General features: G+C 47.2%; 107 protein-coding genes and 1 pseudogene (1 of these 108 running past the window's edge). 67 read left to right on the top strand and 41 right to left on the bottom strand.

The features are described 5' to 3' along the window. A protein-coding gene (locus tag ACJJI4_RS03075) for a hypothetical protein (RefSeq protein WP_282931666.1) crosses the window boundary here: on the top strand, window positions 1–518 show its 3' portion. 184 nt of this gene lie to the left of the window's left edge; the window shows 518 of its 702 coding nt (coding positions 185–702); the start codon falls outside the window, past its left edge; its stop codon occupies window positions 516–518. Here ACJJI4_RS03075 and ttcA read toward each other — a convergent pair. Continuing rightward, window positions 403–1,320, bottom strand: coding sequence for a tRNA 2-thiocytidine(32) synthetase TtcA (gene ttcA, locus ACJJI4_RS03070; protein ID WP_444894820.1), 918 nt, complete (start codon window positions 1,318–1,320; stop codon window positions 403–405). The two genes, ACJJI4_RS03075 and ttcA, sit on opposite strands and share 116 nt — an antisense overlap. Window positions 1,321–1,440: 120 nt before the next feature. After that, window positions 1,441–2,109: an arylesterase gene (locus ACJJI4_RS03065; RefSeq protein ID WP_444927010.1), complete on the bottom strand. Its 669-nt coding sequence runs from the start codon at window positions 2,107–2,109 to the stop codon at window positions 1,441–1,443. 45 nt (window positions 2,110–2,154) lie between these two features. Between ACJJI4_RS03065 and ACJJI4_RS03060 the strand changes: the two genes are divergently transcribed. The 4 genes from ACJJI4_RS03060 (at window position 2,155) to ACJJI4_RS03045 (ending at window position 7,460) form a co-directional block, all read left to right on the top strand. Beyond that, window positions 2,155–2,877, top strand: a complete 723-nt coding sequence (locus ACJJI4_RS03060; RefSeq protein WP_413664779.1) for an ABC transporter ATP-binding protein — start codon at window positions 2,155–2,157, stop codon at window positions 2,875–2,877. Beyond that, complete coding sequence (locus tag ACJJI4_RS03055; protein ID WP_444927009.1) at window positions 2,877–5,327, top strand: ABC transporter permease; 2,451 nt, start codon at window positions 2,877–2,879, stop codon at window positions 5,325–5,327. The genes ACJJI4_RS03060 and ACJJI4_RS03055 overlap by 1 nt, the downstream gene beginning before the upstream one ends. 40 nt (window positions 5,328–5,367) lie before the next feature. Beyond that, window positions 5,368–6,639, top strand: coding sequence for an adenosylmethionine--8-amino-7-oxononanoate transaminase (bioA, locus tag ACJJI4_RS03050; RefSeq protein ID WP_444927008.1), 1,272 nt, complete (start codon window positions 5,368–5,370; stop codon window positions 6,637–6,639). A gap of 404 nt (window positions 6,640–7,043) precedes the next feature. Then, entirely contained in the window at window positions 7,044–7,460 is a 417-nt protein-coding gene (locus tag ACJJI4_RS03045) for a DUF6746 family protein (RefSeq protein ID WP_108732203.1), read from the top strand. 137 nt (window positions 7,461–7,597) lie between these two features. On the opposite strand, the gene csrA is transcribed toward ACJJI4_RS03045, so the two are convergent. Beyond that, complete coding sequence (gene csrA / locus ACJJI4_RS03040) at window positions 7,598–7,786, bottom strand: carbon storage regulator CsrA (protein WP_299583554.1); 189 nt, start codon at window positions 7,784–7,786, stop codon at window positions 7,598–7,600. 2,426 nt (window positions 7,787–10,212) lie between these two features. On the opposite strand from csrA, the gene ACJJI4_RS03035 reads away from it, so the two are divergent. The 3 genes from ACJJI4_RS03035 to ACJJI4_RS03025 are packed head-to-tail and all read left to right on the top strand — an operon-like array spanning window position 10,213 to window position 13,910. Beyond that, the gene (locus ACJJI4_RS03035; protein WP_444927007.1) at window positions 10,213–11,421 is read left to right on the top strand and encodes an ABC-three component system protein; all 1,209 of its coding nucleotides are present in this window, start codon (window positions 10,213–10,215) and stop codon (window positions 11,419–11,421) included. A gap of 10 nt (window positions 11,422–11,431) precedes the next feature. Beyond that, entirely contained in the window at window positions 11,432–11,938 is a 507-nt protein-coding gene (locus ACJJI4_RS03030) for an ABC-three component system middle component 4 (RefSeq protein ID WP_444927006.1), read from the top strand. Next, window positions 11,931–13,910 carry an AAA family ATPase gene (locus ACJJI4_RS03025; protein WP_444927005.1) on the top strand — a complete coding sequence of 660 codons (1,980 nt, stop codon included), beginning with the start codon at window positions 11,931–11,933 and terminating at the stop codon, window positions 13,908–13,910. Before ACJJI4_RS03030 ends, ACJJI4_RS03025 begins: the two co-directional genes overlap by 8 nt. Window positions 13,911–14,111: 201 nt before the next feature. Here the strand turns inward: ACJJI4_RS03025 and ACJJI4_RS03020 are convergent, their stop codons facing one another. Then, window positions 14,112–14,366 carry a hypothetical protein gene (locus ACJJI4_RS03020; RefSeq protein WP_444927004.1) on the bottom strand — a complete coding sequence of 85 codons (255 nt, stop codon included), beginning with the start codon at window positions 14,364–14,366 and terminating at the stop codon, window positions 14,112–14,114. Between the two features lie 112 nt (window positions 14,367–14,478). Here ACJJI4_RS03020 and ACJJI4_RS03015 point away from each other — a divergent pair, with 112 nt between their 5' ends. Then, window positions 14,479–15,018, top strand: coding sequence for a hypothetical protein (locus ACJJI4_RS03015; RefSeq protein ID WP_444927003.1), 540 nt, complete (start codon window positions 14,479–14,481; stop codon window positions 15,016–15,018). A 189-nt stretch (window positions 15,019–15,207) separates the two neighbouring features. Here the strand turns inward: ACJJI4_RS03015 and ACJJI4_RS03010 are convergent, their stop codons facing one another. Beyond that, on the bottom strand, window positions 15,208–16,194 hold the full coding sequence (locus tag ACJJI4_RS03010) for a transposase (protein ID WP_444927002.1): 987 nt from the start codon (window positions 16,192–16,194) through the stop codon (window positions 15,208–15,210). A 354-nt stretch (window positions 16,195–16,548) separates the two neighbouring features. On the opposite strand from ACJJI4_RS03010, the gene ACJJI4_RS03005 reads away from it, so the two are divergent. The 5 genes from ACJJI4_RS03005 (at window position 16,549) to ACJJI4_RS02985 (ending at window position 22,370) form a co-directional block, all read left to right on the top strand. Further along, window positions 16,549–17,325 (top strand): hypothetical protein, encoded by a 777-nt coding sequence (locus ACJJI4_RS03005; protein WP_444927001.1) that lies wholly within the window; start codon window positions 16,549–16,551, stop codon window positions 17,323–17,325. 948 nt (window positions 17,326–18,273) lie between these two features. Continuing rightward, complete coding sequence (locus ACJJI4_RS03000) at window positions 18,274–18,906, top strand: DUF1294 domain-containing protein (RefSeq protein WP_444927000.1); 633 nt, start codon at window positions 18,274–18,276, stop codon at window positions 18,904–18,906. A 783-nt stretch (window positions 18,907–19,689) separates the two neighbouring features. Further along, window positions 19,690–20,133, top strand: a complete 444-nt coding sequence (locus tag ACJJI4_RS02995; protein ID WP_444926999.1) for a hypothetical protein — start codon at window positions 19,690–19,692, stop codon at window positions 20,131–20,133. A 189-nt stretch (window positions 20,134–20,322) separates the two neighbouring features. After that, window positions 20,323–21,687: an IS4 family transposase gene (locus ACJJI4_RS02990; protein ID WP_444895875.1), complete on the top strand. Its 1,365-nt coding sequence runs from the start codon at window positions 20,323–20,325 to the stop codon at window positions 21,685–21,687. Window positions 21,688–21,731: 44 nt separating this feature from the next. Continuing rightward, a complete protein-coding gene (locus tag ACJJI4_RS02985; protein ID WP_444926998.1) occupies window positions 21,732–22,370 on the top strand; it encodes a hypothetical protein in 639 nt (212 codons plus the stop codon). Window positions 22,371–23,523: 1,153 nt separating this feature from the next. On the opposite strand, the gene ACJJI4_RS02980 is transcribed toward ACJJI4_RS02985, so the two are convergent. Further along, window positions 23,524–24,360 (bottom strand): transposase, encoded by an 837-nt coding sequence (locus ACJJI4_RS02980; RefSeq protein ID WP_444926997.1) that lies wholly within the window; start codon window positions 24,358–24,360, stop codon window positions 23,524–23,526. A gap of 590 nt (window positions 24,361–24,950) precedes the next feature. Here ACJJI4_RS02980 and ACJJI4_RS02975 point away from each other — a divergent pair. The 23 genes and pseudogenes from ACJJI4_RS02975 (at window position 24,951) to ACJJI4_RS02875 (ending at window position 43,117) form a co-directional block, all read left to right on the top strand. Further along, the gene (locus tag ACJJI4_RS02975) at window positions 24,951–25,697 is read left to right on the top strand and encodes a hypothetical protein (protein WP_444926996.1); all 747 of its coding nucleotides are present in this window, start codon (window positions 24,951–24,953) and stop codon (window positions 25,695–25,697) included. Between the two features lie 226 nt (window positions 25,698–25,923). Then, entirely contained in the window at window positions 25,924–26,475 is a 552-nt protein-coding gene (locus ACJJI4_RS02970; protein ID WP_444926995.1) for a hypothetical protein, read from the top strand. Window positions 26,476–27,447: 972 nt separating this feature from the next. Then, a pseudogene (locus ACJJI4_RS24100) lies at window positions 27,448–27,645 on the top strand (transposase); the annotation flags it as partial. A gap of 47 nt (window positions 27,646–27,692) precedes the next feature. Then, the gene (locus ACJJI4_RS02965; RefSeq protein WP_444926994.1) at window positions 27,693–27,908 is read left to right on the top strand and encodes an IS3 family transposase; all 216 of its coding nucleotides are present in this window, start codon (window positions 27,693–27,695) and stop codon (window positions 27,906–27,908) included. A 99-nt stretch (window positions 27,909–28,007) separates the two neighbouring features. Further along, entirely contained in the window at window positions 28,008–28,160 is a 153-nt protein-coding gene (locus ACJJI4_RS24095; protein WP_507021925.1) for a DDE-type integrase/transposase/recombinase, read from the top strand. 9 nt (window positions 28,161–28,169) lie between these two features. After that, the gene (locus ACJJI4_RS02960) at window positions 28,170–28,499 is read left to right on the top strand and encodes an IS3 family transposase (protein ID WP_507021924.1); all 330 of its coding nucleotides are present in this window, start codon (window positions 28,170–28,172) and stop codon (window positions 28,497–28,499) included. Between the two features lie 44 nt (window positions 28,500–28,543). Further along, window positions 28,544–29,077 carry a hypothetical protein gene (locus ACJJI4_RS02955; protein ID WP_444926993.1) on the top strand — a complete coding sequence of 178 codons (534 nt, stop codon included), beginning with the start codon at window positions 28,544–28,546 and terminating at the stop codon, window positions 29,075–29,077. Window positions 29,078–29,837: 760 nt separating this feature from the next. Continuing rightward, window positions 29,838–30,242, top strand: coding sequence for an ester cyclase (locus ACJJI4_RS02950; RefSeq protein ID WP_444926992.1), 405 nt, complete (start codon window positions 29,838–29,840; stop codon window positions 30,240–30,242). A gap of 516 nt (window positions 30,243–30,758) precedes the next feature. After that, complete coding sequence (locus ACJJI4_RS02945; protein ID WP_444926991.1) at window positions 30,759–31,274, top strand: hypothetical protein; 516 nt, start codon at window positions 30,759–30,761, stop codon at window positions 31,272–31,274. 55 nt (window positions 31,275–31,329) lie between these two features. Beyond that, a complete protein-coding gene (locus ACJJI4_RS02940) occupies window positions 31,330–31,665 on the top strand; it encodes a hypothetical protein (protein ID WP_413664758.1) in 336 nt (111 codons plus the stop codon). An 80-nt stretch (window positions 31,666–31,745) separates the two neighbouring features. Next, a complete protein-coding gene (locus ACJJI4_RS02935) occupies window positions 31,746–32,102 on the top strand; it encodes a DUF6508 domain-containing protein (protein ID WP_444926990.1) in 357 nt (118 codons plus the stop codon). Between the two features lie 1,344 nt (window positions 32,103–33,446). Continuing rightward, on the top strand, window positions 33,447–33,767 hold the full coding sequence (locus tag ACJJI4_RS02930; RefSeq protein WP_444894831.1) for a hypothetical protein: 321 nt from the start codon (window positions 33,447–33,449) through the stop codon (window positions 33,765–33,767). Window positions 33,768–34,518: 751 nt separating this feature from the next. Beyond that, window positions 34,519–34,923 (top strand): ester cyclase, encoded by a 405-nt coding sequence (locus ACJJI4_RS02925; protein WP_444894832.1) that lies wholly within the window; start codon window positions 34,519–34,521, stop codon window positions 34,921–34,923. A 64-nt stretch (window positions 34,924–34,987) separates the two neighbouring features. Further along, window positions 34,988–35,320 carry a hypothetical protein gene (locus tag ACJJI4_RS02920; RefSeq protein WP_444894833.1) on the top strand — a complete coding sequence of 111 codons (333 nt, stop codon included), beginning with the start codon at window positions 34,988–34,990 and terminating at the stop codon, window positions 35,318–35,320. A 104-nt stretch (window positions 35,321–35,424) separates the two neighbouring features. Continuing rightward, the gene (locus tag ACJJI4_RS02915) at window positions 35,425–35,802 is read left to right on the top strand and encodes a hypothetical protein (RefSeq protein WP_444926989.1); all 378 of its coding nucleotides are present in this window, start codon (window positions 35,425–35,427) and stop codon (window positions 35,800–35,802) included. A gap of 81 nt (window positions 35,803–35,883) precedes the next feature. Beyond that, the gene (locus ACJJI4_RS02910) at window positions 35,884–36,369 is read left to right on the top strand and encodes a hypothetical protein (RefSeq protein WP_444894835.1); all 486 of its coding nucleotides are present in this window, start codon (window positions 35,884–35,886) and stop codon (window positions 36,367–36,369) included. Window positions 36,370–36,438: 69 nt separating this feature from the next. After that, window positions 36,439–36,834: a hypothetical protein gene (locus ACJJI4_RS02905; protein WP_444894836.1), complete on the top strand. Its 396-nt coding sequence runs from the start codon at window positions 36,439–36,441 to the stop codon at window positions 36,832–36,834. Window positions 36,835–37,641: 807 nt separating this feature from the next. Beyond that, window positions 37,642–38,256: a hypothetical protein gene (locus ACJJI4_RS02900; protein WP_282931626.1), complete on the top strand. Its 615-nt coding sequence runs from the start codon at window positions 37,642–37,644 to the stop codon at window positions 38,254–38,256. Window positions 38,257–39,063: 807 nt separating this feature from the next. Next, complete coding sequence (locus ACJJI4_RS02895) at window positions 39,064–39,633, top strand: hypothetical protein (RefSeq protein WP_444926988.1); 570 nt, start codon at window positions 39,064–39,066, stop codon at window positions 39,631–39,633. Window positions 39,634–40,252: 619 nt separating this feature from the next. Further along, on the top strand, window positions 40,253–40,684 hold the full coding sequence (locus tag ACJJI4_RS02890; protein ID WP_444926987.1) for a hypothetical protein: 432 nt from the start codon (window positions 40,253–40,255) through the stop codon (window positions 40,682–40,684). 23 nt (window positions 40,685–40,707) lie between these two features. After that, window positions 40,708–41,172: a hypothetical protein gene (locus ACJJI4_RS02885; protein WP_444926986.1), complete on the top strand. Its 465-nt coding sequence runs from the start codon at window positions 40,708–40,710 to the stop codon at window positions 41,170–41,172. Window positions 41,173–41,289: 117 nt separating this feature from the next. Then, the gene (locus ACJJI4_RS02880) at window positions 41,290–41,751 is read left to right on the top strand and encodes a DUF4259 domain-containing protein (RefSeq protein WP_444928213.1); all 462 of its coding nucleotides are present in this window, start codon (window positions 41,290–41,292) and stop codon (window positions 41,749–41,751) included. Between the two features lie 508 nt (window positions 41,752–42,259). After that, a complete protein-coding gene (locus ACJJI4_RS02875) occupies window positions 42,260–43,117 on the top strand; it encodes a PA4780 family RIO1-like protein kinase (RefSeq protein WP_444926985.1) in 858 nt (285 codons plus the stop codon). Window positions 43,118–43,844: 727 nt separating this feature from the next. On the opposite strand, the gene rho is transcribed toward ACJJI4_RS02875, so the two are convergent. Beyond that, window positions 43,845–44,783: a transcription termination factor Rho gene (rho, locus tag ACJJI4_RS02870; RefSeq protein ID WP_444926984.1), complete on the bottom strand. Its 939-nt coding sequence runs from the start codon at window positions 44,781–44,783 to the stop codon at window positions 43,845–43,847. A gap of 1,100 nt (window positions 44,784–45,883) precedes the next feature. Beyond that, window positions 45,884–46,327 carry an SRPBCC family protein gene (locus ACJJI4_RS02865; protein ID WP_444926983.1) on the bottom strand — a complete coding sequence of 148 codons (444 nt, stop codon included), beginning with the start codon at window positions 46,325–46,327 and terminating at the stop codon, window positions 45,884–45,886. A 102-nt stretch (window positions 46,328–46,429) separates the two neighbouring features. Between ACJJI4_RS02865 and ACJJI4_RS02860 the strand changes: the two genes are divergently transcribed. Next, window positions 46,430–47,320: a LysR family transcriptional regulator gene (locus tag ACJJI4_RS02860; RefSeq protein ID WP_413664753.1), complete on the top strand. Its 891-nt coding sequence runs from the start codon at window positions 46,430–46,432 to the stop codon at window positions 47,318–47,320. 691 nt (window positions 47,321–48,011) lie between these two features. Continuing rightward, window positions 48,012–49,064, top strand: a complete 1,053-nt coding sequence (locus ACJJI4_RS02855; RefSeq protein WP_444916351.1) for a hypothetical protein — start codon at window positions 48,012–48,014, stop codon at window positions 49,062–49,064. A gap of 468 nt (window positions 49,065–49,532) precedes the next feature. Here the strand turns inward: ACJJI4_RS02855 and ACJJI4_RS02850 are convergent, their stop codons facing one another. Beyond that, entirely contained in the window at window positions 49,533–49,841 is a 309-nt protein-coding gene (locus ACJJI4_RS02850; protein ID WP_444926982.1) for a hypothetical protein, read from the bottom strand. A 461-nt stretch (window positions 49,842–50,302) separates the two neighbouring features. Between ACJJI4_RS02850 and ACJJI4_RS02845 the strand changes: the two genes are divergently transcribed. From ACJJI4_RS02845 to ACJJI4_RS02765, 17 genes are all read left to right on the top strand, one after another. Further along, on the top strand, window positions 50,303–50,638 hold the full coding sequence (locus ACJJI4_RS02845) for a hypothetical protein (protein WP_444916350.1): 336 nt from the start codon (window positions 50,303–50,305) through the stop codon (window positions 50,636–50,638). A gap of 407 nt (window positions 50,639–51,045) precedes the next feature. Beyond that, complete coding sequence (locus ACJJI4_RS02840; protein WP_444916349.1) at window positions 51,046–51,672, top strand: LysE family translocator; 627 nt, start codon at window positions 51,046–51,048, stop codon at window positions 51,670–51,672. Window positions 51,673–52,261: 589 nt separating this feature from the next. Beyond that, window positions 52,262–52,684, top strand: coding sequence for a GNAT family N-acetyltransferase (locus ACJJI4_RS02835; RefSeq protein ID WP_444926981.1), 423 nt, complete (start codon window positions 52,262–52,264; stop codon window positions 52,682–52,684). Between the two features lie 652 nt (window positions 52,685–53,336). Continuing rightward, the gene (locus tag ACJJI4_RS02830; RefSeq protein WP_444926980.1) at window positions 53,337–54,104 is read left to right on the top strand and encodes a hypothetical protein; all 768 of its coding nucleotides are present in this window, start codon (window positions 53,337–53,339) and stop codon (window positions 54,102–54,104) included. 466 nt (window positions 54,105–54,570) lie between these two features. Further along, on the top strand, window positions 54,571–55,095 hold the full coding sequence (locus tag ACJJI4_RS02825) for a hypothetical protein (protein ID WP_444926979.1): 525 nt from the start codon (window positions 54,571–54,573) through the stop codon (window positions 55,093–55,095). 141 nt (window positions 55,096–55,236) lie between these two features. Next, entirely contained in the window at window positions 55,237–55,494 is a 258-nt protein-coding gene (locus tag ACJJI4_RS02820; RefSeq protein WP_444926978.1) for a hypothetical protein, read from the top strand. A 131-nt stretch (window positions 55,495–55,625) separates the two neighbouring features. After that, on the top strand, window positions 55,626–56,084 hold the full coding sequence (locus ACJJI4_RS02815; RefSeq protein WP_444926977.1) for a DUF2314 domain-containing protein: 459 nt from the start codon (window positions 55,626–55,628) through the stop codon (window positions 56,082–56,084). Between the two features lie 615 nt (window positions 56,085–56,699). Further along, window positions 56,700–57,605, top strand: coding sequence for a TolB-like translocation protein (locus tag ACJJI4_RS02810; RefSeq protein WP_444926976.1), 906 nt, complete (start codon window positions 56,700–56,702; stop codon window positions 57,603–57,605). Between the two features lie 1,399 nt (window positions 57,606–59,004). Next, a complete protein-coding gene (locus ACJJI4_RS02805; RefSeq protein WP_444926975.1) occupies window positions 59,005–59,418 on the top strand; it encodes a putative signal transducing protein in 414 nt (137 codons plus the stop codon). A gap of 890 nt (window positions 59,419–60,308) precedes the next feature. Continuing rightward, entirely contained in the window at window positions 60,309–60,989 is a 681-nt protein-coding gene (locus tag ACJJI4_RS02800; RefSeq protein ID WP_444926974.1) for a DUF6629 family protein, read from the top strand. Window positions 60,990–61,644: 655 nt separating this feature from the next. After that, window positions 61,645–62,325, top strand: a complete 681-nt coding sequence (locus tag ACJJI4_RS02795) for a DUF6629 family protein (protein WP_444926973.1) — start codon at window positions 61,645–61,647, stop codon at window positions 62,323–62,325. Window positions 62,326–63,264: 939 nt separating this feature from the next. Further along, on the top strand, window positions 63,265–64,329 hold the full coding sequence (locus ACJJI4_RS02790; RefSeq protein ID WP_444926972.1) for an alpha/beta fold hydrolase: 1,065 nt from the start codon (window positions 63,265–63,267) through the stop codon (window positions 64,327–64,329). Between the two features lie 479 nt (window positions 64,330–64,808). Next, complete coding sequence (locus ACJJI4_RS02785; protein ID WP_444926971.1) at window positions 64,809–65,120, top strand: outer membrane protein assembly factor BamD; 312 nt, start codon at window positions 64,809–64,811, stop codon at window positions 65,118–65,120. A 48-nt stretch (window positions 65,121–65,168) separates the two neighbouring features. Next, the gene (locus ACJJI4_RS02780) at window positions 65,169–65,630 is read left to right on the top strand and encodes a hypothetical protein (RefSeq protein ID WP_444926970.1); all 462 of its coding nucleotides are present in this window, start codon (window positions 65,169–65,171) and stop codon (window positions 65,628–65,630) included. Between the two features lie 127 nt (window positions 65,631–65,757). Further along, window positions 65,758–66,120, top strand: coding sequence for an ATP-binding cassette domain-containing protein (locus ACJJI4_RS02775; protein WP_444926969.1), 363 nt, complete (start codon window positions 65,758–65,760; stop codon window positions 66,118–66,120). 713 nt (window positions 66,121–66,833) lie between these two features. Then, entirely contained in the window at window positions 66,834–67,541 is a 708-nt protein-coding gene (locus ACJJI4_RS02770; protein ID WP_444926968.1) for a hypothetical protein, read from the top strand. A 494-nt stretch (window positions 67,542–68,035) separates the two neighbouring features. Further along, the gene (locus ACJJI4_RS02765) at window positions 68,036–69,100 is read left to right on the top strand and encodes an ABC transporter ATP-binding protein (protein WP_444926967.1); all 1,065 of its coding nucleotides are present in this window, start codon (window positions 68,036–68,038) and stop codon (window positions 69,098–69,100) included. Between the two features lie 6 nt (window positions 69,101–69,106). On the opposite strand, the gene ACJJI4_RS02760 is transcribed toward ACJJI4_RS02765, so the two are convergent. Both ACJJI4_RS02760 and ACJJI4_RS02755 read right to left on the bottom strand, forming a co-directional pair. Beyond that, window positions 69,107–70,792, bottom strand: a complete 1,686-nt coding sequence (locus ACJJI4_RS02760; RefSeq protein ID WP_444926966.1) for an ABC transporter permease — start codon at window positions 70,790–70,792, stop codon at window positions 69,107–69,109. Between the two features lie 122 nt (window positions 70,793–70,914). Next, window positions 70,915–71,946, bottom strand: coding sequence for a Fe(3+) ABC transporter substrate-binding protein (locus tag ACJJI4_RS02755; protein WP_282931603.1), 1,032 nt, complete (start codon window positions 71,944–71,946; stop codon window positions 70,915–70,917). A 149-nt stretch (window positions 71,947–72,095) separates the two neighbouring features. Here ACJJI4_RS02755 and ACJJI4_RS02750 point away from each other — a divergent pair, with 149 nt between their 5' ends. The 4 genes from ACJJI4_RS02750 to ACJJI4_RS02735 all read left to right on the top strand — a co-directional run bounded on the left by ACJJI4_RS02750 (window position 72,096) and on the right by ACJJI4_RS02735 (window position 75,038). Then, window positions 72,096–72,503 (top strand): hypothetical protein, encoded by a 408-nt coding sequence (locus ACJJI4_RS02750; protein ID WP_444926965.1) that lies wholly within the window; start codon window positions 72,096–72,098, stop codon window positions 72,501–72,503. 130 nt (window positions 72,504–72,633) lie between these two features. Next, window positions 72,634–72,900, top strand: coding sequence for a PepSY domain-containing protein (locus tag ACJJI4_RS02745; protein ID WP_282931601.1), 267 nt, complete (start codon window positions 72,634–72,636; stop codon window positions 72,898–72,900). A gap of 237 nt (window positions 72,901–73,137) precedes the next feature. Beyond that, the gene (locus ACJJI4_RS02740; protein WP_444926964.1) at window positions 73,138–74,583 is read left to right on the top strand and encodes a coniferyl aldehyde dehydrogenase; all 1,446 of its coding nucleotides are present in this window, start codon (window positions 73,138–73,140) and stop codon (window positions 74,581–74,583) included. A gap of 149 nt (window positions 74,584–74,732) precedes the next feature. Next, the gene (locus ACJJI4_RS02735; protein WP_413664728.1) at window positions 74,733–75,038 is read left to right on the top strand and encodes a hypothetical protein; all 306 of its coding nucleotides are present in this window, start codon (window positions 74,733–74,735) and stop codon (window positions 75,036–75,038) included. Between the two features lie 96 nt (window positions 75,039–75,134). Here ACJJI4_RS02735 and ACJJI4_RS02730 read toward each other — a convergent pair whose 3' ends face one another. From ACJJI4_RS02730 to ACJJI4_RS02710, 5 genes are all read right to left on the bottom strand, one after another. Further along, a complete protein-coding gene (locus ACJJI4_RS02730; RefSeq protein ID WP_444926963.1) occupies window positions 75,135–76,133 on the bottom strand; it encodes an AraC family transcriptional regulator in 999 nt (332 codons plus the stop codon). A gap of 18 nt (window positions 76,134–76,151) precedes the next feature. After that, complete coding sequence (locus ACJJI4_RS02725) at window positions 76,152–76,925, bottom strand: SDR family NAD(P)-dependent oxidoreductase (RefSeq protein ID WP_444926962.1); 774 nt, start codon at window positions 76,923–76,925, stop codon at window positions 76,152–76,154. Window positions 76,926–77,057: 132 nt separating this feature from the next. Further along, window positions 77,058–77,306, bottom strand: a complete 249-nt coding sequence (locus ACJJI4_RS02720; protein WP_444926961.1) for a zinc ribbon domain-containing protein — start codon at window positions 77,304–77,306, stop codon at window positions 77,058–77,060. A gap of 319 nt (window positions 77,307–77,625) precedes the next feature. Beyond that, a complete protein-coding gene (locus tag ACJJI4_RS02715) occupies window positions 77,626–77,838 on the bottom strand; it encodes a retron Se72 family effector protein (protein ID WP_444926960.1) in 213 nt (70 codons plus the stop codon). Continuing rightward, window positions 77,835–79,019, bottom strand: coding sequence for a reverse transcriptase family protein (locus ACJJI4_RS02710; protein WP_444926959.1), 1,185 nt, complete (start codon window positions 79,017–79,019; stop codon window positions 77,835–77,837). The genes ACJJI4_RS02715 and ACJJI4_RS02710 overlap by 4 nt, the downstream gene beginning before the upstream one ends. A 196-nt stretch (window positions 79,020–79,215) precedes the next feature. On the opposite strand from ACJJI4_RS02710, the gene ACJJI4_RS02705 reads away from it, so the two are divergent. Continuing rightward, complete coding sequence (locus tag ACJJI4_RS02705; RefSeq protein WP_444926027.1) at window positions 79,216–80,166, top strand: IS5 family transposase; 951 nt, start codon at window positions 79,216–79,218, stop codon at window positions 80,164–80,166. Window positions 80,167–81,152: 986 nt separating this feature from the next. Here ACJJI4_RS02705 and groL read toward each other — a convergent pair. The 3 genes from groL to ACJJI4_RS02690 form a co-directional block, all read right to left on the bottom strand. Beyond that, on the bottom strand, window positions 81,153–82,793 hold the full coding sequence (gene groL, locus ACJJI4_RS02700; protein WP_108732154.1) for a chaperonin GroEL: 1,641 nt from the start codon (window positions 82,791–82,793) through the stop codon (window positions 81,153–81,155). A 48-nt stretch (window positions 82,794–82,841) separates the two neighbouring features. Then, entirely contained in the window at window positions 82,842–83,135 is a 294-nt protein-coding gene (locus ACJJI4_RS02695) for a co-chaperone GroES (protein ID WP_020412315.1), read from the bottom strand. A gap of 215 nt (window positions 83,136–83,350) precedes the next feature. Next, window positions 83,351–83,836: an FxsA family protein gene (locus ACJJI4_RS02690; RefSeq protein WP_444926958.1), complete on the bottom strand. Its 486-nt coding sequence runs from the start codon at window positions 83,834–83,836 to the stop codon at window positions 83,351–83,353. 144 nt (window positions 83,837–83,980) lie between these two features. On the opposite strand from ACJJI4_RS02690, the gene cfa reads away from it, so the two are divergent. Then, entirely contained in the window at window positions 83,981–85,129 is a 1,149-nt protein-coding gene (gene cfa / locus ACJJI4_RS02685) for a cyclopropane fatty acyl phospholipid synthase (protein ID WP_444926957.1), read from the top strand. Between the two features lie 90 nt (window positions 85,130–85,219). Here cfa and ACJJI4_RS02680 read toward each other — a convergent pair whose 3' ends face one another. Both ACJJI4_RS02680 and ACJJI4_RS02675 read right to left on the bottom strand, forming a co-directional pair. Beyond that, on the bottom strand, window positions 85,220–85,981 hold the full coding sequence (locus tag ACJJI4_RS02680) for an SDR family oxidoreductase (protein WP_413664719.1): 762 nt from the start codon (window positions 85,979–85,981) through the stop codon (window positions 85,220–85,222). A gap of 84 nt (window positions 85,982–86,065) precedes the next feature. Beyond that, on the bottom strand, window positions 86,066–87,097 hold the full coding sequence (locus ACJJI4_RS02675) for a DUF481 domain-containing protein (RefSeq protein ID WP_444926956.1): 1,032 nt from the start codon (window positions 87,095–87,097) through the stop codon (window positions 86,066–86,068). Between the two features lie 241 nt (window positions 87,098–87,338). Here ACJJI4_RS02675 and ACJJI4_RS02670 point away from each other — a divergent pair, with 241 nt between their 5' ends. Then, window positions 87,339–87,644, top strand: a complete 306-nt coding sequence (locus ACJJI4_RS02670) for an MGMT family protein (RefSeq protein ID WP_413664717.1) — start codon at window positions 87,339–87,341, stop codon at window positions 87,642–87,644. A gap of 20 nt (window positions 87,645–87,664) precedes the next feature. Here ACJJI4_RS02670 and ACJJI4_RS02665 read toward each other — a convergent pair whose 3' ends face one another. The 8 genes from ACJJI4_RS02665 to ACJJI4_RS02630 all read right to left on the bottom strand — a co-directional run bounded on the left by ACJJI4_RS02665 (window position 87,665) and on the right by ACJJI4_RS02630 (window position 98,173). Beyond that, window positions 87,665–88,936 carry an AmpG family muropeptide MFS transporter gene (locus tag ACJJI4_RS02665; RefSeq protein ID WP_413664716.1) on the bottom strand — a complete coding sequence of 424 codons (1,272 nt, stop codon included), beginning with the start codon at window positions 88,934–88,936 and terminating at the stop codon, window positions 87,665–87,667. Between the two features lie 236 nt (window positions 88,937–89,172). Next, window positions 89,173–90,546, bottom strand: coding sequence for an AmpG family muropeptide MFS transporter (locus tag ACJJI4_RS02660; protein WP_444926955.1), 1,374 nt, complete (start codon window positions 90,544–90,546; stop codon window positions 89,173–89,175). 73 nt (window positions 90,547–90,619) lie between these two features. Beyond that, window positions 90,620–91,192, bottom strand: a complete 573-nt coding sequence (locus ACJJI4_RS02655; RefSeq protein ID WP_413664714.1) for a YbhB/YbcL family Raf kinase inhibitor-like protein — start codon at window positions 91,190–91,192, stop codon at window positions 90,620–90,622. A gap of 15 nt (window positions 91,193–91,207) precedes the next feature. Beyond that, entirely contained in the window at window positions 91,208–92,194 is a 987-nt protein-coding gene (locus ACJJI4_RS02650; RefSeq protein WP_444894885.1) for a threonine ammonia-lyase, read from the bottom strand. Window positions 92,195–92,307: 113 nt separating this feature from the next. Continuing rightward, window positions 92,308–93,735, bottom strand: a complete 1,428-nt coding sequence (locus tag ACJJI4_RS02645) for an aldehyde dehydrogenase family protein (protein WP_444926954.1) — start codon at window positions 93,733–93,735, stop codon at window positions 92,308–92,310. 238 nt (window positions 93,736–93,973) lie between these two features. Next, on the bottom strand, window positions 93,974–94,849 hold the full coding sequence (ampE, locus tag ACJJI4_RS02640) for a regulatory signaling modulator protein AmpE (protein WP_444926953.1): 876 nt from the start codon (window positions 94,847–94,849) through the stop codon (window positions 93,974–93,976). An 89-nt stretch (window positions 94,850–94,938) separates the two neighbouring features. Next, complete coding sequence (gene ampD / locus ACJJI4_RS02635; RefSeq protein WP_413664710.1) at window positions 94,939–95,496, bottom strand: 1,6-anhydro-N-acetylmuramyl-L-alanine amidase AmpD; 558 nt, start codon at window positions 95,494–95,496, stop codon at window positions 94,939–94,941. Window positions 95,497–95,686: 190 nt separating this feature from the next. After that, window positions 95,687–98,173, bottom strand: coding sequence for a DUF1631 domain-containing protein (locus ACJJI4_RS02630; protein WP_444926952.1), 2,487 nt, complete (start codon window positions 98,171–98,173; stop codon window positions 95,687–95,689). A 429-nt stretch (window positions 98,174–98,602) separates the two neighbouring features. Between ACJJI4_RS02630 and nadC the strand changes: the two genes are divergently transcribed. Next, window positions 98,603–99,457 (top strand): carboxylating nicotinate-nucleotide diphosphorylase, encoded by an 855-nt coding sequence (nadC, locus tag ACJJI4_RS02625; RefSeq protein ID WP_444926951.1) that lies wholly within the window; start codon window positions 98,603–98,605, stop codon window positions 99,455–99,457. A 27-nt stretch (window positions 99,458–99,484) separates the two neighbouring features. On the opposite strand, the gene ACJJI4_RS02620 is transcribed toward nadC, so the two are convergent. The 10 genes from ACJJI4_RS02620 to ACJJI4_RS02575 all read right to left on the bottom strand — a co-directional run bounded on the left by ACJJI4_RS02620 (window position 99,485) and on the right by ACJJI4_RS02575 (window position 109,671). Continuing rightward, window positions 99,485–100,234: a sulfite exporter TauE/SafE family protein gene (locus ACJJI4_RS02620; RefSeq protein ID WP_444926950.1), complete on the bottom strand. Its 750-nt coding sequence runs from the start codon at window positions 100,232–100,234 to the stop codon at window positions 99,485–99,487. Further along, window positions 100,235–100,420 (bottom strand): cbb3-type cytochrome oxidase assembly protein CcoS, encoded by a 186-nt coding sequence (gene ccoS, locus ACJJI4_RS02615; protein ID WP_108732140.1) that lies wholly within the window; start codon window positions 100,418–100,420, stop codon window positions 100,235–100,237. 34 nt (window positions 100,421–100,454) lie between these two features. Continuing rightward, window positions 100,455–102,887: a heavy metal translocating P-type ATPase gene (locus ACJJI4_RS02610; RefSeq protein ID WP_444926949.1), complete on the bottom strand. Its 2,433-nt coding sequence runs from the start codon at window positions 102,885–102,887 to the stop codon at window positions 100,455–100,457. After that, window positions 102,884–103,408 carry a FixH family protein gene (locus ACJJI4_RS02605; protein ID WP_413664705.1) on the bottom strand — a complete coding sequence of 175 codons (525 nt, stop codon included), beginning with the start codon at window positions 103,406–103,408 and terminating at the stop codon, window positions 102,884–102,886. The genes ACJJI4_RS02610 and ACJJI4_RS02605 overlap by 4 nt, the downstream gene beginning before the upstream one ends. Window positions 103,409–103,493: 85 nt before the next feature. Beyond that, complete coding sequence (gene ccoG, locus ACJJI4_RS02600) at window positions 103,494–104,912, bottom strand: cytochrome c oxidase accessory protein CcoG (protein ID WP_413664704.1); 1,419 nt, start codon at window positions 104,910–104,912, stop codon at window positions 103,494–103,496. A gap of 139 nt (window positions 104,913–105,051) precedes the next feature. Next, on the bottom strand, window positions 105,052–105,960 hold the full coding sequence (gene ccoP / locus ACJJI4_RS02595; RefSeq protein WP_444891806.1) for a cytochrome-c oxidase, cbb3-type subunit III: 909 nt from the start codon (window positions 105,958–105,960) through the stop codon (window positions 105,052–105,054). After that, window positions 105,960–106,193, bottom strand: a complete 234-nt coding sequence (locus tag ACJJI4_RS02590; protein ID WP_413664702.1) for a cbb3-type cytochrome oxidase subunit 3 — start codon at window positions 106,191–106,193, stop codon at window positions 105,960–105,962. The genes ccoP and ACJJI4_RS02590 overlap by 1 nt, the downstream gene beginning before the upstream one ends. An 18-nt stretch (window positions 106,194–106,211) precedes the next feature. Further along, the gene (gene ccoO, locus ACJJI4_RS02585; RefSeq protein WP_413664701.1) at window positions 106,212–106,829 is read right to left on the bottom strand and encodes a cytochrome-c oxidase, cbb3-type subunit II; all 618 of its coding nucleotides are present in this window, start codon (window positions 106,827–106,829) and stop codon (window positions 106,212–106,214) included. Window positions 106,830–106,840: 11 nt separating this feature from the next. After that, window positions 106,841–108,295, bottom strand: coding sequence for a cytochrome-c oxidase, cbb3-type subunit I (gene ccoN / locus ACJJI4_RS02580; RefSeq protein ID WP_413664700.1), 1,455 nt, complete (start codon window positions 108,293–108,295; stop codon window positions 106,841–106,843). 155 nt (window positions 108,296–108,450) lie between these two features. Further along, window positions 108,451–109,671, bottom strand: a complete 1,221-nt coding sequence (locus tag ACJJI4_RS02575; RefSeq protein WP_413664699.1) for an argininosuccinate synthase — start codon at window positions 109,669–109,671, stop codon at window positions 108,451–108,453. 319 nt (window positions 109,672–109,990) lie between these two features. Between ACJJI4_RS02575 and pyrC the strand changes: the two genes are divergently transcribed. The 3 genes from pyrC to ACJJI4_RS02560 all read left to right on the top strand — a co-directional run bounded on the left by pyrC (window position 109,991) and on the right by ACJJI4_RS02560 (window position 112,189). Beyond that, window positions 109,991–111,022, top strand: a complete 1,032-nt coding sequence (pyrC, locus tag ACJJI4_RS02570) for a dihydroorotase (protein ID WP_413664698.1) — start codon at window positions 109,991–109,993, stop codon at window positions 111,020–111,022. A 130-nt stretch (window positions 111,023–111,152) separates the two neighbouring features. Further along, window positions 111,153–111,824, top strand: coding sequence for a ribonuclease T (gene rnt / locus ACJJI4_RS02565; RefSeq protein WP_282931564.1), 672 nt, complete (start codon window positions 111,153–111,155; stop codon window positions 111,822–111,824). A 170-nt stretch (window positions 111,825–111,994) separates the two neighbouring features. Further along, window positions 111,995–112,189, top strand: coding sequence for a PFL_1563 family small protein (locus ACJJI4_RS02560; RefSeq protein ID WP_413664697.1), 195 nt, complete (start codon window positions 111,995–111,997; stop codon window positions 112,187–112,189). A gap of 105 nt (window positions 112,190–112,294) precedes the next feature. Here the strand turns inward: ACJJI4_RS02560 and secF are convergent, their stop codons facing one another. Together secF and secD are read right to left on the bottom strand one after the other, a co-directional pair. After that, complete coding sequence (secF, locus tag ACJJI4_RS02555) at window positions 112,295–113,296, bottom strand: protein translocase subunit SecF (RefSeq protein WP_413664696.1); 1,002 nt, start codon at window positions 113,294–113,296, stop codon at window positions 112,295–112,297. 11 nt (window positions 113,297–113,307) lie between these two features. Then, the gene (secD, locus tag ACJJI4_RS02550) at window positions 113,308–115,176 is read right to left on the bottom strand and encodes a protein translocase subunit SecD (protein WP_444926948.1); all 1,869 of its coding nucleotides are present in this window, start codon (window positions 115,174–115,176) and stop codon (window positions 113,308–113,310) included. Between the last annotated feature and the right edge of the window lie 167 nt (window positions 115,177–115,343).

Genomic DNA, 115,343 nt, shown 5'->3' with positions numbered 1-115,343 from the left:
TCCTTCTGGGAACCGCTGCCCAGGAGTCGCAATTGGGCTTCCACCTCAAACAGGGACGGCGCCACGGGCTGGGTATTTACCAAATCCAGCCCCACACTCATCGGGAAATCTGGGATCAATACCTGATCGATCACCCAAGCCTCGCCTCAAAAGTGCGAGGGCTAGCGAGCCAGCGGGATTTTCTCGATCACCCCCACAGCGAACTGACCACCAACCTGCGCTATGCCACAGCTATCGCCTGGCTGATTTACAGGTCGGCCGAAGTCCACAAGATCCAGGACGAGGAAACCTCAGACGTGGCCAATATGGCGCGCCTCTGGCATCAGCACTTTCACCACGGGCCCAGTGCCAGTCCCCGGGACTTTGAATGCAGTTACGCGCAACTGGTCAGCGGTGCAGATCCTACAGATTCAGCGCCTCGATATACTGGGGCTCCACTTCCTGAGCATCCTCAGGCTCCCAAGAATTCACCTGGCGCTGGATTGAATGGTCAGGACGCTCGACAGCCGACGGCTTAGAGCGATCCAGTTCCAGACTCTCAAAATCGTAGAGGTCCCTGTCCGCCAATTGTGACGGGGACACCCGGGTAATCGCGGCGAAAATATTCTCGCTGCGGCCTGGGAATTTCTTATCCCACTCCCGCACCATCTGCTTGATCGCCTGGCGCTGAAGGTTCTCCTGGCTGCCGCACAGGTTGCACGGAATAATCGGGAACTGCTTGTACTCGGCGTACTGGGCGATGTCCTCTTCGCGGCAATAGGCGAGCGGACGGATCACGATATTGCGGCCATCGTCGGCGCGCAGTTTGGGCGGCATCGCCTTGAGGCGACCACCGTAAAACATATTCAGGAACAGGGTCTCGACGATATCGTCTTTGTGATGGCCCAGTGCCACCTTGGTGGCGCCAATTTCTTCAGCAAAGCCATACAAGGTGCCACGACGCAGACGGGAACAGAGCCCGCAAGTGGTCTTGCCCTCAGGCACCACTTCCTTCACGACCGAGTAGGTATCCTTCTCGACAATATGGTGGGGAACACCCAGGGACTGCAGGTATTCCGGCAGGATATGCTCGGGGAAGCCCGGCTGTTTCTGATCCATATTGACCGCCACCAGTTCAAAGTTAACCGGCGCTGTCCTCTGCAAATTCAGCAGCACATCCAGCATGGCGTAGGAATCCTTACCGCCGGACAAACAGACCATAATCTTGTCGCCCTCTTCAATCATGTTGAAGTCGGCGATGGCGCGGCCCACATGGCGGCGCAGGCGCTTTTGCAGCTTATTAAACTCGAGCCGCTCGCGGCGGTTTTCCAATTCGGGCATGGTGTCTCTCTAACTCATTCGCGACCAGTGACCGGGCCCAGAGTACCGGCACAAAACCTTAAACTTTGGGACCAGATCCAGGCTTTCCTGTTCCTGGGGGCGCGATTGTACGCATTTCGATCACGGAGTACACGACTCACCAGCCGCCTTCTCCCCCAACAGGGACTTCACGCAGGGCCAGACATGATCCAGCAGGGCCGGCTGCGCCTTAGCGGTGGGGTGGATACCGTCGGATTGCATAGCGCCCTGCTCCAGGGCCACGGTTTCCAACAAGAAAGGCACCAGGGCGACCTCTTCGGCCTTGGCCACTTTGGGGAATACAGCGGCAAAAGCCTCGGTATAGGCGCGGCCGTAGTTGGGCGGGATACGCATCCCCAACAGCAGCACTTCTGCCCCGGAGTCTTTAGCCAGTTTTACCATCTGCTGTAGGTTCTTCTGCAAACTCTGGGGTGGGTAGCCGCGCAAACCGTCGTTACCGCCCAACTCGACAATCAGCCACTGGGGATTGTGCTCTTCCATTAGGCGCGGCAGCCGGGTCAGGCCGCCTGCGGAGGTCTCCCCACTGATACTGGCATTGACCACCTTCACCGGGCGCCCCTTCTCCTGCAAGCGCTCTTGCAACAAGTTGACCCAGCCCAACTCCTCATCGATACCGTAGGCCGCACTTATGCTATCCCCTAATACGAGCAGAGTGCCGGGCTTGTTGGCACTCAGTGCCAGATTGGGGACCGACAGCATCAGCACCAAGCCGAACCGAGTCAGTAACTGCCGAAAAAAGGCTGTTGTCATGTCATACTCTCCAAAAATCTCGCGTATCCGCAAAGGGAATACAGTATGTCCGCCATTCTCACGGCAGAAAACCTCTATCACAGGGTCTCCACCAGCGAAGGGCCACTGACCCTATTAAACAATATCTCCCTGAAAGTCGCCCGTGGCGAGAGCCTCGCTGTGACAGGGGCCTCAGGTTCCGGCAAGTCCACCCTGCTCGGCCTGTTGGCGGGATTGGACAAACCCACCGAGGGCAAGATCTGGCTGGCGGGAGACGAGATCACCGCCATGGACGAAGAGCAGCGCGCAGCGGTGCGCGCCCGCTGCGTGGGCTTTGTATTCCAGACTTTCCAACTGCTGCCCGGCCTTACCGCCCTGGAAAATGTGATGCTGCCGAGCGAATTGCGCGGCGAGCGAGGCGCCGCCAAGCGGGCGGAAGAGTTTCTCGCCCGGGTGGGCCTGGAACAGCGACTGCGCCACTACCCGCGCCAGTTATCCGGCGGCGAACAGCAGCGGGTGGCCATTGCCCGAGCCTTCGCCAGCTTTAGCAGCAAAGATGCCATCCTCTTTGCCGACGAACCCACCGGCAGCCTCGACGCCGGCAACGGCGCCAAGATTATCGACCTGCTGTTTAAGCTCAACGAAGAATCTGACACCACCCTGGTGCTGGTGACTCACGAACAGCGACTGGCAGAGCGCTGTGCCTCCCACCTGCATATGTCGGCAGGCGCTGTAGATTCTTACGCTCCCCTTATCGACGGGGACAACCTGTCGGAGGTGTCCGCCTGATGCTGCCACTCAGACTGCTGTTCAGGGACTGGCGCGGTGGCGAATTGGCGCTGATTGCCTCGGCCCTGGTTTTGGCTGTTACCTGTGTCACTGCGATCGCCCATTTCACCGACCGCCTTACCCGCGCCATGGAACAGCAATCCCTCACTTTCCTGGCCGCAGAGCGGGTGCTGCGCAGCAGTAAGCCTGTGGATAGCGCATGGCTGGAGGAAGCCGACAAAAAGGGATTGGAGCAAGCCCAGATAGTCCAGTTTTCATCCATGATCTCCGCCAACGACCAGTTCCAGTTTGTCTCGGTCAAAGCCGTCGACAAAGGCTATCCATTGGTGGGACAACTGGAAATCAGCAAATCCCCGGAAGGCCCAGGGGAAGTGGCACCACAAGGACCTCCCCCGGGAGAAGCCTGGGTGGAGTCCCGCCTTCTACCTTTGATGGGAATCCAGCTCGGCGATCCTATCGCCCTCGGCGACACCCAATTAAAAGTGACAGCCATACTGGAGCGGGAACCCGACCGGGGTACCAGCCTGTTTGATATGGGCGCGCGACTGCTAGCCAATACCGCCGACCTGCCCGCCGCAGGTGTGATCCAGCCCGGCAGCCGAGTGCGCTACCGCTACCTGTTTGCCGGCGATGACCAAGTCCTGAAAGATTACTTTGACTGGCTCAAACCTCAACTGACTGAACACCAGCGGATTCTGGACCTGCGCGAAGGCCAGCCCCGGGTTGCCTCTGCTCTGGATAGAGCCGAGTCATTCCTGTTTCTCGCCGCCAGCCTGGCCGTACTGCTCGCCAGCGTCGCCGTTGGCCTAGCAGCCAGACGCTACGGACTCCGCCACGGCGCCTACGTAGCCGTAATGAAAAGCCTCGGTGCCGGGCGCAACAAAATTCTCGGTATCTACCTGGGGCAGCTGGCCGCCCTCACCCTGATTGCCACCGCTATCGGGCTGGCACTGGGCACCTTTATCCAGAGCCAGGCGGTCAACCTGATGGAAGGGTTCTTCCCGGTTCAACCCCCGGCCACCAGCTGGAGCCCACTGCTGATTGGACTCGCCACCGGCATCGCCTGCGCCCTGGGCTTTGCCCTGCCGCCACTTTTCCGTTTGGCCCGTACAGACCCGATGCAAACCCTGCGGCACGACTGGAGCAATCCAGACAGACGCGAATGGCTCGGGCTGATTCTCGGCCCCAGCGCCATGCTGCTCCTGATTTGGTGGCTGTCCGGCAGCCTGCTTATGACGCTCGCCCTGTTTGTCGGCATGCTCTTACTGGTAGCGGGCAGCGCCCTGGTCAACCGCCTCTTGGTGCGCGGCAAGCTGGCTTCCCTGGGCGGCGCCTGGCGAATAGCCCTGGGCAGCCTGCAACGCCGCGCCGCATTCAACACCTTATTGATTGCCGCTTTTGGCACCGGATTATTGGCCATGCTGGCCATGGTCTTTGCCCGCACCGCCCTGGTGGACGAATGGCGGATGCAATTGCCGGAAAAAGCCCCCAATCACTTCCTCCTGAATATCGCCCCCCACGATGTTCCAACCATGAAAAATATGCTGGCAGAGGGCGAAGTAAGCAGCACCGAGTTTTACCCCATGGTGCGCGGCCGTTTGGTGGCGATTAACGGCGTTTCGATTAAAGAGAAAAAAGATCGTCCCGGTGGCGTTCGCCGGGAATTGAACCTGAGCTACACCGATACCCTGGCGCCGGACAACCGCATCTTGGAAGGCGAATGGTGGGACAAGGCCAGCGAAGGTGTTTCGGTAGAAGTGGAGCTGGCAGCCCAGCTGGAACTGTCACTGGGAGATCAGTTGCGCTTTTCCATCGGTGGCCTCGAAGTAGAAGCCCCGGTAGCCAGCTTCCGCTCGCTGGACTGGAACAGCATGCGCCCCAACTTCTATATGATATTTGCACCGGGCACTATCGATGATTTCCCGGCTACCTATATCACCAGTTTTTACCTCCCACCGGAGGACAAGCTACTGGTCAACGACCTGGTTCGCGCCTTCCCCAGCGTCAGCGTGATAGAGCTGGATAAGATCATCCAGCGTATCCGCGACACCATTAACCAGGTGTCCTTTGCTATCGAATCGGTTATGGCCCTGATGCTGGTTGCCGGGGTCCTGGTATTAATTGCCGGGGTCCGCGCCAGTATCGCCGAGCGATTGCAGGAAGCGGCAATTATCCGCACACTGGGAGGCCGCAGGCGCTTGTTGCTGAGAAGCCTGATACTGGAATTTGGGCTACTGGGTTTTGCCGCCGGCTTGCTCGCGGCTATCGGTGCGGAAGCCACCTTGGCCGTGCTGTCTTATTGGGTCTTTGAACTGCCGGTGATATTGCACCCAGTCCTTTGGCTAACCGGACCACTCACCGGTGCGGTTCTGGTTGGCACCGCCGGTACCCTGGCCTGTTACAGCTCGATCAGCCAGCCCCCGCTCAGAGTACTGCGCGAACTGGCCTAACTGATGATTGTCGGCTCTTGAAAATAAAGATTTAGTTTTTATGGACCTGGATTTCGATCGCAAACATATTTGGCACCCCTACTCCTCCCTGATCGACCCGCCCCCGGTATATCCGGTAGCGCGGGCCGAGGGGGTAAGACTTTATCTGGAAGACGGGCGCGGCCTGATCGACGGTATGTCCTCCTGGTGGAGTGCCCTGCACGGCTACAATGTGCCCGAGCTAAACCAGGCCATGCGCAATCAGATGGACAAAATGTCCCATGTGATGTTCGGAGGGTTAACTCACGAGCCCGCAATCGAGCTGTGCAAGAAATTAGTGGAAATCACTCCACCCGGCCTCAACCGGGTATTTCTGGCTGACTCCGGTTCAGTGTCTGTGGAAGTGGCCATCAAGATGGCCATTCAATACTGGCACTCCCAGGGAAAACCCCAGAAGAGCAAACTGCTCGCCCTGCGCAACGGTTACCACGGCGATACATTCGGAGCCATGGCCACCTGTGACCCAGTCACCGGAATGCATCACCTGTTTGCAGGGCAGCTGAGCCAGCATCTGTTCGCCCCTGCTCCGCAGGTTCCCTTTGGCAACACCTGTAGTGACAGTGATATCGCCGAACTGCGCCAGCAAGTGGAAGCAAACCGCGATCAACTGGCCGCGATTATTTTAGAGCCCATCGTCCAGGGCGCTGGCGGCATGCGTTTTTATTCTGCCGATTATTTGCGCCGGGTGCGCGAACTCTGCGACGAGCACGACGTACTGCTAATCGCAGATGAAATCGCCACAGGTTTTGGCCGCAGCGGCAAAATGTTTGCCTGTGAGCACGCCGATATCACCCCGGATATCCTCACCCTGGGCAAAGCGCTCACCGGCGGCACCATGACCCTCGCCGCCGCCCTCTGTACCGATAAAGTAGCCGAAGGTATTTGCCAGGGAGAAGCCGGTGTCTTTATGCACGGCCCCACTTTTATGGGTAACCCCCTGGCTTGTGCCGTCGCCGATGCCAGTATTCAACTGCTACTCAGCGGACCCTGGCAGGAACGAGTAACCGCAATCGAGCAACAGCTGACTGAACAGCTGGCCCCATTAAAATCCGCACCGGGTGTCGCCGATGTTCGAGCCCTTGGAGCAATTGGAGTGGTAGAAATGCGCGAGCCGGTCAATACGGCCAAAGTGCAGGAAGCCCTAATCGAACGCGGAGTTTGGTTGCGCCCCTTCGGCAAGCTGGTCTATGCCATGCCGCCCTATGTGATTACTAAAGAAGACCTCAACCAATTAACTTCGGCGATGGTTGATGTACTGGGAGAGATTTCCTAGCCTCCGTACCAATTAATTTGTGAAGCCGGTCTCAATAATACCGGGTTAACCGGCTCCTTCTGTAAATAACCTTCTCTTTGCTACCGCGAAGAGAGGGTTAACTAATCAAATTCCATAACACGGGGCGTCCCTTCCTGGCTAAAAACCTCTTTTGCCCCCTCCCTTGCGCATCCTTTCCAGATTCAATTTTCTTATTCCTTACAAATTTCGATCAGCTTGATCGCAATTTTTGCGACAAATGTTTTGAGCACCTAAAAATTCCTGTATCATGAATGTTAATGATAGTTATCCTCATTTACGATAGCGATCAAAGTGGTCAAAATGATCACTGATAAATGTTAGGCATTCACCTCGCCCGATCAATGCCTTACCAACCCTTAAAGTTTGGGCGTTAGAGAGGAAAGATGAGAACTTTAATTGCATTACTTTTTGCTGTTACTTTTGCTACCACTGCTCAAGCTAGCCCTGCATCAGGCGAAAAGCCCATCCAGCACTTTAAAGTAGCGAAAGTTACTTCTTTGAAGGATGCGAGAAAGATTTTTGTTGAAACAACAGAAGAAATTAAGGGCAAGAAAAAGCTTAACCCTGCTGAACTTCACGAGATTCATGTCATCACCTACAGACTCGAAAAAAGTGTTGAGTATTTCGCTGAGAACCTGAAAGGCGAAAGACAGAAGCTGGCAAAAGACATCGCCGTTGTTGTGGAAAACATCCACATTAACTCCGAAAACAACCGCCCAGAAAAAACTCGCAAGGATTTGAACCACTATTTTAAATTAGCAGACAAATTTGCTGCTGGATTTAAGCATAAACATCACTAATACAAATCACTCCCGAGCTTAACCTGTGGCTCCATCCACAGCGAAAGGCTCGAGTGAAAGCGCTAACCATCAGCAGTTAGCGCTTTCATAGCAACACCACCCCTTCATGGCCACACGCCACAATCCCGATCAGATTCTCAACGATTTCCACTGCCCATATTTCCTTCCCTTTTGATCCGTCTATAAATCTCCTCGCGGTGTACGGGCAGGGATTTTGGAGCAAGTATTCCTACCTTTACCTGATTGCCCTTAACTTCTAATACGGTGATTGAGACATTCGCTCCAATGCGTAAGTTTTCACCTGTGCGGCGCTTTAAGATCAACATATTTGTTTCCTACTGACACTCAAACCATGGGTAGACCTTCCACAATGGGAAAGCTTGAATAGAAATGTTTTGAGTAACTGCGAGGAGGTGCGCGAGAACGGTAGGCATAGAAAAAGAAAAGGCAGACGCAACGCCCCCAGGGCCTGGGGAATCTCTCCAAGCCGCTGATTGTGCTCCACTTTATTGAAGACGAGCGGGTTTCTAGCGTACTATGCATATAGCCATCTTGATAATTAGCGTATCAATTTGGTTAGCTGGCCCCAGGTGTTCCAGCACCTAGGGTCAGCGCCTTTTACTTATTCTTACTTCACGCTACCGTTCTCCTTTGAGGGGTTGGTTTTTAGAAGATTCTTGGGTTCTTGATTCTATAGGCTCTTCGAACCGAGCTGCTTTGATTGTTGCCTTTAGATGGCTTCTTAATCTCAGCCAAAATACCAATAAATATCTATCGATTTTACGTGGCTTTGACACTAAAACAATCCTAATAAAATCTAATAAGATTATTTTTGTGCCTATATTTTTTACAAATTGAAATATGTTGACGGGCAATATAATTGCAGCAGCTTTTGAATACATTAACTAGAATCTGAGGAGAGCCCTCAATGTAGGGGATCGCACACTATATAAAGGGTAAGCGAAGACAGCTTTAGGTCGGCTCTGTACGATATTTCAAATTCAAATAGCTAAGGTAAAGGGTGGCGAAGAGAAACACTCTTCACTCGCCATGACTATGAAGCTACAATTTTTTGGAATTTTGAGCTTACCCAGGAGCTGTTCGCTGAAATCGGGGAAAATTTCGTTTTACGCTTTCTGGTTCTTAATGGGGAGCTTGCTGATGGTAACTTTTAGTAAGCCGCGACGGCAAGATTTTGAAAGTAAGGGAAATCTACACTGAATTTTAACCACCTCTACGTACAGCATTTAGAATACAAGTATTCTGAATTCCATTAATAGAAAAATAAAATTTATCACACTTGTTTCCATGCTTTCCGTTATAGCTGTGACTTCAACTTGGGATTACCTATCAGGTAGTGATGAAACATGGGTTCATTATGTGAACACAGAGAATTCCAAACCACTTGGAGAGCACAGATCTTTCAAAGAGTGTTCTGAGCATTTAAAGACTCATAAGGGGACGAGCGGGTGCCGACGTATTGACGGGCCTTATCGTATTGTGAATACATTGGCTGATATGCTCTTATGAGAACATACTCTTACTCAGTAAAAACACTCTTTGCCAAATGTTTTTCATTTAGCTTTAGTTTTGCCGTAGGTACTTGAAGCGTTCACTGACTGAAGGAAAGTAACTCTTACAAGAATTTTGTGTACACACCCCTGCCTCGTCACCTTTCATCAAACTATCACTAGCCTACAAAAGTTAACAAGTGCTAGCTTGGGGATTTATGATAATTTTGACTGTTATATTGGAATCCATAAGATATATAGAAAAAATCAAATTAAATCAATAACTTACAGGTTAGCGTGAAACCCTTGACAGAAGTCAAAGTATTAATTTTTGTAGCTTTGTACGGCCGTGCCAAAATATTTTAAACCCACAATTTAAAATAATTTTTTTTGCTTTGAGGTGGAAATTGATTTTAAGGCAACAATTATGATAATAGTGGGCAGAATGACAACCATATAAAGATTGTGTTGCCTTAAGGATAAACTATGCCAAACATTAAAATTGGTGATATAAAAAAGAGAGACGCTACTGACTGCGATCATTCAAGTTTATCAAAGGAGTATTATCGCGGGTCCGCCACAGGCGATTATGTTTGCAATCGATGTAGCAAGTTCGGATCTGGAAGAGATTGGCCGAAAAACACCTTTATAGGGCAGCCAAAGCTGTACTCTGCCCGCCACAAACCTCAGTATTAAGTACTCTCTATGAAGTGCATCTATTGTAATAAGGACATCGTGCTTAAAACAGCCATCTCGGGAAGCCCATTTTCCTGGTCTCAGAATCAAACCATCTGGTATGAATGTACTCACCGTAAGCAAGATGTCCGTATTCGCTTTAAGCATGGGAGGGCATGCCTATGCTAGGCTCCGCGGGCTCAGAGTGTGCAGTTCTCCTATTCCTAGTATTCAGGTCAGAGTTGATTCTGAATACCTGCATATCTGGTTTCGGGGTAGACATTTCAAGGTTAAAGAACGTACGTAGGCTAGTACTTAAACAAAACATCAAAAACCACCCTTCGAATTGAATGTTACTGATACTCCGCCCTTTTGTGTTGGCGTTATAGACTCCAATGATTGAGTATCTCGATTAGAACACAAAGGGTAGTTTCTTACCTGAATGCTACTTTGTGGAGGTAACATTAGGTTGTAACTAAATGAAGTCAAAAGGCGGGTAAATGAATGAAAATAGAAGATTATGAATATCTAGTCACTGAACAATATCAGATGGATGCACAGGAAAAATGATAGAGTTTTTCACACAAGACCATAAGCGTCGCCTTATATTATTTATTCACGGACTTACGGGAAGTGAAAATACATGGAAGAATAGCAATGGGACAACCTTCCCCGGTCTACTTTCTCAAGATCAGACTATAAATGACAATTTTGATATAGCCTATTTTAATTACTATTCAAAATTCTTTAATATCACTGAGCAAGCAGGAAGAGTAAAGAAATTTTTAAATAAAATATTAAGTAGACCTGTATCTACTACAAAGAAGAACGTATCAATTCAAGATTTAGCAAAGCATTTGCATACCGAAATTGAAGTAAAGTGTCAAAAGTATCAAGAAATCATTGTGATTGCGCATAGCATGGGCGGCCTTATAACAAAGGGCAGCATATCAATAGATATTGAGAAAAATAGAGTTTCAAAAGTAAAACTTTTTTTATCTCTTGCTGTTCCACATCATGGTTCAAGTTTAGCCAGCCCTGCAAAGCTTCTTTCCAACAATGTTCAATTAGAACAACTGAAAACATTAAGTGATTATGGAAGCAAACTTTGCAATATTTGGCAGCAAAATAACCTGAGGCCTGCCACCAAATATTTTCGAGGCTTATATGACGAAATAGTTGATGAAAATAGTGCTATTGCAATTGATAAAATCGAGCAAGATATCAGGACCGTTCCCGAAGATCACGAGTCTATAGCTAAACCTAAGGATAACAACAACACTACTTTCTTAGGCGTAAGCCAATATATCCACGATTATCTTAACGGTGGTGTGCAGGAAGATTTATTAGAAATTCTTACCTTAAAGAATGAAGATGAATACAGCGACTCTTTATTTGTTATAAAATTGCTCATAGCCGACATCCATAAATCCACGGTTACAGATGCTAAAGAGTTATTTTTGAATGCAGAATATATGAGCAAACGTTTTACCAGTAGCTTTGACCAGAAACATCTGCAAGAGATATATACAAACATAAAAACCATATACCAGGATAGCTACACTAAATATCTTCATGGTGGATTCGATAATTCAGGTCAGTTTTTATCCGAAGTTCATGACAAGATTGTTAGGGAAAATGAGAAAACACTTAAATCAAAAATTTATGAAATTGGTGTTATGCACAAGAAAGGAATGCTTCATCAATTAGCAGATGAGCTAAAGGGGAATGTATGGTGGTCTGAAACCAAAGATCTGGAAAAATTAGAAGAATAAGGATCTCAATATGGATAAATTGCCATTCTTATCATTAGACAATGACTTTCTATTAAACTCTCTTGAGCTAATTATTTTGCTTGGTGTTACCAGTCTTAACACTAGAAAAAAACCAACTTTAAATAATGGAAAAATTCAGGCATTACTTTATCTGGTGAAAAATCCACATATTCTTAACCGGGTCTTAAGATCATTAAATAAGAAGGAAGTTAAACTGAGAAGGAATGAAATAAATTCTGTTAGAACCATATCTGTAAATATTGATAGCTTGTATAAGACCCATAAACTCAAAGAAATACTACAGTACGCCGTTTGTTCAAATTTAATACAAGTATCAAGCATAAAAACAGAGACTGTTTATCAATTGTCGAGTCGCGGACAAGAAGTATTTTCCTCCTTGAGATCTGAACACTTTAAACGAGTTAAAGAATTTTCAAAACATGTAATACCCCTACGCTCCAAAAGTATTAATCAAATAAACTTGCTAATTGGGAGCGAATTAAAACGTCATGGATAAAAATCATTTTAGGGTAGTATCACTCACACTTGCTGGCCACAGGAAAGACTATAGAGTCAATTTTAATCCTGGCGTTAATATCATATATGGAGATTCTGCAACAGGTAAATCCAGCATATTGCAATTAATATCATACTGTCTTTGCGCATCGGATTTAGACTTATATGACGAGCTTGAAGAATCGGTAAGCCATGCAATCCTTGAAATATATCTTGGCGGAGAGGTTTACTGCATTAAACGGGATATTTTTGACTCGAGAAGAAAAGTTGAAATTTACTTATCTGATTACAAGAACATCAATGAGGTTTTCCCAAGAAAATTATTTCCAAATGTTTCCGGAGGGATAGATAACGAAGATAATTTTTCAAATTTCATATATGAGTGCCTAGGATATCCTTCCATCAAAATCAAGCAGTCACCCACAAAAGACCAGAGCAAAATGTCTAGCCTTAGCTTTAGACATTTATTTAAATACTGCTACGTAAATCAAGATGACCTCGGCAGCAAAAATATATTGAGCCTACAAAACAGGCCAAAATATTCTCTAACGAAGGAAGTCTTTAAATATATCTTCAACGCTCTGGATGACGAAGCATCAGCTATACATAGAGAGATATCTGAAAAAACATCTGAAAAAAACAAAGCGCAAGAAAAATATAAAACAATCTCAGAATTCTTGCGGGAAATTGACTTTGAAAGCTCTGAATCTTCAGACAATAAAATGACTTCTATAGAGGAAGAAATTAGCAATCTTGAAGAACTACTAAGCAGCATAAACTCTAGAATTACTGAAGACTCAGACATCTACAGCGAATATCAAAATGCCCTCACAGAGGTATTATCTGAAATAAGCTATTTTGAATCACAAAAAGACGGAGCCGTTGAAAGTCTCGACAAATTCTCTCGCCTTAAAAATGACTATTCTCTTGATTTAGAGAAACTGGAAGCTCTTCGAGAAGCTGGAGATCTAATTGGTAGAGAGAACCCCACCCCTTCAAACTGCCCTATATGTGACACAAAAATTGAGATGGAGAAAATAAACCTCAAGCTAGAAGTGTCTGAGAGTATATCTATAGATAAAGAAATTAAATCAATTAAATCAAAACTAAAAAATACAATAACTTTAGAAGATAATCTGCATGACGAAATAGTAAGACTAGAAAAGTTAATTTCTGCAAGAAATAAAGATAAAAACCTACTAAAAGGGATGATTGATGAAGAGGCATCAAAATATGTATCCCCTTACCTCAAAGAAAGAGACTCTATAGTTTCAACCATTTCTTCTTTAAAAGAAAAGAAAAATAAATATGCTCACTTTCTAAAAATACGAAACCAACAAAACCTTCTTGTTAAAGATGAAGAAAGACTAGAAACTGCCATTAGACTACTGAAAGAAAAACTAGAGAACATAAGAAAGGAATTTCCAGACTTCAATGCTGTACTATCCCGCATTGGTGACTCCCTAAATATATATTTAAAAAATATTAAAATAAAGAATAGAGAGGGAGTCTCTATAGGCGAGACAAGTCTTCTTCCAAAAGTAAGAAACCGAGATTATGAAAAAATTACTTCCGGCGGCCTTCGTACAATTGTTTCTATAGGATATTTTTCTTCGATATTAGAAGAAAGCCTAAATAACAATATACGCCTTCCATCATTTTTGATGATTGATACCGTAGGTAAATATCTAGGGAAGACCAAGGAAAAATATCTTTTGCAAACCGACAAAGAAGCTGATGCAGCAGAAGGAACATCAGACCCCGATAAATACAATAATATTTACAGACATTTAATTGATCTATCCATAAAATTTGAGGGTAAGGGGAAGGGCTGCCAAATTATCCTTGTCGATAATGATGTCCCACTTACAATTGCAGAAGAGCATTTAGGGTTTGTAGTCGCACAATTTGATGATACAGGAATAGAGCACCCGATCGGCCTCATAGATGATGTAAGCTTAGCCGTTAGGTAACCTACCATATGACACAGCAGATTGAAGAACGCCCATAGATTGAAAGATAACACCGGAAATAGTACAGGCCGTCCACCTTAACGGCCATTTCTCCTGATCTGATGCAGGATGCGGTGAAATGCTAAAAACTATGCTTTAGGTTTGAAAATTGCGTGATTTGGGCCAAACCGGAAGGAATAGTATCGAAAGGTTGGGAGGGAATTAGTGGGGCGTCGCAGAAAGGAAACATTGGCAATCGCCTATGCCATGTACCCAGCGTTTATTGAGCTGAATACAGGCTTGCCGTACGGCCTCTGCTGATCCCACCAGGCCTTTAAAGCGGCTTTCAAAGTTCCGATTAAGATAGAGCCAGTGTTTTGTTGAGATGCCCAGCCGCTCAAGGATAGGCGGTGCGTTTTGAGAAATGGCACCACGCTTTTTGGGATCTAAATGCCGGCCACTCCAGTCCGACAACACTAGGACACCCACAGATTGAAATAGTTTTGGGTGATTTTTCACTCCTGGGATATATTGACAAGTGATATAATGCAGTTACTTTTGAAGACACTTTTATGTTTAAGGAAAATATATGGATCTACTGATTTCGATGATTAGCTCCTCGACGATAGCTGGATTATTAATGTATATATTTAGGGAAAGCTTCAAGGCAAAGTTATCACGTGTAAAAACACAAATAGAGCGTCTGGAGAAATATCAAGACAAAGATTTTGACCATTCCTTCAATTCAATAAATAAAATCTGGGTCGCTTTCACAAGATTGGATGGCTACCTAAGATATGATTTTCCATCCGATGTTGAATCTGGAAAAATTGATCCCCGTAAGCTAAGGCCATTTTTCCTAGAAATTAAAGAGTCGATGGCTCTATTGCCTGACAGCCTCTATGAAACAACGACAGATTGCCTAGGCGAGATATCAAAGCAATGGGAGGATTGTGCAAATAAAATCTTAAATCTCATGCAGCGTGATAGTTCTAGTGAGTGTGATTCCAATTCGCTAGTAATATTGGCTAATAAAAGTATGGGAGACATGCGCAACAAAGTGGATATACAATTACAAAAACTTAGATCTGCGTATCGCAAACATGTTAGCTCTTACCAAAGAACATAATGCTCCCAACACTAGGACGCCCACAGATTGAAAGATGACACCGAAAGTAGTACGGACCTTCCACTTTAACGGCCATTTCTCCTGCCTGGAGCTGGAAGAGGTTAAATATAAAAAATTATGTTTGAGCTTTAAAATTTAGTGATTTTGGCCAAAAACCAGAAGGAATAGTATCGAAAGGTTGGGAGGGAATTAGTGGGGCATTGCAGATAGGAAACGCTGGCAGTCGCCTATGCCATGTACCCAGCGTTTATTGAGCCGAATACAGGCCTGCCGTACGGCCTCTGCTGATCCCACCAGGCCTTTAAAGCGGCTTTCAAAGTTCCGATTAAGATAGAGCCAGTGTTTTGTTGAGATTCCCAGCCGCTCAAGGATAGGGGGTGCGTTTTGAGAAATGGCACCGCGCTTTTTGGGGTCTAAATGCCGGCCACTCCAGTCTACTAACGCCAAATAGTGATCCAATTGAAAAGGCAATCCTTTCGGCATATTAAGGCGCTCGCCGCCCACAAACGGTAGTAGTTCTTTAGGCTGCTCACCTGAGATCACAGCGCGAACACGCTGCTGAATGGACGTGTAATCGGAGTCCTCCGGGGTTTTTGCAATATCGGCCCGGATAGGATTGAGATCGACATAGGCCATGCAGGCAGCCAAGGCTCTTTCATCCAATAGCGCCTGAGACTTGAAACGGCCCTCCCAGAAGCGGCCTGTATAGCGGTCTTCTGCATTGGCTTGGCGAGCAATAGATTCGTTTAAGCAGCGCATAAACCAACTAATATCCATTAATCGCTCTCGCCACAGCTCAATCAGCTCTTTAAGCTTGTTCTTTTCACTGCAATCCAGAGAGGCACCCTGAATAAAGCGCTGAGCCAAATTAGAAGCTTTAAATAGCTCCTGCCAGCGGAGAATGACCTCAGTATCAGACCAAGTTTTGGCTGTTTTAGCATCGATATAGAGTACCACATGGTAGTGATTACTCATTACCGCATAAGCAGCGATATCCAGCGCAAAAATAGCAGCTAGCTTTTGTATCCCAGTCTCAACCCACTGGCGCCGGTGCTCATAATCCCTCCCCAATTGATCATCTCTTCCACAAAGAAACGCCCTGCGTACACAGCGGGAGACGCAGTGATAGTACGGCGTCGCATCAAGTGAGATCTGTGAGCGGCGAGGCTGGGTCATCGGGTATGGATTTAACTGTTTTAATATCCAGTACTTTTATTGTGATTTCCGTATTGTGTCAATAGCTGTGACGCCTTAAGCTCTACCTTTGATGGGTGTCCAGAAACGGCACTTCGTTAGGATTTTGCACAAATCAACTTTTTCCAGGGGCGAGCTATTGAAATGATAGATGGGCTAAGCTTCAGAACTATAGATAAACATGGAGAGTTTCGTGATTTATCCCACGACGAACTCGCTAAGGTATGTACTATATATTTCAATCACTGTAAGCGAAATACTTTTATAAGCAGACTTCATTATCGAGGAGTTAGCGAAGAGTATTTGTCTAGTAGACTAAATAATGGTCTATATGAGGTGTCAGAAAGTGAAATGCTGAAGAGGCTATTCTACTTTGGAGATAAGTCAAAGCACTATTTTCAGCAGAACGACAAGCTTAATGACTCGAAATACTTAAAAAACATGGAAGATCTTAGTCCGGCATCTAATCATAGAATATTTAGAAAACTAAGAGACTTGAGGAAGTCAAAGAATCCGGCAATATTAGAGTTCGTAAAAAGAAATCCTGAGTTTTTTGAGTTTTTTAGTGAAAACAAAAATAAAGATATATTCAGTGCCACTCTAGTTGAGTTTGGTACTGAATTAAGAGACTACTACCTAGCGATACTTCATACAGCAGGAAATATCGGGCTAGGAGATAAATCGCTTCTAATATCTACTTCAGAAGATATTAATGTGGCGAAAACGTTCTCTCTGGGCAGCAAAGACTATGTGATTTTATACTTTTCAAGGGGGCGCTCCGTAGCAGGAAGTTTCAATCAGTCACGCCGTGCAGAAAAATCAGTGCCGTTTCTGGAGCGTGGTATGGCGATATTTCCAGAGCAAAAAGAAATCACCTACCGGGCAGGTCTCTATGCACACAACATGTTAGGCGTTGTACAGTTGAATGGAAGTATTTTCACTATCAATCCGCATATATTTTCTGAAGAGAATAGGCATGTGGATATCACGAGGGAGTCACTCTTTATCAATCAGTCAAATTTTGAAGAAGAGCTCGCTCGATGTACATCATATACAAGATGGAATTATACATTCGATTATGAAAAGTTTTATCATGGAGGGGAGGTGTCCTAACAAAGCTAGTCAAGCTCGCCCAACCTCTTCGGGGCTGGACTGGACAGCCTACGCTCCGCTTCGGCCGCCCTTGCGAACAACACTAGGACACCCACAGATTGAAATATGACGCAGGAAAAAGTACAGGCCTTCCACCTTGAAGGCCATTTCTCCTGATCAGGTATAGGGCAAGGTGAAATACTGAAAAATTATGTTTTAGGTTTGAAAATTGCGCGATTTTGGCCAAACCAGAAGGAATCGTATCGAAAGGTTGGGAGGGAATTAGTGGGGCATTGCAGAAAGGAAACGTTGGCAATCGCCTATACCATGTACCCAGCGTTTATTGAGCTGAATACAGACTTGCCGTACAGCCTCTGCTGATCCCACCAGGCCTTTAAAGCGGCTTTCAAAGTTCCGATTAAGATGGAGCCAGTATTTTTCTGAGATTCCCAGTCGCTCAAGGATAGGGGGCGCGTCTTGAGAAATAGCACCGATCGGCTTGAGATCTACATAGGCTATAAAGTGGGCTTCCTGAATCGAGGCTAGCGGGTTGGGCCTAATTACAGCTTAGCGGCCCCGATTACAGCAGCAAGCTAAACAGATCTCTCCAGATAAGAACGTGAACTTTCACTACACAACTGCATCATTGACCCTACCCGCTTGATCACCCGGCTTCGGTGTCCTTGGCCACCTCGCCTTCAGGCTAAGCCTTATATGATATTTCTGTCCGTCAGCTCGTAGTTTTGCTAGCGGCTTCCTCCCCACAAGACCTCGCGGTATTGCAGTTGCCATTCGCTAGTAGTTAGCATTTAATGAAATCCATTAAACCGTGATCTTCCTGCAGGGGACTTTCACCCCATTAGTTCACGCCCATGCTGGGCGTACTAAGCGTAGGCACGGGAAAAATTTTCCGCTGCGCTCCAAATTTTCCCGTGCTACGGGCGTTAGCCATCAGGTTCGAGAGGGAGCATGAAGCTTCAAGGTAAAGTAGTAAATTGGAATGATGATAAAGGCTTCGGTTTTGTTGAGCCTAATGGTGGAGGCGATCGTGCTTTTGTTCACATTAAAGCTTTTAAGTCTCGTTCACGTAGGCCTGTTAATGGTGAAGTCATCATCTACGAACTAGTCAGAGAAAATAGTAATCGGTTTAAAGCTATAAATATCAAATTTGCTCGAGATACTGAAGCTTCAAGTAATCGAAGCAAATCTAAAGGTGGTGGCAACTTTGGTGTAGCTTTTATAATAGTTTTTTGTGTTGGCCTTTCGACATCGATCGTTGTCGGTAAATTACCGTTAATCGTTGCTGGCTTGTATGTTGCAATGAGTTTAATAACATTTATCGCTTACGCAATTGATAAGTCCGCTGCTCAAAATGGGCGTTGGAGAACAAAAGAAAGCACATTACATTTGTTTTCAACATTTGGTGGTTGGCCTGGTGCTTACTTTGCTCAAAACAAGTTACGTCACAAGTCGAGTAAAAAAGAATTTAAAAGTGTTTATTGGGTAACTGTCATTTTGAATTTAGGTGGCTTAATTTGGCTTCATACTGAAAAAGGAACAAAGTTCCTTAATAACACGGTTGTTCCATTATTGAATGGCTAAATCAGGTAGCCGGTAGCTTTTAACTACCGGCCCCCACACCACCCATCGTGCGGGTCCGCAATGGGCGGTTCCCTATCCGTAATGAAGCTCTACCCAACGATAGTCTCGAGCAGATCTTCATTTGAGTCGAGTGTCATGGCAGTGCGCTACATCAACTTTAACCGACTGGAAACATATCAGTAGGCTAGCCCTGTCTTTCAATTCGTGGACTTCGGGTTCAGGCCTTGACCCTGTCCAAAGTATTAATCTTGGCATTTGGTTACTATGCCGTCGGCTGACTTCTATTCAATCACCTTGGCCATTACTGGCCTAGGCAGGCTGTGTTCCACCACTCTTGTCTACCCCTCGATAGAGGCTAGTGGGTTGGACCTACTTATGAGTCAGCGGCCACGCTGACAGCTTCATAGCAGCAAGCTAAACAGACCTCCCCAGATAAGAACGTGAACTTTCACTACACAACTGCATCATTTACTCTACCCGTTAGATCACATGGCTTCGGTGCCCTTAGCCACCTCGCCTCCAGGTTAAGCGTTATATGATATTCCTATCCGCCAGCTCGTAGTTTTGCTAGCGGCTTCCTCCCTACAAGACCTTTTTGGTGTTGTAGTTGCCATTCGCTAGTAATTAGCATCTAATAGAATCCATTAAATAGTGATTTCCCTGCAGGGGGCTTTCACCCCATTAGTTCGCGCCCATGCTGGGCGTACCAAGTTGCTCAAGTACACTCCGGGCCGTGGGACTGCCTAGCATAGTATTTTGACTCAGTAGTTAACGAGAAAAATAATGGACGATAAAGTTAAGAATATAAACACACCTGAAAAGTGCGAGATATTCGCAAAAAATTGTATTGCACACGGAAGAGAAGATCTTGCAACCCAAGCAAGAGAGCGCGCAATTCAACTGCGAGCTGAGGCCCATGGTGCAAATACAAGCGCAGAACGTGAAGCTCTTGCAGCAGTATATGCCTATGAAGAAGTGTTGAGCATTAAAAACGGTAAAAAGACTCGTGCCGGTCGTACATGGCAAATGATTGAACGCCGAGGAATAATTGGCGCAGTCGAGAGAGCTGTTAATCGGCCAACTGAAACGCAAGGCTATACGGCTCTGTTAGAGGTGGGGCTTCAAGATTACGCTTTTGAAAATGTCATAATCCGTCATCCTGATTTATTTAGTGAGTCCGCGGTGAATATTTCCAGAGAGCGGATTCAACAATGGAGCAACTCATAACAATGCGTTGCAGATCGAAGTCTTACTTATGCGCGGTCGTTACGCTCCCAGTTTCGCGTATAAAGCATCCAAAGTTAGCCACGACTGAGCGCGGCGCTAAGTTTTATACACAAGTTTTTTAAGTTTTATTATGTAAATCAATAAGTTACAGTTTAGCCCAGTAAGAACTACAGATTTGGCTGGATAATTATGCAGGACTGGGTCATGGACGAAGTAAAAAATCAGGTTATGGGTGATACACGCTTGAATAAGCGCTTGTCTAATATTCTCAGTAATTTAAGTTCAGACCCAAACAATAGCATTCCTTGTGCAAACAAAACTTGGGCAGAAACGTTTGCAGCTTATCGCTTTATAGAAAATGATAAAGTCAACTTTGACTCTATTATGAGCGGTCATAAATCGGCAACTCTTGAGAGAATCAAAGTGCAGCCTGTTGTTCTTATCCCACAAGATACTACCTTTCTAAATTTTGCCACTGACCTAGAAAGTAAAGAGATGGGAACACTTAGGCGTAAAGAGACCAACCAACAACTCTTGCACACCTCCATCGCGATAACACCATCCAGAGTTAATTTGGGTGTTGTTGAAGGTAGTATGTGGCAGAGAGATAAGGAATCAAGTTCTAATTCCCGCTATACCAAGTCGATAAAGGATAAGGAGAGTCGACGCTGGCTAGACCATTACGAAACGGCTTGTCAGATACAAGAGCACTGCCCTGAAAGCACAATTGTGAGTATTGCTGATAGAGAGGGTGATATTCATGAGTGGTTTCAGCTGGCTGAAGAGCAAAGTGAACAGCGGCGGGCGAGCTATATCGTTCGAGCTAAGGCCAATCGCACTTTAGAGCTCGATGGAGAAGAAACGGTTTTGCTTTGGGATCATATGAATGAGCAGAAATCTGTCGGTCTATACACGGTAGATATTCCCAAACGGAATGGAGAGCCTGGAAGAAAAGCCAAGGTCAACGTATCCACTACTGAGATACGGTTGCTAGGAAAAGGAAGATCTAAACGACCACTTTCTCTCTATGCTGTATTGGCTAAAGAATTAACCCCACCAGAGGGTGAAAAAGGCATTGAGTGGATGCTGTTAACTGATCTTCCAGTTGAAGACTTTAAGCAGGCGAGAGTTATCATTGAGTGGTATCGAAGCCGGTGGGAAATTGAAACCTATTTTCGGGTGGTAAAAGGCGGATGCCAGATAGAAAGTAATCGTTTTAGAACAGAGCAGCGAATGTTGAACTGTATTGCGATCTATATGATTATTGGATGGCGACTACATTCGATAACTACACAAGCAAGAAGTCTTCCTGATGAACCATGTACGAGTGCTTACTCTGAAAAAGAATGGCGCATGGTATGGATGATGCGAGATAAAAGTTCCCCACCGAATATACCTCCAAGCATGAGAGATATAACGCGTATGTTGGCAGGCCTAGGGGGATTTCTAGGACGTAAAGGTGATGGCGAACCAGGGGTTAAAACTGTTTGGCAGGGATATACCAAACTGCTCCATTATATTGAAGCAGCAGAGGCTTTAAATGGGCTTAAATGATGTGTATAAAACACAGGCGCGGCGTTATGTGATTTGAGAACGTTATGAGTTTTTCAGGAAAGATTTTAGGATACGACCCCGGTGGAAATGGGGTTCATGGTGTAGCTTTAGCAACCATCAATGACAATCAAATTCTAGATCTCGAAATTCAGACCCTTTCTACCGCTGAAGATGTTATTAAGTTTGCCTCTCAAGCTACTACAGTAGACGTTCTGGCTATTGATACACTAACAATATGGTCTACTGGTTTAAGTGGGTGGAGACCAGCTGATCGCTGGCTAAAACAGAGATATAGGAAAATCACTCATAGCATTGCCTCTGCAAATAGTTTATTTGGTTCTATGGGGCTTAATGGTATGTCTGTAATGTCCGAGTTGAGGAAAAAAAACCCAAATATTAGAATCACAGAAACCCATCCCAAAGTTCTATATTTTGAATTGGCTGGAGACAAGTATGATTATAAATTTAGCTCACATAGTATGAATGCTTTTGTATCTGACCTGTTGGGTGTGCGAATAAATACAGCTAATGATCATGAGTGGGATGCAGTCGTTTCTGTTTATGCAGCAATTATGGGGTATTCTGGTCAATGGCCTACTAACCTCCATGATCTTGCAACAGAAAATACTGAACGTTTGGTAAAACCTGCTGGAAACTCTGAATATTGGTGGCCAGTCACATAAATCGGGTGGACGGTAGTTTCTAGCTACCGGCCCCCAAACCACCCATCGTGCAGGTCCGTAATGGGTGGCTCCCTATCCGTAACCAACGATAGCGTCGATCAGCTCTTCATTTGAGTTGAATGTCATGGCAGAGCGCTACCTCAACTTATCCGACTGGAAACATATCGGTAGGCTAACCCTGTCTTTTAACCCATGGATTTTAGGTTCAGGCCTTCACCTTGTCCAAGGTATTAATCTTGGTATTAGGCTACTATCCTATCGGCTGACTTCTGTTTAATCATCCTGACCACCACTGACCAAAACGCTACTATATTCCACCACCATTTTATATCCTCGCGATGGTGGCTAGCGGGTTGGGCCTACTTATGAGTCTGCGACCATGCTAACAGCTTCACCCTAGCAAGCTAAACAGATCCGCCAGATAAGAATGTAAACGCTCACACACCACTGCATCATTGACTCTACCTGTAAGGTGTCCTTGGCCACCTCCCCTCCAGGCTAAGCTTTATATGATGTTTCTGTCCGTCAGCTCGTAGTTTTGCTAGCGGCTTCCTCCCCACAAGACCTCACGGCATTGCAGTTGCCATTCGCTAGTAGTTAGCATTTAATGGAATCTATTAAATGGTGATCCTCCTACAGGTGACTTTCATCCCATTAGTTCACGCCCATGCTGGGTGTACCAAGTAAAAGCACTCGACGCCAAAACCGTCACTTCCCTATGGTTTTGCCACAGGTGTTTTATGCGTTAAGCATCAATCTCTCCACCAAACAATAGGTATGTCTATATGAACCAAATAGCAACGCAGGATGTAGTTCGCATATCAGATAGTCTTTCTAAGGGAATGGATAAACTATATAAGACTGGGGGGTTCGCATTAGCCTTTGGGTTTGCTGGCATTTTATCTAAGCAACACTAGGACACCCACAGATTGAAATATGACACAGGAAAAAGTACAGGCCTTCAAAAAACAACATCAGGACACCCACAGATTGAAAGATGACACCGGAAGTAGTACGGGCCTTCCACTTTAACGGCCATTTCTCCTTCCTGGAGCTGGAAGAGGTTAAATACAGAAAAATTATGTTTGAGCTTTAAAATTTTGTGATTTTGGCCAAAAACCAGAAGGAATAGTATCGAAAGGTTGAGAGGGAATTAGTGGGGCGTTGCAGAAAGGAAACGTTGGCAATCGCCTATGCCATGTACCCAGCGTTTATTGAGCTGAATACAGACTTGCCGTACAGCCTCTGCTGATCCCACCAGGCCTTTAAAGCGGCTTTCAAAGTTCCGATTAAGATAAAGCCAGTGTTTTGTTGAGATTCCCAGCCGCTCAAGGATAGGGGGCGCGTTTTGAGAAATGGCACCGCGCTTTTTGGGGTCTAAATGCCGGCCACTCCAGTCTACTAACGCCAAATAGTGATCCAATTGAAAGGGCAACCCTTTCGGCATATTAAGGTGCTCGCCGCCCACAAACGGTAGTAGCTCCTTCGGTTGCTCACCTGAGATCACAGCGCGAACACGCTGCTGAATGGACGTGTGATCGGAGTCCTCCGGGGTTTTTGCAATATCGGCACGGATAGGGTTGAGATCGACATAGGCCATGCAGGCAGCCAAAGCTCTTTCATCCAATAGCGCCTGAGATTTGAAACGGCCCTCCCAGAAGCGGCCAGTACAGCGGTCTTCTGCATTGGCTTGGCGAGCAATAGATTCGTTTAGGCAGCGCATAAACCAACTGATATCCATTAATCGCTCTCGCCACAGCTCAATCAGCTCTTTAAGCTTGTTCTTTTCACTGCAATCCAGAGAGGCACCCTGAATAAAGCGTTGAGCCAAATTAGAAGCTTTAAATAGTTCCTGCCAGCGGAGAATGACTTCAGTATCAGACCAAGTTCTAGCCGTTTTAGCATCGATATAGAGCACCACATGGTAGTGATTACTCATTACCGCATAAGCAGCGATATCCAGCGCAAAGATAGCAGCTAGCTTTTTCATCCCAATCTCAATCCACTGGCGCCGGTGTTCATAATCCCTCCCCAATAGAGCATCTCTTCCACAAAGGAACGCCCGGCGTACACAGCGGGAGACGCAGTGATAGTACGGAGTCGCATCAAGTGAGATCTGTGAGCGGCGAGGCTGGGTCATCGGGTATGGATTTAACTGTTTTAATATCCAGTATTTTTATTGTGATTTCAGTATTGTGTCAATAGCCGTGACGCCTTAAGCTCTACCTTTGATGGGTGTCCAGAAACGGCTTCCTTCCAGAAACGGCTTCCTTCCAGAAACGGCTTCCATCCAGAAACGGCTTCCAGCTATCTCAGCCTTGCTATTCAGGCTCGAGGCCCACATGACTATCCGAGTTATGCCTAGTGAGTGCTTATCACGTTCATACTTGTTATCGGTCTTTTACGAACCGGCCAGGCAGCGAACTGTGATAAACAAGGCCTTCGGTGGCCGCCGAAGGTGGGTCTCAATTTACCCGTTAGCGAAAAGGATTTTCAACAACAGAATCGGGCAAGAACAACCATACAAGTAAAGGCACCAGACCGCTTTGGTTTTGATGCAGGAGCCTTAGGCGTTATTAGGTGGCTTTACAAAGCACTCCCAAAAAGAATGTACTCTTCATTTCCTTAGAGGTAAAAATGAATAATTGTATTAATGCACTTGTTGAGTATTTCAAAAATGAAGTACCAAAACTTGAGAGCAGATACTCATGGAAAATCCCACAAATCTCTGATTTTGAATCATCAGGTAAAAGTGGATACCAGCAGAACATTGAATTAAAGCATCACTTCAATGCAAAGTGGCAAAGCTCAAATACAGAAAATAAGCTTGCTCTATCAAAAGAGGTAGTAGCAGATTGGGGCGGTGTTCGTGGTAATAAAGATGAAACTCTAACATCATATGTAAATGAGCTTATCAAAGAAAAACCACGAACACCGCTAAAAGGCATTGCAAGTTACTCCAAGATCTTCTCCATTGTAGATATGGATAAATATGCTATTTATGATGCTAGAGTTGCAGCCTGCTTAAATGCTGTTCAGTGGAACCATGGTGTTTCTACAGGTCTAGCCTTCAACTATATTAGCGGCCGGAATAATGTAGTTGGCAATTCAATCAATAAAAGTGGTTTCGTTTATCAAGAAGAGTTCAAGGTGAGTTCACTTGTTGCTGCGGGCTGGCAGAGAATAAAGAGAAATGATACTTATCAAGTTTACCTCAATGTTCTAAAACAGTGCCTAAAATCATTACCAGGTTACAAACTATACGATTTGGAAATGGTGCTTTTTGCAAATGCAGAAACCGAATGTTTGAAAGCAATGAGTGCTTAACTCAGCCACCTAACAAAGCAATCAAGGGGATATCAAAAGTCGTGCTGCGCGCGAAAACGCTTTTGCCAGCCCTTATTGCTAGCGTTATGACACAAGACTATAAGAACCAACACATATAAATCACGCTATGTATAAAAATAAACATTATATTTACGTACTACTAATACTCTTGGCTTCGTGCACTAGTCACGATACTACTAAAAAAACTTCGGGCTCCTCTCCAGATATGAAATATGAGGCTGTTCGTATTTGTAGTGCCATGTTGGATGATATGAGTAGCCAAATCCTTACAGAAGCAGAGAAGCTTAAGAGAACCAACCCCGAGAAATCTGAACTTGTAAAGAGAAAAAATGAAATAGGTGTTAAAATGGCAGCTATTTCGTGCGAATGCAGCTCTGAAGAAGCTTTAAATAAGCGGACTTACAAAAATTCGAACCACCTTAAAAATGAAATTTATCGCTTCTCTTCTGAATGCAAATATAAGGGAATCGAAGAGTCTGGATTTATTGAGTTACATCGTTCAAATCTTATTAAGGCTTGCTACTTTAAAGGTAGCTTAGCTGCCAATTTAATGATTGCTTCTTTTGGTGATCTTTGGCTCGTAAAATCACAAGACTACGATATCCAAACTCTGGAAAAAGCCTATCCCGCCCAAGCAGAAAAATGTGCATGTTTTTCAGAAGCTGTATCAAAAATACCTGCTAACGAACTATGGCACGATAAGCAAGTAAGTTCTAGCAGTAGAGTAAATATTGCACTTAAATCATGTGGTATCTAATTGGTGCTCGACACGTCATAAATCGAGTAGCCGGTAGTTTTTAGCTACCGGCCCCCACACCACCCATCATGTGGGTCCGCAATGGGCGGTTCCCTATCCGTAATGATTCTCTACCCAACGATAGTGTCGAGCATCCCTTCATTTGAGTTGAGTGTCATGGCCGAGCAATACCTCAACTTATCCGACTGGAAACATATCGGTAGGCTAGCCCTGTCTTTTAACTCTTAGAGTTTGGCTCCAGGCCTTCACCATGTCCAAGGTAACAATCTTGGCGCTAGGCTACTATACCGTCGGCTGACTTCCGTTTAATCACTTTGGTCATTACTGACCGAGGCGCTGCTGTGTTCCACCACTCTTGTCTACCCCTCGATGGTGGCTAGTGGGTTAGGCCTACTTATGAGTCGGCGACATGCTGACAGCCTCACAGCAGCAAGCTAAACAGATCTCCCCAGTTAAGAACGTGAACTTTCACTACACAACTGCATCATTTACTCTACCCGTTAGATCACATGGCTTTGGTATCCTTGGCTACCTCGCCTCCAGGCTAAGCCTTATATGATGTTTCTGTCCGTCCGCTCGTAGTTTTGCTAGCGGCGTCCTCCCCACAAGACCTCGCGGTATTGCAGTTGCCATTCGCTAGTAGTTAGCATTTAATGGAATCCATTAAACGGTGATCCTCCTACAGGGGACTTTCACCCCATTAGTTCACGCCCATGCTGGGCGTACCAAGTAAAGCCAAAATCGGCCTTGCGGGCCTGGACTCGCTACGCTCGCCGTTGCTTTAGGCGTTAAGTGTAAGACTTACCCATGTTTAGTAGACACCCTGTATAGTTAGGTTTAGGCCTAACACGGAGGTGTATCATGGGTAAGAAAAGAACTCAGGCGTATACGTAGGAGTTCCGCAGAGAAGCAGTTAAGAGAGCGGAAAAGCCTGGACTAACAACAGCTTCTGTGGCATGAGAACTAGGCGTCAGCGCACAGCAGATCTATAATTGGCGTCGTCAATTTAATCGACTGTCTGACAAGCAGTTCAATAGTTCAGGCGGCGTCGACTATTCCAAACAAGAAAGCGCTGAAGTTTGCAAGCTCAAGAAGGAGCTGCATGAAGCTCGTGAGGAGGTTGAGTTTCTAATAAAGGCAGCTGCGTACTTTGCGAACCACCAAGAGTAAAGTACGCGCTGATACAAGAGCATGTAGGGTCATTCCCGGTTAGCTTGATGTGTCGGTATTTAGAAGTCTCAAGATCGGGTTATTATCGATGGCGGGGGCGGTTGCCATCTGCTCGTACGATTAGAAAGATACGAACAATCGAGAAAACCCGAGAGACGTTTGCTGCGTTTAAAGGTCGTTATGGAGCGCCTAGAATCGCTTGCGAGCTTCAAGAGTTAGGTGAGCCATGTTCACGGAACTACGTCGCTAAGCTTATGCAATAGGAGTATATTAAAGCGAGAAACGGCAAAGGCTTTCGATATAGTCAGCCCGTAGAGGGGAGCATTAATGTCTCCGCCAACTTACTTAAGCGTTGCTTTGATGTGGAACGACCAAATTGCCGCTGGACTAGTGACATTACGTATATCTGGGTTCTGGAGCGGTGGTTGTACCTCGCGGTAGTTATGGATCTGTACTCTCGACGTATTGTAGGTTGGGCATTTGACTCCCAGATGACCGATGAGTTGACACATTGAGCGTTGAAAATGGCCCTAGAGCGACGACCAATAACGCCTGGACTAATAGTTCACTCTGACAGGGGGGTGCAATATCGATCGCAGAAATACCAGGATCTCTTGTCCGAAAGCAAGTGCAAGCCGAGTATGAGTCGCCAGGCTAACTGTTGGGATAATGCGGCAATGGAATCATTCTTTAGCAGGCTAAAAGTCGAGCTGGTCTATGCCGGAACATTCGAAAGCGAAGAGCAAGCAAAATCTGAGGTGTTTGAATACATTGAGATTTTCTACAATAGGGTTCGTAGGCACTCTGCATTGGGCTATGTAAGTCCAGCAGAGTATGAACGAAAATACGCATAGTTAGAGTGTCTACTTTTTGTGGGCAAGACCAGTGTACAAAGGAAATGAAGCTACTCATACTTACAATTGCATCGATTGCACTTACTGGTTGTATTGAACCAATTCTTTTTACAAGTTGTGCCGTAGAAAAGCCATTTACTTCGTTAGTTGAAAAAACGAAGTACTTCGAGGCAAAAATGGTTTTTACCAGCGAGCTAGGTGAGCATGAGGCAAAAACAACCATCCAGTGCAACGTAGTAGATTATCTGTGCCACGCCGGAGAAATGGGGCTTGCAGAGGTCTGGGAAACAGTCCCGACCGAGAGCATCACTTTATCAGCACCGCTCTCAGATAGTGCCACATTTAAAATAGGCACCCCAAACTGTTCTGGGCTAGTAAACTCTAACAACGCATATTTAGCAGGGCGAGAAAGTTATAGCTATTGGCAAAAGCCCAGAATTGAGTCGGCTGCTGAAACAACGAATGTGTCAATTTGGTATCCAGAGCATCGTAAAAAATTTGATGGCTTAGGTATCAAAGGGTTTAAATTAACTGTGGTGCAGGTAGATAGTCCTGCACTTAAATCGGGTAACCGGTAGTTTTAGCTACCGGCCCCCACACCACCCATCGTGCGGGTTCGCAATGGGCGGTTCCTATCCATAATGAATCTCTACCCAACGATAGTGTCGAGCAGATCTTCATTTGAGTTGAGTGTCATGGCAGTGCGCTACATCAACTTTAACCGACTGGAAACATATCAGTAGGCTAGCCCTGTCTTTCAACTCGTGGATTTAGGTTCAGGCCTTCACCCTGTCCAAGGTATTAATCTTGGCATTTGGCTACGATGCCTTCTGCTGACTTCTGTTTAATCACCCTACTCATTACTGAGCGGAGCCCAGCTGTATTCCACCATTTTTTCTATCCCCGCGATGGTGGCTAGCGGGCTGGGCCTATTTATGAGTCAGCGGCCACGCTGACAGCTTCACAGCAGGAAGCTAAACAGATCTCCCCAGATAAGAGCGTGAGCTTTCACTACACAACTGCATCATTTACTCTACCCGTTAGATCACTCGGCTTCGGTGTCCTTGGCCACCTCGCCTCCAGGCTAAGCCTTATATGATGTTTCTGTCCGTCAGCTCGTAGTTTTGCTAGCGGCTTCCTCCCCACAAGACCTCACGGTGTTGCAGTTGCCATTCGCTAGTAGTTAGCATTTAATGGACCCATTAAATGGTGATCCTCTTGCAGGGGACTTTCACCCCATTAGTTCACGCCCATGCTGGGCATACCAAGTCAATTAACTACGCGCCTCTGGCGCCCGACAGCTTACACTCTGCTTCGTTATGTTTCTGAGGATGACTAGTGCATAAAGATCAAGTTCGAAGATTTTATGAGGTTCTTTGGGATGCCCACGATAAGAAAGCAATGCCATCGATCCTGCATGAGAGCTTCTCCTTTAGAGGATCATTGGGACAGGAAAAGCGAGGTCACAAAGGTTTCGCTGAATATGTCGATATGGTTCACAAAGCGCTGGGTGACTACAAATGCATTATTGAAGATCTCGTAGAAGAGGGACACAAGGTTTTTGCAAAGATGTCCTTTACCGGATTTCATAGAGATGAGTTTATGGGCTTTTTACCATCACATAAACGCGTAACTTGGAATGGGTGCGCCTTATTTACCTTTGAAGGTGATCGAATCTCTGATGTATGGGTGCTGGGTGATTTAAAGAGCCTTGAAAACCAGCTCAAGAAAAACGAAATATAACAGTCGCAGCCTGCAGGACCGTCGCTACGCGACGATCTATGCTGCAAGGCGTAAAATCTAAGCACCATGAAATCTAACATATTCCTACTATTCTATTTATTCAGTTCAATTTCTGACGCGGTAGGCATTGAGAATCCGGCAAAAATTATCAACGCAAAGATTGTAACCAATCAATTAGATCGCTATATTTCACTAAGCTGTCAGAAAGGTCAGAACACAGAAGTGTTCGCCCTTACTGATCACCCTAAAGGCTATGAACTCTCTATTCCTAAGGGTTCAATTTCGGGATGCCTGCAAGGTGAATACTTAGTTATTGAAGGAGACAATAGACTTCTATTATTCATTGGACCCAACCCTCGGCCCGTATATAGAACCAAGTAAACTAACCAAGATTGAACAAATTTCTGCATCTGACCGCCTACACCGCTCGCTTTGTACTGTACGCTTACGCTAGCACAAAGCGCTCCGTTCCGGCGGCAACTGAACAAGGCGTTAGTTTCCATCAGGCTTCGATCAATGAAAGTTATATATCTAACCTTATTAATCATCCTTTATTCTCAGCGAGCCATTTCGTTTGAATATGATCATAAGAATTTAAGCTTTGATTTGAATAATGCCTCTGACATTGTTATTGCCAAGAAAATCTCAGGCCGAATTCCGTACGCAGATCTGACATATGAAATTAGCTCATATAACTCAAAGCCCATTGAGTGGCGTGACTCCCAAGCCTGGGAGAGATTACAAGATCTGAATCGAGGTATCGACTCAACTTTTTTGGTATTGAATTCAATCAAGGGTTCTTTTGAAATAGGGGATCGATTTATATTTAACGACTCATGGATACCTGTTGAGTTGGGTTCAGTTCAACTGTATTTTCTTTATCGGAAAAACGATCAAATCCAGTCTAATCCGTGTCATCGAATGCCAATCGGCGATAACAAACAATCAGTCGTCGAGCTTTCTTCAGATCCTAATGGGATTATTGATTTGGTTTTACGCAACAAGCTATCATTCTGCGATTCAAAAAACTGACAATGCAATGCACTGGACCTCCTGTGTATTGCTTAGGGCGTTATGACTTCCAAATATGAAAGAGATTAAAGAAAGAATTATAAACGCGGGATTAGGTGAAAAAGGGTTGCCGGTATTGGCCAGAATGGGTGAAGATCCAGGAAAGGAATATATAGAACAACTGCTGTCTGACTTGCATTCACTATTTCAAAACCTAAAAAGTTCAAGCAGTTTGAGCAAAGAGTTGTCGTACGCCTTGTACTGTATAGGCCACTATCCATATATTGAGTACTCAGCATGGATTGATAAAGGTGCAACATTTAGAGGCGACCTGATTGACCCTCAGATATTTCAGTTAGAAATGGCCGTTGAAAGTATATTTTGTAATGAATGGTTGGAGTATGTTAATTAATCAAAGTAAAATAATAACAAAAAGCTCTTACGGAAAACCTACGGGTTGCTTCGGCGTCCGTAAAGCTTTGCGTTATGCACATGAGAACTGAAGCATTGAATATTGAAGATACAGAGAAGTTAATATCATGCTATCAGTTGGCGATTTTGGCGCTTCCAAAAGTAACTCGTCATGAAGGATATCCTTATTATCCAGATGAGATCTCTGATTTTATGAATCTTTTAGAGCGCCCGCCTTGGGTAGCATATGAATATCAGCCAAAGAAAATTAGAAATATTTTAGATTCGATTGATCGAGCCACATTTGAAGAAGTCAGGTGGGCTTTAACTGCAGCAGCTAGAGCAGAAAGGTTTTGTGAAGGTTCCTGGGAGCTAACACTCAGAAATAGGCTTCTAGATCCAGTCCTTAAGCGACTTCAAGACCTACATCATGCATAACAAAGCCGCAACAATAGGACACCCACAGATTGAAAGATGGCTCTGGAAATAGTTCAGGCCTTCCACTTTGACGACCATTTCTCCTGGTCTGGTGTACGGCAAAGTGAAATACTGAAAAAATTATGCTTGAGGTTTGAAAATTGCGTGATTTTGGCCAAACCGGAAGGAATAGTATCGAAAGATTGGGAGAGAATTGGTGGGGCTTTACAAAAAGGAAACGTTGGCAGTCGCCTATGCCATGTACCCAGCGGTTATTGCGCTGAATACAAGCTTGCCGTACAGCCTCTGCTGATCCCACCAGGCCTTTAAAGCGGCTTTCAAAGTTTCGATTGAGATAGAACCAGTGTTTTTCTGAGATGTCCAGCCACTCAAGGATACGGGGCGTCTTTTGACAAATGGCACCGATTGGCTTGAGACCTACATAAGCTATAAAGTGGGCTTCCTAATAGGCCTAATTAATGACTTAGCGGCCAAGCAGACAGCAGCTAGCTAAACAGATCTCTCCAGATAAAAACGTGACCTTCCAATACACGACTACATCATTAGCCCGGCCCATTAGCCACATAGCTTCGGCATACTTGGCCACCTCGGCTCCAGCTAAGCCTTATAAGATGTTTCTGTTCGTCAGCTCGCAGTTTTACTAGCGGCTTCTCTCCGCAAGACCTCGTGATGTTGTAGTTGCCATTCGCTAGTAGTTAGCATTTAATGGAGCCCATTAAATGGTGATCCTCCTACAGGGGACTTTCTCCCCATTAGTTCACGCCCATGCTGGGCGTACCAAGTAAAGGCACGCCGACAAAATTGGCGCTGCGCTTCTATTTTGCTCGAGCTACGAGCGTTAAGTTTACTGAGTATGAATGAGTATTCGAGCAAGAGAGCACTAAACAGAACCATACGAAAGGTCGAAAATCAATTTGCCACCAATCTAGCTAAGTCAAAGTGGCAAAGAAGGCAGCTTGAGAATGATTTAGAGTGGTTTGTAACTTGGAAGATTAAGCAAGTAACCCAACCGAAGACCTTCTGGTGTGACGGAGCTACAGACTTGCATCTGGACAGAGTTTCCAAAAAACAGCTCCGTATAAAGGCTTTGATTCGTATTGGGCCAGAAAGCAACGTAAACTGCATCAAGGAAGCAATACTACAGGGGACAATTTTCTTAAGCTCGCACGGTAAAAGACTAAAGAACTATAAGCTCGTCATTGAGAGCGGTGAGTCAAAATATGTGCTATCGAAAAAAACTTAACAAGGCGTTTAACTACACTCCGGCCTCAAGCGGCCTCCGTCGGACAGCCAAAATCGTACTTCGCGCCGGCTGCCGGTTAGCTTATCCTTAGGTTTACATTGATGAAGTACTTCGGTTTTCTTATTGCCGTACTCTCTATAAGTGGTTGTGTCATTCAACCAAAGAAATGTTCGATGGCGCAGCCTTCAGAAGGCTGGGTGTATATTAAAAAGCCGCCTGCAGAGGTGACGGAAGCAGCGGCAATACAAATTGAGAGCGGAGCGCACCATCTATGGTTAAAGAATAAAGATGGCCGTTATGGATTTTGTAGTCGGCCTAGAGGTCACGTTGATTGTTCATATCATTTCGAAGAAATAGATATAGTCAATAATAATTATGAGCAAGTTACTTTAACAATATCTACGTGTGGTAGCCCCTATTAATGAATAGGCCGCAAAACCTAAATCTGATAGCCGGTAGTTTTAGCTACCGGCCCCCGGAGCTCCCATCGTGCGGGTCCGCAATGAGCGGTTCCCTATCCGTACAACGGTAGTGTCGGGCAGATCTTCATTTGAGTTGAGTGTCATGGCAGTGTGCTAACTCAACTTATCCGATTGGAAACATATCGGTAGGCTAGCCCTGTCTTTTAACCCACGGATTTCAGGTTCAGGCCTTGACCTTACCCAAGGTAATAATCTTGGTATTAGGCTACTATGCCATCGGCTGACTTCTGTTTAATCATCCTGACCAAGACGCTGCTATATTCCACCACCTTTTTATGTCCCTGCGATAGTGCTAGCAGGTTGGGCCTACTTATGAGTCTGAGGCCACGCTGACAGCTTAACCCTAGTAAACTAAACAGATTCGCCAGATAAGAACGTGAACGCTCACTATACCACTGCATCATTGACTCTATCTGTTAGGTGTCCTTGGCCATCCCGCCTCCAGGCTAAGCCTTATATGATGCTCCTGTTCGTCAGCTCGCATTTGCTAGCAGCTTACTCCCTACAAGACCTCACGGTATTGCAGTTGCCATTAGCTAGTAGTTAGCATTTAATGGAACCCATTAGTTCACGCTCATGCTGGGCGTACCAAGCCAATTAACTACACGTCTTTGGCACCCGATAGCTTACACGTCGCTTCGCTATGTTTCAGCTACGGGTTATTGAGGCGTTATGTTTCTGAGGATGACTGGTGCATAAAGATCAAGTTCGAAAATTTTATGAGGTTCTTTGGGATGCCCACGATAAGAAAGTAATGCCATCGATCCTGCATGAGAGCTTCTCCTTTAGAGGATCATTAGGACAGGAAAAGCGAGGTCACAAAGGTTTCGCTGAATATGTCGATATGGTTCACAAAGCGCTGGGTGATTACAAATGTATTATTGAAGATCTCGTAGAAGAGGGAGACAAGGTTTTTGCAAAGATGTCCTTTACCGGATTTCATAGAGATGAGTTTATGGGCTTTTTACCGTCACATAAACGCGTAACTTGGAATGGGTGTGCCTTATTTACCTTTGAAGGTGATCGAATCTCTGATGTATGGGTGCTGGGTGATTTAAAGAGCCTTGAAAATCAGCTCAAGAAAAACGAAACATAACAATCGCAGCCAGCAGGACCGTCGCTACGTGCCGACTTCTACTGCAAGGCGTTATGTGTAAAAAATGAAAGAACACCAAATACAAAAAGTAATAGACGAGCTTCCTGATGATAAGAAGATTCAGCTGTTGTGTAATTACGGCCATCAATTAACAATTCATGCCCGTGGTGGTTATGAATTTCAAGGGTCGGGTGTTACCGATCCGAGACTACTGAGAGACTGCAACGAAATTCAACACCGCGTTTTTCAAGCAGTTCGCGAAGTGGCTCAAGATTCAAACAATCAATTTTGTCTCAATAACGTTGGCGGCTGGATATCAGCCGAAGAAAGAAATGAAACAATACGTACAGCTAGTGTTCAAGCTTTTCAAACAGCACTGGCTAAACTCAACACATAACCAGGCACGCAATGCTCGGCCAAGGGAACCTTAGACTGGGTTGTCACTGCATCGTAGCGCCGGCCCATTCGCTTGGCGTTTAGCCTACAAAGGAATATCAATCATTGAGCAAGCACGTTGGCTGTATTATTAATGAACTTGAAGAATCAGAGATAGCTGATGATGATTTTAGTTTGTTTATGATTTTATTAAAAATTGATGATTCTGGAGAGGTGACATCAACTGAATCTATAGAGCCAATCGGTAAAATTGGTGTCGACATCGATAATGAAGAGTGCTTGTTTCATATAACTCCTTACGGCAAGCCTTTAAAAATATCTGAGGCATATGCAGAAATAGAAACTATTGATTCTAGGTTTTCTCTTGTCTCTGTAATAGAGAAAGAATTCGATGATTCATCATGGGTAAGAATGGATAATCCAGTAATTGGCTTTGGGGAAAATGTAAATGAAAAACGGTTTTTTATCGTATGCAGGGCTTAATAAAGGTAGGCAACTTCGCCCGCTAAAGGCGCGGGCTAGACTCGCTAACTCCCGCCTTTGCTACCGACGTTAGGCTCTCATATGAACGAAGCTCTAGTACTTGAATATTTAACCGATAGTGATGGTAGTACTAGGGATATTACGTTTACTCCAGCCACTTTGGCTTGTGTCGAAAAATTCATAAAGCTATTTCTCGAGGAATTCAGCGATGGCGAGCTTCAAGATCAAAACGGTGAAGTAGTTGAAATGTCTTCGGAAAGTGTAGTGTCTTACATCACACAACGTGAAGAAGGTTGTATTCATGGACAGCTGAAATCTAGAGATAGCTTTGTAAGACAAGTTCATCTGTTTCTCGATTGGCCTGAAGGTGAAAAAATAGCTGTTGAAATATCGTATTTTCCAAACGATCTTTGCAGTGATTTTACTACATCGATCTTTTTCAAAGCATTGAATAGTTGGTGGGATACTCTACAGACTAATGATGTATTCGTTAGGTATGAAAATGCTAGCTGGGAGTTTTATGATCCCGAGGGGCTGGGAGTCTTTTATCATGCTGTCAAGTCCTAGCTAGCACATGTTGTCGGACTGGTTTTCTGCTGTGCTCCAAACCAGCCGTAAATGCGGACGTTATGAACGATGAACACTCGGGCCAAATTTGTTTTTTTTCTATTGTTAGTTGTCAGCTGTACGAAGCAATATGATATTTCGCTAATAGTCAATGAAGCTATCGGCTTCAAGCCTAAAGAGGATTTCGTAGTTGTCAAGCGAGAGAAGGCTTCTGATATTGCAAAGTATTTCGATGACTATAACGAAATTTTCTATATAGAGATGTCAGAGCATGATCATGCTTCATTCATGAAGATCGTTGAGGAGGGTGGCTCCTGGAAGCTTCAGCCTAAATCTAGCCTTCCGGGCAGTAGTAACTTTCCGGAATGGGAAAAAATCATGTACTTCAAACAATATGGTCTTTTGACAATATTCAGAGTACGTGGCGACAGACGTGCGATTAATATTCAGGTCTACGAGCAGTGAGGCTCATAAATCGGGTAGCCGGTAATTTTTAGCTACCGGCCCCAACACCACCCATCGTGCGGGTCGCAATGGGCGGTTCCCTATCCGTATGAATCTCTACCCAACAATAGCGTCGAGCAGCTCTTCATTTGAGCTGAGTGTCATGGCAGTGCGCTACCTCAACTTATCCGACTGGAAACATATCAGTAGGCTAACCCTATCTTTTTACTCGCGGATTTTTGGTTCAGGCCTTCACCCTGTCCAAGGTATTAATCTTAGCATTAGGCTACTATGCCGTCGGTTGACTTCTGTTCAATCACCTTGACCATTACTGGCCCAGGCACCGCTGTGTTCCACCACTCTTGTCTACCCCTCGAGGCTAGTGGGTTGGGCCTACTTATGAGTCAGCAGCCACGTTAACAGCTTCATAGCAGCAAGCTAGACAGGTCCCCCCAGATAAGAAGGTGAACTTTCACTACACAACTGCATCATTTACTTTACCCGTTAGATCACCCGGCTTCGGTGTCCTTGGCCACCTCACTTTCAGGCTAAGCCTTATAGGATGTTTCTGTCCGTCAGCTAGTAGTTTTGCTAGCGACTTCCTCCCCACAAGACCTCGCGATGCTGCAGTTGCCATTCGTTAGTAGTTAGCATTTAATGGAGTCCATTAAATGGTGATCCTCCTACAGGGGACTTTCACCCCATTAGTTCACGTCCATGCTGGGCGTATCAAGTAAAGGCACTCGACGCCAAAACCTTCACTTCCCTATGGTTTTGACAGAATTGCGTTATGCATCAATCTCTCCACCAAACAATAGGTATGTCTATATGAACCAAATAGCAACGCAGGATGTAGTTCGCATATCAGATAGCCTTTCTAAGGGAATGGATAAACTATATAAGACTGGAGGGTTCGCATTAGCCTTTGGGTTTGCTGGCATTTTATCTATGGTATTGGCTAACATACCTGGACTAACTTTACCGTCTGAGTTATTTGTTGTTGGAGCGATATTGACTATCGGGTGCTTTTTATTTTTCGTGTATACCCATTTCCAAGGAGCACGAAAAGCACTTGCTGAAATCAATGAAAATAAGCCTCTGATTGATGCCGTACAAGATGTTTCTTTACAGGTCACAGAATTGACATCTGTTATTCAAGCGTACAGCTTTAAAAACCTGAGCAAAATACATAATACTTTAGAGGTTGCATGCCCTATTATTGAAGGTCTTCCCCTGGTTGGAGATAAAGCCAAAGAATGGGGATTAAATGATGCCTCAAGGATTTCAGGTATAATTGTGGATACTACTGAAAACACGAAAAACTTGGTAACGGAAGTTAAAGAAGCTCTTATCAAAGGTGATTTAAAGAAACTAAAAAGTTACTCCAAGGATCTTCAGCAAGCTGTGGACACAACCAAAGAGGCCCTAAAAACTAATGCTTAAATCGGGTAGTCGGTAGTTTCTAATTACCGGACCCCACACCACTCACCGGGTGGGCCCGCAATGGGCGGCTCCCTATCTATAATGAATCTCTACCCAACAATAGCGTCGAGCAGCTCTTCATTTGAGCTGAGTGTCATGGCAGTGCGATACCTCCGACTGGAAATATATCCACAGGCTAGCCCTGTCTTTTAAATCGTGGATTTTGGGTTCAGGCCTTCACCCTGTCCAAGGCATTAATCTTGGCATTAGGCTACCATGCCCTAGGCTGACTTCTGTTCAATCACCTCAGTCATTACTGACCGAGGCGCTGCTGTGTCCCAACATTCTTGTCTACCCCTCAATGGTGGCTAGTGGGTTGGGCCTATTTATGAGTCAGAAGCCGCGCTGACAGTTTCCCAGCAGCAGGCTAAACAGACCTCCCCAGATAAGAACATGAACTTTCACTATATAACTTCATCATTTACTCTACCCGTTAGATCACATGGCTTCGGTGTCCTTGGCCGCCTCGCCTTCAGGCTAAGCCTCATAGGATGTTTCCGTTCGTCAGCTCCTAGTTTTGCTAGCGACTTCCTCCCCACAAGACCTCGCGATGCTGCAGTTGCCATTCGTTAGTAGTTAGCATTTAATGGAACCCATTAAATGGTGATCCTCCTACAGGGGACATTCGCCCCATTAGTTTACGCCCATGCTGGGCGTACCAAGTTTGTCAATGATCGTCCTTAGGGCTGGACAGCTTTAAACGTGGCTTTGCCACAAAGCTGCCCATTACAAATGGCGTTATATTTTTACTGAACTATGGAGTAGTAAATGAAAAGACCTACATGGGCGACAATAATTGGAGTGTTGGCAATTATTTTCGGGATATTTGGGGTTCTTGGTGGCGCTCAGGAAGTAGTCATGCCTTCGATGCTCGAAATGCAGAAAGAAATGATGACTGAATTCAGTAAAGGGAAAACTCCTGATGGAAAGGATATGCCGCAATTGACACTAGAAATTGAAGAGGAAGGTGAACCCAAACGAATTGAGTTTTCTCAAATGATGGAGTCTATGCAAGAACAGTTTAAGGTCCCAGAGTGGTATGAATCTTGGTCAATTGTTTTTGGTATTGTATCTATGGTCGTAGCAGGTCTGTATCTTATATCTGGAATATTTCTAATGATGACCAAAGATTTCGCAATAAAACTTTTCTACATAGCTATCGCTGCGTCTATTATTTGGGCCATTATTCAAGCAGTAATTAGCTCACAGTCAAATAGTGGGTTCTTGATAGCTAAAATACCTGGCTCAATCACTAGCATTGTCATCGATATAATACTTCTTATTGTGGTTCTCGTTGGCAGTAAAGAGGCTTTTGTTGCTCAACAAGAAGAAATATAGATCGGGTAGCCGGTAGTTTCTAACTACCGGCTAACACACCACCCATCATGCGGGTCTACAATGGTCGGTTCCCTATCCATAATGAATTTCTACCCAACGATAGCGTCGAGCAGCTCTGCATTTGAATTGGGGGTCATGGCAGTGCGTTACGTCAATTTTATATCCTGCTGGCAACATATCGGTAGGCTAGCCCTGTCTTTTAACTTGTGGATTTTGGGTTGGACCTACTTATGAGTCAGCGGCCACGCTGACAACCTCACTGCAGCAAGCTCAACCGATCTCCCCAGATAAGTACGTGAACTTTCACTACACAACTGTATCATTTACCCTACCCTTTAGATCACATGGCTTCGGTATCCTTGGCCACCTCGCCTCCAGACTAAGCCTTACAGGATGTTTCTGTTCGTCAGCTCGTAGTTTTGCTAGCGGCTTCCTCCCCACAAGACCTCGCGATGCTGCAGTTGCCATTCGTTAGTAGTTAGCATTTAATGGAGTCCATAAAATGGTGATCCTCCTACAGAGGACTTTCACCCCATTAGTTCACGCTCATGCTGAGCTTGCCAAGGTGCAGCAACGGACTTCCGGAAATTGTGCACGGCGTTAGGACTGTAAACCTGAAATGAAATTATTAGTAACCCTTATCCTTGTTTTCATCGCTCAGGATACACTTGCATGTCCGGGGCTAAATTGGACGCCAGGACAGTGGGCTGAAAATGCGAAAGAAGTTTATATTGGTAGAGTGTCTAGCATATCTATTCCTGAGTTGGAACATCGAGTGTTAAGCAAAGAGCAAGAAGGTTATTTAGTTCGTGGAGCGGAAAGAGTAATCCGAATAAAGGTATATGAAACACTGAAGGGCAGCCAAGAAAATCTTGTTCAGGTGAAATTAGGTTGGTGTCGTGGCGGTAAAGCGGATCTTGGAGAAATGGTAGTTCTTTATAGTCTTGGTAAGGAGTGGCACGCAAAGAAAGCTGGTAGTGCGATTGCCAAAACTAGAGCAGCCCTAACAAATAAAGACACCGGTCGTGGTAAAGCTACGCCGGTGCTTTAAACGTAAAACGTAGGGGAGTTTCGGTGTCGTTTCTCAGCAATATTTTCACTAAGGACAAAGCGAAGACTATGCGACTTGATAGTCTGGGTGAGTTTTCGTATGCCAACGATGGTAGAGACGAATATTGGAAGGTGGAAAAACCTGTAGGCCTATTACCGTCTAGATTTGATTTTGGTGCTGTTAGCGGAAGCCTAGAAGGTCCATATCCAGTAGCGCTTGACGCTTTTCGGTTCTATGCAGAAAGACCAGAAAATTTGCACTCCTACCTAAATGATCTCTTTTATTCCAAGCTTAAAGAAAAATATGGAGATTTCACTATAAAAGATATTCAATCAAATTTTTACCTTAAGTCTCTCACATGTAAATCCAAAGAAGAATTTGAGTTTGGATTTCACTCAAACAGTGATGATGTATTTGTAGAGCTATTTTGCAGAACTGGTTCGGTAACAGAAGTACATATTGATGAAGGCTGCTGTGAATACGTATAACCAATTAATCCACTACGCGCTTACGGCGCCGGACAGCCTACTCGCCGCTACACGACGCTTCGGCTACCGGTTATTGAGGCGTTAAGTGCAACCGTTAATAGAGTGCTGTATGTATAAATTAGTATTTCTAGTAGGCCTGATTTTTTTCCATTCCAAGCTGCAGCGGGCGTATGGGGAGTCAGTGCATTTGAGAACGATACTGCTCTAGATTGGGTGAGTGAAGTATCCAACTCAGATAATTCGCTAGTACTTTTTAAAAGTGCAATCGATGCGCCATCTAGAGGTGGATATATTGATGCTGACATTTGTTTCAATGCTATTGCAGCATCAGAAGTAGTAGCAATCATATTCAATGTACCGAGTGGAAAATATAATGAAGATATATTGAGCCTCGCAAAATCTCTCAAGCCAAAATTGAGCGAAGAGGCAGTGCCAAGAGCAGAGAAGGCTGTGGTAATTTGTAGTAGTGAGCCAGGCTCGGAATTAAAACAGTTGTGGAATGAATCGAAAGAATGGAGCTTCTATGTTAGTGGGTTACAGCTTCGCCTGAAGTCCGCACTTAAATCGGGTAGCCGGTAGTTTCTAACTACCGGCCCCCACACCACCCATCATGCGGGTCATGAATGCTAACCGGTTGGACCTACTTACCACTCAATAGCCACGCTGGCAGAATCACTGAAAAAAATTACACAGATTCCCCAAGATAAGAGTATAAAATTTCACAAATCAGCTGCATCATTAACCCTATCCATTAGATCACGTGGCTTTGGCACCCTTGGCCTACAGACTAAGCCATATAGGATGTTTCTGTTCGCTAACTCATAGTTTTGCTTGCGGCTTCCTCCCCACAAAACCTTATAGTATTGCTATTCGCTGGTAGTTAGAGGTCATTAAACGGTGATCTTCCTACTGGGGGCTTTCACATGTCAAGTGCAACTCTTATTGCCCTCATCCTTTACGCGGGCATTACAGGGCCTCATAATTGCTCTTTATCCGTAAGCAGGATTAGATTTCTTGTATCAAATACACATAGAAATATGTCAATAGCATATATGATTAATTGCCAAACACTCAAAGCTGGTATCTAGTGAAAACTCCCAAACGTCTACAGCCTCTTATCGATGATGGCTTAATCGATGAAGTTATCAGCCGCCTAATGAGCGGCAAAGAAGCCGATATATTTATTGTCCGTTGTCATGACGAAATTCGTTGCGCCAAAGTCTATAAAGACGCGAATAAGCGTAGTTTTAAAAAGGCCGCACAGTACCAAGAAGGGCGTAAAGTTCGCAGTGGTCGTCAAGCACGTGCCATGCAAAAACGGTCAAATTATGGCCGCCAACAGCAGGAAGAGATTTGGCAAAATGCCGAAGTTGATGCTTTATCCCGTTTAGCACGCGCTCATGTACGAGTTCCCAAGACTTTTGGTTGTGTTGACGGTGTATTATTGATGGAGTTAATCACTGACGAAGCAGGCAATGTCGCACCACGGCTTGGCGATGTGACAATGTCAGAAGAGCAAGCAATTCAAGATCATGCATTAATGATTCATTACATCATGCTCATGCTTCACGAGGGAATTGTACATGGTGATTTATCCGAATTTAACGTCCTAGTGGATGATTCCGGCCCTGTGATTATCGATTTACCCCAAGCTGTTAATGCCGCTGCCAACAACAGTGCACAAGAAATGTTCACTCGCGACGTCGACAATATGCGTCGTTATTATGGCAGATTTGCCCCCTCTTTATTACAGACTCAATACGCCAAGGAAATGTGGGCACTGTTTGAAGAGGGTAACTTAACGACTAGCTCAACGCTCAGCGGCAAGTTTGATGATGACGATGACAGCGCCGATGTCGATGCCGTGCTAGAAGAAATCAAAGCGGTGATGCAAGAGGAACTGGAACGGAAAGAGCGCATACGTGAATCCTCAGAAGATGCATAAATTTAGATGAAAGCACCCGGTTTAGTAAACTTATTGGTTACAGCGGGTATTGTTTATTACCCTATTGCACAAATTAGTGCACACGCACATTAGAACACCCAAAGGCTGGAGGATACTGTGAACTGTAGAGCAAGCTCTCTTTCTGGGGGCTCCTACCTTTTGATTTACAGGTAAGAGAGATTAAGTTCTGGGAATTGATATGCAGATTTTTGGAAATGCTATTTTGGATAAAAGAGTGGTAATCGTGTTATAGAGTATTTGGGGTAGAAGTAGATTAGCAGGATGTGGCTGAGAGGAAACGCCGGCAATCCCTATTCGGTGTATCCAGCGTTTATCGAGTTGGATGCAAGCTTGCTTTACCGTCTCCACTGATCCCACCAAACCTTTAAAGCGGTCTTCAAAGTTCTAACTTAGATAAAGCCAGTGTTTTGCTGAGATGCCCAGCCGCTCAAGGATAAGGAGCGCTTTTTGGGGGGGGCTAAATGCCGGCCACTCCAGTCTACTACCGCCAAATAGTGATCCAGCTGAAAGGGCACCCCTTTCGGTATATTAAGGCCACATTTTCCACTAAGCTCCTCATTGAGCAATCTCTTGTTAAAACACACCAGAGAATTGAAGTGTAAAGCCCTCGACTAAATAACGGCTGTCCTAGTAAGGACTCAGTCGCTAAGTAACTAACTCCAAAAATGCTAAGCGGCTAAATACTACCCTTAAACTTAACTAAAAATTAATCGTCAAGTAACTCCGCATTAGTCGGGTACTTTTCAAGGAGTTCAATAAGCTTTTTAGTGCCATCTACAGGCTTTAGGCTAGCAAGCGTTCTTCGTAAAGCTCTTATCGTTGCAATATCTTTCGAGTTGAACAGGATTTCTTCACGGCGAGTACTGCTTTTAGCAATATCCAAGGCAGGGAAAATTCGCTGTCTCGCAACTTCCTTTGACAATACTACCTCCATATTTCCCGTCCCCTTAAACTCCTCAAATATCACCTGGTCCATTCGGCTTCCGGTATCCACGAGGATCGTTGCCAGAATTGTAAGTGAACCACCAACTTCTATCTTCCTCGCAGCGCCAAACAGCTTTCTGGGGATCTCCATAGCCCTGGCATCTATCCCGCCAGACATTGTACGTCCCCTGCCACTCTGCTGTGCATTATGTACCCGTGAAAGTCTTGTCAACGAGTCAACCACAATCATCACATCCTGGCCCTCACCGGCTTCCTTACAGGCCCTATCATGGAGTTCATTAGCTACTCTCACATGCTCTTCATAGCTATGATCAGAAGAGGACGCATAAACTTCGGCCGGTACACTTCGCTTAAAGTCAGTAACCTCCTCTGGCCTTTCATCAATAAGCAAAGCGTACAGCTTTATTTCAGGGTAAGCCTCTCCCACTGCTTGGCAGATATGTTTCAGGATAGTGGTTTTGCCACAGCCCGGTGGAGCCACAATCAAGCCTCGTTGCCCCTTACCAATTGGCGTAATCAAATCCATCGCCCTTACCGTAAATTGCTGAGAACCTGACTCAAGGCGAATAGGCTCAGATGGATTAATAGCTACTCCATTTAAGAACCGTTTCTTTGGATCAGAAGTATCCTCTTGCTTTTTATCAGCCGTCTTAGGCTCCGTATTTCTCTTTACCTTTAAGGATAATATTTTTCTGGACATAACATGCTCTTTACAAATCAATCGAGACCGGGGAGATTATTAATGATTGTCGATGACTGGACAAAAGATTAGTACTCCCCCAAATTGGATACTATAGCCAGAACTTGCGGCTAAGCGATTACCCTTCCGAACCCAAGGCAGACAAATAGTCCTATTAAAACCCTAGAATACCGATTAACGTCAGCCGTAGCCATTGAAACACCAATCAGAATGAAAAAAACGAAGAACCGCTACTGATTGAAGGTGCACACTAGGACACCCACAGATTGTAAGATGACACCGGAAATAGTACAGGCTTTCCACGTTAACGGCCATTTCTCCTAGTCTGGATCGGACGAAGTGAAATGCTTAAAAAATATACTTTAGGTTTGAAAATTGCGTGAATTAGCCAACCTAAAGGAATAGCATCGAAAAGCCGGGAGGAAATAGTGGCGTGTCACCAAAAGGAAGCATTGGCAGTCGCCTATGCCATGCACCCAGCGTTTATTGAACTGAATACAGGCTTGCCGTACAGCCTCTTCTGATCACAGCAGGCTTTAAAAGCGGCTTTCAAAGTTCAGATTGAGATAGAGTCAATGCCTGGGCGAAATGCCAAGCCGATCTAGGACAGGGGGCGTTTTTGTGCAATATAACCTCGTTTTCCGATGTCTAAATGTCGGCTACTCCAGTCCACTAGCTCCAAGTAGTGATCCAGCTGAAAAGGTAGCCCTTTCGGCATATTCAAATGTTCAGCGCCGACAACCGGGAGTAGATTTTGGGGCCGCTCATTTGAGGCTGCCGCACGGATACGCTGTTGAATTGAAGTGTAATCAGATTCTCAGGTGTCTTGGCGATATTGGCACGGATCGAGGAGGTCTACATAAGCCATAGAAGCAGCCTGGGCTCTTTCATCCAGTAAGGCTTGGGACTGAAACGGCCTTCCCGAAATCAACCTGTACAAGTGTCTTCAGCATTAGCTTGGCGAGCGACAGATTCATTTAAATATCGCATAAACCAGCTGATATCCGTTAGGCGCTCCCGCCATAGAGAGAGGATTTCTTTATTTCATCACTTCGCATCGGCGCCACTTAGTTAAGGAACAATTATTGGATCAAGTCAGACTAACTAAAGCGCCGCTGTAAATTATCGACTGCAATTGAAATTCGCCCACCCAAATTTAATTTCATCTCTTTTATTACATCAGAGTTAGAATCGAGAGTGTCACTTCGAGAAAAGTACTTCAGGTTGAACCTGGTTGACTTCGGTGTTTCAGCATTAAACTCCATTAGCATGGCGGGTAATAGAGGGAGAAGATCACCCTCAGTGTAGAAATCTTGATTCAATCGGCTTTTCTTAACTTCTATAACAAGGGTTGCTTCTCCTTCAGGCATGACGATCACTTCTTGATATGTTTTTCCGGTCATGCCATGGGGAAGTTCGTTGTGAGAGGCAATAGAGGTTACCCCTGGGAACCATTCTCCGTAATTTTCCATGTTGGTGACGTACTCAAAGAACGTGTTAATCGGACGTTTAACCGTGATCGCGACTTCCGCTAATAAAATCATTATTTACTCCGGGTTCGTTATTTACGAGTCCACTATATTGTTCTTTTTGAATGATAAAAAGTGAACTATAATGCGATCGGAGTTTCCATTTTGGAAAGTGATATGTCGAAGTTTACCCAGTATGAGTCTTTTGTGGCTGTTGTTGATTCTGGTAGTATTCGGCTTGCTGCTGACAGTCTAAACAAGACGCCATCAGCGCTGAGTAAGCAGATTACAAACCTAGAGTATGATCTTGGTGTGCAGCTATTTGATCGCTCCAATAAGCAAATGGTACTTACAGAGCATGGCGCAAGCTTTTACAAAAGCAGTGCTGCAATACTAAGGCAAATCAGTGAATCAGAAAGGCGCATTCAGTATGATAACGAACGCGTCGAAGGGGACCTCAAAATAACGTTATCCCGGTCTTTAGTTGATTCAAGCTTGTCTTCTTGGTTGAGTGAGTTTTCTGAGCGTTATCCAAATGTTAGATATCGGCTGGAGTATTCCGAATCCATTATTAACTTTAGTGATTCTGATCTTGATTTTGCTTTTAGAATTGGTGAGATTGCGGACAGTACACGTTTAATCTCCCGCGAGCTATGTGAGGTTCGACCCACATTTTTTGCAACGACAGAATATCTCGCGACCCATGGTACACCTACTCAAATCTCTGAACTTACTTCCCATCGCGTTGCCATGCCACCTCTCGAGGACCTTTCACCAGAAGTAAGAAAGTGGTTAAAGAACAACAAGTTTAATAATCAGACGTATGCTCACCATAGAATAAATGATGTTCACGCCATTCAAACCATGGCGCTAAAGAATATCTGTATTGGGTTCCAGTTGCATCAGAGTATTATTAAGTTAATTGAATCGGGACTGGTAATACCTCTTTTCCAAAACAACAAGTTACCACCTAAGAAACTCAGCCTTGTATATCGTCAATCTCAATACAAAGCTAAGCAGATCGAAGTTTTTAAACGATTTATTTTCGAGAAATATAATAAAGAATAAGATGGCGGAGGGGCTAAATGATATTTCCTCTGCTCTAAATTCACACGATAATCGACATATACCAGCCCACAATGGGGCAACCAAAGACTGGGGGATGTTGCCAACAGTGTCTTATATTATGCTTCTATTCGTCAGATTGTAGCTTTGCTAGCGGCCCCTCCCCTCATGGATGGCTTTATCCTAGAGAGAGGCGTTGTGCAATTTTTTCTGGGTTCGATCAACTTTAGATGTATAACAAACACTGGTAGCTTTATTCGACCCCCTCAGGTCTCCGAAGGAGACCCAATATTATGCATGTTTATGTGGCTCCCTGTGGTCTCAGTTTCGTAAAAAAAGGGACAGGTAATATTTGGTTGCTCTGCCTCAGTGGCCATCAATCAAAACGCAGAAAATCTCTATTCTAGTTATTAATATAAGATTTTTTAAATTTAAGTATTTTAATAAATCTTAAATTGTTAAGTGCAAGCTTGATTGATTTAAATGGGAATCTACCCACTATTACCTTAAAGCAATTATTATTCGATATCGCATAACGTTCTTCATCACCTTCCATACGCAAAAAAACACCATTGATACCCTTCAGTCTGCCTTAGGTTATGAGCCCTTGCTATTTTCATTAGCAAGCTTAGTAAGGATCTTAATTGCTTGATTAAGTAAAATTACAGAATATACTTCATGGGGTGGTTAATTTATGGAAAGGGGCTATAAAAATAGTTTTTTAAACACAGCTAATAAGGCACTTATAAAGTGCTTCATTCTCACGTGTATGTGTTTGGCTCTAGGCTGCGATAATAGTGGTTCTGACAGCAATGACACACCCAAGGATACCACAACAGCAAGTGAATCGTTGCTGGCACAATTTGGCGATGCTCAGGGCCGCTTTAGCAAACAAACAATGCAGGCGCTATTAGAATATGAGGATACGTCGAACACATTGGCTCTTGTGCAGCTTATCGCCGTGAGTGATACCTATGGCTTTAGCAACTACGAGAGCTCGATTGAATCAGTATGGTCTAGCGTAGGTGGAGGCACTGTTTTTGCGAGTACAGTAGCGGCAACTATGTTCGCTGAACGGGAATTTAGCGCGATTCGTATCGCCGAATTTCCGAACATTGATGCAATACTAGAAGCTATTAATTCAGACAATTTTACAACCGCTATAAATACGCTGTATGGAGCTTCAACTGATCAAACTTGGATAATAGGAATACCCGGGAATCTTCCGTTTGAACCTTCCGGTTCCTTCTCTGACCCAAGCCTGGATAATCTTGATGAAGACGAAGCCATTGAACTACTTCTCAATACAGGCGCATTGGATGATAGCGGCGATGCGATATCGCTTTACACAAATATCGATGTCATGATCGATATGATTGTCAGCGACTCGCCCTCCCCGTTTTTTATGATGAACCTCATCGACTTTTATGAAACAGCACAATATTCTGACGGCCTAGAAACAGAATTAACCGGTGAAGAAGCTAATAGCATCTATGGTGAAACTATTGGGCTAATACTCTTTTCTTACAACAGCGGCCCTACCTATTCAATGGATGTTGATATTGTTTTGACTGAAGATACTATCGACTGGGAAAAGATTATGATTGTGCGCTACGCCAGTCGTGATGCCTTTTTAAATGCATTCTTAAACCCTGCCGCACAGGAGGCTTTAGAACATAAAGAAGCTGGATTAGAGAATACTTTTGTTTACGTAACAGAGCTAGCTGAAACCGGCACGGAAAATTAGCTATCCTTTTCAAGGCAGTTAAAACCATAACAGGACAAGCTACTGGATACTACGTAACAATACTTCCGGTGGGAAGCCTTCCTCCATTGAGTAGACACCTACCATTTGAGCAGGCTACACACTGGGACACTCATTTATTGAAAGATGACAGCGGAAATAGTACAGCGCTTCTGTCTTAACGACTATTTCTCCTAACCTGGTGTAGGGCAAGGTAGAGTGCTGAAAAATTGTACTTTAGGTTTGAAAATTACGTAACTTTGGCCAAATAGACCTTTGGATTGCTCACCTGAGGTGGCAGCACGAATACGCTGCTGAATGGAAGTGTGATCAGAGTCCAGCGAGTTTTTTCAATGTCAGCTCGGATAGGATTGAGATCGACATAGACCATGCAGGCGGCCAAGACTCTTTCATCCAATAACGCCTGAGACTTGAAATGGTCCTGCCAGGAGAAGTCTGTTTAGTGATCTTCTATGTTGGTTTGGTGGGCATTAATTCGTTTAGGTAGCGCATAAACCAGCTGATATCCATTAATCGCTTTCGCCATATCTCAATCAACTCTTTAAGTTTGCTCTCTTCAAAACGGTCCAGCGAGGTACCATGAATGAAGCGCTGAGCCAAGTTAGAAGCTTTAAATGGTTCCTGCCAGCGGGGAATGACCTCGGTATCAGACCAAGTATTGGCCTTTATAGCATCAATATAGAACACCACATGATAGTGATTGCTCATTACCGCATAGGCAGCGATATCCCGCGCAAAGATAACAGCCAGCCTTTGCATTTCAATCTCAATCCACTGGCGTCGGTGCTCATAATCCCTCCCCCACCTCCATAAAGGAATACTCTGCTTACACAGCGGGAGACTCAGTGATAGTTTGGAGTCGTATCAAGAGAGATCTGTGAGCGGCAAGACTGGGTGATGGGGTATGGGTTAACTGTTGATTTTCGTATTGTGTCAATGGTTGTGAAGCCTTAAGCTCTACCTTTGATAGATATCAAGAAAAGGCCTTCTAAGAAAACATAAACCGGCCCCATTTCTGTGGCGGCTGAGCAAAACGTTCAGGCTGTAGAAAAACTAATTTATGTCTTTGCTTCCTTAGATATGATCAAATATTAACCATAAATCGTGATTCTACGTGAATTCTGATCTAGCTTTCACTGATGAGTAGGCTATTTTTCACGTAGAAGCACAATACGAAAAGAGGGCTGAGTTTTTCTACACCCTCGTTATGTGAAATCAACATGAACAAAATAGAGCTTGCTCGAAAATATATGGAAATATTCTATGAATCAAAGGACTTTGATTCATTAGACCTAATACTAGATGAAAAGCTGGATTTTGAAGGGCCATTGTTTAAATGTAAATCGGCCAAAGAATATATAGAATCCCTGAAAGCTTCGCCTCCAGTTGATGTATCGTATGAGATGGTAGAAGAGTTTCACAACCCGAATTCAACATGTTACATGTATAGATTCACTAAAAATTGTAGAAATACATTAATGGCTCAAACATTCCATTATAAGGTGGGTCGTATTAGCAAAATTCGTCTTGTTTTTAATCCAGAGGAAATCTCATAAACCAGGTCGATAGTTTCTAGATACGAGCCCCACATCATCCATCGGGTGGGCTGGTCCGCAATAGGCAGCTCCCAATCCGTAATGAATATCTTCCCATTGGATCACATAGCTCCGATGCCCCTGCCATCTCACCTCCGAGCTAAGCGTTATAAGAAGTTTCTGCTCGTCAGCTCACAGTTTTTTTGCTGGCGGCTTCTTCTTCACAAGACCTCTCGATGTTGCAGTTGCCATTCGCTAGTAGTTAGCATTTAATGGTGATCTCCCTATAGGGGACTTTCACCCCCTTAGTCCACGCCCATACTGGGCGTACCAAATAAAGGCATCTGATCGGCATAGAAACCACCGCTTTGGTTTTCAACTGGACCCTTCAAGCGTAATATCACAAATTGTTAATATTGAGGAAAAAAATGGATTTAAGTTCTCTACCTTTATTTGTTGTCGCTTGCTTAGCAATCAATATGATACCTGGCCCAGACGTAATCTACATCGTATCGAATACAATGAAAGGTCAAATGGCAAGCGGTATAAAAGCTGCTATTGGGCTAGGCGTTGGATATTTTGTCCACACACTAGCAGCTTGTTTGGGTTTATCGGCAATAATCCTAAGTTCTGCCATGGCTTTTAGCATAGTCAAGTGGTTGGGTGCAGCCTACTTAGTATACTTGGGTGCCCAGTCTTTACTTTCCATGTGGCGAGGAAGTAATAAAATTGTTGTTGAAGAAAGTACTGATACAAATAAAAACATATTTATTCAAGGTCTCATTGTTAGCGTTTTGAACCCGAAAGTAGCATTGTTTTTTCTCTCATTCTTACCTCAGTTCATCGATACTTCGACCGATTTAGTATCGTTACAAATATTGATACTGGGTTTACTCTTTAGTACTTTAGCTACGGTATGTAATGTTCTATATGCTTCAGCTGGAACTTGGTTGTTTAGCAAATCAAATTCTGAGCAATTCTCTCGAGCACTCGAAGGCGTATCTGGAGCTCTACTCATCGGGCTGGCTGGGAAAATTGCCTTCACTGAACGTTAGTAGTATCAACTGGGCAATCGGTAGTTTCTAGCTACCGACCCCTCCCCCATAGTGCGGATCGGCATAGGACGGTTCAGCATCTATAGTAAATTTTTCACAACTTTAGTGTCAAACGGCTCATTCATTTGAATTGAATGACATGGCAGAAAACTACCTCAAATTAATAGCGGTATGCTAAACAGATCCCCTCAAATAAGGACCTAAACAATCACTACTCATTTACTCTATTTGTTAAATCATATCGTTCCGCTGCCCTTGAATGCCTACACTCCAAAATAAACCTTACGTGATGATTCTGCGGTTTCTTCACCAAAGGAATACTGTGTTATAGTTACCATTCGCTAGTAGTTAGCATTTTATGGATCTCATTGATGGGTGAGCTTCCTACAGAGGGCTTTTACCCCATTCAGACAATACTCATACTGGATGTACCAAGTACCAGCAATCCGACATTTATCCTAACACTTGCTTTGTGTTCGCTGCACCTATAAGCCTCCTCCCTAGATGCTGTTGCGGTAAGAGTTAGAGAACCCACGAATTTTAGACTAGGCTTAATATGATAATAAAACTTGACAATTTTAGCGAAGATATGGCAGGTCAGATCTTCACAATATTTCAACGCTCCTATAAGATTGAAGCTCAATTGATAGGCGCCGCTGACTTTCCTCCACTATCGCGAAGTGCGCAAGATATAGAGAAATCCAAATCGCAATTTTATGGATTTATTGACAATAAATGTCTAGCCGCAACTATCGAGATTGCTATAGAAGATAGGCGATTAGAAATTAATAGTTTAACTGTTGACCCAGATTATTTTAGGAAAGGAATAGCAAGTAAATTACTAAGCTACATTCTAGATGAATTTGAATTTATAGAAGCAATTGTAGAAACAGCTGCTGTAAATGAGCCCGCAATTAATTTATATAAAAAGTATGGTTTTGTTGAGTTTAAACAATGGATTCCGCCTCATGGCATTAAAAAGGTGGCATTATCATTAAAAAATGCGCTATAAAAAGAATAGCCGGTAGTTTCTAGCTACTGGCTACCCACACCATCCATCATAGGGTCCGCAATAAATTTCTATCCGGTGACAGCATCAAGCAGGCCTTAAGCATCTCCAGGGTAATAGTCTCGGTATTAGGCTATTAGACGATCAGCTGACATCTGTTTAATCACCTTGATTATTACGCGGTATTGTTCCACCACTTTTTTTCTATTCCTGTGATCGTGGCTAGTTGATTGTGCCTATTTATATAATTAGGAGTGATAGTGACAACTTAATAGCAACAAGCTAAGAATAGCTTCCTAGATAAGAGCGTGAACTTTCACTACACAACTACATCATTTACTCTACCCATTTTATCACTTACTTTCGTTGCCTTTGGTTGCCTCCCCTCACGGCTAAGCTCTGTATGACATTCTCTTTTGTCACTTCATAACTTTTCTAGAAGCTTCCATCCCATAAGACCTCACGGTATTTCAGTTGCCATTCGCTGGTAGTTGGCATTTAATACCCTCCTTAAATGGTGATCTTTCTACAACGGACTTTCACCTCATTAGTCCGTACCCATACGGCAGTACCAAGACGGCATACTGTGTGCCCTCGGCCCCGGACAGCTTACGCTTTGCTACGGGTTACTCAGGCGTTAAATGCTAAGGAAACTATGAATATTACATTACGCTCAACCGGGTTATTTGGAATTCTATTTTTTGGAATTCTATTCTCTATTACATTCTTGTCGCCTGAGAGCATAGAAGAATCAGCAAAAGGATTTGTAAAATACCAAATAGAGAAGGAGGTTCGAGAAAAACAGCATCTTGTAAGCGAATCTACAGTTGCAAATCAAGCGCTGAGCATTGCTAATAGACTTGGACTGGAATCGGAAAAAATTAAAGAAGACTTAGATAACAATCTGCCGCAAAAAATAGCAAGTGTAATTGCCTCTATGTGTGGTTATGACTGTGAAAGACAAAAGGCTTTGGCTCAGTCTATCACAGCAGGCTACCTCGATCGCCTTAAGAGCATTAAAGTTGCGCAACATGCACTCGGCGATCTTATTAAGGGAAAGTACCTTGAGATAGTGGGAAATTTAAAACTTGACCTTCGTATATTCCTTGGATCAAATTTTCTAATGTTTCTTATCCTCTTAGCCGTATCTTTCGTCAAACCAAAAGCAATAGCTCACTTGTTCTTACCTGCAGTGCTTTTGTTTGTTGCTACCATCATATCTTCCGCCATATACACATATGGTCAAGATTGGTTTTATACCATCTTATACAATGACTATATGGGTTTTGGATATCTGGCCTATATCTCTGTCATTTTTGGCTTGCTGGTTGACATCGCACTTAATAAGGCACGAGTCACAACTGAGCTAATAAATGGTATAGCAAATACCTTGGGCTCGGCGCTTTCGGTACTTCCGTGCTAAAAATGTATTGAAATCGGGCAGCCCGCAGTTTCCAGCTTCTGGCTTCCCACTATCTATCGTTCGGTTCTATAGTGTGCGATTCTCTATCCACAATGCATTCCGACTCGCAGACAATTATCTGTTTTGGGATAAACAGGCATCCCCCCGAGTAAACCATGCATCCATGCGTTTATCCAACCCATAACAGACTAAACGTTTGAAATAGCTTTCAGAATTTCTGATTTAGGTAGAACTAGAGATTATATACCTAATCTACTTGAAGGCCTATAAAAGACTAAAAAGCCTGAAAAGCTTTTATATTACCGAGTGTTTAGGGGCCGCTCATGCACAAGGAATAGTAGTCAAGTCGATGATAATCACACTTAACACTATCGTCACAACTTAGATCTAACTTACTGATTTTTAATGGTTTTTTAGTGCTTTTATGGTAGATTGATCCCTGAATAGTTTAAAGCGGTAGTAAAATATGAAAAGTAAATTTTTGCTTTGTGGTTTAGCTGTTTTAGCTTTGCCTTTTGTTTTTCATCAGAAAATAATTGAATTGACCTTTGTAAACCCATATGCAGAGTGGGCTGAAAAAATTGATACAGAAGGCCTTCAGGTTGGTCACCCTCTAGATCAGAAGCACCTTGATATTGCGAAAGAGATAGGCATTAAGAACCCTGAAAAAATAAGACTGGTTTATGTGGATGAAGTGCCATTTCCACGTGAGAATTCACTTCTAAAGTTTATTGGCGAGACAGCCGGACTTATAGGCGACGGAGTTGTGAATAATGCTCAGGTATTTGGTTATTCTATATACATAAGAAAGGGGTTCCAGATGGATACTCCGAAGTTGGCACATGAGCTTGTTCATGTTTTGCAAGTAGAGCGAGCTAGCTTTAAGGACGTCCTCTCTGGTCATTTGTTAGGTGTGTTAGAGCATGGGTATGAGGCTTCCCCTATTGAAGCCGAAGCATTTAAAGCAAATGTTAAATACAGAGAATACTAGTAAGAAATTATAGCAAATGAATCCAGTGGATGCTTTGAGTCCACTATATTTTGGGCGGGAATTTCTAGCGTAGCCAAAACTACGCTGCCGCCCAATGAGCCGCTTAGCAATGCATTTTACATATCAACAAGGAAGATAGTTATGGATGATTTAATTGGGGAGATAGGCAGGGGATTTCTCCGAGGTATCGGATATATCTTAGCGGAAATATTCTTCGGCACCATCTGCTACTGGATTGGCTGGCCCATCTGTAAACTAATCACTCTCGGTCGCTACCCTTCACCAAAACAAACTGTCTATCTAGATAGCTATAACGGCAATAGTCACGGTTTTTGGTGTAGTGCCACCGGCCTTGTTGTAATAGTTATAGCGGGCTTATTTGCTGCCAGACAGTTTTAACACGTACAAAATATATAACAAACAATAGTGCGTACACTCTTAAAAAACACTGAGTTGGACTGCCTACGTACTACTTCGCCCTGCTTTGGTCGCTGATATACTGGGCGCAAGCAGGCAAGGAAAAATCGATAATGATCGAACCGTTATTCAGAAACACGCATAATCAAGATCAAGAAATGCTTAAGGCATTCGCTCAAGCATCGAACACTATTGCTGATTTCATCGATCTTGTGAAATCCGGTCCTAAAGCCATTTATGCAGCAAAGCTAAGGTTTAGAGATCCGGATTTATCTGAAAAGCTTGGAGAAGACCGGTTTCTATACCTCTGGCTGTCAAATGTATATTTCCATGTCGAAGAAAACTTCCTTTCAGGAGTATTCTTCGAAGTCCCAGAAGAGCTTACAAAGTGGCATCAAGTAGGTGAGCGACTTAGTTTCGGTCCAGAAGATGTATTTGATTGGATGGTGATTGAAAACGGGCATGTAAAAGGTGCTTACACCTTGCGGGTAACAAGAGAACAGCTTGGTTCGGAAAAAGAAAAACAGGAATATGACTCATATATTGGATTTACATCATATGAGCCAATTTAGAAGGCAAGCGCCTAACTAACGAATGCTGTTCGTTGCTATCGCGACCAGACTGCTTACGTCACACTCCAGCCACAGCAAATTCTAACTTCATTCGACCACCCAGCAGTGAATCGTTAAACAACTAACCCTTTTCGCACACCTCCAAGCCATATTCGCCTAGCGATTTCTCAAGGCCTGAATTTCTTAAATGGTGGTCAATTTACACCGATATGGCAGAGTTGAGTTTGGTGTGTTTAAAGCTTCGTGCTGGCGCTGCAACATCCTTAGTGGGTACTCTCGGCACAGCAGCGAGAGGCAACCTTATACCCTTGATGGAGGCACTATGCGATGCTCCAGACTAAAGATTTCAGTCCAGTAAGCGCTTCCATCTAGTATCCTTCTTTCAAGGACAGCTGGTTGGTACGGATTCCCATGATCTTCCTGCCCTAGATGTTTGAAAGTTGACCAGTCTACAGTACCCAGCTGCCGGCCTTTACTTTTGCCAAGTGTGTCGGTTTTGTGCACTTTAGGTTTAAAAGTTTGGTGCCGTCAGCTCAAAATCATTTAAAAATCATAAGTACTTCAGGTGTTTTCATGTCGAACTGATTAAATTGCCCGCAGTTCATTTATTCGTTGATGAAAAAAAAAGGACAAGTTGTGAAGCATTTTTGTAGTTCTATTAGCCTCCTGATTTCTCTTTTTGCGGTGAGTAGCCACGGTTGTAGCCAAGAAGCACTTCCCCTGCTGGAAGGCCCCTACCTTGGACAAACACCACCGGGACTAACACCCAAAATATTCGCGCCGGGCTATGTCGCAACCCGGCATCGTGACTATAGCGGCTCTTTCACACCAGATATGACCGAGTTTTACTTTAGCCGAATGGATGTCGACACTGAAAAGTGGTTGCTCATTCGTTTCAAGCAGATAGGTAACCAGTGGCACGAATCCGTTGTTGGCCCAAGGGTCGGCCGCCCTCTACTTGCCCCAGATGGCAAAACCATGCACTTGGGGAACAAGTACATGGTGCGTACCGAATCAGGCTGGTCAGATATTAAAAGTATGGGGACGATGTTCGACCGCAAAGATTGGGGCATCATGCGTCTGACGTCATCAGCTGATGGCACCATAGTGTTTGACGACTACAAGAGCAATGACGTGCTACGTATATCAACCGTTAGCAACGGCAAGCGGCAACCACCTGTATTATTGGGGCCGCATATCAACTCTGGTAAGTGGACAGCCCACCCCTTCATTGCCGCCGATGGCTCTTACCTCATCTGGGACAGCGAAAAAGACGACGGTTACGGTGACAAAGATCTCTACATCAGTTTCCGCCAACAAGATGGTTCCTGGGGTAAGGCAATAAACCTAGGAGATACCATAAACACCGCCGGTAATGAGGCCAGCGCGTATGTGTCACCAGACGGTAAGTATCTGTTCTTCAATCACAACCCCATTAAGGGAAAAGACGGTGTCGATCCTGAGGGCGATATCTATTGGGTAGATGCGCAAATCATCGAAAAACACAGACCCAAATTCTAATCCGCGCAATACAAAGATACAGCCAGCCTAAATCGGGTAGCCGATAGTTTCAAACTACCGGCTCCAACACTACTCTCTTATGAGTCAGCGGCCACACTGATAGCTTTATAGTAGCTCGCTATATAAGAATATGAACTTTCATAATACAACCTCCGCATTCACGATCATGTAGTTTTGGTGTCCCTGACGACCTCACCTACAGGTCAAGCCTTATATCGTTTTCTGTTCGTCAGCTCGTAACTTTTCCAGGGTGTATTTCCCTCAGAATCTCGCTGTCTTGTAGTTGCCATTCGTTAGTAGTTGGCATTTAATGGAAGCCATAAACGGCGATCTTGCTATAGGGGCTTTCATTCCATTAATCCAAGCCCAGCCAGAGGAAATTCCACTTCTTTGCGGCCACTGCTGGCGGGTATTATTCCGTTCTGTGGAGTATCCGATTTTGAAGAGAAGATATTGCTTACTAGTTACCGCTGTATTGCTGACTATTGGCGTTAGAAAGGCTTCTCTGGGGTGATGCCGAATGCGATGATCAAGAACCAATGTGGAATATAGGTAGACTCGGCAGTTGTTCAGCTTCCAAGCAATAGACTTAGGTTTGGTGCTGTAGCACCAGATGATTCCCGGACAATTTACCGGTCATTGAGCAAAATAATGGAAGCTACAAATACACAATTGCTTTGAACTCTGGTGTGGATTTGTCTGGGGAATGTGGTTACTTCACTGCGAGTGAGTTTTTCACCAACTTCGTAATTGTTGTTGGGGTGGCAAACGATGTGTCCTGTTCAAGCTGAGCGGCATTACAATCAAATGAACCAGGCATTCGTTGCTACGGTCCTTACGGTGGCAGGTGCCATAAAGCTCTGGAGCCGCTGCACTTGCCCATTATATAGACACTATGCTTCATCATAATTGGAACTAATTTTTATGCTCTTTAAGGGATCGTGTAAATGTAACCGTTGGCACGTTGAAGTTCAGTTAGCAGAGCCGCTCGAAGCTTTGAATCCGCGTATTTGCGATTGCAATTATTGCCAAGCCAGTCCTTCCCCTATTATAAGTGACCCAACTATGTCTGCGATTTTCACTGGCGATGGAATCTCAACTAAACAAAATGGGGATCAGCTTGCTGATTTCTACCATTGCAAAGATTGTAATCAACTGCTAGCTGTAGGCTGCAATATAAATGGTCAACTTCGCGGCGCAGTAAATCTCAACCTATTGAAAGGTGTAGATCAACTTGGCGACCCTATTCAAGTTCAGCCGAGGCTATTGAGCGCTGATCAAAAGCTAGAACGGTGGGGTAAGTTGTGGGGTTTCCTTAGTGGGCTATAAAAACATAACACATCTAAATTTTCAGACACTTCGCCCCGCATCTCAAGACGTTAAGCGCTAAGGTGATCACTTGCTAGTAACCGTTGCTAGATTCTCATTTCCATATGAAGCGCAGATTGCAAAAGCACGACTTGAATCTGAAGGAATACACGCTTTCATTGCAGATGAGCACACAGTCAATATGCAGTGGCTATATTCTAATGCTATGGGTGGAGTCAGGCTTCAAGTGTCGGAAAGAGACCTTGATGAAGCCAATGAAATACTAAATCAAGACCGTTCCATTCTTGTAGACCAAGAATTAGGGCATGATGAAGAAAGAGTATGCGAGTCCTGCTCATCACGAAATGTCGAGCCGTTTACCAAGGGGAAAAAGCCCGCATTTTTGGTTTTCCTACTTTTGGGGATGCCTTTATTTTTCTATCAACATGGAGTTAAATGCAAGGACTGCGGCCACTTCCAAAAGCTTGATAATCAGCGATCATAAAATATTGCCCCTTTAATGTTGAACACGGCGCCAATACCCCACCCATACTCTTTGTTAAAAGCCTATTGATTTGAATATGAGTTTTAGATTAAAAAAATAAGGTATATCCATTCCCCCTAGCTGCTGGATTAAACCTTGGTTGCCTCATTTACAATCACCGCGAACAAGACAACGTCATTTTAAACGCCCTAATCGTTCTTATATGGCCAGTCATCTGGAAAAATAGGGTTCAATTGGACGTGACTGCCAGCCCTAACCGCAATATCCAAAATGAGTCGTAAAGCATGGCAAGGATACCGGGGCTATGGGAGTGATGACCTTTGACTGTCAGTTCTCGTTTACGGTAGATAGGTTTATTCGTAACACGCACATCTGAAATCTAACATCTCTTGAATAAAAGGCAATTACTCTGATATCAACGACTTATTAGCGCCCCCTGCTAAATGTGCTCATCGTAATGACCGGCAAGTATCAAATGGGTTAATACCTCCAATGTATTTAATTTAACGGACGTATTAAGGTTGTTAATCATAAAAGCCAACCCCACACCCAAGAGGCAAAACTGAAACCCACTTTGATTAACTGTATAGATAATGCAACCACCACAGCAACATTACACTGGCTTGTTTAACCCTCTCGGTATAGATTTTACTTATATAGGTGTCGACCTACATAAGCAAACTCAATATAGCATTATTAGTCTTTTCAGCTTAACTCATTAGATGAATTGAAAGCATTGAAGTAAAAATAGTCTTCGCAAATAAATTAAGTAGCTTAGTACAAATTAGCGGAGCCAACTGATTTTCTTGGTTAAGGGTATTGTTATGTTGTACATCAAGTTATAAGACCTTTGTTTTAATTAGAATATCTTACATATAGAGAAAATCATTATGTGTTTTTCAGCTACAGCATCATTCGGATCAGCAGCTCTGCTTATTGTCGGTGGTGCTTTGTGTACAACACATGCTATAAAAAATGATAAAACCTATTTATTACTCGCAGTTACCCCTCTCTTGTTTGCGTTACAGCAAGCGAGTGAAGGGATGGTTTGGATTGGGTACAACGAAAATTTGATTTCACTAACGACAAAAGCTTCTATTTTGTATCTGTTTTTTGCTTTCTTTTTCTGGCTTATTTGGATACCTCTTGTAGCCTATATGCTTGAAACAAAAAAATGGAAAAGAAATTTTTATATCATATTAATAATTATAGGATTTATTTTTGGCTTATATCTCTGGGTGCCTATTCTATTGGAAACAGGACCAAGACACATAATAAAAACAAGTGTATGTGGACATAGTTTATGTTATGAGTTGTCAGAAGGTGGTTTACTACCCGTCACAGTTCGAGAAAGCACTTATGCTTTACTAGGTGTTTTATTCTTGTTATCGAGCAATCATCTATTTAGAAAATTTTGGGCACTTGTCATGCTACTCGGTGTTATCACTTACTTTACTCAGAGTGAAACATGGGTATCAACCTGGTGTTTCTTTGCTGCGATATCAACGTTATGGATTTATTTCTTATTAATAAATAATTTTAAAGCAAAGATGAAAAAACAAGCTTCATGATCGCAGTATATTAGTATGTATAGATTGGCACTCTAAAAATGAGCTATAGAAAATTCGTAAAAACAGACAACAAATAATTTCCGGCCGAAGAAGCATTAGCACTACTAATAGAATTGGGAGTATTTAATACTCAAATAAACATGCAAAAATCGTATTGTAGTCGTAACACGTCCAGAAATTCTGTTACGTCCTAGTCATTGGAGATCCCCGTTTAGTTAGTTCAACATGAATGACCGGGGAGTACCGACTAGAATAAATCCCCCAATTTAGTGGAAACATCATCACTCTAACATTCAACAAGTAACCCTTAACCCAAGGCTTATATAGGTGACCAATTTTGATTGGTGGAATAAAAAACAGCAACTATCCAATTAGTATTACACTGGGCTTGTTACGCCCTATCGAAATAGGCTTTACTTCTGTAAGCATCAATATCCAAAGGCAAACTAAATGTATCTTTGCGAATTTTATAGACTTAACTCATAAGGTGAATTGAAAACGCTGAAGTAGACCTAGTCATCACAGACTAACTCATAAGCTTAGTACGAAATAGCAAAATCAACTGATTTTCTACGCTAAGGATATTGTTATGTTGCATATCAAATTATATGGCTTTGGCTTAAGTTAGAATATCTTACATATAGAGAAAATCATTATGTGTTTTTCAGCCACGGCATCGTTCGGATCAGCGGCTCTGCTTATTGTCGGTGGTGCCTTGTGTACAACACATGCTATGAAAAATGATAAAACCTATTTATTACTCGCAGTTACCCCCCTCCTTTTTGCGTTACAGCAAGCAAGTGAAGGGCTAGTATGGATTGGATACAATGAAAATTTAGTGTCACTGACGGCAGCGTCTTCTATTTTTTACTTATTTTTTGCTCTATTTTTTTGGCTTGTCTGGATACCAATCGTTGCCTTTAGTCTTGAGACAAAAAAATGGAAAAGAATTTTCTTTATTATATTAACAATCATAGGTTTTATTTTTGGTTTATATCTTTGGATACCCATCCTATTAGAAACAGGACCAAGACACTTAATAAAAACGAGCGTGTGCGGCCATAGCTTATGCTATATCACATCCGATTACAGCTTATTCGCCATTACAACTGGACATATTATCTATTCTTTACTTGGATTTTTATTTTTATTATCGAGCAGTCGAATTTTTATAAAATTTTGGGCACTTGTCATGACACTAGGTGTTATCGTTTATTTCACTCAGCGAGAAACATGGGTATCAACCTGGTGCTTCTTTGCTGCGATATCGACCTTGTGGATTTATTTTTTATTAAAAAATGATTATAAAGCAAAAATAAAAAAACAAATTTCATAGCGACAGTGAAAAAGATAAACAGGGCCTCAGCATTAAGGATGATATTGAGCACTTTAATTTCGGGCAACCATGGGTTTGAAATCAAACACAGTTATTTTGTGAGCCAAGATTTCTCAGAGAGCTCCCTTTATCCAAGCACAAATAGATCAACAATAAAAGACAGGCTCAAGCGTGCCGACAATTGGAGGATTATGATCAGCTATAAGTTACCTAAATATCAATACCATTTTTTATGTTATGTATGGATTTTGATATACCTAAATCTCAGGTACTTATCCTGAATTAGCCCACCAACACTCAGCGGAAGTTTGCCCTAGTTATGAAATAGACCTCCCCAATTTCGTTTACCTTAGCACCTTTAATCGGTTATATGGAAATGGTTACGTACTTGAGGCAAGAACTAGCGGTGCAAATATTTATGGTATCGTCAAGTACAACTCAAAACACCGTTGGAAAAGTTGACCTTAATTAGTAGAGACAGATTTTCCAGCTATATAAAATTGAAAACTAAACAACAATTCCACCAAAAAAACTCAGTATCACCTTTTCCCGGAAATCCCACCAAATAATTTACTCTATGATCCGGTCGCCGGGAATCATTCACAAACACTACCGCGAAATTACTATTTCAATGAATTTTACGAGAGCGCCGAGTACTTCTTACACTATCAATTAAAAATATGCTCAAAGACATATTAGCTAGGAAGACAAAAAATCATCCTAGCAACACATCTTCCAAATCAGCGAATATTCTAGGTTCATCGTAACATTCAATCGATCCCCGGCGAAACAAGTAGTACAAATGATTGAATTTCACATATTTTAAGGGAGTATTTGAGCTATTTACACGCATAAGGCTTTGAATAACTTTAAAAGCTATGTATAAAATACAAGCAAAGCGCTATCCTTCAACAACATAAGAACAAAGAGTAAATAATAATGAAAAGAAGGAGTTTTCTTAGCCTTTCACTTGGGCTAGCATCATTACTGCAATCAAAGCTCACTACAGCACTAGCCAAATCACAAAGTTCGTTCAAGTTCTTTAGCTCACCGAATTTTGTAAATGTAAATGGAATTAAGTTGGCGTACTATGAGAAGGGAGAAGGAGTTCCTGTAGTATTTTGTCATGGATTTCCAGAGCTGGCTTTTACTTGGAGACATCAAATTGAGACTCTCTCGATAAATGGATATAGAGCAATTGCTCCAGATTTGCGCGGATATGGCCTTACTCAAAATCCTAACAATATTGAAGATTATACCGTACCTAAAATCTGTAATGATTTAGTTGGTCTGTTAGATCATTTAGATTTAGATAAGGCTATTTTTTGTGGTCATGATTGGGGTGGTTTTATTGTACAGTCAATGGCATTTTTGTATCCGGAGCGCTGTTTAGGAGTTATCAATATTGGTGCACCACATGCATTTCGTCCAGGATACGCGGACGAACTCCCCTCTGAACTTGTACCAGTAATAGATAAGGCGGCCTTCAATCAATTCTTGCAAACACCATTAATTTCCGAGGAACTTCTGAATCAATATATTGAAAAATTCTTTACAACATTTATGCGGAGTAAATTCTTTCATGCTTCATATTTAAGGAGCCTTCCAACTAGCTCGGCTGAAAGAAAAATGGATTTAACTAAGATCCTCAAAAAAGAAGCCCTCCCTGGTGAACCGTTTCTAAGTAATGAAGAGCTTGAATTCTATATTCGCACCTTCCAAAAAAGTGGGTTCAATGGGAGTATCAACTGGTATAGAGCTATGGAACTTTCATGGCACGAACTCAGCGAGAAAGGTGGAACCTATGAGGTTGAGTTCCCATATCTTTACCTGTGGCCAAATGAAGACCCCATTAATCAGCTAGGTCTCAACGTTAACATGGAGTCATTCATACACAAATTAGAAAGTGTGGAACTTAAGGATTGCGGCCATTTCCCTTCTGAAGAAAACCCCGAAAAGTTAAGTGCTGAGATTTTAGTGTGGCTACAAAAAAATTTCCCATGATAAGTATAACATTACACAGCAAACTGACAGCTAGATTTGTACATTTTATGTACGGATACTGTGCTCCCACTATTGCGCATCTAACACCCAAATTTGTCCTCGGTTAAGCATAACGGTAGTTGAAAATAGCGTGTAAGTTATGATGCGGCACACTTTAAGCGTTAAATACAAGATCAGTGCAATTCTATGAAAAAAATAGTAATTTCATTCTTAACGTTACTGACTATTTACATATTAGGCTTCTTTACTCAGGCCTTGACCTACTCCCAGCTTGGGATAAACCTTAACAAGTATCTATATGCACCCTGGATTAGGCATCTAGAATTAGATAACCCTATAAGATTGTCTTACAACAAAAGTGTAGAGTTCTGGTGTTCTCATCTTGAGGGCTGCAATTATATGGAGCCCAGCATTTAGCTCGCTACTATGGTATATTGCTGGTAATCCTATACAGGCCAACACCTACCAGTAATAATTTTATGAAACTCGAATTTATTTTACCGAACATGAAGAGTTTATTTTTTATACTGTCCGTTTTATTTATTTCCGGGTGTGCCTCAACCCCAAACATATATGAAAGAAACGTGAAAGCTAACGAACTTGAAGCTCAAGCAGAGGAAGCTAGGGTCCGCAATAACTATTCTATGGCTACACAACTAGACAGAAAGGCCGAGAACCTAAGAGAAAAAGACATTACCAACAAAGAGGATATCGTTGCAGATATTTTCTCCGGGCTTTTTCGGCGATTGCTGGGAGGAAGTTCCAAGAGTGACAAAAATGCTTGGCAGTAAAGCAACGCACTAGTGCATATCTTTGTTAGCAAGCGCTAGGCAGTTCACTTGATAAAGTACCTACCTGTATTAATTTTTGCCATTTCGCCTGCTATAGCGTATACAGCTCAAGATCTCTATGCCGAGATTCTAAACACAAGAATAAGCGGAAATTTAATTAGCCCCTTCAAAGAATTTTCGCTGCAAATTTCCCTCACGCCAGATGATAATTCCGTTAGTTATATCGACCTCAGTATTGATAATCGACCCGTGAAGATATCCCTCCCTGAAAAATTCAATGTAAGAAATGTATTGTTATCTTCTCTCGAGATCACTCATAGTCCGATACATGCACCAAATGCAGGGGCTGATGGTATAATCGGAGTTGGGCCGGCTTATCTTAAAATCAAATATCGTTACTATTCAGCTGAGCACTGTGAATCTGGTACAGGCGAGATTTCAATATCCACGAGAATGGATACCTTAGTATACGAGGTTGATGGCGAGTGTTTAGATAATTCACTCGCCTAAAAAACATCCAACACTACTGCACAGCTAAAAGTATACTTCACTCTGGACTGGCTACCGGTTAGTGTAGTGATAACTATGAACCCGAAAGCTGCCCTAATCGTTTACAGGCCAAACTACCGGAAGACCCGTGCTCCCTATACTCTCTATAGAAGGCCTGCAATGCCGCTACGGTGAGCAGGTAGTTATCGAATCGTTTTCCCTTGCTTTACAAGCGGGAGAAATTGCCTGTTTGTTGGGCCCTAGCGGCTGCGGTAAGACAACTCTGCTACATGCCATTGCCGGCTTCCAGTCAATTACTGAGGGTAAAATTCAGCAATCAGGGGAAGTAATCTCTTCTCCCGGGGTGCAGATTCCTGCAGAGCAGCGGAAAATTGGGATAGTATTTCAGGACTATGCCCTCTTCCCACACCTTATCTCTGAACAGAAAATAGCCTTCGCTATCCAGTCAATTCCAAAAGTAAGCAAAATCCGAAATGTTTGTATACATTGAGATTTTCTATCTTAGGGCTCGTAAGTGCTCTATATTAAGCTATGCAAGTCCAGCAGAGTAGAGTGCAAATGTGCATACTTAAAGTGTCTACTTTTTGTGGGCAAGGCCACCTTATGCGACGGGCATCTCTGCACCAAACACACACTTTTGCTTTCGGCGACATTCATCCTAAAAAGCAATGCTTTATTACAGTTTTTTTCAATCACTCTAATGTAAATCGCTAATAGCGCAGTAAAGCTTTAGGGAGATTGTAAAGCCACATCAAATTCCAGCACTCAACTACCCCTCTCATTTTGAACTAGCACGGCACTGATCATATTAGCAGGGAGGTGGGACGCTTGCACAAGACCATAGACCATAGACCATAGACCATAGACCAGCTTCCTAGACGCCCATCATATTTAGCAACAGAAAAAATATCTAAGCAATTTGTTATTTGACTTATGAGGCATGAATTTTTCACTCTTAATATGTGGAAATATGGAAGTTTGAAGAGAAAGTCTTTAGAATCCGCGAGCTCGTATCATTTGTAACTTATTGCCGCAATGCTATGCCATTTTAAAACCTATCACCAAAGTACAAGTTTTGCATATACCCTCCCCAACATGGAGAGTTTAAAAGTGCAACAAAATAATGATGGGGCCTAAAGCAAGTCAAGTTAGTCACTAGATAAATGTTATAACATTAAACAAAATATATTATGAGGGTTTAAAATGAAACTAAAAATCACATCAATCTTTTTAGCAATTATTATGCTGGGCGGATGTACTAGAGCTCTGGTAGCCACATACGAGCCAGGTGTTAACCTAGAACACAACGGTATCTCTGGCACAAGATTAGCTGTTTATCAATTTGAGGATTCACGCTCTTGGATTGATGAAAATGATGAAAAATCAAAGAGCTTTATAGGCAAGCAAGGCGCTTGGAAATTTGGCCTAAAGTATGAAGGCGTTGCGTACCAGCCAGTTGCTCAGATACTGCAAGATGTTTTTATTAAAGATTTTAAAATGGTGGGTGTTGACGCCTTTAAAGGTGAGGAGTCAACCTCTCCCTCCTATTCTTTAAAAGGTAAAATATTAAATTTTGAGTTTGAAAATGAAACTGGACTAGTGACAGTAACAAGCAGAAGACATGTTTCAATAGTTTTGACTCTGTCTGACAAAGAAGGCCGAGTTATATTGGCAAACGAGTTATTCAATGAAGTCAGCAGAGAAAATGAAGGAATGGGAGTTTTACACTCTACGAATGTCGATAAACTAATGAAAGAAGCTCTTAAAGAAGTAGTAGTTAGCGTGATCAATCGTACAAATACTGAATTGGCTCACGTCGGACTGGAAGCTATGAGTGTCAGTCTTAATGGCGTAGATATAACCCCATTTTTAGACTCTATGTACTATGCCGGAATAAACCTAAATCAATAGGGTCATTCAAATCTCTAAGTGCCGAATGGTCGGCACTTAGAGTATTATTAATTGGAACTGTCTCTCTTTATCCTCGCTGAAATCGATAAGAAAACAATGTAAAAATCAATGTGTTCAAAACTTCCCCCTCATCTTAAGCCAAGGTAATCACCTATCAAAATAAGTGCGGGTACGAACATTTATTTCCTAACTGCTCAAATGGCAGGCGCTAACAGCTTATCAGATTACTCGATTTCCGCCTGTAATAGCTTCGCTAAATCAGACCACATTTAAGGTGTATTGCCTTAGATAAAGAGCTATCAAAGTTATATTCAATATATGTATAATGGCTGTTAGTTCTGGTTAACCCTAGATATATTTACGAAAACTTTATTTGATTATATCTTGCTTCACCACACTATTAAATTTAGTTTCTGGCGACTCTACGCTTTGTGTTATCTGTTTATGGATCCCATCTTCAGCTTTGCCTCTGAAAATTGCTTGAAGTGTCGAGAATGCAAACTATTGGAAAACCCGTGCATCCCATACTCACTATTGAAGACCTGCAGTGCCGCTACGGTGAGCAGGTAGTTATCGAATCGGTCTCCTTTGCTTTACAAGCGGGAGAAATTGCCTGTTTGTTGGGCCCTAGCGGCTGCGGTAAGACAACTCTGCTACATGCCATTGCCGGCTTCCAGCCAATCGCTGAGGGGAATATTCAGCTATCTGGAGAAGTGATTTCCTCTCGTGAGCAACAGATTCCCGCAGAGCAACGGAATATTGGGGTGGTATTTCAGGACTACGCCCTTTTCCCACATCTTACCGTTGAACAGAATATTGCCTTCGGTATTCAGTCAATGCCGAAAAGCAAGCGGCAATCCCGCACCCAGTCTTTGCTAAAGTTAGTGCGCTTGGAAGGTTTCGGGCAACAGTACCCACACCAGCTCTCTGGGGGTCAGCAGCAGCGTGTCGCTCTGGCTCGGGCACTGGCACCGCGCCCCAAGCTGTTACTCCTGGATGAACCCTTCTCCAACCTGGATACCGAGTTGCGCCGCAGTCTCGCCGCCGAAGTCCGCCATATACTGCGCGAAGAGAAGATCCCTGCAATTATTGTTACCCACGACCGCCATGAGGCTTTTATTGCCGGAGATAAGCTGGGAGTACTCAGCCAGGGACAATTACAGCAGTGGGACAGCCCTCAAGACACTTATCAAACACCTAGAAACTTGGCAGTTGCAAGGATTGTTAGTGAAGGGAATATCATTTCCGGTACTGTTGTGGGCAATGGCCTGATCAGTACCCCTCTAGGGGAAGTGAAGGTGCCGACAGCCGCATACGAAAGTGGAGATCAGCTCGAACTGTTTGTGCGCAGTGAGGATATTGCCGCAGGCGAACATCCCGGTGCTGTGATGGCTCAGGTTGTGGAAAAGAATTTTCTTGGCAACCAGGTGAGCTATCGCTTTCAGCTAGCCGCAGGGGAAACTGTCGAGGCCGCTTTGAATGCAGATGTTCAAGCGGCTCCCGGTGATAAACTTCCCCTGCACCTTTCCTCTGCTCTGGTGTTTGACCAGGCCCGATAAAAGCTATCAGGACAGGGCGGGCGCTTCTGAGTCCGCCACGGCTGTGCGCTCCTCACCTCTGCGCCAACCAATGGAACGGCTTAGTAAAATCACCGGTATCAATCCCACCAGGACAATCAATAAAGCCCCTAGAGCCGAGCGCTCCAGCATCTCATCGGAAGCGAACTGATAAACATAAGTCGCCAGGGTGTCAAAGCCAAAGGGGCGCAGTAACAAAGTCGCCGGCAGTTCTTTCATACAGTCCACAAAGACCACCAAACCACCCGTTAGTAGACCTGTACGCACCAAAGGTAGATGTACAGCCCACAGGGTTTGCCAGCTATTGCGTCCCAGGGAGCGGGCAGCGCGATCCATTGAAGGGGTTACTTTCTCCAGGCTGGATTCTATGGCCCCTGTGGACACTGCCAGGAAGCGCACCGTGTAGGCAAAAATAATGGCGAAAATACTGCCGCTTAACAGCAGCCCTATGGAGATATCAAAGTGTTCACGTAAAAAACCATCCACCGCATTATCAAAAGCGGCCAGGGGAATCAGGACACCAATCGCCAGTACTGCCCCGGGCATTGCATAACCCAGCTTGGAAAAGCCGACCAAGACCCGTACGGATCTTTTGGGTTGCAGTCGCTTACCGTAAGCCAGCAGCAAGCCCAGCAGTACAGAGACCAGTGCCGCTGTGATTGACAGCAACAAGCTATTGCTGGCGATCTGTATAAAATCTTCGCTCCAGTAACTGGAGAAATTACTGAGTGCGTAACTTCCCAGAACCAGCAGGGGAATAATAAAACCGGCCACCAACAGTAACCCGCAGAACAACAGGGCCACACCGGATCGCCAGCCGCACAATACATAGCGTTCACGCTGGGAATTTGGCGATTGTACAAAGTGCTTTTGTCTCGCCCGCCCCATTCGCTCCAGCGTAATTAACAGAACAACAAAAATCAGGGTACTACAGGCAATTTGTGCCGCGCCTCCTAAATTACCGTGGCTCAACCAGGTATCGTAAATCCCGACACTCAAGGTGCGTACGGCAAAGAAGTCCACGGTGCCGAAATCATTCAGGGTTTCCATCAACACCAGTGATAAACCCACCGCAATTGCCGGGCGTGCCATTGGCAGGGATACGCGCAAGAAGCTCTGCCAAGGCGTACAGCCCAATGACCGGCTCGCGGCACGTATACTGCCGCACTGCTCGATAAAGGCTGCTCGCGCGAGCATATAGACATAAGGGAAGAGCACCAGTGACAGCATGGCAATCGCCCCACCCATGCTACGGATCTCCGGGAACCAGTAATCCCTGGCTGTCTGCCAGCCAAACCAGGCGCGCAGGGACTTTTGCACAGGGCCCGCATATTCCAGCAAGTCCGTGTAAACGTAGGCAATCACATAGGCGGGAACAGCAAACGGCAATAACAGCCCCCACTCAAACAAACGACGCCCGGGGAACTGGCACATGCTCACCAGCCAGGCACTGCCCACGCCTGTTATCAGTGTTACCAAACCGACACCGCCAGCCAGAATCAATGTGGAGGACACATAGTGAAACAACACCGTGTCCACCAGGTGCGGCCAGATATTTTCTTCAGGGAAAAATGCCAACCAAAAAATGGATAGCACTGGCAGAGCTACCAGTAGGGAGATAGTAGCTACCAATAGCAGCCAGCGGGAAGCTGATAAGTTTGCTCGGTTTAGCATGGATTAAGGAATCAAAAGCTCATTATAAAAGAACGGCCCTGGTCTCTCGACAGGGCCGTTCGAATAAGGCTGAGATAGTGCTGTCAATTTACTCGGCAGCAATTCCCATTCAGTTAACCATTCTAAAAGTCAAAGCGTACTTCATCAACCATACGGGAAGCCGCTGGAACGTAGGAACCGATCTCCGTGAGACTCAGATCGTCTTCTTTAAACTCACCCATATACTCCTTAATCAACTCAGAGCGGGCAGTGCCAGGGCGTACCGGGAACTCAAAGTTTTTCTCAGCGTAAGAGTATTGAGCATCGGCGCCGCTGAGGAATTCCAGCAGCTTAACGGCATTTTCACGGTTGGGGGCATGCTTGGTCAGCGCCGCACCGGAAATAAACATATGGGTACCGCGATCTTTCTGGTTAGGGAAGACCAGATTTACAGACTTGGCCCAATCCACCTGCTCCGGCTGCTCCTTATTGGTAATCATTTTACCGAAGTAGTAGCTGTTACCCAGGGAAAGGTCGCAGACACCTTCGCTAATCGCTTTAACCTGAGCGCGGTCATTACCCTGGGGCTTACGCGCCAGATTCGCTTTCACACCTTGCAGCCACTCTTTGGTTTCTGCTTCACCGTGATGGGCGATCATGGAGGCGATCAGGGACAGGGTGTAGGGATGCTTGCCGCTACGAGTACAGATTCGGCCCTTCCACTTAGGGTCTACCAACTCTTCGTAGCGAGTAATTTCACCGGGCTTAACGCGGTCTTTGGAGGCGTAGATCAAACGCGCCCGGGTGGTCAGGCCGAACCAGTTGCCGGCCTTATCACGAAATTGTGATGGGATATTGTCTTCCAGAATTTCACTGCTTACCGGTTGGGTCAGCTGCTTATTAAGCAGATCCATCAGGCTGCTGGTATTGGAAGTCAGGACCAGGTCAGCGGGGCTATTGCGCCCTTCCCTTTGCAAACGCTCGTTCAAGCCTTTGCTGGCGTAGACCACTTTGGCCTCAATACCGGTTTTTTCGGTGAACTCCTTTAAGATCGGCTCTATAAGGAAAGGCTGTCGGTAGGAGTAGATATTTACCTGCTCGGCCGCACTGGCACCCACAGCACCCAACAAGCCGGCTACAGCCAGCACTTTTTGAAATAGAGCTCTGGTAGACATTATCGTAGATCACCCTTGGATTAAACGAGAAACATTCTCATTTGATTTAATGGCAATGTCAATAAAAATACATATGACCTAAGGCGATAAGGCAAAGTCGTCAATTTCCTCCTATGCTTAGGCTTGATACCGCCACCCATAGAGGTCCTATGTACCGCTTTGGCCCTTTAATAGCACTGATCTTTGTCCTCTGCAGCTGTGGGGGCCCGAAGGACTCCAAGTCACCTGCAACCCCTCCTGCAGATGAGTCGGCTACCAGCGCCATGAAGGAGCCCATTGCCCCACCGGGCAATGGAGCGGAAGCGGAAAAGAAAGCTGCAGCTATATGCACCCCGGAATGGTTTGCCTGGGTTCAACAGCAAGTGCTTGCCCAGCAAAATGGCGATATGGCGAAACTATACCCATCCGGCATGCCAACTACCGGTAGTGAGGAGTGGTTCACAGCCATCACCCGGCTCAGCGGAGCCAATACCAACGGTCTCAAACCCGGAGGAATGGAGTGGTGCGAGGCTATCCAGAAGCATCTTGCCGAGGGCAGTCCACAAAACCCGTTATAAGTGTCTGGAGACCAAACGCAGACGCATCAGTTTTTATTTTACAGTTTGGAAATACCGATCGCTCGGTTAAGGGAAGATTTGATTCATAGGATACTGCGATTTAGCAAATAGACAGCGAGGTAATAGCACCATGCAGCCTATCAGCAAGTTGTTGCTGGCCTTTATCGCCGCAACAGCACTACCCTATGCACTCGCCAAAGAAAAGCCCCCACCCGGAGCTATGGCCCTTTCCACCGTATTGACCAAATTGGAACAGCAGGGCTACACCCCAATTGTTGAGGTCGATCTGGACAAGGGTAAGTGGAAGATTGAAGCCTATAAGGGTGACCAGAAGTACGACTTGCACGTAGACCCCAACTCTGCGGAAGTTTTGTCGGAAAAACCGGACAACGATTAAGGATTAGCGTCCTCATTCCGAGCTATCCTGCCAGGGCCGGCTGCCAAAGCCGGCCCTAACCTATTCTGCTTGAACATTGCGATGTAATCCGCGCCATAAATTGCGATGGCAAAACAAACTTGGCCATACCCCAGATAAAATTTGTTATCCGATCATCAAAGGAATTTACCGGATTGGTCAATCACTCCGATTCAATTTCGTTTAGTCTTTCTGAGATCAACGCCACAGGATAATAAAATGACAACACAAACCCTGACCCGGCAGGATGCAGACAAAGCGGTACTGCAAAACTATCTGGACAAACAGCGCAGCGCCTACCTGGCCGACCCGGCTCCCAGCTATCAGCAACGTGTGCAGGATCTTAAAACCCTTGCCCAACTCCTGCGTGAACAGCAGGAACCCATTATCCAGGCGATCAGTAACGACTACGGCAATCGAGCCCGGGAAGAGATACTGCTCTACGATATCTACCCAGCGCTCTCCGGCATTAAAGAGACTATCAAGCGTTTAAAGAAGTGGATGAAACCCAGAGGGCGCCATACGGATTTTAAATCCTATCCTCTCTCTAAAAATCGTGTGGTCCCACAACCTCTGGGGGTAATTGGCGTCATAGTGCCGTGGAACTTCCCAATAAACTTAAGCTTTTCACCACTGACCAATATTTTCGCCGCAGGCAATCAGGCGATGGTCAAGATGTCCACCAATTCTAAGCACCTTGCAGAATTACTCAGTAAAGTCTGTGAACAATACTTCCCGGAAGAAAAGCTGGTTTTTATTCCCGATGCCGATGAAATAGGCCCAGTATTTTCCAGCCTTAAATTCGATCACTTAATCTTTACTGGCTCCAGTAATACCGGTCGTGCAGTAATGCGCTCCGCCGCAGAAAACCTGACTCCAGTCACACTGGAGCTTGGAGGTAAATCACCGGCAATTGTTGGCCCGGATTACCCGGTTAAGAAAGCCGCCGAGCAACTAATTTACTGGAAGCTGGTAAACGCCGGGCAGATCTGTGTCAACGTGGATTATCTTTTCTTGCCGGAGGAGCATCTCGAAGAGTTTATCGAGCACGCAAAACATTATGTTCAGAAGCGCTACCCCAACTTAGATGGCCAGGATTACACTTCTATTATCGACGATACATCTTACCAGCGAATCTGGGCAACCCTGGATGACGCCAAGGCTAAGGGTGCTAATGCCATAGATTTAAGTGCTGGTAAATTGGATAGGGACAATAAACTGCGAAAATTCCCTCCGCATATCCTGACCAACGTAGACGGCGAGATGCTGGCAATGCAGCGTGAGATTTTTGGCCCGCTATTGCCGATTATCACTTACTCCAAGCCAGAGGAAGTTATTGATTATATTAATGCTCGCCCCAGACCCCTGGCGATTTACCCTTACACTCACGACAAAACCTTACAAGATTTATATATCAACAACGTAATGTCTGGGGGCGTATCGGTAAATAATTGTGTACTGCACGTTGGCCAGCACGATATTCCATTTGGCGGCGTTGGTGAAAGCGGTATGGGTCACTACCATGGCTACGAAGGATTTTTGACCTTCTCTAAACTTCGCCCCATCTTCTATCAGGGCCCAATCGATCTATTAAAATTACTGCGGCCTCCCTATGGCAAACTCTCAACTCGTGTTATCGACTTTATGCTAAAACTTACCCGCTAGTATTTTTATGGCCCGGCTACATCCTGTAGCCGGGCCATCCACTGCTATAATCGCGCTCAGGTCAGATCGAAATCACTACGGCCCGCTGGCACTGCGATAATCCCTAGTCCAAACTAATACTATGGCTTGTTAGCAGTGTGGAGCCGTAGATGATTTTTCTTACCGCCATAGCTTTAGTTGGCAATCTCACTAACCCAATCCCCCCCGGCCTCGATCCCAATAAACCCGCCCCCATCTACGACAGCCCCGACCTTTACGGAGCAGAACCCTCGGTCATTGCCTTGGACTTATCCACTATTAAAGCGAAACTGCATGGTCTAGGGTTCAATCCCATCACGCATATCGAATTTGTGGGCGGAAGATGGAAAATCCAGGCGGTCTACGGAGGAGAATTGAGGGCTCTGGAAGTGAATCCGGACAACGGAATAATTATTGCTGACCGGCCAGCCAATTAATCGCTGTTTAAATGTTAAAACTAAACCTCTAGGTACAAACTGGTCACAAAAATTTACAGTGATATGCAAACATTGGTTTTTAACTAAAGGATCTTCTTAGTGAATAGAGTCCCGGTATTGCAATGGTGTCATTCCTTTCCAGCCCCGGTAGGCCCGAATAAATGAATTTGGTTCTTTAAATCCTAGCATAAAAGAAATCTCCCCCAGATGAAGGCTGGATTTGGCGAGGTAGTGATCAGCCAAACTTGATCTAACTCCCTGTAATACTGTCTGGAAGGATTGATTTTCCTCCCCCAGTTTCCGCTGCAAAGTCCTTTTACTGATAGCCAAGCGTTCAGACACCGCTTCGACAGAACTCTCTCCGGCCGGTAGTAACTCCATCAATACTGAACCAACCCGCTCTCCCATTGTGGCTTCGCTATCCAGATCCTTGAGCTGTTGACTCAATTTACCTTCAAAGAAATCCCACATAGGGGCATTGGCAGTCAGAAATGGCTTTTGTGCATCTTGCGCTGAGAAACAAATTCTCACCCGGTCTGACTGCTTAATTGAACAACCAAAAAACTCCCGATAAGGCGTTTGATCTTCAGGCAGCTGCGGTAGTGCCAATTCCAATGGTTGAATTTCCTCCCGGGTTCCCAACCGAGCCAGGCGGATATAGAAAATTAATTCGCTCAGGCCCAAAGCTTCAGGGATATTTCCATCACTTCCATAGCACTCTAAATTGAGCTTGGTGTACTCATCAGTAATATCCAAGTGCAATTCCATTGGGCCGATCAATGGTTTGTATTGCTGTATCCGCAGTAGAGCTTGATTCAGATTTGCACTGCACAGGCTCGCAAATATGGGAGGGTCAAATGACTCAGCCGAAAGGTGCTCCGCCAGTAAAAGTGGTAGTGCCCGATCCTTAGAGGCCTGATCAATACCACACCAAAAACGGAAATATTCCACCGGAGTGAGTGTCACAGCCTCCCGCTGTAACAGGTCCGCAGGTAACCCGGCGTAGGCAAGAGCCAGCGCTGTATCGATATTCATATCGTGTAATATCAACTTCCAGCTGGGAGATACCAGGAATTTCGCTGCACGTTTGATCATTACCGGACCTGCCTGCAATTAAGACTTTTCCATCGTCTGACGGGAAAACTTCAGTACCATTTTACGGGGCAGTAAAGGCATTATCCAATTCAGAAACAACTTGAGCCGTGTCTCATTAAAAGCAACCAGATCTCCCCGCTCCATTGCCTGATAGCCACATCTGGCAACAGACTCAGCCGAACGGGCATTTTTCCAAATATCGACACCCTGGAGATCACCAGCCGCAACAAACCCTGTTGCAACAGCACCGGGGCACAAAGCCGTTACTGTTACACCTGTGCCTTTCAATTCCTCAGCCAGTGCCTGGCTGAATGAAGTTACATAGGCTTTTGTTGCGTAGTAAACCGCCTGTAAAGGGCCGGGAATAAAAGAGGCTGTAGATGAAACATTAAGAATATATCCACTATTGCGGCCAACCATCCCCTTTAAATACAGGTGGGTGAGATTGGTAAGGGAAACCATATTCACCTGCATCATACCCTGCTCAGCTTCCAAATCCCTCTGATGGAAAAGACCATGTCCACCAAAACCCGCATTGTTGATTAGAGCGCCAATCTCCACACCCTCACTTTGGGTTCGCTCAAAAATTCTCTGCGCGGACATGGGGTCAGAAAGGTCTTCGGCAATAACCATTGCCTGGATACCAAACTCCTTCTCCAGCTGCTGTTTGAGTGCTGAAAGCTTCCCTTCAGACCGAGCAACCAGAACCAAGTTGCCACCCTTAGATGCATGTATCCTGGCCAGCTCAAGGCCGATACCACCAGAGGCCCCAGTAATCAGTGCCGTTTCCATCTATCTGTCTCCCAAGCGTTAATCTTGAAATCAGTATATGATCAGAAGGCGCCAACTAAGAATCCGATGATGCCAAGTGACTATCCAAGTATGCCAAAAACCATATTGGTAGCTCTTTCATCAAGTGGGAAATTAATCAGTCCGCTTTGAGTCCATAAACGGGCTGGATAAAGTCAGCTCTGTTCCACACCAGTAACAATTGGCCCTTTGCTTTCTCACCTTATGGCCACAAGAAGGGCACTCTTTCAGGTTACCAGTGGATATTTTTCCATCGCGCTTACCATCTCGCAGATCAATCTGCCCCATTTTTTCAATAAGTTCGGCCTCGGTCACCCCTAATTTTTCTGATAAAAGCTCCCACATAGCCTGATTCGCCAACACTAATGTATCTATACGTCCCTAAATATCACCGACTTCCAGTTCCAGGTTAGCGGCCATCTGCTTTGCATTTTGAGCTCGATATCTCGCATTATTTATATTTACTGAAAATATTCAAAAACGCGTCCGGAGTTCATCCTACAAATCACCTGTAGAAAAATGAAACTATAGGCTAAATAAACTTAACCTTTACAGATAAGTTTATCTGAGAAATACTCGGCTTTATAGTGTATAAAATAGAGAAGTTAACAACAGGAATAGACTGAATTTACCCTTGAAAAGAAAATTCGAAAACACTTACACATAAACCAAAAGGCCTCACCTATCCCTCTTTTCTCACCCCTTTTGCTCTCGGGCCTTTAGGAGCTATATCAATTGAAAAACTAACTCTATCTCCTTCAAACAAATCCCTATCATCCCCAATAACTTCCTCATAAAAAAAGAAAACATCTTTTCCTTTTTCTCGCCTAATAAATCCATAGCCTTTGAAGCGATCATATATAGTCACTCGTCCATAGTGCTTCTCATCACTCACAGCCACTGCTCCTTCTTAGTTGGTAGGTGATTAAATTTTCCCTTTAGATTTTTGCGAAGATCCTTTGCGAGTCCCTTATCCGTGCGTGCTAAAACCCCCAACTGATAATGAACCTTACCCAGCTGTTTTGAAAATCCGATAGTTGCCTGCCTTCTCTTATTTACATTTAGTAATTTTTTGGCATCCATCACAATTTTTTTCTTCGCATTATCATCATATCTGGGCAATATCTTCGCTAGCCTCTTCCTTAGCCCCCCTGACTGCTTATGCCCAAGCCTCTTCATTTTTGCAACAAGGCCCGACACTTTATTCCATAGCTCATGATATGCCTCACTTTCAGGAGATTTTTCATACTCCCTTTCACAAATGTAAACCAAATGGCGAATATAATCCCTATCCTTACGGCGAAGCCTTGGCTGGCCACCTCCAACCCAAACTCCTGTAACCTTAAAGTGCCCCCTATCCTTACTATGCTTTCGATATTCAATTTTTGTCTTCTTATTATTAACTTTTAAATCATATTTCCTGAACATCCCAGCTATTTTTTTTATATACCCAGAAACTTCTTTTTCGGGAATAGAGTCAGGAGAAGATAGAGTCACATCATCAAGAAGACGACTATAAGAAATCCCCTTATTTCTTAACTCACTTACGATCTGGTACTCAGTGTTAAAAAATAAAAGATTAGCAATATAAGTAGATGTACAAGCACCTTGAGGAACTTTATCCCCAAGCGTGACAATTTTAGTTAGTAAGTCAGATATATCAGGAGGAAATCTAAGGAAATTTTTGAAAATCGAACTAACATGGACAGGCCGAATATTATCAAAGAAGCGCTTTATATCTATACTTATTAGTATTTTAGCGTCCTCATGGATGGCGGCATTATTAACATAATCTCTTTTACTATCCTTATCCTTAATCCCACCCTGTAAATATTCTGGAAAAATTACATTTTCAAATATCCGCGAATTGATTCTCTTCTGTAATTTCTTTAATTCATACTTGGGGTCATATACAGTTCTACATTTCCCACTTTTTGAAACAATATTAAACTCAGTATATGAATCAGAAATCTTATTTGATAGATCTAAAAGTAACTTCGGCCTAATCCCTAAAGTTTTAGAAAGAACATCTAAAGAGCCTATTGACTTATGAGGATAATAGGGTTTATCTGCCATAATACACCCAAATAGCAAAAACGTAAGAAGTCTACAAACCAATAAGGAGCCTAATAGCTTCCCTTATAAAAAGTATGCCCAATGTTCGGAGTGCTGATTTACCAGTCAACCGAATAAAAGATGGACCTAGGGAACCTCTGAATAATTCTGAGTCAATTTGGTAATATTCACCTACCCATCAAGACTACGATGAATCATGCACCAAGTCACCTTTGCCGAAGCAGAATATAAGCTAAAGCGCCGTATAACTCGCCGAGAGAAGTTTCTTTCTCAAATGGAAATCCTCATCCCATGGCAGCGACTAGAAGCTCAGATCACTCCTTGTTACCCACAAGGCAAACGTGGCCGACAGCCATATCCATTGAGTGTCATGCTTCGTATTCATTGCATGCAGCTATTTTACAATCTCGGTGATCCCGCTATGGAAGATTCACTGTATGAAATTGAATCCATGCGTAGTTTTGCTGGATTGACTTTGAGTAACCCGATTCCCGATGAAACAACGATTCTTAACTTTCGCCACTTACTGGAGTTCAATCAGCTAGGTGCAGCTCTTTTTGATGAAATCAACAAACATCTTGCTGAGAATGGCATGGTACTGCGTGAAGGCACGATTGTAGATGCCACTATTATCTCTGCGCCAACTTCAACTAAGAATAAAAAGAAAGAGCGTGATCCAGAAATGCATCAAACAAAGAAAGGCAATCAGTGGCACTTTGGAATGAAAATGCATATCGGGGTTGATGATGTGCTCGGAGTAATACATAGCATAGATACAACAGCAGCGAATTCGCATGATGTCACAACCACAGAGCGAGTTCTCCACGGGGAGGAGAAAAGAATCTGGGGAGACTCTGGGTATATTGGTGCGGAGAAACGTGAAGAGTTGAAAGAGCGGGAGGCGGATTGGTATATAGCAATGAAGCCGAGCAAGCTAAAAACTCTTCCAGGGCGTGATGCACTCCGTAAAGCGGAAAAGATCAAGGCGCAGATAAGAGCGAAGGTCGAGCACCCCTTCCGCTACATCAAACAGGTATTTGGTTATGACAAGGTCCGCTATCGGGGACTGGTAAAAAATACTGAGAGGCTGTGCTTACTGGCAGGCTTTACCAACTTATTAATAGGGAGAAAATACTTGGCTACCTAGGGGGGGGCGCCTGAAATCCGCCTTTGAGGATTTCAGATGAAAAATTAGGGGACTATTACGCGAAAATTACGCGCTTGAGCGTAATAAAGTGAATTTTTCAAGCAGCTCAGCTTAATTCTGGAAAAATGCTTCGTTGATCAGAGGGTCCCTAGGTCAATTTGCTTTTCAAACCCCTTCTCCGCTATGGATCCTGGGTTCTTACTTTTACTAGCAGTAAGTTTGATGCTTAATTTAACGATCAACATTAATAATTCCTCTTATGGTTATGCCTAAATCAACATGATTCAGGTCGCCAGACCAATAGAAGAAAACGCTTGGGATAGTAAATTAACCTAGGCAGACTTCTTACTTTTGCGCCAGACAACTGTCGCCATATGAAGGCATGCATTTTTCCGCCCAGCTGGCGGTCGCATCCCCCCCAAGTGGCTCCCAGGAGGCGGGTCATGACTCGAAGTAAAACTTCGAATCGCTTACCAAAGCGTCGATTCCCAAACACATCAAACTAACTTGTAAAAGAGCAAACAGGTGAAATGCACCTGCTACATAAAGAATATTACAAAAAAATTAATTATCTTTCAACGACAAATTTTGGTGAGCTATGAATGAAGCGAGAGTTCTCAGATGAAATTTTGCCCTAAGTAGCTAAAATCAGCTTTACGTACTCAGAAAAAGAGATTTCTTTTAATTAAGAAAAATCAATTTACATGATGGCTACTTCTCATAGCTATTTTCTTGCTCCCGATAATTTTCTCTCAAACAACACTAAGGCTTTATAAAATATCCACAACCTGTCTTAAATTCACTAACTATTCGGTTACTCTTTATAATAATTTTACTTAACGATGTCCTAATTTAATTCCCGCCCGAAGCTCCCCCCTCAGATAGATTAATTTGGGATTTTGTTCAGTTATATCCTGTATTACTTTCCACAAGGCAAAAAAAAGCCCCGCAATTGCGGGGCTTTTTAGATAGGCTTTAAGGCCGGCTTACATCATGCCGCCCATACCGCCCATGCCACCCATACCGCTCATGTCAGGAGCAGCCGGCTTGTCTTCCGGAATTTCTGCAACCATGGCTTCGGTGGTGATCATCAGGCCAGCGATAGAAGCTGCCGCTTGCAGAGCAGAGCGGGTTACTTTAGCTGGGTCCAGGATACCCATTTCCAGCATATCGCCGTACTCACCAGTAGCAGCGTTGTAACCGAAGTTGCCTTCGCCTTGCTTGATCTTGTCAACAACTACGGAAGCTTCGTCACCAGCGTTGGAAACGATTTGACGCAGAGGCATTTCCATAGCGCGCAGGGCTGCTGCGATGCCGTGGTTCTGGTCTTCGTTGTCGCCAGTTACAGAGATAACCTGGGTAGCGCGAACCAGAGCGGTACCACCGCCAGGTACTACGCCTTCCTCTACTGCGGCGCGGGTAGCGTGCAGCGCGTCTTCAACGCGGGCTTTCTTCTCTTTCATTTCCACTTCAGTAGCGGCGCCTACTTTGATTACCGCAACACCGCCAGCCAGCTTGGCTACGCGCTCTTGCAGCTTCTCTTTGTCGTAGTCGGAAGAGGACTCTTCGATCTGTGCACGGATCTGGCTAACGCGAGCTTCGATGTCTTTAACATTGCCAGCGCCGTCAACGATTACAGTGTTTTCTTTGGACAGGGTTACGCGCTTAGCAGTACCCAGGTGCTCCAGAGTGGTACCTTCCAGCTCCAGGCCAACTTCTTCAGAAATCACGGTGCCGCCAGTCAGGATAGCGATGTCCTGCAGCATGGCTTTACGACGGTCGCCGAAACCAGGTGCTTTAACAGCAGCAACTTTAACGATGCCGCGCATGCTGTTAACAACCAGAGTTGCCAGTGCTTCGCCTTCTACGTCTTCAGCGATGATCAGCAGCGGCTTGGAAGCTTTAGCTACTTGCTCCAGCAGGGGCAGCAGGTCGCGGATGTTGGAGATTTTCTTGTCTACCAGCAGGATGAACGGATTGTCCAGCTCGGCAGTCATGTTCTCTTGGTTGGTGATGAAGTAAGGAGACAGGTAGCCGCGGTCGAACTGCATGCCTTCTACTACGTCCAGCTCGTTTTCCAGGCCGGAACCTTCTTCAACAGTGATAACGCCTTCTTTGCCAACTTTTTCCATGGCTTCAGCGATGATGGTACCAACGCTCTCGTCGCTGTTAGCGGAGATAGTACCTACCTGAGCGATAGACTTGGTATCAGCACAAGGAGTGGACAGGCCAGCAATGTGGTCAACAGCTGCGGTTACCGCTTTGTCGATACCGCGCTTCAGGTCCATTGGGTTGAAGCCAGCGGCTACGGATTTCAGGCCTTCAGTTACGATAGCCTGGGCCAGAACGGTAGCGGTGGTGGTGCCGTCACCAGCGGTGTCAGAAGCTTTGGAAGCAACTTCTTTAACCATCTGTGCGCCCATGTTTTCGAACTTGTCGCTCAGCTCGATTTCTTTCGCTACGGAAACACCGTCTTTGGTTACGGTAGGAGCGCCGAAGGACTTGTCCAGAACTACGTTGCGGCCTTTAGGACCCAGGGTAGTTTTTACAGCGTCTGCCAGGATGTTTACGCCTTTCAGCATTTTCTGACGAGCGTCGTCACCAAAAATTACGTCTTTAGCTGCCATGATTCTTATTCCTCAAATTCTTTTTGCGAGTAAAGTTAAAGGCTGGCCTTAGCCTTCCAACACGCCGTAGATATCACCTTCGCTCATGATGATCAGCTCTTCGCCTTCCACCTTGAGGGTATTGCTGTCGGCATAGCGACCGAAAACAACAGTGTCACCTACCTTCACAGACAGTGCGCGAACGTCGCCATTGTCCAGCTGCTTGCCCTCACCCACGGCTACCACTTCACCTTGGTTCGGCTTTTCTTTGGCAGCGCCTGGCAGCACGATACCGCCAGCTGACATCGCTTCTTCTTCCTTACGGCGTACTACGACGCGGTCGTGTAAAGGACGAATTTTCATGGATAAGTTCTCCATTGAGTCGTTTTAATGGTTTCCAACATGGACGGCACTGGCCCTTTGGGCCGGTAACCTCACCCCTCTCTGATCCCCAGAGGCGGGGCTTAATTCTCAGTTGAACCCTATCTATGGGCGGGAATAAGGATTTCAACACCATCAGGTGAAAAAACTGCAAAGCAAATTCTCATCACTGATATTTTGTATATTTTTTAACCCAATCAGGACTTGGGGCGCTTATCTTCAACGGAATGTTGATTCTCTCCGGGGCGCTTCTCATCTTTTGAATACTCCCCCTCGATAATGTCGTCACCACGCTTGTGGTTTGGCGACTGGTTAAAGTTCTGCGGGGGAACTACTTTGACATGGCGAAGGATAAAACCAAGCAACAGGTTCCTGAGCCCCGGAATCAGGCAGATAAAGCCGAAGAAATCAGTGATAAAGCCCGGGGTGAGCAACAGCACACCACCCACCGCGAGGAATATCCCTTCAACCATCTCTTTGGCGGGAATATTTCCAGCCTGCATCTTCTCCTGGGCCCGCATCAGGGTAGAGACCCCCTGGCGGCGAAGCAGTGTCACTCCTACCACTGCGGTCAAAATGACCAGGCCGATCGTTGGCAGGGCGCCAATTTCACTGCCTACGGCAATCAACACCCACATTTCGAGTACAGGTAGGGCTATAAATAGAAGTAATAATGGGCGCATTGCGGAAATTCCTAGTTAACCAGCTTCGCTGAGAGCCGGGACGATCACGGTTTTTTCAATATGCTGTAGTAAATGGAGTGGGGAGGCAAATTATTCAAGGGCGCCTTATTCCACCCCAAGGTAACTGGAGAGAGGAAGGATTGAATGGCAAGCGAGCAACAGGATGCTATAGAAGTGCCAGCCATCGGACGCAGTCGCCACTTAGTGGACGATATATTGGCGAAAGCGGACATTCAAATTAACGGGGAAAGACCCTGGGACCTGCAACTTCATCGGGAAGCAGCCCTTGATGAGGTCATCGCCCGGCACAGCTTGGGCCTGGGTGAGACCTATATGCGCGGCGATTGGGATGTCCAAGACCTGGATCAATTCTTCCACCGGTTACTCAGTGCTGAGATTCATCACAGTATCAAAAACTGGCGCTACTTTTGGCGCGCCACACGCAGCTATCTGATGAATCTACAAAGCAAAAACCGCTCGTTTAACGTGGGAGAGCAACACTACGATCTGGGTAATGAATTCTATAGTGCCATGCTCGACAATCGGCTTACGTACAGCTGCGGCTATTGGAAAGAGGCTGCAACCCTCGACCAAGCCCAGGAAGCCAAGCTGGACCTGATTTGCCGCAAACTGGAATTGAAACCCGGGATGCGCTTGCTCGATATTGGCTGTGGCTGGGGCAGCCTGGTTAGCTATGCCGCGCAAAAGTATCAAGTGGAGTGTGTTGGGATTACGATTTCCCGAGAGCAAAAAGCCTATGTGACAGAGCGCTATGGTGAACTGCCAATTACTGTTCGCCTTCAGGACTATCGAGAACTCAAAGAACCTTTTGACCGCATCGCCAGCGTAGGGATGTTTGAGCATGTCGGCCGCAAGAACTACCGCACATTTATGGAAACAGCAGCGCGCTGTCTGAACAAAGATGGATTGATGATGCTGCACACGATCGGCAACAACCAGCGCACCGCATCTACGGACTTGTGGACAGAAAAATACATATTCCCAGGTGGTGAGCTACCTTCCGTAGGACAGCTGGGCGACGCGACCGATCGCTTACTAGTGTGCGAAGACCTGCACAACTTTGGATACTACTACGATAAAACCCTGATGGCCTGGCATGAAAACTTTGAGAAAAACTGGCCGCGCTTTGCCGATCGCTACGGCCAGCGCTTCTACAGGATGTGGCGCTACTATCTACTATCTTACGCCGGTGCATTCCGGGGGCGCACACTTCAGCTATGGCAGCTAATGTATTCGAAGTTCCGCGCCGATGGTGTTACGCGTTTGAGTTAAAGCACTATTTGCTGTAAATCCAGAAACTAATTACAGAATCAAAAAAGGGTGAACTCAGTTCACCCTTTTTATGCTGGGGAAGAGGGAAGCTTACAAACGGGCTCCGCCATCAATATCTATCACTCGACCGGTGACGTAGTCGTTCTCCAGAATAAACGCTACTGTCGAGGCGATCTCATCCTGCTCACCCAACCTGCGCAGGGGCACTTGTTTTACCAGACTCTCAAGAATCTCAGGGCGCATTTGCGCAACCATATCGGTGCCGATAAAACCCGGGGCAATCCCGGCAACACGCACGCCGTAGCGCGCCAGTTCGCGTGCCCAGGATACCGTCATCGCTGCAACACCCGCTTTACTGGCGGAGTAGTTGGTCTGCCCCATATTGCCCGCACGGGACAAACTGGAGATATTGACCATCACCCCACCCTTGCCGCTTTCCGCCATAATGCCCGCTGCAGCACGGCCGCAAAGGAATACACCGGTAAGGTTCACATCGATCACAGACTGCCACTGTGCCAGGGACATGCGATCTGTCACTTTGCCGTCTTTACACTTGAGCAACATGCCATCGCGCATAATGCCGGCGTTATTAACCAGAACCTGGAGTCCGCCAAAGTCTGCTGCGATTTTCGCAAAACCGGAGTCCACCGCTTCCTCATCGGCAACATTGATCAAGTAGCTGCGAGCCTCTGCACCGAGCTTTTCACAAGCTGCAACGCTGTCTTTCAGGCCTTCCTCATTAACATCGATCAGGGCCAGGCGGGCGCCCCGCGCAGCCAGATACTCGGCCATAGCTCGGCCCAACCCCTGGCCCGCACCGGTAATCGCAACAATACTGTCAGCGATTTGCATATTGAACTCCTCGTCGTCGCTCGTTTTTTAGATTTATCGTTTATGACTGCCTTCGAACCTGCCCTATGCAGGCTCGAGGGGGAATTACCATTCGTAACCGACACCAACGGTCACTTTGGTATCTTCTTTTTCACTTTCCAGGGAGGGCGTATTGTCGTACTGCCACTCGTAACCAATCTCCATCAGCACGCCTTCAACCAGCGGTGTGCGCACCCCCAGCTTGGCATTAGCTTCGTAGTCGTTACTGTGATCAAAGGATTGTAAGGTTTCCTGGTCGAAATAAATTTCCGGCCCAAGGGAAAACTTGTAGCGGTAGTTAAGTGCAATTCGACCGGCGACATAGCGCTCATCCTGGTCTTCACTCAACTCTTCGTCGATAAAACTCTCGTGCAGGCTACTCACACCACCTTCGAGGGAAAAAGTGGTTTTACTGGTATCGTAAAACAGATAACCCATACCGAGACCGAGCGTAGTGCCCAGGTCTAAGTTCTGAGCCTCTTCCCTTTCCAACTCACTGTTAGCAGCGGCAAACCACTTCTCAGCAAAGATCCAGCGAAGATCATAATTGAGCTGGTATTTCTCCAGATCACCTTCTTCCTCATTGTCCTGGTTCTGATACACAGAGCCGATTAGATGGTGGAAATCCCCATGGCGAATATCCAAGTTTATACTGGCATCCAAGTCTTCACGTTCACGGTTACCGCTCTCGAATACGCCCCCGGCGGTAACATTACCGCTGAATAACACCGGACTGGTGGTAAACGTACTGTAAGGCTCTGCTCGTTCAATGCCCGGAAAATCGATCAGCCAGCCGCGACCTTCAGCGCAGTACACTTCCCAGCGCTCCTGGCGGTGGCCGGCCAAGGTACAGGGTTCATCCCTGCCGGCAATTTTGATGTCGGTATCGATATCCATCGACACCACTTTGGATTTGTCGACTTTTACCTCACCAAAAGTCTCTGACTTCCAAGTGACCTGATCCTTTTCCACAAGTACCAACTCACCTTGAATACGATCGCCATTTTCCAGGGTCAGCACACCGGCATAGACCTGGAAGGGCACAAGAAATAAGAGAGTTCGAGCAAAGAACCTGGGAAGTCGTGTCGATAAAACCACTAAGAAACCTTGGACTTTTTAGGTGTATGAACGGTGCAAATAGCCGCAGTAATCGCACCATGATGCCATAACTAGAATCATGTGGCACGCTGTCACAACAGAGGCTTTGCGCCAGTAAACTGTGACCTTGCAAGCTGGTAAAGTATCCATTAATGGCGAATAAAAATCTCGGTTTCAGGAGATTTCCAAGTAAAAAATTGCGCCCAGTCAACGTAGTTCGCCGATATTCAGAGCTTTTTTTATGGAAAAACAGAACTCCCTGGAAAGAATATGCCAAGCCTTGGCGGCGATCCCCAAAGGGCGGGTTGTCACCTACGGGGACTTGGCTGAGATGGCCGGCTACCCACGCGCTGCAAGACTTGCAGGTCAGACCCTGCGTAAATTACCCCGGGGTACCAAGCTACCCTGGCACCGGGTGATCAACGCCCAGGGGCGCATCTCCCTGCCGGAACCCGGCGCCAGCCGCCAGCGTGAAAGACTGGAAAGAGAGGGGGTCATACTGCTGAAAGGGCGAGTGGATATGGGCAAATACCGCTGGAAACCTTAGCCCCAATCGCATACAGAAAACTACGCTACCTCATCAGCCCCCCAGGGCGCGACCCAAAATAACAGGATCATTCCAGGCACCGCCAGAACGGCACACAGGAGAAAGAAATGTGTCCACCCCATTCCCTCCACCAAATAGCCGGTGGAGGCATTGGCGAAGGTGCGCGGGAGCGATGTCAACGCTGTAAACAAGGCAAATTGAGTGGCGGTGTGCAACTTGCTGGTAGTTCGGGCGATAAATGCAATAAACACCGCTGTCCCCAAGCCCACCCCGAGATACTCAAAGGCAATTACTATTGCCAATAGCCAGAGGCTAGGATTGAAATCTGGAGTGCCCACCAGCTCGCCATTCACTTCAGACAAAATCATAAATCCGAAAATTGAAACCAGCTGTACCACCCCGAAAATCCATAGGCACTTATTAATCCCGATCTTTACAATTAATAAGCCGCCAAAGAAGCCGCCAATTACCGCAGGCCACAAACCGGCATTCTTTGCCACTATGCCGATATCCGTATTGGAATATCCCATATCCAGGTAATAGGGCGTCGCCAGTGCCGTAGCCATGCTATCGCCAAGCTTGTACAAAAACATAAAAGCTAGTACGAGCACCGCCTGTTTTACGCCATTGCGATTAAAGAATTCGACGAAGGGTAAAACAATGGCCTCGCGCAAAGATTTAGGACGACCTGCTGGATGGTCTGGCTCAGCCACCATCAAGGTCATAAAGACGGCAATCAACATAAAGGCCGCGGTAATCATAAACACCTGGTCCCAGGCCAGGTGGTCCGACAGGATCAAGCTGAGGGATCCCGGAATCAAGCCGGAAATACGATAGGCGTTTGCATGAAAGGAATTGCCCAGGCCCAACTCCTGGTCTGGCAGAATCTCTCGTCGGAAAGCATCCAGGACTATATCCTGGCTGGCGCTAAAAAAAGCCACGGCAAAGCAAATTGCGGCAATTGACCAGATATCAAACTGGGGACTGAACATCCCCAGGACGCCAATGGAAACAATCAGTAACAGCTGCATTACCAGCATCCAGCCCCGCCGGCGGCCGAGCATCGGGAATGCGTAGCGCTCCATCAGCGGAGACCAGATAAATTTCCACGTATAGGGCAATCCGAGCAATGCAAAAATACCGATAGTGGCCAGATCCACGCCTTCGGTACGCAGCCAAGCGGGCACCAACTGTATCAATACAAAAAGAGGCATCCCCGAAGAGAACCCGGTGCCAATACAAATCAGCATGCGCCGATTAAACACCGCCTCCCGGATGGTTTCGTGGGCCATAGTTTGTCGCTTTTATTCGCTGAGCATCGTCTACAAGTGATACCCGACCCAACAGGCAACAGACACACAATCGAACATAAGGGCGAGTCTATGGAGGGGTGGGTTTCACCTTTACAACCACCATAGACACAAGCCGGGCAGAATGCCCGGCGAAGAGTTTTGATATGACATAGGGATTTAGAAAAGAGCTGGATTCGGGATGTACTCTTAGAGAGGAAATAGCATCCCTGTAAACCTTAGGTAGTGCCCGCTCCCGGCTGAACTTCTTCTCCTGGCCAGTCGCGCTGCTCGCGGCGCCAAAAATAAATGGACAGCACAATGGCTGGAATTCCCATAAGCGCCGCATAAATAAAGAAGTAGGCATAACCCTGAGCATCCACCACTATGCCGGAAAAACCACTGATAAATTTCCCCGGCAAGGTCATCAGGGAGCTAAACAAAGCATATTGAGTGGCGGTATAAGCTTTATTGGCAAGACTGGAGAGAAACGCGATCAGTATCGCATTGGCAATTCCTCCACTGATGTTGTCCGCACTAATTACCAGCGCCAGCCAAGCTTTATCGGGACCGATCACAGCGAGTTGGGCAAATAGCAGGTTGGTGCAGGCGACCATAACCGAGCCCAGTATCAACGGGCGCACAACACCGTAACGCACCACTAACAGCCCGCCTAGAAAAGAACCGATAATGGTACAGAAGAAGCCAAACAGCTTACTGATTTCAGCAATTTCCGTTTTGGTAAAGCCCAGATCCAAATAGAAGGGATTGGCCATCACCCCCATCGCAATGTCACTTAAACGGAAGATACCGATAAATAACAACAGAATGATTGCAAAGCGGCCATTGCGCTGAAAAAACTCGATAAAGGGGCAGGCCACGGCGCGAATAAACCACTGCTTCAGGCGACCATGCTCCCCCTTGCCCAACAACCGCTGGGCCCACTCGCTTTGCAGCTCATCGGCTTCTTTGTTTACCTTGCTGTGATCGGGCTCGGCAATAATCAGAGTGGTAATCAGGCCCACGCCCATCAATCCAGCCATCGCAAGATAAGCACCGGACCAGCTAAAGATATCCGCAATAAACAGGGCGCCCGCTCCGGCTACCAGCATTGCCACCCGATAGCCAAATACATAATTGGCAGCCATAGCGCCCTGATAGTCGTCATCCATGGCCTCAATTCGATAGGCATCAATCGCCACATCTTGAGAGGCCGAACAGAAAGCGACCCACAGGGCCAGTAGGGCTACGTGCATCAGGGAGAGCTGGGGATTTACACTGGCCATACCTATGAGGCCAATCGCTATCCCGATTTGGGATACCAGCATCCAGCCCCGACGCTTGCCCAATTTGTCCGTGAAAAAAGGCAGACGCAGCTGATCGACAATAGGGGCCCAGAGAACCTTGATCGAAAAGGTGATCCCCACCCAGGCAAAAAACCCGATGGCGGTACGGCTGACACCGTAGTCCCGCAGCCAGGCAGTCAAAGTAGAGAAAACCAGCAGTAATGGGAGGCCGGCGGAAAAGCCGAGGAAAAACATGGTGAGTACACGGGGCTTCAAATAAGCGGCCAGCGCTTGCCCCCATGTCATTTGTTTTTGTAAGTTGGTCAAGCGCGGGCCTCCAGAGCCTCAGCCGCTGTAACAGGTGTTCCTGTGCAGCGGAGTATTAAATTAGTTTATTTACTCAGTGGCCCCACAAAACTTCCAGCTCCGCTTCGGCCAACTTATTGGCATTGATATTGAAGCCAACTTTAGCAGGAGAAGTGTTTTCATCCAGCGGCAGGGATTCCACTTTCAAGGCATAGACACGAAAACGATAGCGATGATCCCCGTGCCCCTTGGGCGGGCAGGCACCACCGTAACCGGAATTACCATAATCATTGCGCCCCTGCACTGCTTCTGGAATCAGGCCGTTTTTCAGATCACCGGCCCCTTCCGGAAGATTGGTCGTATCCACTGGGATATTAAATACCACCCAGTGCCACCAACCGCTGCCGGTAGGCGCGTCGGGATCGTAAGCGGTAATAGCAAAACTCTTTGTGCCCTCCGGTGCCCCACTCCAGCTCAATTGGGGAGACAGATTCTCACCTCCGCAGCTGCCATAAACATGAGCCATGGGCATTTTCTTTCCAGCTTGTAAGGAGCTGGATGACAGTGTCAGCTTCTCAGCAATCGCGTTGGTTCCAGTCAGTGACAGCGCAGCAGCACAAAGCAACCCGGCCAAACCCCGGCCGCCCTTTTTCAATAAATGGCTCATATCCCAGTTCCCCTTTTAGTTTTCTTCACTGGACAGCAGTGGGCCCACTTTGTCCAGATCCATATTTCCGCCGGTCAGAACAACCACGACATTCTTATTGCGAAAGCGCGCGCTGTGCTCAATGATCGCAGCGAGACCCACCGCAGCCGACGGTTCTACCAGCTGTTTGGTTCGCGTCCACAATAGCCGCATCGCATTGACGATACCAGCTTCGCTGACTGTCACAATATCCCGCACCGTGCGCTCAATAACGGCGTAATTTTTGCCGCCCAATGTTGTGCGCAGACCATCGGCGATCGTATCGGGTTGTTGTGTGGTGATATGAACGCCACCGCGCAGTGAACGCTGGGCATCATCCGCTCCGGCGGGTTCCGCACCAATTACCAGGATATCGGGGGCAAGCGCAGCCATAGCCAATCCCACGCCGGACAAAAGTCCACCGCCTCCCACTGGCGCCACAATAACGTCTGGAGCAAAGCCCTGTTCGCGGCTCTGCTTGAGCACTTCCATGGCTACAGTGCCCTGCCCTGCAATAATGCGCTTATCGTCATAGGGCGGGACTTCGTGCGCACCGGTTTCCTCAAGTACCTTTGCCAAAGTGGATTCGCGATCAGCCAGGCTGGGGCCTGAAGTCACCACTTTGGCACCGTACCCCTCAACCGCCATGCGTTTTGTCTTGGGAGCCGTTTCAGGCATCACCACCGTGCAGGCCAATCCCCGCTGGGCTGCTGCCCAGGCGAGCGCCGCACCGTGATTACCGGACGAATGGGTGGCAACCTCCTCGACCCCGTCCGGGAGCAGCGAAAGCGCATTAGCCGCGCCCCGCGCTTTAAAGGCACCCACTTTCTGCAAGTGCTCACACTTAAACCACAAATTGGCGCCCGTCAGCTCGTTCAGCTGCCGAGAGCTGAGCAGAGGGGTCTCGTGTACCATGCCTGCAATATTTTGTGCGGCACTAAATACATCCTCACTGGCAGGTATCTCGTTGCGATCCAGGGGCATAACACTGTGTATCCTTTTCGACTACATGGGAATAATCCAGCTTATCCACCGCCGATAACATCCAGTGTTCTACGGAGCAGGCACAGTGGAAAACCGTGCCTGTCGATAAGGAATTATTTGCTGAGCATACGCAGGAATTTCATTTTCCTGTCGTTGAAGGGTGCATATCGTATATCGATATCGAGGATATTTCTGCGCCGCATTACGGCCTTGTAATGACTGAAAGTGCGGAAGCCATGCTCTCCATGGTAGGACCCCATACCGCTGGCACCGACGCCTCCAAAAGGCAGGTCCTGGGCCAGCATAAACATCATGCAGTCATTCACGCAGGCGTTGCCGGAGCTGCAACGGGATAGAATCCGATCCGCCAATGCTTCATCCTGGGTAAATACATACAAGGCCAGGGGCTTCTCTCGCTCATTGACAAACTCCTCCGCTTTGGAGAAATCATCCAGTTCAATAATGGGGAGTATCGGGCCAAAGATCTCCTCCTGCATAACTCCCGCAGAGAGATTGACGTTGCGCATTATGGTGGGCGCCATATAGCAGTCGTCCACATCGACTTCACCGCCAAATACCACCTCTCCATCCCCCAGGTAATCCGACAGGCGAAGGGTGTGCTGGCTGTTAATAATGCGCCCATAGTCGGCAGATTCTCGCGGATGCTCCCCATACATTTCCCAGAGCGCCCGCTGCAATATGGGGGTGAGCCGATCGGCTGTCCGCCGACTACAGAGAACATAATCCGGAGCGATACAAGTCTGCCCCGCATTGGTAAATTTACCCCAGGCAATTCGCCGTGCAGCCACTTCCAGGTTGGCATCGTCGGCAACAATACAAGGGCTCTTTCCACCGAGTTCCAGGGTTACCGGAGTCAGGTATTTAGCCGCCGCACTCATTATGATTTTGCCGACCCGGCCACCGCCGGTGTACATAATATGGTCCCAGCGCTGCTCCAGCAGCGCCGTGGTTTCCGCCACACCACCTTCGACACACGCAAAGGCATCGTTGTCGAGGTAACGCGGTAACAATTCTGCGATTAACCGGGAGGTTGCGGGGGATAACTCAGAGGGCTTTACCACCGCGCAATTGCCGGCGGCAATCGCCGGTACCAGCGGCGATAACAATAATTGCAGCGGATAATTCCAGGCACCGATAATCAGCACTACACCCAACGGCTCCGGTTGCACATAGCTCTTGGCCGGCTGGGTCATCATCGGCGATTGGACCTTGCGCGGGCGCACCCATTTCTTTAGGGACTTCAGGGTGTGATCGATATCGTTGTAGAGAAATGAAATTTCAGTGAGGTAGCTTTCCTGGGGAGCTTTGCGCAAATCATCGTGAAGGGCTTGGGCAAAATGTGCCTCGTTCTCGGAGATCATCTTGCGCAGCTGAGACAGTTGCTTGCGCCGCCAACTCAATTCAGTGGTGCTGCCGCTGCGAAAATAGGTTCGCAAGCCCGCCACTAATGTGGCTGCGTTCCAATCGTTTACCCTAGCCAGATCTGACAACATTTGCGGTTCCAATTCCGAAACTTCCAAACCCTACTTCCTCCAATGAGTATAAGCCGTCGCAGGCAATGACTAGCTTCGCTTTATTGATATGGCAAAGCACCGAAGTCCGGCCGCTGGGGCGCGCAATTTCGTAGGAAGGGGGGGATAAGTCAAGATAGGAAGGAGAGAAAATTTTGAAAATGGCGACAAATTCAACAATCGCCCCAGCAGACAAAAGTAGCTCTGGGGCGATGGTACAGGCATTGTGGGATTATTCAGAGGCTCCTTAGATAAATAGAACCAGAAGGGCCAAACCAGTGATCCACAGTAGCAAGGTTCTGGATAGCAGCGCTTGCAGCCCTTCAATCTCCGCACCACTTTGGCGCTGCATCTGAGACAGATCGGAACCACCACTGCACTCACTGGCGTCAATACCGCCGAGAGCTCCCTCCAGGTAAGCCTCGAGAACCTGATCGGTATGGCTCTCACGACACATCAACACCCGGCGCCAGGCGCGGTAACAACCGGCAAAGTTACCCACAATGGCAAAGCTCAGCCCCATCACACGGACCGGCAGCCATTCCAGCAACCACAACCAACGCGCCGCCGTCGCCTCATCGGAGGAGCCCCGGGTATTTTCTGCATACAAAGCACTCAAGCGGAAGAGTACTGCCCCGGGAATACCCAGCAAAATAAACCAGAACAGCACAGCGAAGAGTCTCTCAAAGGCGCAGTAGGCAGCGCCGCGAAATACCTGCTCATGCAGACAAGTGTCATCGGAGGGCGCTTCGTGTAACTCGCGCAAAATGGGCGCCGCTGCTTTGGTGGCACCTTCCAGGTCGCCGCTATACCAGTGACGCAGGTAGTTTGCGACGATATCGTTGAAGTTGCCGCGACCGAGACAATAGAGCAGCAGTGGCACCCCCAACAGCAGGTAGCCCAGACCACCCGCAGCGCCCTCTGCCAGCGTCATCGCAATTGCAGAGATCAATACTGGAACCAGGATAGTGATACCAAGCAGCAGACCGCTATTGCCATTAATGCTGGGCAATGCCTGTAAGTACTGACTCCAGCGACTGAACCAACCATCGCGATGTAACGGAGCCCCTGAGCCCCAGATTTGCACCAGAGCAACGGTTATCAGAACAATTAACAGAGTCATAAATAATCCGAGACTGTTTCAGTTATCAAAATCGTGCTGCGGCTCCTGATACAGAAACCCTTCCCACTTTTAAGGTCCACTACTGGGTATCAGACGATTTCTTTCAGCTTGTTGAGGTAGCGCTCCCAGTCAAACCCCGGGCCCGGGTCCAATTTCCTTCCGGGAGCAATATCCGAATGACTGGCAATTCTATCGATATCAATAGCGGGATAAGCTTGCATAATCGCAGCACTCACCTCGGCAAGTGCGTGATATTGAGAGTCGGTGTAAATATCGGTATCCAAACCTTCCAGCTCAATACCAATGGAAAAATCATTGCAGTTAGTGCGACCTTTAAATTCGGACTTGCCCGCGTGCCAGGCACGACGATCAAGGGGCACGTATTGAGTTACCAGGCCATCGCGGTCGATCAAAATATGCGCAGACACCTGTAACGCAGCAATATCGGCAAAATAGGGGTGCGCGTCGATATCCAACTGCCCCAGGAAAAAGGCATCGATGTAGGGGCCGCCATACTGTCCGGGCGGCAAGCTGATACTGTGAATCACCAATAGATCCACCGCACAGTCTTCCGGGCGGCTATTGCAATGAGGACTCGGAACCCGGCGCGCGCCCGCCAACCAGCCAGACTCCACTTGATATTTCAATCTGCGATCTCCGCTGCAACCTATTGATAGCCCCGGTATCGCCCGAGGCTTCAGCAGTTACCATTCTATGGAAGCGTTGATCGATATGCCAATCTGATCGGAGCAGTATCGCGACATAACTTGCGGAAAACCACTGGCCACTGAGTATCCCTGCTAAATACTCAACGTCCGCTCGTTACATTCCTGAAAATTAGCGCTGCTCACTGCGCTTCTTGCGCACATTGCCAATTACGGACTGCAACGCCCGCTCAAACAACATGCCGTCATCCAGCGGCAACAGTTGTGCCGAACGCAGCGCATGGGCCAGCTCTAGTCGGGCGAATTCGGCGACTTTGGCGCCATTGCGATTAACGAAGATAAACTGGTCGATATCGCGAATTACCGCCGCCAGACGACAACGGAACTGCTCGTCCTCAGAGCGCTTCAGCTCGAACCAACTGCCCTGTGCCAGGCGGAAGGTCATCTGCCAGTGGGGATCATCTTCGTCAAGGGGGGCCAGTCCATCCTGCTCCGGTGCAGCCACCTCTGCGTCGGCAACTGCCTGTTCAAGCTCTTCCATCTGCGGCACAGCCACTTCCTGGGGTTCGGCTTGGACAGCTTCAACAGTAACTACAGCTGGCTCATCTGGAAGTTGATCTTCGGCAGTATCTGAAATCACTTCCCGGGTAACCACAGCTTCAGCGATTACCGCTTCAGTCACTGCAGGTTCATCAACCGTAGCTTCAGTAACATCAGCAGGTCCGGCATCAGCAGCAGTTTCCTGTTCCACGACAGGGGCAACAGGCTTGTCAGCAACATCATCAGCAACAACAGACGCGGGCTCAGCAGATTTCGCTGCGCGCACTTCGCGGGCAACCTGCTCTGCCACTTCACGTTCACGCTGCTCAGCCAATTGCTGGGCCAGGGCAAAGCGCTCGCGATAAACTTCTTTGAGGCCGGAGAAAAGTGTACGCGCTTCGAAAGCGTTATAGGAAAGCGCCTCAATTCCCTCGCGCAATCTCTCCTGTAAAACAGGCAGTAAGCTCAATAACTGTTTGCGGGAATCCGGCATTGGGGCCTGCACACTCCACACAAGATCTCTCGCTGTGCGCACGTCGCGGTTCCAGGCGTCGCTCTCTGTTCCCTCTTTAACACAGGTCAGGAACAGCACGTTGTTCCAAACTTTGTTTAACCAATCCTGTACCACCTGTGGCAGATCCCGCTCTGCAACCAAGGCATCCATTACTGCGGCAACCCGTGCGCGGGCAGCTTGGGTTTTAGCCCGGCCATCCGCCTCATCGACAACGCGGCGCTCCAACATCTCGGCACGCTTGCGCTCGCGGACGATAAATTCGCGCAGGGATTCCAGCAAAACGGCAAAGATATTGATGTCCCGATCAAACTCATTAAGCACGCGCTCAACAATTTCGGATATCTCTTTGTACAGGGGATCGGATTCGTAGTTATCCCCCGCCTGCCATCCGGTAGCGGCATCGGCCAACTCGTTCAGCAATTTGCGCGCAGGGTGGCCGCCTTTACTGAAAAATGACTTGTCTGCAATGGCTACTTTCAACAGCGGCAGTTGCAGGCGACCCAGAAGTGATTTGATTTGGGTGGCAAGGCTGCGGTCCTCCAGGATAAAGGAAAACAACATCTCTACCAGCTTGATCACATCGCTATCGACTTTTGCCAGCGAAGCGGCCTGGTTGGAATCCACCAAGCGCTGCTGTAGCAATTCGCCCACATTCAAAAGCTGTACCGCACTTCCACCTTGATAGTGGCTGCCACTTTGCAGCGCACCCAAGTGGGAAAGCAGATCCCCTGCAGGCATTGGAGTAACACCGGTTGCAGCGGACACTAACCCAGGGGGAAAGTGTCCCGTAGTTGCTACGCCACCTTGCGTCGATGGGTTGCCGGCCACCACGCCACTAGCCCCCCCAGTGGATGCACTGGGAACACTGGGGGAATTGGAGGTACTGTTGTAAGCAGGCGCCTGCCTGGCTGCACGCTGCTGCTCCTGTAGCGATGGCAGCACGCCCTGCTCTATGAGCAGTTGATTACAGAATTCATAGAAGTCGCGCAGCTGCAACATGACCATCTGCTCGAACTTCTTCAGTAGAGTAAGGCGGGCACGAATATGGAGATTCAGTTCTTGAATCGAGTCTACAAAGGCGTCACAAATGACATCAGGGCCCAAGGGGTTGTTCTTGTCATAGACCTTGACCGCATAGAGCGTATCGAGCCTCATGCACAATGCAGTGAGGGGCTCGGCAAAATCGCGCTTAGCCGTGGCCACCATGGTATCAGCAGCGACCAACTGCTCTAGGTCATCATTGTGAACTAGCGATAAATTATCGGAAGCGAAATTGCTTTCAGTCTTTTCTTCCTGGTGAACTTGGAAAGCGCGGGAAACATTCTGGATAAATTGCTCAGCAATATTGCGGCGCTCAACTCGCAACAAGCGTAGCGCCTGGAAAAGCCCATCCTGCTCCTCCTGACCGTGGGCTCGCTCAGCCATGGCAAACAGGGAATCATCCACTTTGCCAAACAGCGCTTTTATTCGCTCCAGTAACTGATCCGTCGCTTTGTCCTTCAGCATTGTTACTGCGGCGGGCAGAACAGCGGGCTTACCTGATGCAGAAATATTGCGCGCTCCACTTTTCTCTGAGAGGGAAACTACCTTGCTGGATTCACTCATTTCCAAGAGGTCCTTCGAATACCGTCCGACTTAAAACGCTGTGGCCAATAGCAAAATTGGTGAGTGGAAAAGTGGTTTTCCAAGCGAAAACGGGAACTTGCTCCCCCGTTAATCGAATCTCCAAACCGCCGATCTCCGGGCGCGATCATCTGTGAAAAATCTGCCGAAGCTCTTGATTTCACTCAAGTTTTGATCGCGAAAGAGCAACGATTCCCAGCCCTGTCCGAGAACAGTTCAGATTGCGATCAAACCTAGCTCTTCGGCATTCTACTAGCGTTATGGGGCTGTTTTACACAGTTCCGCGACATATTTGAGACACCTATCACAGCTATTCGTAGAGCCAACTGCTACTTGCCAATGACTGAGTTGAGCAGTCAAAACCCCGAGTGTTTTGGTAAACTGCGCCGGCGTTAATTTCGAGGTTTCCCAATGCGACCACAAGACACGGCTATTCCCGATATCACTGCCGACCTGCAACGCTCAGTTCAGGTGGCCCTGGAAGAAGATATTGGTAGTGGCGATATCACCGCCCAGCTGATCCCAGAGGACCGCAATGCGCGGGCCCGGGTAATCACCCGCGAAGATTGCACTCTGAGTGGTCGCGCCTGGGTAGAGGCTGTATTCCACGCCCTGGACCCGGAGCTCGTCCTCACCTGGCACTTCGAGGACGGCGACCGCATCAGCGCCAATGCCGTTATTTTTGAGCTGGAAGGCAATGCCCGCGCCATCCTGACCGGCGAGCGCGCTGCGCTGAATTTCCTGCAAACCTTATCCGGTACTGCCACAACCGCTGCGGAGTTCGCCGCGCGAGCTGAAGGCACTGAGGTGAAGATTCTCGACACGCGCAAGACCATTCCCGGTCTGCGCAGCGCACAGAAGTACGCCGTACTTTGCGGTGGCTGCCACAATCACCGCATCGGTCTTTACGACGCCTTCCTGATCAAAGAGAACCATATCTTCGCCGCCGGAGGCATTGAACACGCCGTCGCCCAAGCGCGAGTGATCAAGCCGGAAGCCCTGATTGAAGTCGAAGTGGAAAATATTGAAGAGCTGGAGCAGGCGCTCGCCGTAGGTGTGGACGTGATTATGCTCGACGAATTCAATGATGAAGACACTAGAACGGCCCTGAAACTGGCCAAAGGCAAAGCCAAAATTGAGCTTTCCGGCAGTGTCGACCGGGATCGCATCGCTCAGTTAGCTGAACTGGAAGTGGACTATATCTCTTCCGGTAGCCTGACCAAGCACCTGCGCGCTATCGACCTATCCCTGCGAATCGATCTCTAGCGCCCACAGGACCCATCATCACTGCGCTTAGTGATGGTGATGATGGTGTCCCTGCTCTTCCGTGTCTTCTGCGGGAGCTTCCATCCCGCTCATCTGCCCGTGGTTGGCGTGGTCTCCGTGTCCACCGTGGCCCATAGCCCCCCAAATGGTCCAGATACCAAACAGCAAAATCGCTGCGGCGAAACCATAGCGAACCCCCGGCTTTTGCACGATGCCACGCACCTGCGCCGCCGCAGCACCAGTAGCCAGCATGGCGGGCACAGTGCCCAGACCAAAAGCAAACATCGCCAGGGCAGACCGCTCAGCACTGCCCTGGGCCAGGGCAAAAGTCAGCGCGCTGTAAACCAAACCACAGGGCAACCAGCCCCACAGGGAGCCCAGTGCTAATGCCTGCCCCGCTGAGCGAACCGGCAACAATTTGGCCGATAGTGGCTGCACATAGCGCCAAAGGTAACGGCCCCCTTTTTCAATCCAAGCCAATCCCTGCCAGATACCGCCGATATACAGCGCCATAAGGATCAGCATGATCCCTGCAGCAAATCGCAGTGGAGTTAGAGCGGGCAATATCGCCGCACCAAGGGCACCGGCGAGCGCTCCCATCAGCGCATAGCTACCCAGGCGACCCAATTGGTAAGAGCCCAGCTGCACCCAAGCAGTCTTTTTCCCCGGTGTCGCCATACCCAGCGCTCCGGAGATTCCCCCACACATACCGATGCAGTGACTGCTACCCAAAAAACCGATAGCTAGCGCCGCCGCTAAAAAACCCCAGTCCCCCACTTACTTCTCCTGCTTCCTTTCCGCGTCAGATTTATCCTGCTGAACATCATCGTCATCAAACAAAATGCGACGACCTTCCGTTTCCAGGTCATCGTACTGTCCGTTATTCACGGCCCAGAAAAAGAGCTTCACCGCAAAGCCAACCAAAATCACCGCAATGGGAATCAGGAAATACAGACTTTCCATCAGTTAAACCTCCTCTCTTTCTGTAAGCACGGGATTATGCCGCAGCGCTCACAGGGTTTTCGTCGACTTCCTGTCCGCGGGACAGGCGCAACGCATTTAGCACTACGATCAGAGAACTCAGTGACATACCGATTGCTGCAGCCCAGGGCGGCACCAGACCGCAAAATGCCAGCGGCAGGGCAATCACGTTGTAGCCCAGAGCCCATGCCAGATTTTGCCGCACAATTCGGCGGCATTTGTGCGCCAGCTCTATAGCTTTGGGCAGCACTTCGAGATCTCCGTTCAGCAAAATGGCATCGGCGCGGGACTGGGCCAGATCCGCCGCAGACATCATCGCCACAGAGGCATCGGCACCAGAGAGCACTGGCACATCATTGATGCCATCCCCTACCATTAACACCTTCTCACCATCGCTTTGCAGCTGCTTCATATGGCTGAGCTTGTCCTCTGGCGAGGCACCGGCGCGGTAGTTGTCGATACCCGCTCGCCCTGCCAGCCGCTCAACTTCCGCAGACTGGTCACCACTGAGCAGTTCCACTGAAAGACCTTGCTCAGTCAAACCCTCAACAGCGGTGGTTGCCGAGTCCCGTAACTTATCCCCCAACGCAATCCAGGCAATAGGACCCAGGGAGTCGCCGAGCAGCAGCCACTGCCCCTCCCCTTCGGGTGTAGAAACATCCTCACTGGAGACAAAGCTCGCCTTACCCAGTCGGTAACTGTCCCCCTCGATCTGCCCTTCCAGACCAGCCCCGGTATGAACTTTCAGATCAGTGGCGATGAGATTGCCACGCCAGGCACGGAAGGCCCTGGCCAGGGGGTGATTGGTCTGGGATTCCAGGGCAGCGGCAACATCCTTAACCCGCTGCTCGCTCCAGTTGGCCCGCAGCAAATCAATATGCAGGATTCTCGGCTCACCGCGCGTCAGGGTACCGGTCTTGTCGAACAGCACCCGGCCGATACGCGGCAGCGTTTCCAGTAGGCTGCCTCCAGCCACAAGAAGTCCCAACTGCTGTAAACGCAGGGTGGCAGAGGCCAGGGCAGCAGGGGTTGCCAGCGACAGTGCACAGGGGCAAGTCACCACCAGCACAGACAGGGATACCCAAAAAGCGCGACTGGGATCGATTTGCCACCAGACAACAAACGCCGCTAGTGCCGCGAATAGAACGACACCGACAAAAATACCCGCGACCCGATCTGCCAGGGCCACTTGGTTGGGTTTATCTAACTGCGCCCGTTCTACCAGGCGCTCAATGGCGGACAGGCGAGTCGACTGCCCCGCTGCCGTAATTCGAATAGTCAGGGTGGAATCGCCGTTGACACTACCGGCATAAACCGGACTGCCTGCAGACTTCTGCTGCAGTGCCGATTCACCACTGAGCAGGGATTCATCCACACCACTAACGCCCTCCAGCACCTCCCCATCGGCGGGGATAGTGTCTCCCGGGCGCAATAAGACTTTATCCCCAGCGACCAATGCGGCCACCGGTACATGGACAATATCGTCACCTTGGTATTTGGCCGCCGTCATCGGCAGCAACTGAGCCAGACCACCGCTGGCTAAGCCAGCCCGATGGCGGGCGCGCATCTCCACCGTTCGTCCCAACAACAGGAAGAAGGTGAACATGGAGATAGATTCGAAGTACACCTCGCCGGTGCCAAATACCGTGGCGTAAAAGCTGGCGACATAGGCCATACCAATCGCCAGGGACACCGGCACATCCATACTCAGGTGTCGGGCGCGCAGACTGCGCAAAGCGGCACTGAAAAATGGACGCGCCGCATAGAAAACCACTGGCGTTGCCACCAGCAGAGAAACCCAGCGGAAGTAGCGCTCAAACTCGCCGACGCCCTCTTCCGCTGCAGCACCAAAATACAGGGCGATGGCAAACATCATCACCTGCATGGTGCCGAGTCCGGCGACACCCAGGCGGCGCAGGGCGGCGCGGTGTTCGCTCTGGATCACACTTTCCTGGTTGGCCGCAGTGGCCGGGGCCGGCCGGTAGCCAATCCGTTCCAGTTCGCCAAACAGCTCACTGGGTTTGATCTTGTCGGGATTAAAACCGATCTGGGCACGCTGGGTACTGGCGTTGACAGAGACCTTCTCAATCCCGTCCAACTGCCCCAGGTGCTTTTCTATCAACCACACACAGGCCGCACAGGTAATACCGCTAATCAACAGCGAAGCAATCTTGTTGCCGTTATCCCAGTCGTGGACAAACTGCTGCTGCACTTCCGGCAAATCGTATGCCGCCCAGCGGTCCTGGGGTTGAGCTTCCTCCGGCCTGTCACTCTCCTTCTCCCGGAAGCGATAAAAGCCATCCAGACCACCGGACACGATAGCGCTGGCTACCGCCTCACAGCCTGGACAACACATATCCCGGGCGGCCCCGTCGATAACCACCGAGTGGTTGCTGCCGGGAGGGACTGGGAGTCCGCAGTGATAACAGGTGGAGGAAGACGAAGTCATTGAGTTACTGCGTTCAGTGGCGCGGCATTGCCGAGATCGAAGTTGATTTCACCTTTCAGGCGCCAGTTGGCGTCCTGATGCGCATCGGGATCGAGTTCCGGCATCAAGCGGAGATACCAGCGATTCCCAACGCCTTCAGGCAAGGTGCCCTGGTAGCGGCCCACGGAGAGCTGGGAGAGCTCGATATGCTTATCCAGGTCAGACTCCACCGGGTGGCTCAATGTGAGCAGTAGGGCCTTGGGGTAGTCGAGGTCGCCATTCAGCTCCACGACAACCGATTTTTCAGACGGCTGAAACTGGACCAAAGCGGCCAAACCCAGCTCTTTCGCACGCAAGTCCTGCTCGGCGCTGAAGTGATACATGCGGCTGTCTTTGTAGTAAGTATCACTGACTTTATCGTCAGCAAAGCGCACCGCTATCGAGACTGTAATTGTGGAGACAACCACCACTGTAATCAGTGGGGCCAGTACCATCCACGCCCAAGGTTCCCGGTACCAGGGTTTTGGGGTTGATTCATTCATCGCGTTACCAAAAAGTTACCGTTTGTGCACAAAAGTCGAGCCCGCCTGGGCGGGCCCGTACTTTGCAACGGGATTGGCGTCCCGTCTACTGCTTTGGACCAATAAACACCGTTCGGTGCTTATCAACCAGCTCAGGATTGTCGACTGCTTGGACAACAATCTCGATATCGTGCTTGGTATCCTTCAGCTGGTCTCTGGGAACGCTTACCCGAATGGGAACGGAGAACATCTCTCCAGGCACCAGGTAAATCGTCTTCGGCTTGCGAATGGAGTAATCGTATTCAGGCTTACCTTCCACCTTTATGGTGAATTCGTGGGGAGCCTGATCCATATTGTTGATTTTTACCGTGTAGACATTTTGCACCTGTCCCTGGGACTCACGGAACATACGAGCACCGCGGTCGCGAGTGATTTCTGCCTCGATTGGGCTTCGAGTCATCACTTGCTGTGCAAACAGGCCGGTCATCGCAACCAGTATCAACGCGTAGCCAAATAGGCGCGGGCGCAGGAAGCGGGTCTTTCCACCCTGCAATTCGTCCTCAGAGGTGAAGCGAATCAAGCCCTGCTCATAGCCCATCTTGTCCATCACGCTATTACACGCATCGACACAGAGGCCACAGTTGATACATTCGTACTGCATGCCGTCGCGGATATCGATATCCACCGGACACACCTGAACACACCAGTAGCAGTCGATACAGTCGCCCATACCTTCCGCCTTGTAATCCACGTTCTTTTTGCGCGGACCACGGGTCTCACCCCGCTTGGCATCGTAGTAAACCGCCAGCGTATCCTCGTCGTACATCACCGACTGGAAACGGGCATAGGGGCACATGTATTTACACACCTGCTCACGCAGGAAGCCGGCGTTCATATAGGTGGCAAAAGTGAAGAAAGCGACCCAGAAAACACCCTGCGGGTGCGCGTTAAACGTCGCCAGATCCACCACCAGCTCGCGCACACCGTAGAAATAACCCACAAATGCCAGTGCAGTTGCCAGCGAGATCAACAGCCAAATGGTGTGTGTGCCACCCTTGCGCAGAACCTTTTCCAGGTTCCAGGGGGCCTTATCGAGCTTCATTCGCTTGTTGCGATCGCCTTCACAAACCCTTTCTGCCCAGATAAACATCATGGTCCAGACAGTCTGCGGACAGGTGAAGCCACACCACACCCTGCCCAGCAATGTGGTGACCGCAAACAGCGCGAAGGCGGCAATGATCAGCAGCCAACCTAGAAGGAAGCCGTCCTGGGGGCCGAAAGTAGTCCAGAAAATATGGAATTGGCGGGTGGGGAGATCAAAGAAGACCGACTGGCGCCCGTCGATATTGATCCAGGGTAGGAAGAAGAAAGCCAGCAGCAAAGGCAGGCCGGTATATTTGCGAACACGGGTGAAAACACCCTTGATATGTCGGATGTAGACTTTGTCTTCCGACTCATACAGCATGCGATAGCGAACTTCGCCATCACCTTCCTGTTCCTCACGGGTTGGAATTAAATCACTCACACAAACCTCACTCTCGCACGGGCACATCTTGTACGTGGGCCAGGTAGCCCCTTATGTTGAGGCTTTTTTCTCCGTCCCTGCAGCGCCCGGAGTCCCTTGATAAAACAAGGCCCAGCAAATGCCGGGCCTCAATAGTTAATTACTGCTTTTCTTCTTCCTGCTGGGACAGGCTGTAGACATAGGCCGCTACGAGGCGGATTTTGTCTTCACGCAGTTTATCTTTTTGCGCGGGCATCATATTTGTACGGCCACCGCGAATAGTGTGTTGGATCTGTTCGCGATTGCTACCGTATAACCAGATGTCGTCGGTCAGGTTCGGCGCACCCAGCATTTGGTTGCCTTTGGCATCCATACCGTGACAAGCCATACACACGGTGTTGAATACCTTCTGACCTTCGGCGGCCATGGCGGTGTCGTGCTCCAGGCCGTTCAGGGAGAGAACATACTCTGTCGCATTTCTAACACCTTCTTCACCGATCACCGGACCCTGAGGAGGCATCATGCCCTGACGACCGTTGTACAGGGTTTCCAGGATTTTCTCCGGGGTGCCGCCGTACAGCCAGGCGTTATCAGTCAGGTTCGGGAAGCCGAAGTTACCGCCGGCATCTGCACCGTGACATACCGCACAGTTGTTAGCGAAGATCCGGGAACCCATCTTGATGGCTTCGGGGCTCTGCGCAATTTGCTCGATCGGCATATTTTCGTACTTACCGAAGGTTTCGTGGAATCTCTCCTGAGCCTTGGCCTGGGAAGCTTCCAATGCACCGACAGAAGTCCAGTCGCCAACACCTTTGAAGTTACCCAGACCCGGGTAAACCACCAGATATCCCGCAGAGAACACCAGGGTGGCGACGAACAACATGAACCACCACTTGGGCAGCGGGTTGTCGTATTCCTCGATGCCGTCGTAAACGTGGCCCGTGGTTTTGTTTTCCGGTTCAGCCTGGTCATCCACTGCCACCTTTCGGTTGGCGAACAGTACCCAGGTAATCAACGCCAGATTGGCGAGGGTGAGCACAATTACCCACACACTCCAGAATGTACTCATTACTTATCCTGCCCCTGTTTTCGATTGGCTCCGGGTTTATCCCCGGAATTGGATTCGTCCTGCTGAGCGGCCGACTTGTCCTTGTCGGCTTGTCGCTCTTCATCGGCAAATGGCAAATTGGCATCTTCTTCGAAGCGCTTCTTGCGCTTCGGAGAGAAGGCCCACCAGCAGATAGCCAGAAAAGCCACAGAGCCCAGAACCAGACCGATTTCCCGCAAAGTTTCAATAGTCACGAGTTTCCTTCCTCGCTATTAGCGTTTTTGGGTAACCAGGGTACCCAGCTGTTGCAAGTAAGCGACCAGCGCGTCAATTTCCTTGACCTTGCCACCTTTGAAAGGCTCAGCGGCGTTGGCGATGTCGTCATCGGTGTAGGGCACACCGACGAAGCGCAGCGCTTCCATCTTACGTGCGGTGTATTCGCCAGTTACCACATTGTCGAACAACCAGGGGTAAGCAGGCATGATTGACTCAGGCACAACGCTACGCGGGTTGTACAAGTGCGCGCGCTGCCATTCATCAGAGTAGCGTCCACCTACGCGCGCCAGGTCTGGACCGGTACGCTTGGAGCCCCACAGGAAGGGGTGCTCGTAAATGGATTCCTGAGCCATGGAGTAGTGGCCGTAACGCTCAACTTCCGCACGCAGAGGACGAATCATCTGAGTGTGGCAAACGTGGCAGCCTTCGCGAATGTAGATATCGCGACCTTCCAGCTCCATTGCTGTCAGCGGCTTCTGCCCCGGCAGCGGCGTGTAGTTATCCTTGGTAAAGAACTGCGGAACGATCTCAACCAGGGCGCCGAAACTGATGGCGATAATGGTGAAAAAGATCATCCAGCCGATGTTTTTTTCTACGAGGTCATGATTCTTCACGATCTAAACTCCTATGCCGCAGGCACTGCTCGAACGGTGTTATCGGCTTCGGCATCGTTTACCTTCTCGGTAATCGTGCGGTAAACGTTGTAAGCCATCAGCAGCATACCCACCAGGAACATGGCGCCGCCCAACCAGCGAACTACATAGCCCGGATGGCTGGCTACAACACTCTCTACGAAGCTGTAAGTCAGGGTGCCGTCGGCGTTAAATGCACGCCACATCAGGCCCTGGGTAATACCGTTAACCCACATAGCGGCGATGTACAGAACAGTACCTACAGTGGCCAGCCAGAAGTGCGCGTTGATCAGCTTGGAGCTATACATTTCGCGGCGTTTCCACAGAACCGGAACCAGGTGATACAGAGCACCGATAGAGATCATCGCAACCCAGCCCAAAGCGCCGGAGTGTACGTGACCAACGGTCCAGTCAGTGTTGTGTGACAGAGCGTTTACAGTCTTGATGGACATCATCGGACCTTCGAAGGTAGACATACCGTAGAAGGACAGGGATACCACCAGGAAGCGCAGGGTCGGGTCGGTGCGCAGCTTATGCCATGCGCCAGACAGGGTCATGATGCCGTTGATCATACCGCCCCAGGAAGGTGCCAGCAGAATCAGGGACATAACCATCGCCAGGCTCTGAGCCCAGTCGGGCAGCGCTGAGTAGTGCAGGTGGTGACCACCAGCCCATACGTACAGGGAGATCAGTGCCCAGAAGTGAACGATAGACAGCTGGTAGGAATAAACCGGACGACCAGCTTGCTTAGGTACGAAGTAGTACATGATGCCGAGGAAGGCTGCAGTCAGGAAGAACCCTACTGCGTTGTGGCCATACCACCACTGGATCATTGCGTCCTTAGTGCCCGAATAGATAGAGTAGGACTTGAACGGGCCAACAGGAATCTCCAGGTTATTAACGATATGGAGAACAGCAATAGTTACGATGTAAGCACCGAAGAACCAGTTCGCCACGTAAATGTGAGAAGTCTTACGCTTCATGATGGTGCCGAAGAACACCAGCGCGTAAGCAACCCAAACCAGGGCAATCAGGATATCGATAGGCCACTCGAGCTCAGCGTATTCCTTGGTGGAAGTGAAGCCCATCGGCAGAGTAATTGCCGCGGCGACGATAACGGCCTGCCATCCCCAGAAGGTGAAGGGGATCAGCCAGCCACCCCAAAGGCGGACCTGACAGGTACGCTGTACCACATAGTAAGAAGTGGCAAAGAGAACACTACCACCAAAGGCGAAAATTACCGCATTGGTGTGCAGGGGCCTCAAGCGCCCGAAGTGCGAGAAGGGCTGCCAAAAGTCGTTGAGTTCAGGCCAGGCTAGCTGGGCTGCGATCAATACGCCCATGCCCATACCAAAAATGCCCCAGACCACGGACATGATGGTGAACTGGCGCACGATATTGTAGTCATAGTCCGGCACAGGGCCGGTCTTTGCCACCGTTGTCGTCATGTTTTTACTTCCGTTGCTTTTAAGATTCTGTTCCACTGTGCGGGACTGGCCCACCACAGAAGGTGTGTAACCACAATGTGTGAGGCACTGTGGTTACTATTGGCCGGATAAGGATTTAAGCGCATCCTTGCCCGGTGATTGCTGATCTAAATCAACTAAATCAATTTTCTTCCTTTACCTGCGGCAATGCGCAGACGCAGGGCGTTGAGCTTGATAAAGCCCTCCGCATCCTTCTGGTCGTAAGCGCCAGCATCGTCTTCGAAGGTAGCGATACGCTCATCGAAGAGGCTGTCCGCAGAGCGACGGCCCACAGCACTCACGCTGCCTTTGTACAGTTTCAGGCGAACTTCGCCGTTAACCACATCCTGGGACTCATCGATCGCAGCCTGCAGCATGCTGCGCTCCGGGGACCACCAGTAACCGTTGTAAACCAGCTCGGCGTAGCGCGGCATCAGGGAATCCTTCATGTGCGCAACTTCGCGATCCAGGGTAATGGACTCAATGGCGCGGTGCGCCTTCATCAAAATGGTGCCGCCCGGTGTTTCGTAGCAGCCGCGGGACTTCATTCCCACGTAGCGGTTTTCCACGATATCCAGACGACCGATACCGTTGGCTCCGCCCAACTTGTTCAGCTTCTCAAGCAAAGTAGCAGGGCTTAAGCGCTCACCGTCGATAGAAACAGGATCGCCCTTCTCAAAACCCAAAGTAATGTAGGTGGGTTCTTCCGGAGCCGCCTCTGGGCTCACGCTCCAGCGCCACATATCCTCTTCGGCTTCCGCCCAGGGATCTTCGAGGTTGCCGCCCTCGTAAGAGATGTGCAGCAGGTTGGCATCCATGGAGTAAGGGGATTTCTTCTTGCTGGAAGAGAAGTCCACCGGAATATTGTGCTGCTCGCAGTACTGCATCAGCTTTTCGCGGGAGTTCAGGTCCCACTCGCGCCAGGGAGCGATTACCTGGATGCCCGGCTTCAGCGCGTAGGCGCCCAGTTCGAAGCGCACCTGGTCATTACCTTTACCGGTAGCACCGTGGGAAATGGCATCGGCGCCAGTCTCGTTGGCAATCTCAATCAGGCGCTTGGCAATCAGCGGGCGCGCAATAGAGGTACCCAGCAGGTACTCCCCTTCATAAATCGCATTGGCGCGGAACATCGGGAAAACGAAATCGCGCACATACTCTTCGCGCAGATCGTCGATATAAATCTCTTTAACCCCGAGGGCCTCGGCCTTGGCACGGGCCGGTTCCACCTCTTCACCCTGGCCGATATCAGCGGTGAAAGTCACCACTTCACAACCGTAAGTCTCCTGCAACCATCGCACGATTACTGACGTATCCAATCCACCGGAGTATGCCAGTACCACCTTTTCGATTTTGCTCATTGCTGTCCTCTGCTGCCGGAAATACGTCGCCGCGACAAAAACGCGGAGACGGGGAATGCCACTACGCGAAACTAGTGTCGGTCTGGGGGAGTTATTCTTGGAGATATGCCCAGGATCGGTAAATTGCGGGCACAACAATACCCACACTCTTTGTCGGGGCGCGATTGTAGCGCCTAAGCTCGCGATCGACTAGCGCCAAGGCGCGAGTAAGCACAATTGATTGATTTTTAACCTTTTCGTGCATCGCAATTTTGTACAGCTTCGGGTAGCATTCGCGCCGCACAACGACTCACTACGCTAAGAAGCTTTACGGAGTACCATGACGGAGCAAATTACCCTGCGCGCCCCCGACGACTGGCACATTCACCTGCGCGACGGCGCCGCTCTCGGGCGTACCGTGCCCGATGCTGCAAAACAATTCCGCCGCGTGATTGTAATGCCCAACCTGGTACCCCCTGTGACCGATGCCGAAAGTGCAGTGGCATATAAGGAACGTATCAACGCCAATGTTCCCGCCGACACCAACTTCGAACCCTTGATGGTGATCTACCTCACCGACAAGACCGACGCTGCCGTTATTCGCAAGGCTCATGAAGCCGGTGTTATCGCTGCCAAACTGTACCCAGCGGGCGCGACCACCAACTCCGATTCCGGCGTTACCGATATCGCCAACATCTACCCGGCCCTGGAAGAGATGCAGGCCTGCGGTATGAAGCTGCTGGTACACGGTGAAGTGACCACCAGCGATATCGATATCTTCGACCGCGAGCAGGCTTTTATCGAGAAAACCCTGTCCCGCCTGGTAGATGATTTCCCCACGCTGAAAGTGGTGTTTGAACATATCACCACCGCCCAAGCAGTAGAGTTTGTACAGGGCGCCCGCGAAGGCGTTGCCGCAACCATCACCGCGCACCACCTGCTGTACAACCGCAACCATATGCTGGTTGGCGGTATCCAGCCGCATTTTTACTGCCTGCCGATCCTCAAGCGCGGCTACCATCAAAATGCACTGATCGAAGCGGCCACCAGCGGTAACCCGAAGTTTTTCCTCGGTACCGATTCAGCCCCACACGCCCACCACAAGAAAGAACACTCCTGTGGTTGCGCCGGTTGCTATACCGCCTACTCCGCTATTGAGCTCTACGCCGAAGTATTCGAGCGCGCGGGCAAACTGGACAAGCTGGAAGGCTTTGCCAGTGAGTTCGGCCCCGACTTCTACGAGCTGCCGCGCAACGAGGGCACCATCACCCTGGTCAAGAGCCCCTGGACCCTGCCGGAAAAACTAGATATGGGTGGTGAAAATCTGATTCCCCTCGCAGCCGGTGAAACCTTAAACTGGCAACTTGCGTAATCGGCGAGTGCCCTGATTACAGCGCCTGCAAGGAGAACACTCCCGGCAGGCGCCGCAATTCGAATACAATACCCTGCCCCACCAGCGCCAAATGCTGCTGGCCTGAAGACAAGATTTACAAGGAACCACCGTGACACCCGCCGAAGAACCCACAGGACCAAAAAGCTCTCTCGCCCAGCGATTCCGAGGCTTTCTGCCCGTGGTCATCGACCTTGAAACCGGCGGCTTTAACGCCCGCACCGATGCACTGCTGGAAATTTCTGCGGTTATCCTCGACATGGATGACTCCGGCAACCTCTTCCCGCTGGAGACCCACAGTTTCCACCTGGAGCCTTTTGAAGGCGCCAACGTTGAGCAATCCGCTCTCGACTTTATTGGCATCGACCTGGAATCCCCGGACCGCGACGCCTGGCCGGAAGAAATCGCCATCCCCGAGCTGTTCCGCAAGATTCGCAGCGCCGTGAAAAAGCACAGCTGCACCCGCGCCATTGTGGTTGCCCACAATGCCCACTTCGACCTGGGCTTCGTCAATGCAGCCGTCGAGCGGACCGGCATCAAGCGCAACCCATTCCACCCGTTCTCCTGCTTCGATACTGCCAGTCTCGCCGGCCTCGCCTACGGCCAGACTGTACTGGCCAAAGCTTGCCAGGTTGCCGGAATCGAGTTTGATAACAACTGCGCCCACTCCGCCGAGTACGACGCAGAAAAAACCGCAACCCTGTTTTGCGGCATCGTGAACAAGTGGAAAGAGATGGGCGGTTGGCCGCTGGAAACCGAAGAGACCACAGAAGAAGCTGAATAACGCACTATCTTCCGGGCTGCCTCGCAGCAGCCCGATTTATCCAAAAACGACAGAATTATTCGAAAGCTGTCGACAAAACACCCGCTATGTGCAGACTCTGGCCACTTGGGTGATTTTTTGTGCAAGCCGTGCTAATATGGCCCGCTTACACATAAAAACCGGATAGCGCCGTGGCCAAGAAACCTTCCTCTTCCTCCAATCGCAAACAAGCCGCTCCCCTCGAGACCAGCGAAAGTATCGAGGAGCAGGTAAAGGCGTTCCTCGCCGGTGGCGGTGAGATCGAGCAGGTGCCCAAAGGGGTGAGCGGCCAGACCAACACTTCCGGCCCCAAGCACATCACCCTCGGCAAAAAGCCCAGAGCCTAAACTCCGCGCAATAAAAAACCCCGACGGCGCTCCGCTGATTAGCAGCAAAGCGCGGCCGGGGCCGCTCGAATATGGCTGCGTCAACGCAGCCACTTCTCATTCACATCAGGGCATTTCTTCCAGTTCTGCGCCCTCTTTCACCGGCGGCATCAGGTCTTCTTTGTTGATATTCAAAGCCATCAGCACGTTGGCAGCTACGTAAACAGAGGAGTAAGTACCCACAACCACACCCACGATCAAGGCCAGGGAGAAGTTGTGGATCAATTCGCCACCGAAGAACTGCAGCGCCCACAGCACCAGCAAGGTGGTGAAGGACGTCATAAAGGTACGGCCCAGGGTCTGGCTGATAGAGATATTGATAATTTCCTCAGACTCAGCCTTACGCACCTTGCGGAAGTTCTCGCGGATACGGTCCGATACCACAATGGTATCGTTCAGGGAGTAACCGATCACCGCCAGTACTGCCGCCAGTACGGTTAAATCGAAGTCCAACCCCATCACCGCAAAGAAGCCCAGTACGATAATCACATCGTGGCCCAGAGCCGCTACAGCGCCGAAAGAGAACTTGTACTGGAAGCGCAGGGCAACGTAGATCATCACCATAAACAGGGCCAGCATCATGCCCAGGCCGCCGTCGTCACGCAGCTCGGCACCTACCTGTGGGCCGACCATCTCGACACGGCGCAGCTCAACATCACCCTCACTCCCCTCTCTCAGGAGAGCCACAACCTTGTCACCGATCGGTGTCGTTGTTTCCTGATCGGTAGCGCTGATCTGGATTTCTTCCTCGGTCACCACAGGGGGCAACTTGATCAGCAGGTCCTTCTCAGAACCAAAATTCACTACCGTGGCACCGTCGTAACCCGCTGCTTCCAGCTGATCGCGCACGTCGCTAATAAAAGGCGTTACCTCATAGCCCACTTCAACCTGGGTACCACCGGTAAAGTCCAAGCCGAACTTCAGGCCGTTCATTGCCAGTGCGGCGATGGAGGAAAGTACCAGCACCACCGAGACAATCCCGGCGATCTTGCGCCAGCGCATAAAGTCGTAGACGCGCTTGCCCATGTACTCGGTAATTTTGCCGTTATCCACTTTGGTCTCACTCATGACTGACTCCCTTAAATCCAGAGCTTCTGCACACGGCGACCGCCGTAGAACAAGTTAACAATTGCTCGCGTACCCATGATGGCACTGAACATGGAGGTGAGAATACCGATAGACAGGGTTACCGCGAAGCCCTGTACCGGGCCGGAACCGATGGCATACAGAATCACCGCCACAATCAGGGTGGTGATGTTCGCATCCACAATGGTGCTGTAAGCATTGTCAAAACCGGCACTGATCGCTGTTTGGGGAGGCATCCCATTCCTGAGTTCCTCCCGTATTCGCGAGAAGATAAGCACGTTGGCATCCACCGCCATACCCACGGTCAATACGATACCGGCGATACCAGGCAACGTGAGGGTTGCACCCAACAGCGACATCACCGCCACCAGCAGGATCATATTCACCGCCAGGGCCAGGTTCGCGGCCAAGCCAAATACGCGGTAGGAAATCAGCATACAGATAATCACGGCCAGCAGACCGATCTGTACGGATTGCACACCCACCTTGATGTTATCGGCACCCAAAGATGGGCCGATCACACGCTCTTCCACAAAGTACATGGGCGCAGCCAGGGCGCCAGCACGCAGCAGCAGGGCCAGTTCCTGAGCTTCAGCCGGGCTGTCCAGACCGGTGGTGCGGAACTGCTTGCCCAAGGCACTCTGTACCGTGGCCAGATTAATAATCTTCTTCTCTTCGGTGCGCTTCTGCACGGTAACTTCGTTACCGTTTTCGTCGATCTCGGTTACCGGCTCAAAGCGAGTCTCGATAAACAGGGTACCCATACGGCGACCGACATTTTTCCAGGTAGCGCGGTGCATCATCTCGCCGCCACGGGCGTCGAGGGTGATATTTACCTGCGGGAAACCGCTCTCGTCGTAACCGACGCGGGCATTGGTAACGCTGTCACCCTTGATAATGATCTGGCGCTCCAACCAGGCACCACCATACATCTGCGCCTGGCGATCATCGCGGTACTCGAAGTATTCCTTGTTGGAAACCAGCTCATCCGGGCGAGCTTCCATACGGTATTCGAGGTTGGCAGTTTTACCGATAATACGCTTGGCCTCTGCGGTGTCCTGTACACCGGGCAGCTCCACAACGATACGGTTGCGGCCCTGACGCTGTACGATCGGCTCAGCAACACCCAGCTCGTTCACCCGGTTGCGCAGGGTGGTGAGGTTCTGGGTTACTGCGTAATCTTCCAGCTGCTTGATTTCCTGATCGGTCAGGGTTGCGCGGATCTCCAGGTTTTCGCCGCTGCCGGACTCGCGCAGTTGAAGCTGCGGAAATTCCTTGCGCATAGTGGACATCGCCAAGCTGCGCAGCTCATCGTTGCGGAAGCGGGCAATAATCTCGCGATCATCCACCAATTCCACATTGCGGTAACGGGCCTTGGCTTCGCGCAGTTTGCTTTTCACTTCCTGCTCGTAGCTTTCCATGTTGTTCTTGACGATGGTGTTGGTGTCGACTTCCATCAGGAAGTGCACACCACCCGCCAGGTCCAGACCGAGCTTCATCGGGCTAGCGCCGATATCTTTCATCCATTGGGGCGTGGTGGAAGCCAGGTTCAGGGCGACAACATAGTTTGCGGTACCAAGAGCTTTTTGAATCGCCTCTTTAGCCGGCAACTGCTCCTCCATGGAGTTCAAGCGGATCAGTACTGACTTGTCCCCAACTTCGCCGCCGAAGTGAGCAATACCCGCTTCATCCAGGGCTTTTTGTGCATTCGCAAGGACATCGGGGCCGATGGTGAGTGCACTGGATTGCCCGGAAATCTGCACGGCAGGGTCCGGCTTATAGAGATTGGGCGCGGCGTACATCAGGCCAAAGGCCACAACCGCGAGAATCAGAAAGTACTTCCAGATCGGGTAGCGATTCATGCTGTTCTCATTGTTCTAGTGTGACCCCGAGGGCCGGTAAATCTTGGCAATCTGCCTAAGCAATTTGCCTGGATATGCGGGCAGTATACGCAGAATGCAAGGTACACCGCCCCCAATAAAAGTGGGGGCTGATTATACGGGGATCGTGGGAACGGACAAATTACAGG

Source organism: Microbulbifer maximicatervae (SeqCode), assembly GCF_052467305.1.
The sequence above is the reverse complement of the archived record's forward strand: the minus strand, read 5'-3'. Positions and strand labels throughout refer to the sequence as shown.

Bases quoted from the DNA above. Each gene is read 5' to 3' on its own strand.
- ACJJI4_RS02810 (WP_444926976.1), top strand. From the start codon at position 56,700: ATGAAAAAAAAAGGACAAGTTGTGAAGCATTTTTGTAGTTCTATTAGC.
- ACJJI4_RS02760 (WP_444926966.1), bottom strand. From the start codon at position 70,792: ATGCTAAACCGAGCAAACTTATCAGCTTCCCGCTGGCTGCTATTGGTA.
- nadC (WP_444926951.1), top strand. From the start codon at position 98,603: ATGCGACCACAAGACACGGCTATTCCCGATATCACTGCCGACCTGCAA.
- ACJJI4_RS02680 (WP_413664719.1), bottom strand. From the start codon at position 85,981: ATGCAAATCGCTGACAGTATTGTTGCGATTACCGGTGCGGGCCAGGGG.
- ACJJI4_RS02610 (WP_444926949.1), bottom strand. From the start codon at position 102,887: ATGACTTCGTCTTCCTCCACCTGTTATCACTGCGGACTCCCAGTCCCT.
- ACJJI4_RS03025 (WP_444927005.1), top strand. From the start codon at position 11,931: ATGGATAAAAATCATTTTAGGGTAGTATCACTCACACTTGCTGGCCAC.
- groL (WP_108732154.1), bottom strand. From the start codon at position 82,793: ATGGCAGCTAAAGACGTAATTTTTGGTGACGACGCTCGTCAGAAAATG.
- ccoS (WP_108732140.1), bottom strand. From the start codon at position 100,420: ATGGAAAGTCTGTATTTCCTGATTCCCATTGCGGTGATTTTGGTTGGC.
- ACJJI4_RS02800 (WP_444926974.1), top strand. From the start codon at position 60,309: ATGTGTTTTTCAGCTACAGCATCATTCGGATCAGCAGCTCTGCTTATT.
- ACJJI4_RS02980 (WP_444926997.1), bottom strand. From the start codon at position 24,360: ATGAAAAAGCTAGCTGCTATCTTTGCGCTGGATATCGCTGCTTATGCG.
- ACJJI4_RS02710 (WP_444926959.1), bottom strand. From the start codon at position 79,019: ATGGCAGATAAACCCTATTATCCTCATAAGTCAATAGGCTCTTTAGAT.
- ACJJI4_RS02990 (WP_444895875.1), top strand. From the start codon at position 20,323: ATGCAGGACTGGGTCATGGACGAAGTAAAAAATCAGGTTATGGGTGAT.
- ACJJI4_RS02905 (WP_444894836.1), top strand. From the start codon at position 36,439: ATGAACACTCGGGCCAAATTTGTTTTTTTTCTATTGTTAGTTGTCAGC.
- ACJJI4_RS02785 (WP_444926971.1), top strand. From the start codon at position 64,809: ATGAAACTCGAATTTATTTTACCGAACATGAAGAGTTTATTTTTTATA.
- ACJJI4_RS02670 (WP_413664717.1), top strand. From the start codon at position 87,339: ATGGAAAAACAGAACTCCCTGGAAAGAATATGCCAAGCCTTGGCGGCG.
- ACJJI4_RS02895 (WP_444926988.1), top strand. From the start codon at position 39,064: ATGAAAAGACCTACATGGGCGACAATAATTGGAGTGTTGGCAATTATT.
- ampE (WP_444926953.1), bottom strand. From the start codon at position 94,849: ATGACTCTGTTAATTGTTCTGATAACCGTTGCTCTGGTGCAAATCTGG.
- ACJJI4_RS02965 (WP_444926994.1), top strand. From the start codon at position 27,693: ATGTGTCGGTATTTAGAAGTCTCAAGATCGGGTTATTATCGATGGCGG.
- ACJJI4_RS02740 (WP_444926964.1), top strand. From the start codon at position 73,138: ATGACAACACAAACCCTGACCCGGCAGGATGCAGACAAAGCGGTACTG.
- ACJJI4_RS02850 (WP_444926982.1), bottom strand. From the start codon at position 49,841: ATGCAAAGGCTGGCTGTTATCTTTGCGCGGGATATCGCTGCCTATGCG.
- csrA (WP_299583554.1), bottom strand. From the start codon at position 7,786: ATGTTGATCTTAAAGCGCCGCACAGGTGAAAACTTACGCATTGGAGCG.
- ACJJI4_RS02575 (WP_413664699.1), bottom strand. From the start codon at position 109,671: ATGAGCAAAATCGAAAAGGTGGTACTGGCATACTCCGGTGGATTGGAT.
- ACJJI4_RS02945 (WP_444926991.1), top strand. From the start codon at position 30,759: ATGAAAGTTATATATCTAACCTTATTAATCATCCTTTATTCTCAGCGA.
- bioA (WP_444927008.1), top strand. From the start codon at position 5,368: ATGGACCTGGATTTCGATCGCAAACATATTTGGCACCCCTACTCCTCC.
- pyrC (WP_413664698.1), top strand. From the start codon at position 109,991: ATGACGGAGCAAATTACCCTGCGCGCCCCCGACGACTGGCACATTCAC.
- ACJJI4_RS02630 (WP_444926952.1), bottom strand. From the start codon at position 98,173: ATGAGTGAATCCAGCAAGGTAGTTTCCCTCTCAGAGAAAAGTGGAGCG.
- ACJJI4_RS02725 (WP_444926962.1), bottom strand. From the start codon at position 76,925: ATGGAAACGGCACTGATTACTGGGGCCTCTGGTGGTATCGGCCTTGAG.
- ACJJI4_RS03035 (WP_444927007.1), top strand. From the start codon at position 10,213: ATGATAGAGTTTTTCACACAAGACCATAAGCGTCGCCTTATATTATTT.
- ACJJI4_RS02745 (WP_282931601.1), top strand. From the start codon at position 72,634: ATGCAGCCTATCAGCAAGTTGTTGCTGGCCTTTATCGCCGCAACAGCA.
- ccoN (WP_413664700.1), bottom strand. From the start codon at position 108,295: ATGACGACAACGGTGGCAAAGACCGGCCCTGTGCCGGACTATGACTAC.
- ACJJI4_RS02755 (WP_282931603.1), bottom strand. From the start codon at position 71,946: ATGTCTACCAGAGCTCTATTTCAAAAAGTGCTGGCTGTAGCCGGCTTG.
- ACJJI4_RS02930 (WP_444894831.1), top strand. From the start codon at position 33,447: ATGAAGTACTTCGGTTTTCTTATTGCCGTACTCTCTATAAGTGGTTGT.
- ACJJI4_RS02865 (WP_444926983.1), bottom strand. From the start codon at position 46,327: ATGATTTTATTAGCGGAAGTCGCGATCACGGTTAAACGTCCGATTAAC.
- ACJJI4_RS02650 (WP_444894885.1), bottom strand. From the start codon at position 92,194: ATGCCCCTGGATCGCAACGAGATACCTGCCAGTGAGGATGTATTTAGT.
- ACJJI4_RS02830 (WP_444926980.1), top strand. From the start codon at position 53,337: ATGAATATTACATTACGCTCAACCGGGTTATTTGGAATTCTATTTTTT.
- ACJJI4_RS02935 (WP_444926990.1), top strand. From the start codon at position 31,746: ATGAGAACTGAAGCATTGAATATTGAAGATACAGAGAAGTTAATATCA.
- ttcA (WP_444894820.1), bottom strand. From the start codon at position 1,320: ATGCCCGAATTGGAAAACCGCCGCGAGCGGCTCGAGTTTAATAAGCTG.
- ACJJI4_RS02765 (WP_444926967.1), top strand. From the start codon at position 68,036: ATGCAAACTATTGGAAAACCCGTGCATCCCATACTCACTATTGAAGAC.
- ACJJI4_RS03055 (WP_444927009.1), top strand. From the start codon at position 2,877: ATGCTGCCACTCAGACTGCTGTTCAGGGACTGGCGCGGTGGCGAATTG.
- ACJJI4_RS03065 (WP_444927010.1), bottom strand. From the start codon at position 2,109: ATGACAACAGCCTTTTTTCGGCAGTTACTGACTCGGTTCGGCTTGGTG.
- ACJJI4_RS02985 (WP_444926998.1), top strand. From the start codon at position 21,732: ATGAGTTTTTCAGGAAAGATTTTAGGATACGACCCCGGTGGAAATGGG.
- ACJJI4_RS02655 (WP_413664714.1), bottom strand. From the start codon at position 91,192: ATGAGCCATTTATTGAAAAAGGGCGGCCGGGGTTTGGCCGGGTTGCTT.
- ACJJI4_RS02845 (WP_444916350.1), top strand. From the start codon at position 50,303: ATGAACAAAATAGAGCTTGCTCGAAAATATATGGAAATATTCTATGAA.
- ACJJI4_RS03045 (WP_108732203.1), top strand. From the start codon at position 7,044: ATGAGAACTTTAATTGCATTACTTTTTGCTGTTACTTTTGCTACCACT.
- ACJJI4_RS02940 (WP_413664758.1), top strand. From the start codon at position 31,330: ATGAAAGAGATTAAAGAAAGAATTATAAACGCGGGATTAGGTGAAAAA.
- ACJJI4_RS02735 (WP_413664728.1), top strand. From the start codon at position 74,733: ATGATTTTTCTTACCGCCATAGCTTTAGTTGGCAATCTCACTAACCCA.
- rho (WP_444926984.1), bottom strand. From the start codon at position 44,783: ATGTCCAGAAAAATATTATCCTTAAAGGTAAAGAGAAATACGGAGCCT.
- ACJJI4_RS03015 (WP_444927003.1), top strand. From the start codon at position 14,479: ATGGATCTACTGATTTCGATGATTAGCTCCTCGACGATAGCTGGATTA.
- ACJJI4_RS03030 (WP_444927006.1), top strand. From the start codon at position 11,432: ATGGATAAATTGCCATTCTTATCATTAGACAATGACTTTCTATTAAAC.
- ACJJI4_RS02815 (WP_444926977.1), top strand. From the start codon at position 55,626: ATGATCGAACCGTTATTCAGAAACACGCATAATCAAGATCAAGAAATG.
- ACJJI4_RS02860 (WP_413664753.1), top strand. From the start codon at position 46,430: ATGTCGAAGTTTACCCAGTATGAGTCTTTTGTGGCTGTTGTTGATTCT.
- ACJJI4_RS02920 (WP_444894833.1), top strand. From the start codon at position 34,988: ATGAAAGAACACCAAATACAAAAAGTAATAGACGAGCTTCCTGATGAT.
- ACJJI4_RS02770 (WP_444926968.1), top strand. From the start codon at position 66,834: ATGAAACTAAAAATCACATCAATCTTTTTAGCAATTATTATGCTGGGC.
- ACJJI4_RS02825 (WP_444926979.1), top strand. From the start codon at position 54,571: ATGAAAAGTAAATTTTTGCTTTGTGGTTTAGCTGTTTTAGCTTTGCCT.
- ACJJI4_RS02820 (WP_444926978.1), top strand. From the start codon at position 55,237: ATGGATGATTTAATTGGGGAGATAGGCAGGGGATTTCTCCGAGGTATC.
- ACJJI4_RS03060 (WP_413664779.1), top strand. From the start codon at position 2,155: ATGTCCGCCATTCTCACGGCAGAAAACCTCTATCACAGGGTCTCCACC.
- ACJJI4_RS02665 (WP_413664716.1), bottom strand. From the start codon at position 88,936: ATGGCCCACGAAACCATCCGGGAGGCGGTGTTTAATCGGCGCATGCTG.
- ACJJI4_RS02970 (WP_444926995.1), top strand. From the start codon at position 25,924: ATGAAATATGAGGCTGTTCGTATTTGTAGTGCCATGTTGGATGATATG.
- ACJJI4_RS02750 (WP_444926965.1), top strand. From the start codon at position 72,096: ATGTACCGCTTTGGCCCTTTAATAGCACTGATCTTTGTCCTCTGCAGC.
- ACJJI4_RS02910 (WP_444894835.1), top strand. From the start codon at position 35,884: ATGAACGAAGCTCTAGTACTTGAATATTTAACCGATAGTGATGGTAGT.
- cfa (WP_444926957.1), top strand. From the start codon at position 83,981: ATGGCAAGCGAGCAACAGGATGCTATAGAAGTGCCAGCCATCGGACGC.
- secD (WP_444926948.1), bottom strand. From the start codon at position 115,176: ATGAATCGCTACCCGATCTGGAAGTACTTTCTGATTCTCGCGGTTGTG.
- ACJJI4_RS02605 (WP_413664705.1), bottom strand. From the start codon at position 103,408: ATGAATGAATCAACCCCAAAACCCTGGTACCGGGAACCTTGGGCGTGG.
- ACJJI4_RS02855 (WP_444916351.1), top strand. From the start codon at position 48,012: ATGGAAAGGGGCTATAAAAATAGTTTTTTAAACACAGCTAATAAGGCA.
- ACJJI4_RS02835 (WP_444926981.1), top strand. From the start codon at position 52,262: ATGGCAGGTCAGATCTTCACAATATTTCAACGCTCCTATAAGATTGAA.
- ACJJI4_RS02955 (WP_444926993.1), top strand. From the start codon at position 28,544: ATGAAGCTACTCATACTTACAATTGCATCGATTGCACTTACTGGTTGT.
- secF (WP_413664696.1), bottom strand. From the start codon at position 113,296: ATGAGTGAGACCAAAGTGGATAACGGCAAAATTACCGAGTACATGGGC.
- ACJJI4_RS02890 (WP_444926987.1), top strand. From the start codon at position 40,253: ATGAAATTATTAGTAACCCTTATCCTTGTTTTCATCGCTCAGGATACA.
- ACJJI4_RS02960 (WP_507021924.1), top strand. From the start codon at position 28,170: ATGGCCCTAGAGCGACGACCAATAACGCCTGGACTAATAGTTCACTCT.
- ACJJI4_RS02995 (WP_444926999.1), top strand. From the start codon at position 19,690: ATGGACGATAAAGTTAAGAATATAAACACACCTGAAAAGTGCGAGATA.
- ccoP (WP_444891806.1), bottom strand. From the start codon at position 105,960: ATGAGTACATTCTGGAGTGTGTGGGTAATTGTGCTCACCCTCGCCAAT.
- ACJJI4_RS02705 (WP_444926027.1), top strand. From the start codon at position 79,216: ATGCACCAAGTCACCTTTGCCGAAGCAGAATATAAGCTAAAGCGCCGT.
- ACJJI4_RS02730 (WP_444926963.1), bottom strand. From the start codon at position 76,133: ATGATCAAACGTGCAGCGAAATTCCTGGTATCTCCCAGCTGGAAGTTG.
- ACJJI4_RS03010 (WP_444927002.1), bottom strand. From the start codon at position 16,194: ATGACCCAGCCTCGCCGCTCACAGATCTCACTTGATGCGACGCCGTAC.
- ACJJI4_RS02900 (WP_282931626.1), top strand. From the start codon at position 37,642: ATGAACCAAATAGCAACGCAGGATGTAGTTCGCATATCAGATAGCCTT.
- ACJJI4_RS02690 (WP_444926958.1), bottom strand. From the start codon at position 83,836: ATGCGCCCATTATTACTTCTATTTATAGCCCTACCTGTACTCGAAATG.
- ACJJI4_RS03000 (WP_444927000.1), top strand. From the start codon at position 18,274: ATGAAGCTTCAAGGTAAAGTAGTAAATTGGAATGATGATAAAGGCTTC.
- ACJJI4_RS02795 (WP_444926973.1), top strand. From the start codon at position 61,645: ATGTGTTTTTCAGCCACGGCATCGTTCGGATCAGCGGCTCTGCTTATT.
- ACJJI4_RS02840 (WP_444916349.1), top strand. From the start codon at position 51,046: ATGGATTTAAGTTCTCTACCTTTATTTGTTGTCGCTTGCTTAGCAATC.
- ACJJI4_RS02790 (WP_444926972.1), top strand. From the start codon at position 63,265: ATGAAAAGAAGGAGTTTTCTTAGCCTTTCACTTGGGCTAGCATCATTA.
- ACJJI4_RS02695 (WP_020412315.1), bottom strand. From the start codon at position 83,135: ATGAAAATTCGTCCTTTACACGACCGCGTCGTAGTACGCCGTAAGGAA.